The following is a 114,801-nucleotide window of genomic DNA, read 5'->3' as shown; positions in this document are numbered from 1 at the left end:
CCGCACCGTGCCTCCCGGCCGGCTCCGCCGCGCAGATCCCGAGGCGGTCCGGCGGGCGTGCACCGCGCCTCCCGGCCGGGTGACGATCACACGGCCTGGAGGCACGACGCGCGCGGGCAACGCCGACTCGCCTCCGTCGGTGGTCGGGGAGTAAACTGAACGTGCACGCACCGCGTGCCCGCGCGTCCCGTCGCATCCAGACAGGACCGGTCTGCCGCTTGGCGGACGCGGGCGCCGGATCCGTGGCCGCTCCGAGGGGGCGTCACGTGCGTGTGACGGCGCCGGATCCCGGCGCGGGCCGTCACGCGGTCACCCGAGGGGTGGCCGCAGGCACCCGCGTGGAACCGACCGCGGACGCTCCTGGAGCGTGGCGGCGGGGGACCGGCGGACGACGGGCCACGGTGGCCCGGATGTGCCGGGACCACCTGGGCCCGGACGGAGACTTCCGCCGATCGGCGGCTCGCCCGTGACGAACGGGCGGAACAGGAGGAGCGTTGGCTCGATCAGGCACCCGGCGTGCTGCCGGCGGGACGCGGACCGCGTCGCGCCGCACCAGGCCGCTCGACAACGACGGCGTCATCCCCGTCCTCGCCCGCGCCGTCCGCGAGGTCGAGGCGGCGGCCCAGCGCGGACCGCTCAAGGCGTCGAACCGCTCGAAGTTCCAGGCGGTCGCCCTGCTCATGCGCGAGGAACGTGCACGGGTCAAGGCGGACACGGACCTCACCGACGCCCAGCGGGCCGAGCAGCTCAAGCGGCTGGACGGCGTGGCGACGATCCTCGCGAAGACGGCGGCGCGCGACACGAGCGTGATCCAGCTCCTGACCGAGGAGGCCTCCGTCAGCGAGGCCACCCGGACGGTCAAGCGCGACATGATGATCGCCGGTGGCATGGAGCTCCAGCCCGAGGACCTCGTCATCGCGGCGGAGCCGTCGCCGACCGTCGAGACGCCCGTGCGCTCGGTCGTGCCGCAGGCCGTCGTGCAGCGACAGCTCGCGAACCCGTTCCTCGCGCCCGACTTCGCGCTCGCCGACCAGCCCGTCGCGCACCCGCGTCGACTGGCGAACTGGGAGCTGTTCGGCCCGCTGTTCAAGTCGTTCGAGTACGGCGCGGGCGGAGGAGCGGCGTCGATGCCGCTGCCGGAGCCCACGACCCTGCACTCGAAGTCCGGCACGACGCTCATGAAGCACCAGGCCGAGCTCGTCGCTGCCGCGTCGCACGGGCACCGCACGTTCCTGCTCGCCGACGAGCCCGGTCTCGGCAAGACCGCCCAGTCGCTCCTCGCCGCCGAGGCCGCGAACGCGTTCCCGCTGCTCGTGGTCGTCCCGAACGTCGTCAAGACGAACTGGGCACGTGAGGCCGCTCGCTGGGTCCCGAACCGGACCGCGACCGTCATCCACGGCGACGGCGACGACCTCGACGGGTTCGCCGACATCGTCATCGTGAACTACGAGATCCTCGACCGGCACGTCGGCTGGCTCGGGTCCTTCGGGTTCAAGGGCATGGTCGTCGACGAGGCACACTTCATCAAGAACAAGGACTCGCAGCGGTCCCGGTTCGTGCTGCAGCTCGCCGAGAAGATCCGCTCTCGGGTGGCCGCGCCGCTGCTCATGGCACTGACCGGTACCCCGCTCATCAACTCCGTCGAGGACTTCCGCACCATCTGGGAGTTCCTCGGCTGGATCGACGACAAGAAGCCGCGCGCGAAGCTCATGAACGAGCTCGAGGAGATCGGTCTCACGCCGGCCGACCAGGGCTTCTTCACCGAGGCTCGGAAGGCCGTCATCGACCTCGGCATCGTCCGGCGTCGCAAGGTCGACGTCGCCGCGGACATCCCCGCCCGTCGCATCGCCGACATCCCGGTGGAGCTCGACGGCGACGAGGGCCGCTCGATCCGCGACGCCGAGCGCGAGCTCACCGCGAAGCTCGTCCGCCGCTACCACCAGGCGCTCGACGCCCGCACCGGGCAGGACCCGGTCGTCGGCATCGACCACAAGCTCGTCCGCCAGGTCGCGCGGTGGGAGCTCGAGGACCAGGACGCCTCGTCGACCGGCGAGAACGTGTTCTCGATGGTGCGGCGGATCGGCCGCGCCAAGGCACAGCTCGCCGCCGACTACGCCGCGCAGCTCGCGTCGAACGTCGGCAAGGTCGTGTTCTTCGCGAAGCACCTCGACGTGATGGACCAGGCGGAGGAGGTCTTCGCCCGCCGCGGTCTGCGCACCGCCACGATCCGCGGCGACCAGACCCCGACGCAGCGGACCGCCGAGATCGACTCGTTCGTGAACGACCCCGACGTCGCCGTCATCGTGTGCTCGCTCACCGCGGCGGGCGTCGGCCTGAACCTGCAGGTCGCGTCCAACGTGGTGCTGGCCGAGCTGTCGTGGACGAGCGCCGAGCAGACGCAGGCGATCGACCGCGTGCACCGCATCGGGCAGGAGGAGCCGGTCACCGCGTGGCGGATCATCGCCGCACAGACGATCGACACGAAGATCGCGGACCTCATCGACTCGAAGGCGTCGCTGGCCGCACGGGCGCTCGACGGCTCGGACGAGGAGATCGTCGACTCGGGCGACATCCAGCTCGACGCGATGGCGGCGCTGCTCACCGAGGCGCTGGAGCGCGGGGCGCGGTAGCGCTCGGCGCGGCAGAACCACGAAACGGACACAGCACCACGGTTCCCCGTGGTGCTGTGTCCGTTTCGTGGTGTTGCGCGTCAGACGCGCGACTGGACCTCGGCGAGGGAGGGGTTCGTCGCGGTGCTGCCGTCCGGGAACACGAGCGTCGGCACGGTCTGGTTGCCGCCGTTCACCTCGGCGACGAGCTCAGCGGTGCCCGGGGTCTGCTCGATGTCGACCTCGCGGAAGGGCACGCCCGCCTTCGTCATCTGGTTCTTCAGCCGGGCGCAGTAGCCGCACCAGCTCGTCGTGAACATCGTGACGCCGCCGGCATCGGGCACGAACTGGTCACGGGTGATCGTCTCGCTCATGCGCTCAGGGTAACCCGGCTGTCTGGGCGCGGCGTGCCGCTTGTCCTACATAGCTTGACGTGCTTGTTCTACATAGGTAGGTTCGCATTATGGAACCGATCAAGCGCGTGACCGCTCCCACGCTCGACGTCCTCGACGCGTTGCTCGCCGCGGACGGGCCGACCTGGGGACTGCTCGTCATCAAGGCGACCGGGCGCCAGGCGGGCACCGTGTACCCGATCCTCGAGCGACTCGAACAACTCGGGTGGATCCGCTCGAGCTGGGACGACGACGCCGAACGGTCCGGACCACGCCGACGGCTCTACGAGTTCACCGGGGACGGAGCGGTCGCGGCGCGCGAGCTCGTCGACGCCCGTGCCGACGCCGCCCGTGCCGCCGCACGCTCCACGGGTGCCGCCCGTCCGACGAACCGGCCGGTGGCGTCGTGAGCGCGCTCGACCGCGCGCTCGTCGCCGCCGCCGTCGCGATGACGCCGGCCGCACACCGGGAAAATCGCCGAGAGCAGTGGTCCGCCGACGTGCAGGGCGCCGCCGAACTCGACCTCTCGCCGACCGCGCTCGCGTTCGGTGCCTTCACCACGGCGGTGTTCCACCGCCGTGCCGACCGTCGCACCACCTGGGGGACCGCCATGACCGCAGCTCCGCTCGACGTCCGTCCCGAACCGCACCGCATCCGGACCCTGCCCGTCCTCGTGTCCGTTGCGATCGTGTCGTTGCTCGCCTCCGGCGTGTGGTTGCTCCTGCAGACGAACTCCGCGTCGTGGACCGAGCGCGTCGTCGGGACGCTCGCGGGGGAGACGCTCGTGCACGTCGTCCCCGGTGTCGCCGTCGCGCTGGCGATCCTCGTGCTGCCGGTGAGCGTTCCTCGACGGTGGATCGGGGCGAGCACGGTCCTCGCGGCGACCGTGGTGGTGGTCCTCCTCCCGTTCCTCTCGTCGGTCGGGCCGATCCCGTTCGAGTTCTCCCTGCTCCTGACGCTCCTGCCCCTCGTCGGATGGTTCGTCGCGACGAGCACGCCCTGGCCGGCCTGGACGCTCGCCGCCCTCCCGATGGTCCTCACGTACGCGGAGCACACCGGGGCGCTGTGGGCACTGCTCCCTGCCGAGTGGAACCCGATCCTCGTCGGGGTCCCGTACCTCGCGCTCATCCTGGCGGGCTTCGTCGCCAGCCGGTTCTCCACAGATCGGCGGCGACGGTTCGTGGCACCCGAGCGAGCCCTGGTAGACAAGAGCGCGTGAGTGACACGCACCTCGAGATCGAGCGCACCTACGACCTGCCCGAGGGCGGCGACCTGCCCGACCTGATCGGCGTCGGGGGCATCCTGCAGCCCGACCGGCAGGAGCCGTTCGAGCTCGATGCCACCTACTGGGACACCGAGCGGTACGACCTCGTGGCCGCACGGGTGACCGTCCGCCGCCGCACCGGTGGTGTCGACGCCGGCTGGCACATCAAGCGCGCGGCCTCCGACACCGTCCGGCACGAGCAGCACTTCCCGCTCACCGATGACGCCGACACCGTTCCTGACGAGGTCCTCGCCGCACTCTTCACCGAGCGCCGGGGTCGTGGCCTGCGTCCGGTCGTCCGGATCACCACCACCCGCACCGTCACACGGCTCCTCGACGAGGACGGCGACCAGATCGCGGAGCTCGCCGACGACACCGTCCGCGCGCAGCGCCTCGACGACGACGCCCCCGAGACGCCGCGCACCTGGCGCGAGGTCGAGGTCGAGACCGTCGGCGGCGTCGACGAGCAGATCGCGCACGAGCTCTTCGCCGCCCTCGACGGACGCTTCGCGGCCGTGGGGGCCGGCCCCGCCGCCGTCTCGTCCAAGCTGGCACGTGGGCTGGCCGGCGCACCGGCACCGCGCCTCCAGACCGGCGACAAGCCCGAGAAGGGCACCGCCGCCCGCGCGCTCACGAAGCGTCTGCGGAAGCTGCGCGCATCGCTGCTCGAGCAGCAGGCCGACCTGCGCGACCAGTCGACCGCGCCGACCGTGGACCTCCGCGAGACCGCTTCCACCGCGCTCGGGATCGCCGCCGTCCTCGGCTCGTACCGACCGGCGTTCGCGCCGACCGAGGAGTTCGACCGCGCTGCCGAGGCGGCGGACGGCCTGGCCGTCGTGACCGCCCGAGCCGCGCTCGCCGAGTACCTCGTCGAGCGACTGCCCCGGGCATCCACCCCGGCGCAGGACGCCCTCGTCGACGCGATGACCCGCGAGCGGATCCTCGCCGCCACGCGCGAACGGCGCGCGCACGCGATCCGCGACGTCGTGTCGTTCCTGCACACCGAGCCGTTCCTCGAGCTGCTCGATGCGCTCGACGACGCCGTGGAACGGCCCGAACCGACCGCCTGGGCCCTGCGGTCCCCGAAGCACGTCGCACAGGACGTCTCGGCGATCGAGAAGCCGCGCGTGCGGGATCTCGTGCGAGACGCCGTCGCCGACGAGGACGCCGAGGTCGCCGTGATCGAGCGCGAGGCCGCTGCCCTCGCCGCGACCGAACTCGCGTGGACGGCGACGCTCCGCGCACGGATGGCGATGGACGTCCTCGGCGACGACGCGTTCCCGCACGCGCTGTGGAAGCGCATCGGCAACGCGGCCGAGGTCCTCACCGAGCGGGTCCGTTCCCTGCACGCGCTCGAGCAGCTGCGGGTGAACTCGGGGATCGCGGAGCGTGGTGGCGAGGGGACGTTCGGCTACGGCGTGCTCGCGGGAGACCGGGTGCGGCTCGCCGAGCAGTCCTACGACGAGGCGGTGCACACGCTCAACCGGGTGTGAGTGCCGTGCCGGCGACCCAGCCGCGCGGCTGGGTCGCCGGCACCGCGCTCAGCCGGCGCCGCGCTCAGTCGGCACCGCGCTCAGCCGGCGGCGATGGGGTCCGCGTCCGCCGCGGCCGGCGAGACCTCGGCCAGCCCGAGCGTGTCGAGCAGCCACGCGAGCTCGAACGCCCGCTCCTTCCACGACGCGTACCGGCCGCTCACACCGCCGTGCCCCGCAGCCATCTCGGTCTTCAGCAGCACCGGTGCGCCGACCTCACGCAGCCGTGCCGTCCACTTCGCGGGCTCGACGTAGAGCACCCGGGTGTCGTTGATCGACGTCACCGCGAGGATCTTCGGGTACTGCACGTCGTCGCGGACGTTCTCGTACGGCGAGTACTCGCTCATGTACCGGTACACCTCGGGGTCGTGCAGCGGGTCGCCCCACTCGTCCCACTCGATCACCGTGAGCGGCAGGTCCGGGTCGAGGATGCTCGTCAGTGCGTCGACGAACGGGACGGCCGCGAGGATGCCGGCGAACCGCTCGGGTGCGAGGTTCGCGACGGCGCCCATGAGGAGCCCACCGGCGCTGCCGCCCTCGGCGACGAGGCGCTCGGCCGACGTCCGCCCGCTGTCGATCAGGTGCGACGCGACCGCGACGAAGTCGGTGAAGGTGTTCTTCTTCGTGAGGGTCTTGCCGTCCTCGTACCAGTGCCGACCCATCTCGCCGCCGCCCCGGACGTGCGCCACGGCGAACACGACGCCGCGGTCGAGCATGCTCAGTCGCATGACGCTGAAGCCCGGGTCGATGGAGTGCTCGTACGAGCCGTAGCCGTAGAGGTGCAGTGGTGCGGGCTGCCCGGGGTCGACGGCGTCCCGGCGCCACACGAGCGAGATCGGCACGCGGGTGCCGTCCGCCGCGGTGGCCCAGTCGCGCTCCTGCACGTAGTCCGCAGGGTCGTACCCGCCGAGCACCGGCTGGCGCTTGAGGACGGTGACCTCGCCGCTCGCGAGGTCGAGGTCGCTCACCTCCGACGGGGTCACGAACGACGTGAAGCCGATCCGGAGCGTGGGCTGCTCCCACTCGGGGTTGCCGCCGAGTCCGGCGGAGAACAGGGCCTCGTCGAAGGGGACCTCGTGCGCGTCGCCGTAGCCGTCGTCCTCGATCGGGATGATCGCGACGCGGGGGAGCGCCTCGGACCGGTACTCGAGCGCGAGGTGCCCGGCGAAGGCGTCGACCGACTCGATCCGGCGCTCCGGGTGGTGGGCGACGACGACGCGGCGGTCCTGTTCGGAGGTCGGGTCGTCGGCGGGGACGTCGACCAGCTCGAAGTTCTCGGCGCCGTCGTTGTGCAGCACGAGGAACCGGTCGCTGCCGCCGACGATGGCGTGCTCGATCTCGTACTCGACGCCCTCGCGCCGCGGCCAGACGACCTGGAACTCGCCGGTCGGGTCCGCCGCGTCGAGGACGAGCGCCTCGGAGGTGATCTTCGACCCGAGCTCGATGACGATGTACTGCGACGACCGCGTGACGCCGACACCGACCCAGTACCGGTCGTCGGACTCCTCGAACACGACGACGTCCTCGGCGGCGGGCGCGCCGACGCTGTGCCGCCAGATGCGGTCCGGACGCCAGGAGTCGTCGACCGTCGGGTAGAAGACGAAGCGGCCGGAGGGGTCGAACGTGGCACCGGCACCGGTGTTCGGGATCTCGTCGCCGAGGTCCTCGCCCGTCGTCAGGTCGCGCACGTGCAGCGTGTAGCGCTCGTCACCGGCGACGTCGACGCCGTACAGCAGCCGGGTGCCGTCGTCGGAGATGTCGTAGGAGCCGAGCGAGAAGAAGTCGTGTCCCTCGGCGAGGACGTTGCCGTCGAGCACGACCTCCTCGCCAGGGAGCGTGCCGGGACCGCCGTCGGCAGGGGTCTCGATCGACGGCGGCGTCCAGTCGTCCGGACCGGCGATCGGCGCTCGGCACTGCACGCCGTACTGCGATCCCTCGGCCGTGCGGGTGAAGTACCACCAGCCGCCCATCCGCACGGGGACGGAGAGGTCGGTCTCCTGCACGCGGGCCTTGACCTCGCCGAAGATGCGGTCGCGCAGCGGTGCGAGGTGCGCCGTCGCCGCGTCGGTGTACGTGTTCTCGGCCTCGAGGTACGCGAGCGTGTCGGGGGACTCCTTGTCACGCAGCCACTCGTAGTCGTCGACGAAGTCGATGCCGTGGTGCGTCCGGGTGACCGGGCGCTTCGCGGCGGTGGGCGGGGTGGCCTGTTCGTGCTCGCTGCTCACCGCTCCACCCTATGCGCAGGCGCCCTCACACAGTCCGGCCCGAGAGCGCCGGCGCCGTCACGCAGCCCGGCCCGGCCGCGCCATCGCCGTCGCCCGGCCCGGCCCGAGAGCGCCGGCGCCGTCACGCAGCTCGGCCCGCCCGTGCGAGCACCGCGTCGGTGACCCGCGCGGTGAAGGCCTCGAACTCGGCAGCGACACCCTCGACCCGCCACACCCGTCGCCGGCGCCGTTCGGTCAGGGACCGGAGCACGCCGGCACCGCACAGACGCCGGACCACCGCGTCCACCCGGTCGTCGAGCAGACCGTCGAGCGTGTCCTCCGACACGGAGGACTCGCGCGCGAGCACGCCGACCAACGCCGGGGGCAGCCCGAGGGTGTCGAGCCACGCCCGGTGTTCCCGGAGCACCAACGCCGAGAGCGTCGCCTCGTCGCAGACGGTGCCGATCGCGATCGCGAGGTCGCGGACGAGGTCGTCCACGTCGCCGTCCCGGTACGCGGCGAGCCGGCCGAAGTACCGCGCACGCTCGGCCGCGAGCACCACGGCGACCGGAGCCTTCACCCGAATGCCCAGGCCCCGTCGGCGGAGGACCGCTGCGACGAGTGCACGACCGATCCGACCGTTGCCGTCGGTGAACGGGTGGATCGACTCGAACTGGGCGTGGGCGAGGGCGGCCTGCGCGATCGGGTGGAGGTCGTCACGGTGCACGAAGGCCAGCAGGTCCTCCATCAGCTCCGGGACCGCGGCGGCGGGCGGTGGGACGTACGTCGCCAGTCGAGGCGTCGGTCCACCGCCGATCCAGTTCTGGACGTCGCGGTACCGCCCGGCGTACCGGGCGTCCACCGGGTCGTCGGCCATGAGCGCCCGGTGGGCGGCGAGGAGTGCCGCTTCGGTGACCGCACCGTCCGCAGCGCTCGCCGCGAGGCGCTCGAGTGCCGCGCCGGCTCGTGCCACGGTCGTCGCGCTCGGGTTCGCCCGTCCGCCGACGGAGGCGCGCGCCAGGTCGTCGAGGGTCGCGTGCTCGTGCTCGATCCGCGACGAGGCCACGGCTTCCGTCCGGACCATGATCGACGACAGCCCGAAGAGGACGTGCCCGTGCTCGGCGTCGACGGTCCGCAGCGCGTGTGCTGCGTGTGCGAGGAGCTGTTCGGTGCCGGCATCGGGTGACCACTCCGCGGCGGCGATCCGCGGCGGCAGGGAGGCAGTGATCTCGCGCAGCATCCGGTCGGCCCTCGGCCCGCGCGCACTGCTCCGCCACGGCACGACGACCTGCGCGTGCGCGGGCCACCGCTGCAGGGGTGCGGACTCCGGCCGCGAGGGCGCGGACGATCCCGACCGGCGGGAGAGGGGGAGCGGATGGGGCACGGTCCGCACGGTACGACGGCGTGCGAGCCGACCGCCAGGAATCCGGATGTCGCATGCACGGGGTCCCGCTAGCGTGGCAGGCATGACCAACTCCTTCGCCATCACCGGTGCCCACGTCGTCCCCGTCAGCTCCCCGGAGTTCGACGGCGGGGCGGTCGTCGTCGAGGACGGGAAGATCACGGCGATCGGTCCCGACGTCTCCCCGCCGGACGGCATGCCCGTGGTCGACGCCGCCGGTGCGTGGCTCGTCCCCGGCTTCGTCGAGGCACACGGCCACGTCGGCATCCACGAGGAGGCCAACGGCGAGGCGGGCAACGACACGAACGAGATGACCGGCCCGAACATGGCCGGCGTCCGCGCGATCGACGCCGTGGACATCCAGGACGAGGGCTTCCGCGACGCCCTCGCCGGCGGTGTCACGAGCATCGTCGTCAAGCCCGGCTCCGGCAACCCGATCGGCGGCCAGACCGTCGCGATCAAGACGTGGGGCGGCCGGACGATCGACGAGCAGCTCATCTCCGACTCGGTGAGCGTGAAGAGCGCGCTCGGCGAGAACCCGAAGCGCGTGTACGGCGGGAAGGGACAGACCCCGTCCACGCGGCTCGGCGTCGCGAAGATCATCCGTGACGCGTTCGTCGAGGCCCAGAACTACCGTGCCGCCCGCGACGCCGCCGAGGCGAAGGGCGACCCGTTCGCCCGCGACCTCACGAAGGAGACGCTCGTCCGCGTGCTCGACGGCGAGCTCGCCTGGGACCAGCACACCCACCGGCACGACGACATCGCGACCGCGATCCGCCTCGCCGAGGAGTTCGGCTACCGCCTCGTCGTGAACCACGGCACCGAGGCGCACAAGATCGCCGACGTCCTCGCGGAGAAGGCGATCCCGGTCATCTACGGACCGCTCTTCACGAGCCGGTCGAAGGTCGAGCTCCGCGACCGCGGCATCCCGAACCTCGCCACGATCGCCGCTGCCGGGGTCCGGGTCGCCATCACGACGGACGCGCCGGTCGTGCCGATCAACATGCTCGTCGACCAGGCCACGGCCGCCGTGAAGGAAGGCCTGCCGTGGCAGACCGCGCTCGAGGCGCTCACGGTCAACCCGGCCGACATCCTCGGCTTCGGCGACCGCGTGGGCCGGCTCGAGGTCGGCCACGACGCCGACCTCGTCCTGTGGGACGGTGACCCGCTCGCCGCGACCAGCCGCGCGACGCGCGTCTGGATCGAGGGCGCCCAGGTCTTCGCGTGGGCCGACGGACAGGGGGTCACCAGCGAGCGCTGGTGACCAGGTGACGGTCGGGAGGCTCGTGGCGGCGCCGCCACGAGCCTCCCGTCCGTTGTCGGGTCGGGTTGCGCGACCCGCGCGCTCAGGCCTCGCGCGACAGGAGGAACTCGTTGATGCGCTCGGTGAGCGGCAGGTCCATCGCCCGCGTGACCCCGTTCACCGACCGGATCGGCGCCGCCTGCCGGACGCTCGACACGAGCCAGAGGGCGTCGGCGGCCTCGAGGTCGGCGAGCGTCACGAGCTCGTAGGCGGTGTCGATGCCGGCGTCCTCGGCGAACCGGAACACGTCGGCCTGCGTGGTCCCGGCGAGGATGCCGATGTCGGTGCGGGGCGTCACGAGCCGACCGCCGACGGACAGGACCAGGTTCGCCCGGGTGCCCTCGAGCACGTAGCCGTCCGTCGACACGAACAGCGCGTCGTCGGCCCCACGGCGGTCGGCCTCCCGCAGCGCCGCCATGTTCACCGCGTAGGACAGCGTCTTCGCGCCCTGCAGGAGCCACGGCGACGTGCGCTCGACGTCGTGCCGGTAGCCGCGGTCGAGCGTCACGACCGAGATGCCCTCGGTGCGGGCCGGCGTCTGATCACCCGACGGCGCCGCGTACGCCCAGCCGGTCGGACGGACGGAGCCCTCGACGCCCCGGGTGAGCACGGTCTTCACGAAGCCCTCGCGGACGGGGTCGAGCTCGGCGCACACGGCCTCGATCGTGCGGCGCCAGGCGTCGGCGTCCGGGACGGGCAGGTCGAGCATGCGGGCGGAGCGTTCGAAGCGCGCCAGGTGCGGTTCGAGCGCCTGCGGCCGGCCGTCCACCACGGTGATGGTCTCGAACACGCCGTCGCCGCGGATGATCCCGAGGTCCTGCACCTGCACGTGCTCCTCGAGCGGGGCGGCGAACCAGAACGTGTCGGCGTCCGGGTCGTGCGGCGCGGCGTCGCGGGAGGGCTGGTTGAGGATCGCGAGGACGGTTTCGGTCATGTCCCCATCCAACCGCAGCGCGGCTGGCCCCCGCACCGGGCCGCGCCCGGCGCCGCGAGCGCCGGTCAGCTCGCGTCGGGGAGCGCCCCCATGAGCTTCCAGACCGCCTCGGTCAGCTCCGGGTGCTGCAGCGCGATGCGGCGCAGGCGGTGGTACTCCTCGCCCATGGCGGTGCCCTGCCCGGACGCCGGGTGCATCGACCACTGCGCGCTCCGCTTGCCGATCGCGGCGTCGAGCTCGAGGGAGTCGGCGCGGAGGATGAGCACGACCTGCTCGTCGACGGTCGGCAGCGTCGGCATGAAGTCCCACGGGTCCTCGCCCTGACGGCTCCGGTGCTCGACGAGCATCGAGATCTCCTCGGCGGCCTCGGCACGCAACACTTCGAGGCTGCGCCCCGACCTGCGGGACTCAGCCATGATGCCCCCGCAGCACGCCTGCCATGCAACGAGCGTACGCCACACTGGGGGCGTGACCGAACGCGCCGACCGCACGATCCAGCACCCGGCCGTGGTCGTCGTGTACCTGCTCCGTGACGGCGCCGACGGTCCCGAGGTGCTCCTCGGCGAGAAGCGGCGCGGGCTCGGCACCGGTCGCCTGGTCGGCCCCGGCGGGAAGCGGGAGCCCGGCGAGGCGGCGGTCGACACGGCCGTCCGCGAGGTGGCCGAGGAGGTCGGCCTGCGGCTCGACCCCGACGACCTGGAGGCACGGGGCACGTTGGACTACCGGTTCCCGTTCCGGCCGTCCTGGTCCCAGGTCTCGGACGTGTTCGTCTGCCGCCGCTGGCAGGGGGACCCGACGGGCAGCGACGAGCTCGAGCCCCGGTGGATCCCGGTCGACGCCGTTCCCTACCGGGCGATGTGGGACGACGCACAGTACTGGCTGCCCGGGGTGCTCGCGGGCGGCCGGGTCCGGGCACGCTTCACGTTCGCGGAGGACAACGCGACCGTGGCCGGGTTCACCGGAGCGTGATCAGCGGACCTGCTGTGTGCGGGTGCTGCCCGTGCGGGCCTCTTCCGCGGCGGCCATGACGTCGGCGTCGCCGCTTCGGCCACCGAGCGGGCGCACGAAGAAGTCCACGATGCCGAACCCGATCGCGCCGATCATCGCGAACATCGCCCAGCCGACGAACAGCCCGGCGGTGTTCCGGCCGTCGGCGGGGGCCAGGAACACGCTCAGCGCGTAGAACACGACCGCGAGGGCGAGGAACACGACGACGACGGTGACGAGGACGCGGTGCCAGGCGATGCGCGGGTTCATGCGCCCAGGATACGCCCGGTGGTACGGGCCTCAGCGCTCCGCGTGCCGGCCGTGGGGGCGGTCGTCGGAACCGCCGCCGGTCCGCGCGGACGAGCGAGCCGGCACGTCGGTGCGGGCCGGTGCCCTGGAGCCGTCCGTCCGTGGGACGGGACGCGTGCGCGGCGCGCTGGTCGGGCCTCCCGGCCGTCCCGCGGGAGCCGGTCGCTCACCCGAGCGCACCACCGGGACGCGACCGGTCGGCGTGCTCTCGGTCTCGAGGCCGTCGCGACCGCCCATGAAGACGTCGCCGCCGGCCCGTTCGTCCTCCCACTCGTCGTCGCGCAGCACGCTGAGCGTGCCGGTCTCCGTCGAGGTGAGCCCGTGTCGCTCCAGCTCGTGGTCGCGCTGCTTGCCGAGGAACTCACGGTTCGCGGTCTGGGCGTCCTGGAACATCGTCGTCCGGCCGGTGACGATCGCGCGGATGCGTCGGTGCTCCCACCACATCTTGCCGAAGTACATCAGCACCAGGCCCGCCCCGGCGTAGCACGCCATCGTGATCAGTCCCCGCGTCAGACCGGGGCCGACGCCGTAGATCTGGTGCTTGATCATGTCGACCATGCTCGAACCGACGACGACGTTGTTGAGCCACGCGAACGGCTCCGGCATGAACCACTTCGGGTAGGCGCCGCCCGACGACGGCATCGAGAGGAAGACGAAGCAGATCATGGCCGGCGCGGCGATGAACCGACCGGCGAAGTAGCTCAGGCCGTTGACCGCGAGGCCGATCGCCACGATCCAGCCCCACGCGATGAGGACGAGCGGGACGAAGTGGCCGTGGACGGCGCCGACGACGGGGCCCGCGAGGGTGTTCGTGATGAGCGAGATGACGAGACCGCCGACGACGATCACGGCCATGCGCGTGCGGTGCCGGAGCGGGCCGCCCATGATCCCGATGAACATCGCGACCATGTAGCCGCCGATGCACCACGCGAGCATCACGTACATCGACACCGTGCCGTACTCGTCGTACGCGGGGAGCGGGGCGAGCTCGGTGATCTTCGGGGCCGCGGCGCCGCCGGCCTCGATCACCGCCGACAGCGTGGCGGGCACGAGTGAGGCGACCTGGAACTGGTGCGCGCTCGCCTTGAAGAACTCGTTCGCCGAGGGGTCGTACGCCACGGCCATGCTGCCGGCGAGGACGTCGCGCTTCGCGGCGGCGAGGGAGTCGTAGACGTGGAAGACGTACTCACCCGGCAGCGCCTTGCCCACCGCGGCGACGAGCGTCGGGTCGCTGCCGACGAGGGCGACGGGCACGTCGTGCGGGTGCGGGGCGTGGAACGCGAACACGTAGCAGAGGCAGAACCCGACGATGAAGAACAGCGGCATCCAGAGCTGGAGACCGATGAGCTGGAGCGACGGGTGCAGCGTGCCGTACCACCGCCGGTAGCGGCTGATGCGCTGCGGCTCGGGGACGGGCGCCTGTCGGACGCGACGGTGACCAGCGACGGAGGACCCCCGGCGGGGACGGGTGCCGCGGGTCGACGGGCGGGTGGTCCGCTTCGGTGGGAGGTCGTTCCGCGGGGTGCTCACTCGGCCACGTGCTCCTGTTCTCGATCGGAGCGCCAGGATACGCCGCGACGTCCGACAGCGACCGGTGCGCAGTGTGCGCGGTCGCGCGACCGCGCGGCGTGCGCGGTCGCGCGGCGTGCGCGGTCGCGCGGCGTGCGCGGTCGCGCGGCGCGGTCAGCTCCGGCTGCGGGACGCCTGGGCCGAGTCCATCGCGAGTTCCTCGGCGTCGAGCGTCACGAGCACCCGGCGCATGACCTCCTCGTCGAGGTTGCCCTTCTCGCGCTCCTCGAGCACGATCTCGCGGCGCCGGTCGAGCAGGTCGCGCCGGATGTCCTGCATCTGCGAGCCCCGGAGTCGCGAGGGCAGCTGCTGGTCCTCGGTCTCCTCCTCGACCGCGTCCTGCCGGAACGTCTCGGCCGCCCGCTCGAGCCGGGCCTTGAGCCGTGCGACGAACACGTCCGTGGCCTCGACCCCGAAGCGCTCGCCCCACTCCGGGCGTCGCTGCTCGATGAGGTCGATCGCCGCCCGGGTCGTGCGCTCGTTGAGCCGCATCTCGCTCCGGACGTCCTGGATCCCCTCCTCCGGGTCCTGCACCTTCAGGGCGCGGATCACGAACGGCAGCGTCAGCCCCTGCAGCAACAGGGTGCCGACGGTGACGATGAACGCGATCACGAAGATGGTGTCCTGCGCCGGGATCTCCGTCGGGCTCGCGACGACCGAGACCGCGGCGGCGAGGGTGACCACGCCGCGCATCCCGGTCCACGAGATGACGGTGAGCTCGCGCCAGTTGAGCTTCGGTTCGGCGGAGCCGCGCATCCACCGCAGCGACGGGTGTCCGCGGGAGAGCTTGACGCGCAGCGGGCGGAGCCACCGCCCGTTGAAGCGGTTGCGGACGTACGACTCGAAGACGAAGAGGGGCCGCACCAGGATCACGACGAGCAGCACCACGACCGCGGCGGTCAACGTCTGACCCAGGCTCCGCTCGCTCTCGATCAGCTTCTGCACGACGTCGTTGAGTTGCAGGCCGATGAGCGCGAACACGAAGCCCTCGAGGATGACGTCGATGCTCGTCCACAGCGGGCGCTCCTGGAGCCTGGTCGCGTAGCCCTCCTTCGGCGAGTTGTAGCCGATGTAGAGGCCCGCCGTGACGACCGCGATCACGCCGGAACCGGACAGGTGCTCGGCCCCGATGTAGGCGACGAAGGGGAGCAGGATGCTCATGATCGTCTCGACCACGGGGTCGTTGATGCGCATCCGGATCCAGTGCACCAGGACGCCGAGCACGCCGCCGACCACGAGCCCGACGCCGATCGCGAGCCCGAAAATGCCGAGGTCCTGCCAGATCGTCAGCGACGTCCCCGCGATGATGAGCGTGAACACCCGGACCAGGGTCAGCGAGGCCGCGTCGTTGATGAGGCTCTCACCGGACAGCACCGTCATGACGCGGCGCGGGAGCCCGAGCTTCCGACCGATCGCGGCCGCGGACACGGCGTCCGGCGGAGCGACGATCGCGCCGAGGAGGATCGCGGCCGGCAGCGTCATGTCCGGGATGAGGAAGTACGCGACGACGCCGACCACGAGCGCGGTGACGATCACGAGGAAGATGCCGAGACGTCGGATCTGCTTGATCGACGTCTGGAAGCTCTGCCACGACACGTCGAGTGCCGCCGAGTAGAGCAGCGGGGGGAGCACGACGGTGAGGATGACCTCGCTGTCGATCTCGATGTGCGGGAGCCCGGGGATGAACGACGCGGCGAGGGCGACCGCGGTGACGAGCAGGGGAGCGGGCAGGCCCTTCGCCCGGGCGAACCCCGTCACCGCCAGTGAGCCGATCAGCAGGATGAGCAGTTCGACGGGGTCCATGAGGAACATTCTCTCATCGGAATGGTTCCGTTCCTGAACGGATCGACAGCCCGGGTGGACACGAGGTGAACGGCAGGGTTTGTGCTCGGGCCGGTCGCCTGGGACACTTTCCCGCGGTGGACATCACACTCATAGTCGTCCTGGTCATCGCGTTGGCCCTCTTCTTCGACTTCACAAACGGTTTTCACGACACCGCCAACGCGATGGCGACCCCGATCGCGACCGGCGCCATGAAGCCCAAGGTCGCGGTCACCGTCGCAGCGGTGCTCAACCTCGTCGGTGCGTTCCTCAGCACCGCGGTGGCGACGTCGATCTCGCACGGGCTCATCAACGAGGGACCCGGCGGTGTGGCGATCACGCCCGAGATGATCTTCGCGGGGCTCATCGGCGCGGTCGTGTGGAACATGATCACCTGGCTGCGCGGGCTGCCGTCCTCGTCGTCGCACGCGCTGTTCGGCGGGCTCATCGGTGCCGCGATCGTCGGCGCCGGCTTCGGCTCCGTGAACTACGCCGCGCTGTTGACCGTCGTGATCATCCCGGCGTTCCTGTCGCCCGTCATCGCGGCGCTCGTGTCGTTCCTCTCGACGCGCATCGCCTACCGGATCACCCGCCGACCGGTGTTCCCGAACGAGCGCGGCGGGTTCCGCTTCGGGCAGATCTTCACGAGCTCGATGGTGTCGCTCGCGCACGGCACGAACGACGCGCAGAAGACGATGGGCGTCATCACGCTGACGCTCATCGCCTCGGGCGCGCAGTCGGCGAACCAGGGCGTCCAGTTCTGGGTCGTCGTGGCCTGTGCCCTCGCGATCGCCCTCGGCACGTACACCGGCGGATGGCGGATCATCCGCACGCTCGGCTCCGGCATCACCGAGATCCGGGCGACGCAGGGCTTCGCCGCCGAGGCCTCGACCGCCGCCACGATCCTCGCGTCGAGCCACCTCGGCTTCGCGCTGTCCACCACGCAGGTGTCGTCCGGGTCGATCATCGGCGCGGGCCTCGGTCGTCGCGGGTCGAAGATCCAGTGGTCGACCGCGGGCAAGATCGTCATCGCCTGGTTCATCACGCTGCCCGCCGCGGCTGCGGTCGGCGCGGTCGCGTCGGGCATCGCCCGCATCGGCGTCCTCGGCCTCGTGATCGACGCCGTGGTGGGTTCCGCGGTGATCCTCGGCCTGTACCTCTGGTCGCTCCGGAAGCCGCACGACCAGGCCGCCGCGATCGAGGTCGACGTGGCTGCGAACGCGGTCCTCACCCGCAAGGAGCGCCGGGACATGCAGCGCAAGAAGCGTGCCGAGGTCGTCTCGGCCCGCCGTGCCGAGCTGAGCCGTGAGCGCACCCTGCGCCGCATGGCCGCGCGCAAGGGAGGTCGTCGCTGATGGGGATCGACTGGCTCGCATTCGTCACCGTCGCCGTCGTCGCGGTCGTCTCCGCGTGCTTCGTCGTGACGGTGTACTCGGTCGGGCTCCGGTTCTGGAGCGCCGCAGACACCCGCGCCGGCAAGTACACGGTGAAGGACGACGGCACGGTCGGGCCGGCCACCGCCGGGTTCCCGCTCCCGGGGCACACCCCGCCCGGGGTGCGGCTGTACCGCTCGCTCGCGATCGCCTGCTTCGCGGTCAGCGCCGCCGCCGTGCTCTACGGCATCTACCTCATCGTCCCGCAGTTCCACTGACGCGCGCCGCGTGACGCGACGCGTCCGCTGGCGTGCCGCGGGTCGCTGACGCGACGAGGTGACGGCCTGGAGGCTCGTGGCGGCGCCGCCACGAGCCTCCAGGCCGTCTTCCGGTCGCGTCGGGCGCGAGCCGACACGCGCCCGCCTCGGCACCAGGACCGGCCGGACGGTTCGGACTAGCCTGGGCCGGGTGAGCAACGACGCACCACGACCCACCCGCACCGAGTCCGACTCCCTGGGCAGCCGAGAGGTCCCGGCCGACGCCTACTGGGGGATCAACACCCTCCGGGCGCTCGAGAACTTCCCGATCACCTCCGTCCCGATCGCGGTGTACCCGGACCTCATCGAGGCCCTCGCGACCGTCAAGCAGGCAGCGGCCCGCGCGAACAAGGCGATCGGGGTGCTCGACGGCGAGCGCGCCGACGCCATCGACGCGGCCGCGCAGGAGGTCCGCGACGGACGGCTCCGCGACCAGTTCGTGGTCGACATCGTCCAGGGCGGCGCCGGCACGTCGACGAACATGAACACGAACGAGGTGCTCGCGAACCGGGCACTCGAACTCCTCGGGCGGGAGAAGGGCGACTACGCCTACCTGCACCCGATCGACCACGTGAACCGCAGCCAGTCGACGAACGACACGTACCCGACGAGCATCAAGCTGGCGATGATCCTCGGTGTGCGCCGGCTCAACACGCAGCTCGAGGCACTGTCCGACGCCTTCGCCGAGCGCGGGCGGGCCTTCGCGGACGTCCTGAAGATCGGACGGACGCAGCTCCAGGACGCTGTGCCGATGACGCTCGGACAGGAGTTCACCGGGTTCTCGCACACCATCCAGGAGGACGTGCTCCTGCTGTCGAAGGTCATGCCGCTGCTGGCGGAGACGAACCTCGGCGCGACGGCGATCGGCACGGGCATCACCGCCGATCCGCTGTACCGCGACGAGGTCCGGCGGCAGTTGCAGATCGCGACCGGCCTCGACGTCGTGACCGCGCCGGACCTCATCGAGGCCACGAGCGACGCCGGGGCGTTCATGACGCTCTCCGGCACGGTGAAGCGCAGCGCCGCGAAGCTCTCGAAGATCTGCAACGACCTCCGACTCCTCGCGTCGGGGCCGCAGGCCGGCCTGGGCGAGATCACGCTGCCGGCACGCCAGGCGGGGTCGTCGATCATGCCCGGCAAGGTCAACCCGGTGATCCCCGAGGTCGTGAACCAGATCGCGTTCGCCGTCGTCGGGGCGGACACCACCGTGACGATGGCGGCCGAGGGCGGACAGCTGCAGCTCAACGCGTTCGAGCCGATCATCGCGCACTCGATCATGCAGTCGCTGCAGTGGATGGCGAACGGCTGCGAGACCCTCCGCGTGCACTGCGTCACGGGCATCGAGGCGAACGAGGCGAAGCTCGCGGCGCAGGTGGACACGAACGTCGGCGTCGTGACCGCGCTGACGCCGTACATCGGGTACGCGGCGGCGGCGTCGATCGCGCACACGGCACTGACCACCTCGACGCCGATCGCGACGCTCGTCACCGCTGCCGGTCTCATGGAGGAGGACCAGGTGCAGCGGGTCCTGTCGCCTGCGCGCCTGTCGGGGATCGAGCTGGCGACGGGGGCGATCCCGGTGGTCACCGAGGAGATGCTGGACCAGGCGGCGCGGGAGCGCTGACGCGGCGCTCAGGACCGATCGAACCGCGATTCCGACGTCGAACCAGGGGCTGCGGCCGGTTCGACGTCGGGATCGTGGTTCGATCCGCGCCCGACCGGGCCCGCCGCGTCCGCGTCCGTTACGGCATCGGGGGTTCGCTCACCTGCACCTTGCCGGCGAGGTCGCGGAGGTGTTCGGCCTGCGCGGCGTCCTCGTCGTCGCGGGGGAGCTTGGCCGCCTCGACCCGGACGTGGTGTGCGGTCGCGATGTCGGCGTCCCGCCACCGGGCCAGCGTGAAGTTCCGCGTGACGTCGCGGAGGGGGAGCCGGATCGACTCGTCGGCCTCGATGCCGGCGAACAGCTGGCGCATCCGGATGACCTCGGAGTCGAGCTCACCGCCGACGACGAGCACGAAGTTCGAGATGTACAGGTACACGAGCAGCAGGATCGCGCCGCCGAGCCAGCCGTACGCGCGGTTGCCGGCACCGATCGTCTCGACGTAGACCGCGAACCCGAACGTCGCGATCGCCCAGGTCACGATCGCGAAGGCGGCACCGGCCGACACCCACCGGAGCTGGGGCGTCCGGACGTTCGGCGTCGCGTAGTAGAGCACCGCGACCATGACGACGAGGACCGCGGCGAGCACGGGCCACTTCGCCACGTTCCACAGGTCGTCCACCCAGACCGGCCAGCCCATCTGGTCGACGATGGCCGCGGCGATCGTCGGGGTGCCGAGCAGGATGAGGATCGCGATCGCGCCGCCGACCATGACGAGCAGGGTGACGAGGAGCATCATGCTGCGGAACTTCCAGATCCGGCGGCCCTCCTCGACCTCGTAGGCGGTGTTCATCGCGCGGCCGAACGCGGTCGCGTACCCGGACAGCGACCACAGCGTCAGGACCACGCCGGTCGCGAAGCCGAGCCACGGGTTGTCGAGCGAGAGCAGCTGCCGGAGCGGCTCCTCGAGGTGCTGCGCGGTCTCCGGGCGCACGATGAACCCGAGGATCTGGACGATGTCCGCGAGGCCGTCTCCCGACCGGTCGACGATCGCGAGCGCCGACACGACCGCGAGTGCGGTCGGGAACACCGTGAGGGTCGCGAAGAACGTCAGCGACGCCGCCGCGTCGACGACGCGGTGCCGGATGACCGAGTGGTAGGTGCGCCGGACGACGGCGCGGACCCCGGTCCGCTGGATGGCGCGCGCATCACGGTCCGGCATGCGTACGAAACTACCTGGATTCGGACGGGAGGCGCGGTGCGGGCCCGCCACGGGCCTCCCGGCCGGTGGGCGGTCGCCCTGGCGACCCGCCCGCTGCCGAGACTCGGCGTGAGCGACGTTGCTCGCGCGCCCGGCCGCGAGGAGTGTCGCTCAGCGCGAGTCTCGCGGCCCGCTAGTTCGCGTGCGGGTGCAGCGCGTCGTACCGACGGAAGGACGGGACGAACCGGAGCAGCAGCGCGACGAGGCCGATGATCACCACGCCACCGATGATCGGCGGGTACGCGATGCCCGCCGCGACGACGAGCCCGGCGTACAGGTCACCGAGCCGCGGGCCACCCGTGACCACCACGATGAAGATGCCCTGCAATCGCCCGCGCATCCCGTCCGGCGACGCCGCCTGCAGGATCGTGTTCCGGAACACCGAGCTGACGTTGTCCGCACCGCCGGCGGCCGCGAGGCACAGCGCCGCGAGCCCGAGGGCCGGCAGGATCCCGACGCTGAAGGCATCGCCCGAGCGACCACCGAGCAGGTGCGCCACCGCGACGACGACGCCGAACGCGGCGATCGCCCCGCCGTACGCGGTGATCGCCCACCCGACCGCCTCGCCCTGCCGGCGGACGTGCCCCAGCGGACCGGAGAACACACTCGACAGCAGCGCGCCGATCGCGTACGCGGCGGTGAGTGTCCCGACCGTGATCGACCCGCCGCCGATGACGAGCGCCCCGATCGCGGGGAAGAGCACCCGCGGCTGGCCGAACGTCATCGCGATGATGTCGAGCACGAAGGTCATGGTGATGTTGCGGGAGCGCTTCAGGAACCGCGCACCCTCGATCAGCGAGCTCAGCCCGGGCCGGAGGGCGTCGTGTTCGGCCGCCATCCTCGGCAGCGTGAACACCCCGAGGAACGCGAACGTGAAGAGGACGACGTCGATCGTGTACGTCGGGGCGAAGCCGACGCTCGCGATGAGGACACCCGCGATCGCCGGACCCACCGTGACCTGGAACCCGGACGCGATGCCGCCGAGGGCGCTCGCCGCGGGCAGGAGGTCGGTGCCGACGAGCCGCGGCACGATCGCGGAGCGCGAGGCGTTGCTCACCGTCGCAGCGACGGCGTTCACCGTGGCGAGGACGTAGAGCAGCGCCACGCTGTGCAGGCCGAGCCAGGCGTGCGTGGCGATGAGGGCCACAGCGGCCCAGGCGACGATCGCCGACACGAGGGCCACGAGCCGCCGGTCGAACGCGTCGGCGAGCATGCCGCCGTAGAGCCCCGCGACGATCATCGGGACGAGGGCGATCACGCCGACGAGTGCCACGGCGAACGTCGAGCGGGTGATGTCGTACACCTCGAGGCCGACCGCGACGGTCGTCATCTGCGTGCCGATGCCGGCGATCGCCGTGCCGGCCCACAGCCGCGCGAACGCGGGGGAGCGGCGGAGCGGGGTGAGGTCGGCGAGCAGGCGGCGGCGCGGAGCGGTGTCGGATCGTGTCACGGTGGAACCATTCTGCTGCCTCCATCGGCCTGCACGGCCAGGACCGCGCTCTCTGGTTGACTGGCCGGCATGACTGACCTCAACAGCAAGCCCGAGTTCGACGCCCCCGAGGGCCCCGCCCCCACCGAGCTCGTGGTCACCGACATCGTCGAGGGATCCGGCGACGAGGCCACCGCTGGCTCGACCGTCAAGGTCCACTACGCCGGCGTCGAGTACGAGTCGGGCGAGGAGTTCGACAGCTCGTGGAACCGCGGCGAGCCGATCGACTTCCCGCTCGCGGCGCTCGTGCGCGGCTGGCAGGAGGGCATCCCCGGCATGAAGGTCGGCGGCCGCCGCAAGCTCGTGGTCCCGCCGGAGCTCGCCTACGGCCCGGCCGGCGGCGGACACTTCCTCTCCGGCAAGACCCTCATCTTCGTCATCGACCTGCTCGGGGTCCGCTGATGCAGGTCGGCGCCCCGACGATCGAGCTGAACGACGGCCACCGGTTCCCCGAGCTCGGCCTCGGCACCTACGGCCTGAACGGCGACGAGGGCACCGCGCAGGTGCAGGCGGCGATCGCGAGCGGCTACCGGCTGCTCGACACCGCGCTGAACTACGGCAACGAGGACGCCGTGGGCCGTGCGGTCCGCGAGTCCGGTGTCGACCGTGAGGACCTCGTCGTCACCACGAAGCTGCCGGGGCGCCACCACGGGTACGACGAGGCCCACCGGTCGATCGACGAGTCCCTCGCGAACCTCGGCCTCGACCACGTGGACCTGTACCTCATCCACTGGCCGAACCCGTCCGTCGACAAGTTCGTCGACACCTGGAAGGCCTTCGTGGACCTCCGTGACGCCGGCAAGGTCCGCTCGATCGGTGTCTCGAACTTCACGCCGGAGCACCTCGAGCGCATCGTGGACGCCACCGGGGTCGCCCCGGCCGTGAACCAGGTCGAGCTGCACCCGTACTTCCCCCAGGCGGCGCTGCGGATGGTCCACCAGGAGCTCGGCATCGTGACCGAGAGCTGGAGCCCCCTCGCGAAGCAGTCCGAGCTCATGAGCGAGCAGCCGGTCGTCGCGGCGGCCGAGGCCCACGGGGTCACGCCGGGGCAGGTCGTGCTCCGCTGGCACGTGCAGCTCGGTGCCGTGCCGGTGCCGAAGTCGGGCGACGCCTCGCGGCAGCGCGAGAACCTCGACGTCTTCGGCTTCGAGCTGACCGACGACGAGGTGCAGGCGATCTCCGCGCTCGAGCGCGGGCGCCTCTGGGACGGCGACCCGGACACGCACGAGGAGATGTAGCGTCCGCGTCCGTCCCGCGGGACTGCGGTCTGCCGCCGGAACCAGGTTCCGGACACAGCACCGTGGAGAAGCGCGGTGCTGTGTCCGGACCGCGGTGCGGAACGGGCGGAACCAGGTTCCGGACTGGAGGCGCGTGGCGGGTCCGCCACGTGCCTCCAGTCCGTCCCGGGGTCGCGCCGTTCTCGGTGTCGGTCCTGCGGGACTACACTGGACACCCCTGTTTCCCGAAGGGTGGCGTGTGTCCGAACCGACCGAGATCGACCGCGAGCGTGGCTACGTCGACGGGCTGTTCGCCCGCCTCGACGAACTGACCGCCGAGGCCGAGCAGCGTCTCGCCGAGACCCGCCGTCAGGCGGTCGGCGGGAACCACCAGAGCCGCAGCGAGCGCGACGCGTACGCCCGGCTCTACGAGGACACCATCGCGACGCTCGAACGCGTCGGCGACCGCCTCGTGTTCGGTCGGCTCGAGGTCTCCGAGCCGGACAGCGACGAGGACGCGTTCCGGTACATCGGCCGGGTCGGCCTCCGCGACGACGACCACCGGCCGCTCCTGCTCGACTGGCGGGTCCCCGGTGCGAGCGCGTTCTACCAGGCGACCGCCGCGCACCCCATGGGCATGCGGGCGCGCCGGCACCTCACGCTCGACGGCCGGACCGTCGTCGGGGTCGAGGACGAGGTGTTCGACGCCTCCCTCTACGACGACGAGCGCACGCACCTGCAGGGCGAGGGGGCGCTCCTCGCCGCCGTGACCGCCGAGCGCACCGGGCGGATGACGGACATCGTCGCCACGATCCAGGCCGAGCAGGACCGCATCATCCGGTCCCCGCTCGAGGGCGTGCTCATCGTGCAGGGCGGCCCCGGCACGGGCAAGACCGCCGTGGCGCTGCACCGGGCCGCGTACCTGCTGTACTCCTACCGTGAGCGCCTCCGCGGGTCGGGTGTGCTGATGGTCGGGCCGTCGTCCGCGTTCCTGACGTACATCGAGCAGGTGCTGCCGTCCCTCGGCGAGACCGGTGTCGTGATGGCGTCGCTCGGGTCGCTGTACCCGGGGGTGCACGCCTCCACGCACGACCACCGGGACGTCGCCGCCGTGAAGGGCTCGGCGGAGATGGCGTCCCTGCTCCGCCGTGCCGTCCGGTCGCGGCAGGTCGTGCCGGCCGAGCCCGTGACCCTCGACGTCGAGGGCGAGCGGCTCGTCGTCCCGCCGCAGCTCGTGGCCGACGCCATGAAGCGCGCGCAGGACCGCGGCAAGCCGCACAACGTCGCCCGGGTGACGTTCAACAAGATCGCCCTCGACGCGATGACCCGACTCCTCGCCGACCAGCTCCGCGAGCGCGGCACCACGGTGGACGAGGCCGACGAGAAGGTCCTCCGCGAGGACATCCGGTCCTCCTACGACGCCCGGGTCCTCCTCAACACCGCGTGGCTGCCGCTCCCTGCCGAGAAGTTCGTGGAGGACCTCTACGCGCGGCCGAACTGGCTCGCGTCCCTCACCCCGAACTGGACCCCGGAGCGTCGGGCGCTGCTGCTCCGCCCGCGGGGTTCGGCGATGACGGTCGAGGACGTCCCCCTGCTCGACGAAGCCGCCGAACTCCTCGGTCCGTTCGACCCCACCGGCGGCGCGGCGAAGCGTGCGGCGAAGGCCAGCCGCAACCGCGACATCGAGAACGCGCGGCAGGCCATCGAGAACATGGGCGTCGAGGGCATCGTCACCGCGGAGCAGGTCGCCGGGTCCTTCGCCGAGGGCGGCGACCCGCGCACCACGGCCGAGCGCGCCGCCGAGGACCGCGAGTGGACCTACGGGCACATCGTGGTCGACGAGGCGCAGGAGCTCTCGCCCATGCAGTGGCGGGTGCTCGCCCGCCGGAACCCGCTGCGGTCCTTCACGATCGTCGGGGACATGGCGCAGGGCTCCTCGCCGGGAGCCGCTCGCACCTGGGACGACGTCGTCGGCGCCCTCGCCCGCCGTCGCCGTGGCCGGGCGCCGCAGGTGCCGATCGAGCACCGCGTCGAGGAGCTCACGGTCAACTACCGCACGCCACGGTCGATCGTGCGTGCAGCCGGGGAGTACGCGGCGTCCGCGGGGCTCGTGGTCACCCGGACCGAGGCCGTGCGCGACGGCGACCCCGTGCAGCGGGTGTCGGTGCCGCGGGCCGACGTGCTCGACACGGTCGCATCGCTGGTGGACGACGAGCGCGCGGCGATCGGCAGCGGGACCATCGGCGTGATCGTGCCCGAAGCCGACGTCGACGCTGTCCGGCACCGCCTCGCCCGGACCGAGGCGGACGTCCGGTCGCTCGGGTCGCCGCGGCCGGGGTCGGTCACGGTGCTCACCGGGGCGGACGCGAAGGGCCTCGAGTTCGACGGGGTGCTCCTCGTCGACCCGGAGCGCGTCGGCGCGGATGCGGCTCGGGCGGCGGCGGCGGTGTACGTCGCGATGACGCGGCCGACGCGGCGGCTGACGGTCGTCGACGTGGCCTGACGGGCCGCGCTGCGGGCGTGCCGCACCCGCCCGCGTGCGCGTGGCGCGCGTGTGCGTGGCGCGCGTGTGCGCCGCACAACCAGAGTGCGTTCCGCACCGTGGTTTCGCGCGGTTCGGGATGGCTGTGGTTGTGTGCTGGCGCGCGCGGCCCGGGAGGCCGGTGGCGGGCTGGTGCCGTGCCTCCCGTTCGGCGCAGCACGACCCGCGCGCGCCGCGTGTGCACCGCACAACCAACGTCGTTGCGCACCGTGGATGCGCGCGGTTCGGGTTGTCGTTGGTTGTGCACTGGTGCGCGCGGCCCGGGAGGCCGGTGGCGGGCTGGTGCCGTGCCTCCCGTTCGGCGCAGCACGACCCGCGCGCGCCGCGTGTGCACCGCACAACCAACGTCGTTGCGCACCGTGGATGCGCGCGGTTCGGGTTGTCTCCGGTTGTGCGCTGGTGCGCGCGGCCGCGCACCGCGCCGGTCAGGCGGTGTCGCCCTCGTCGCGGACGCGTGCCACGAGGGACGCCCACGGCTCCTCGAGTCGGCTCCCCGGGATCGTGACGGTGCGCTGCTCGATCGTGATCGTCCACGTGAAGTCGTCGCGGACGCCCGGAGCCGGAGCGGGCACCTCGCGGGGGAGCGTGTCGACGAGGTCCGTCCACGCCGCAGGGTCGTCGCAGGCCTCGGTGTCGACGCGCCAGCCCCGGGTGGTGCCGGCGAAGCCCCCGGTCCGGCGGACGGCGATGTGCATGCCCCGACCGTACGCCGGGCACGGAGTACCGGTCAGCTCAGGACGCCGACGTCGCGCCACGCCTGCTGCACGGCGCCGTGCTCGCGCGACCCCGACCCGAACCGGGCTGCCGCCGCGTCGACCGTGACCGCCGCGAAGCCCGCGAAGTCGATCGACTCCGTCGTGGCGTCCGACGTGAGGGCGTCCCACCAGACGGCCCCGGCGCCCTCCCACGCGTTGCCCCCGATGGCCGTCGCCGCGAGGTAGAAGGCGTGGTTCGGGATGCCGGAGTTCGTGTGGACGCCACCGTTGTCGTCGGTCGTCTCGAGGTAGTCCGCCATCGTCGCCGGTTGGGGGTCCTTGCCGAGCACCGGGTCGTCGTAGGCCGTGCCCGGCGCCCGCATCGAGCGGAGTGCGACGCCGTGCACGCGCGGGGTGAAGAGACCCTCGCCGATGAGCCAGGAGGCCTGTTCCGCGGTCTGGCCGCGGGAGTACTGCAGCACGAGGGAGCCGAACACGTCGCTGATCGACTCGTTCAGCGCACCGGACTGCCCTTCGTACGTGAGGTCGGCCGTGTACTGCGTGACGCCGTGCGCGAGCTCGTGGCCGATCACGTCGACGGCGATGGTGAAGCGCTCGAAGACCTCGCCGTCCCCGTCACCGAACACCATGCGACTGCCGTCCCAGTAGGCGTTGTCGTAGTCCTGCCCGTAGTGCACCGTGGCGTCCAGCGGCAGCCCGGCGCCGTCGATCGAGACCCGGTCGAACACCTCGAGCCAGAAGGCGTGCGTGTCGCCGAGGCCGGTGTACGCCTCGTCCACGGCGGGGTCTCCCGAGTCGGGGTCTCCCTCGTTCCGCACGACCGTGCCGGGCAGGGTCGTCGTGCCGTGCGCGTCCGAGATCGTCCGTTGCGGCGACCGGTCGACCGTGTCGCTCACGCCCCGGGGCGCGTCGCGGTGCTCGTGCTTCGGCTGCTGCACGACCTCGAGCGAGGCCAGTGCGGACCGCGCGGCGGAGGAGGCTCGTGGGAAGTCCGGTGCGTCGGCGACGGCCCGGAGCAGGTAGGGCGGGACGACGGAGCGGAGGCGCGCGGTCGGGGTCATGTCCCGATGGAACCACCGGGCACCGACACCCCGCCGTGAGGATCCTCGCTCAGTCGCGCTTCCGGTTCGCCACGAGGTCGAGCGCGTACGACTCCCACCACTGCCCGGCCGCGGGTCCGCCGTTGCACGTCCCGTCGCTGAGCCCCGGTGTCTTCACCCAGAGCAGCGCGTCGAGCCGGGTGCTGCCCCGCGTGACGTGCGGTGTCTGTCCGAGACCGGCCCCGGACGGGTTGCACCAGGTGCCCCGCCAGCCCTGCCCGTTGCGGGAGACGTCGATGACGAAGTGCGGGTCGTCGCCGATGCGGTCCGCGAGTTCGTCCGCGTAGGCGCGTTCGGTGTCGACGCGGTAGAAGTTCGAGACGTTCGTGAAGAAGCCCTGCGTCCGGTCGACGCCGGCCTGCCGGAGCCAGGACGCCTGCTGGGCGACCGGGACGCGCTGCTCGTTGCCGCCGTCGAGGTACACGGTGAGCCCGTGCCCGCCCAGCGCCCCGACGGCCTGCCGGAGCAGCGGCAGGCGGGAGTCCTCGAGACGCTTGCACACCGCGATCTGGGCGATCGAGTCCGGCTCGACGAGCACGACCGCGTGCGACCCCGCCATCGCCCGTGCGGCTGCGCGGACCCAGGGCACGTACCCGGACGCCGTGCTGCCGCCCTTCGAGTAGTGGCCGCAGTCGCGGTCGGGGACGTTGTACAGGACGAACACCGGGGTGCGGTCCTGCTGGCGCGCGCTCCGGACGACGTCGCGGATCGTGGCACGCGTGTCGGCGACCGAGTCGTCCGTCAGCCAGGTGGCGATCGGCTGGTCGGCGATGACCGCGATCCGCTGCGCGGTGGTCTCCTGACCGGCCGCCCGCGCCGCTGCCTCGCGTCGGCCGGGTTGGTTCTCGGCGGACGGCTGGACTGCGAGGCCCCCGGGGAACGCCTGTGCGGCGGTGCGTCGCTCGACGACCTGGCGCCCGTCGGGGGACCCGTCGCGGGGGAGCGTCACCACGACGGCGACCACGACGGCGACGACCACGGCCGCGGTGACACCGATCCACGTCCACTGGCGCCCCGCCGACGACCGACGCGGCGCACCCCGGCGGTTCCCCTGGTCCGTCATGGACCCATGCTCCCAGGAGAACGGGCGCAGCGGGGAACGGCTCCGGGCGTTCTGCCAGCGGCGGGCCAGGGGTTTCCCGACCACGGTGCGTCAGACTCTGCGGATGCTCCGGAAACTCCTCCTCCTCGCCGTCACCGCGGCGTACGCCTGGGTGATCTGGCGGATGACCCTGACGCCGGAGGTCTTCACCGCGGCGCAGGGGTCCCTCGTGGAGCACGCGATCCGGTGGGCCCAGCGGATCACCGGTAGCGGCTGGCTCACGTACGACCGGACGGAGTTCCTCGCCAACATCGCGATGTTCGTCCCGGTCGGCATGCTCGCCGCGCTCTGGCTGCCGCGCCGCTGGTGGCTGCTCGGCGCGGTCGTCGCCGTCGGGCTCTCGGTCGGCATCGAGCAGTACCAGGGCGCGTTCCTGCCGAACCGCGTGTCCGACCCCCGCGACGTCCTGTCGAACGGGCTCGGTGGGCTCCTCGGAGCGACGCTCGTCGGGCTGTTCCGCAGCCTGCTGCCCGCTCCTCGGCGTCGTCGCCTGCGTCCCCGCACTGCCTGAACACCTGGTAGGCTTCTCCGGTTGCCGTCGAACGGCCGCGGACAAAGAGCGCTCGTGCACAAGGCACGGGCACCGCGCAACGGACAGGAAGGGGATCATCCATGGCACTTGACGCGAAGGTCAAGCAGGAGATCATCGAAGAGTACGCGACCCACCCGGGCGACACCGGATCCCCCGAGGTCCAGGTCGCCGTTCTGACGCGTCGCATCAACGACCTGAACGAGCACCTCAAGGAGCACAAGCACGACCACCACTCGCGTCGTGGTCTGCTGCTCATGGTCGGTCAGCGTCGCCGCCTCCTCGGTTACCTCGCTGACGTGGACATCAACCGCTACCGTGCGCTCATCGAGCGCCTCGGCCTGCGCCGCTGAGTCCCACGCAGACACTGCTCGGCTGAACGCCCGGTCTTCCTCGGAAGGCCGGGCGTTCTCCGTACCCGGCCGGGAGGCCCGTGGAGACCGGGCGGGAATGGTTGCGTCCGTCGATCGGTTCGGTACGATGTTCATGCAAACGCATCGAAAGTCGGGAACCACCATGACCACCATCGCCGTCGTCTCCGCCGGACTGTCCGACCCCAGCTCGACCCGCCTGCTCGCCGATCGCCTCGGTCGGGCTGCGGCCGAGGCCCTCCTCGCGGACGGCACCGCCGCCGCGGTCGAGCACGTCGAGCTCCGCCCGATCGCGCACGAGATCGTCGACGCGATGTTGACCGGTTTCGCCGCACCGGCCCTCGCGGGGGCGATCGCCACGGTCGTCGAGGCGGACGCGGTCGTGTTCGTCACGCCGGTCTTCACCGCCGGTGTCAGCGGACTCGCCAAGTCGTTCCTCGACGTGATCGACAAGGACGCGCTCGCCGACACGCCCGTGCTCCTCGGCGCGACCGGCGGCACCGCGCGGCACTCGCTCGCGATCGACCACGCGCTCCGTCCGGTGTTCGCCTACCTCCGTGCCGCCGTCGTCCCGACCGGGGTGTTCGCCGCGACCGACGACTGGGGCACCGCAGGAGACGCCGCTGCGCTCGAGGGGCGCATCAGCCGCGCCGGAGCCGATCTCGCGTGGGCTGTCCGGTCCTCCCGCCGGGTCCCGCAGCAGGCGGACGCCCTGCCCACGACGCCGGACTTCGCCGCGATGCTCGGCGGCCTCGGGCACTGACGCGGCGGGGAAGGGGCGTCCGGCTCTTACCCGACCCTCACCGGTTGCGCGGGACGGGTCCAGCCCGTTCCCGGGTCGTCCACCGACCGGCACGCGAGCCTCGTCCCGAGACGAGGAGGAACGATGGGCAGCAACGGCAGGAAGCGGACGACGAGCTCGCTCGTGAGCATCGGCGGACTCGTGGTCGCGATGGTCACCGGCGCCGGGCTCTGGGTCGGGCACGAGCAGGGCACCGCGAGCAACGACTCAGGCACCAGCGACAGCAGCAGCACGAGCGGCAGCAGCGACAGCGACAGCAGCAGCACGAGCACGGGCGGCTCGGGCGTCACGCAGGGCAGCCAGAACTCGTCCTCCGACGCGACGACGACGGGCTCCTGATGCGCGCCGCCGCCGAGTGGGAGCTCTGGACCACCACCGCCCGGGTCGTCCTCGACCGCCGCGACCGCCGTCACCTCGCCGCCGCCGAGGCCTGCGTCCGCGAGGTCACCGACGCCGTCGACCGCGCCTGCAGCCGCTTCCGCGACGACTCCGAACTCGTCGCCCGCACCGCTGACCTCGAGCACGGCGCCGAGGTGTCGCCGCTCCTGGCGTCCCTCGTGCACCAGGCGCTCGACGCTGCACGACTGACGAACGGTGACGTCGACCCGACGCTCGGCAACCGCATGGTCGCCCTCGGCTACGACGCGGCGTTCCACCAGGACGGCAGTCGGTCCGTCGACGACCGGCCAGTCGACGGGCCTGTCGACGACCGGCCCGTCGACGGCCGGCCCCTCGACCAGGACCCCGCGGTCCTCGCGTCGGCGCTCGACACGCGACCCGCCTGGCAACGGGTCCTGCTGAGCGGCAGGTTCCTCCGCGTCCCCGTGGGCGTCCGCCTCGACCTCGGCGCGACCGCGAAGGCCGCCGCGGCCGACACGGCAGCGGCCAGCATCACTGCGCGCCTCGGCATCGGAGCGCTCGTCTCCCTCGGCGGCGACGTCGCCACGGCCGGCCCGGAGCCGGCGGGCGGCTGGCAGGTGCGCGTGCAGGACCTCGACGCCGACCCGGTCGACCACGTGCGGATCGCGTCGGGCTGGTCCGTCGCGGCCTCGAGCACGCAGAAGCGTCGGTGGGAGCAGGACGGGCGCGCGCGACACCACGTCCTCGATCCCCGGTGGGGGCTCCCCGCCGAGCCGGTCTGGCGGTCGGTGACGGTGGTCGCACCCTCGTGCGTCACCGCGAACACCCTGTCGACCGCGGCGATCGTCCGCGGACGCGGTGCGCCGGCGATGCTCCGCGCGAGCGGACGCGCAGCCCGGCTCGTCGCGGCCGACGGCGAGGTGATCCGCCTCGGCGGCTGGCCCGCCGAGGACACGCGGACCGCCGCGTAGCGGCTGCTCGCGCGATCGGGGTGTGTGCGTCGGGCACCGCCCGCAACGCACCCACCCACCGGACGGGAGGCCCGTGGCGGCCCCGCCCCGCGCCTCCCGGCCGGTCCGCGTCGCGTCAGTACCAGTGCGGGTTGACGCTCATCTCGTGGTTCCACGCGCCGCAGGGCGACCCGTAGGCGTCGTGGATGTACGCGAGGCCCCAGTTGATCTGCGTGGCGGCGTTCGTCCGCCAGTCGGCACCGGCGACCGCCATCTTGTCGGCGGGGAGCGCCTGCGGGATGCCGTACGCACCACTTGACACGTTCAGGGCGTTGGCCCGCCAGCCGGACTCCTGCGTCCACAGCGAGACGAGACAACCCATCTGGTCGGACCCCCAGCCGTAGGCGCCGATCGCGCTCCGGGCGTACGCCTGTGCCCCGGCCGGGTCGACGACCACGCCGCCGGTGCTCGGGTAGTTCGTGCCCGAGCCGCCGCTCGTGCTCCCGCTGCTGCTGCTGCTGCTGCCGCCGCTCGGCGTCGCTGCCTGCTGTTCGCGCTGCCGCTCGGCCGCCTCCTCCCGACGACGCTGCTGCTCGGCCTTCTGCGCCGCGACCTGGAGGCCCAGCTGGTACCCGCGCTCCTCCGAGGCGGTGGTGTCCTGCAGCGACGCGAGCTGCGCGTAGAGCTCGTCGCTGTGCTGCTGGGTGTCGTCCACCGCTTCGTCAGCGGCCTCCTGCGCCGACTTCGCGTCGGCGGCCTTCGCCTCGGCGGCGGCCGCGAGGTCGGCCCGCTCGTCCTCGGCACGCTTCGCCTGCTCGTGCAGCGACGACGCGGTCCCGGCGGCGACCGACGCGTCATCCATCACGCCCGCCCACGTCGACGAGAGCTGGTCGAGGGCACCGAGCTGGTAGAGCAGCTGCCCCGGGTCCTTCGTGGTCGCGATCCGCGTGGACATCTGGTCGGTCGCGCCGTCGCGGTAGAGGTTCGCCGCGAGCTGCCCGGCGCGCTGCTGCGCCCGCTCGGCGGTCGCCGAGGCGCTGTCCGCCTGGGCCTGGAGGCTCGTGGCGGTCTGGGTGGCCGTCGCCAGGTCCGCATCGGCCCGGTCGGCCGCCTCGGAGGCGGTGATCGCGGCGGCGGACTTCGCGGCGGCGTCGGCCTGCACCTGCTGCAGCGCGGTCTGCACGCGGTCGACCTCGGCCTTCTTGGCCTGCTCGTTGCCCTTCGCGCGCTGGACGTCCTGCCACGTCGGGTAGGTCGTCGCACTCGCCGGGGCCGCGGTCACGAGGGGGGCGACGAGCACGCCCGCGACCACGGCGGCCACGACGAACCCTCGCCCGGAGAGGGGGAGGCGCATGCTCCGTACGCTAGCGGCCGCGTGCGGGTTCGTCGTGCGCCTCGCCCGCGGATCGCCTGAGGACTGGTAAAGTCCTGTTCGTCCGGGGACCGTTCCCCGAGCACGCGACCGAGGACTGTTCCCCGGTCGTCACACAAACACTGCGCAGACCGGGCACGGAGCTGGTCATCGGTGGTGGCTCGCGGGCCGAGAAGGTGTCCCGAGTGCTTCTACTGCTGGCCAGACATGCGTCCCGACACCTCGGCGCGCACGCACCGTCGTGTGCCGTCGCCGGGTCTGCCGAGAACACGTCAAGGAGGCACCCTTTTGGAGGGTCCCGAGATCAAGTTCGCCGAAGCCGTCATCGACAACGGCAAGTTCGGCAAGCGCGTCGTCCGGTTCGAGACCGGCCGCCTCGCACAGCAGGCGCAGGGCGCGGTCGCCGCGTACCTCGACGAGGAGACCATGCTCCTCTCGGCCACCAGCGCCGGCAAGCACCCGCGGGAGGGCTTCGACTTCTTCCCGCTGACCGTCGACGTCGAGGAGCGCTCGTACGCCGCGGGCAAGATCCCCGGCTCGTTCTTCCGTCGTGAGGGTCGCCCCTCGACCGAGGCGATCCTCGTCTGCCGCCTCATCGACCGGCCGCTGCGCCCGTCGTTCGTCGACGGCCTCCGCAACGAGGTCCAGATCGTCATCACCGTCCTGAGCATCGCGCCGGACGAGTTCTACGACGCGCTCGCGATCAACGCGGCGTCCGCGTCGACGCAGATCTCCGGTCTGCCGTTCTCCGGCCCGATCGCCGGTGTGCGCCTCGCGCTCATCGGTGACCAGTGGGTCGCGTTCCCGAAGGCGTCGCAGCTCGCCGAGGCCGTCTTCGACCTCACCGTCGCGGGCCGTGTCGTCACGGACGAGGCCGGCAACGAGGACGTCGCGATCATGATGGTCGAGGCCGAGGCCACCGAGCACAGCTGGGACCTCATCCAGGGCGGCGCGACCAAGCCCGACGAGGCGATCGTCGCGCAGGGCCTCGAGGCGGCGAAGCCGTTCCTCAAGGTCCTCGTCGAGGCGCAGGCGAAGATGGCCGCGCAGTCGGCCAAGGAGATCCAGGACTACCCGGTCTTCCCGCCCTACGCCCCCGAGGTCTACGACGCGGTCGAGGCGCTCGCCCTCGACGAGCTCAAGGACGTCTACCAGATCGCCGGCAAGCTCGAGCGTCAGGACAAGGACGACGCCCTCAAGGCCCGCGTCAAGGAGGCCATCGCGGCCAAGGTCGAGGCCGGGGAGCTCCCCGAGAGCGCCAACGGCCAGGTCAGCGGCGCCTACAAGTCGGTCACGAAGAAGGTCGTCCGCGGCCGCATCCTGACCGAGCAGGTCCGCATGGACGGTCGCGGCCTCGCCGACATCCGTCCGCTCGACGCCGAGGTCGCCGTGATCCCGCGCGTCCACGGCTCGGCGATCTTCCAGCGTGGCGAGACGCAGATCCTCGGCGTCACCACGCTGAACATGCTCAAGATGGAGCAGCAGATCGACTCGCTGTCGCCCGTCACGAAGAAGCGCTACCTGCACCACTACAACTTCCCGCCCTACTCGACCGGTGAGACCGGCCGTGTGGGTTCGCCGAAGCGTCGCGAGATCGGGCACGGCTTCCTCGCCGAGCGCGCGCTCGTGCCGGTGCTGCCGTCGCGCGAGGAGTTCCCCTACGCCATCCGTCAGGTGTCCGAGGCCCTCGGCTCGAACGGTTCGACGTCGATGGGTTCCGTCTGCGCCTCGACCCTGTCGCTCCTCAACGCCGGTGTGCCGCTCAAGGCCCCGGTCGCGGGCATCGCGATGGGCCTCGTCTCCGACACCGTCGACGGCCAGACCCGCTACGCGGCGCTGACCGACATCCTCGGTGCCGAGGACGCCCTCGGTGACATGGACTTCAAGGTCGCCGGCACGTCGGACTTCGTCACGGCGATCCAGCTCGACACGAAGCTCGACGGCATCCCCTCGTCGGTCCTCGACGCCGCGCTCAAGCAGGCCAAGGAAGCGCGCTCCGCGATCCTCGGTGTGCTGAACGAGGCCATCGACGCCCCCGACGAGATGGCCGACACCGCGCCGCGCGTCATCTCGGTGCAGATCCCCGTCGACAAGATCGGCGAGCTGATCGGCCCGAAGGGCAAGACGATCAACGGGATCCAAGACGAGACCGGCGCCGACATCTCGATCGAGGACGACGGCACCGTGTACATCGGCGCCGTCGACGGTCCGTCGGCCGAGGCCGCCCGCGCCCAGGTCAACGCGATCGCGAACCCGACGAACCCGGAGATCGGGGACCAGTTCCTCGGCACGGTCGTCAAGATCGCGACGTTCGGTGCCTTCGTGTCGCTGCTCCCGGGCCGCGACGGTCTGCTCCACGTCTCCGAGGTCCGCAAGCTCGCCGGTGGCAAGCGTGTGGAGAACGTCGAGGACGTGCTCGGCGTCGGCCAGAAGATCCTGGTCGAGGTCACCAAGGTGGACGACCGCGGCAAGCTGTCGCTCGCGCCGGTCATCGCCGACGACGTGGACACCGAGGGCGGCAAGGGTCACGAGACCCACGCCGAGGCTCCGGCCGAGGGCTGATCCCTCCGCGTCCTGACGCACGAACGGCCGTCGCTCCTGATCGGAGCGGCGGCCGTTCGCCGTTGGTGGTCCGGTGCGCCGGTGCGACGCGCGGGGTCAGGCGGCAGGGGTCTCCTGCGTGCCGACGAGCTGGGCGCGACCGAGCAGGTGCTCGCGGAGCAGGAACCCGACGACGGCGGGCGTGGCGTCGGCGGGAGCCTCGAGGACGGGCACGTCGAGCGCGCTCAGCGTGAAGAAGTAGCGGTGGGCGCCGTGTCCGGCGGGCGGGGCCGCCCCGAGGAACGTGTCGGTGCCGTACTCGTTGCGGCGGCGGAGGGCCTCGGCGGGCAGCAGGGCGTCGTCGGTGCCTGCACCGCGCTCGAGCGAGTTCGTGCCCGCGGGGATGTCGGTCACCGCCCAGTGCCAGAAGCCCGATCCCGTCGGGGCATCAGGGTCGTACACGGTCAGGACGTAGCTCCGGGTGCCCTCGGGCTCGCCGGACCACGCCAGCGCGGGGGAGCGGTCCTCGCCACCGGCGTCCGAGCCACGGGCCCAGTCGGGCAGCGCGCCGCCCTCGGTGAAGTCGGGGCTCGTGAGCTCGAAGGAGGGGACCTCGGGCAGCTTCCAGTTCGGGTCGTTCGTCATGCGGCCAGCCAACACCCGAGTCCTGACGGCGGCCGGGAGGAACGGCGCGAGCCCGCACCGCGCCTCCCGCCCGCTGACCGGTCGCGTTCAGAGCACCCCGCGCGTCACGCGGGTCCGGTTGCGCTGCCGGGGTTGCCGCTCGCGACGATCGGACCGTTCACGCCCTCCGGGAAGAACCCGCCCTTGTCGATCTGCACCGGTGTCAGGAAGACGACGTTCAGCACGCGCTCCGCCGTTCGTCCGTAGGCGATCGAGTTCGCGTCCGTCGGCACGAGGTTGACGGCTCCGGACGAGCTCACGATGCCCTGGTCGTCGTCGGTCGGGCCGTCGAGGGAGTCGCGCGCGTCGGAGATCTTGCCCGCCGGCACCTGCAGCCCCTTCTCGTACAGCTTCGAGCGGATGATCCCGGCGTGGTACGCCTCGACGGCGAGGATGCCCGCGGCAGCGCTCAGGTAGGTCTTGTTCGTGATGAGCGGCGCGGCGCCCTTGTACGCGGTGACGCCCACGTCCTCGAACACGTAGGCACCGAGCAGGAAGGCCTCCTCGCTCGCGAACGGGTCGAACGTGCCGGTCGGCCCGACCAATCCTGCGGCACGGGCAGCAGCGGTGAAGGCGTTCGTGAAGTCGATCTTCGGACGGGAGACCTTGGCGTCGCCGAGGGCTGCCCGGAGGAACGCGACGTGCGCTCGTTCGTCGTTCGCGATCTCGGTGGCGATGCCGCGGATCGCTGCACTCTTGAACGGGACCTTGCTGCCCCCGACGACGGGACCCTGGGGGTCGATCCCGGTGATCATGCTGTCGGTGAGCCCGTCGCCGAACACGGCGCGCAGGTAGAACTCCGCCTCGAGGTACTCGAGGTTGAGCGCGAAGTTGAGGATCGCGGCGTCCGAGACGGCACCGTCCTCCTGGGGGGACGCGGACGCACGGTCCGTGGTGAGTACCGACGAGCTGAGCGCGGCGATGCCGGCGGAGGCGCCGACGACCCCGGCGGCGGTGAAGAACCGTCGTCGGTCGAGCGCGTTCTCGGCGCTCCGGTCGACGGCGTTGCGGATGAAGGCATTGTCGAACATCGATGTCCTCGAGACGTGCTGGCAGCACGGGGCCCGGTCGACGCTGCAGGGAAACGGGTCGGCCCGGTCACGACCGGCGGGATGGTCGATCGTGGCGTCACGATACCCCCGGACGGGGGGTGCGACCAGGGGGGTGCGGAAAGCGGTCGGCGCGGCGGACCGGCACCGTGCCTCCAGGCCGGATGTGCGACAGCGACAGATGGCCGCCTCGTGCCGCGAAGTGTGCTGCGGAAGCGACATCGTGCTGCGGAGCAGCGCCGCCGAACTGTCGCTCTCGTGGAAGCGACAGCGACGGAAGCGGAGCCGGCGACAGCGCCCGCGCGCCCGCTGCGTCAGCGCGTCAGGCCGCGAGCACCCGCTCGACCACGCGACCCAGCGCAGCGGTGGCGGCGATGGCGTCGCCCGCGTACGCACCGGCCATCGCGCCGTCACGTGCGAGCATCAGCTCGTCCGCACCGTCGCCCGCGAGCGGGTGCCCGGCAGACTGCAGGAGCGAGGCGAGCCGGTCCGTGTACCAGTCACGGTGCACGGCGACGACCTCGCGCACGGGGTCGCGGGGGTCGTGGTACTCGGCGGCGGCGTTGAGGAATGCGCAGCCGCGGAAGTCGACGCCGTCCACCTGTGCGGACACGGCGGCGACCCAGGCGCGGATCGCGTCGGCGGGCGAGGCGGCTCCGTCGACGATGGCCTCGAACTTCGCCACCACGGCGTCGTGCTGCGCGCGGATGTAGGCGAGGATCAGGTTGTCCTTGGACCCGTAGTGCTTGTAGAACGTCGCCTTCGTGACGCTGGCCTCGGAGATGAGGCGGTCGACGCCGACGTTCCGGATGCCCTCCTCGTAGAAGAGCCGCGTGGCGGTCTCGAGGATGCGGACCTTCGCGCCGCCGGTGCGGGGAGCCGGGGGGACGCTCGACCCACCCGGCGACGCGAGGTCATCGCTCGGACCCAGGAGACGCTGGACGGCCGGTTGGGGGGAATCGACCGTCACAGCGTGGCTCCTTGGGCTCATCGGCTCCGTGACCGATCGGGGGGAGACGGTCACGCAGGACTGATGTCCCGAGCCACCGGGTCGGAATCTAGGGGGGCTTCCGACCCGGTGGAGAAACAGTACCACAAGGAGGACAGACAGACGAGTCGGTCTGTCCTCAGTTTGTGTACCCCAGTTCGAGGCACGTCGAGAACCGCAGTGAAACTGGGGGGAAGCGCCTCGACGATCAGTAGGCTCGTCTCCGATGAGTCACCCTGTGCCGTTGCCACTGGAGGCCCCGGACACGTCGTTCCTGACGTCCGGAGGCGCCTTCGTCCGCCGTTCCGTCCTGCCCTCCGGCGTGCGCGTCCTCACCGAGGCCGTACCGGGTGCCGCCTCGACGAGCATCGGCTTCTGGGTCGGCGTCGGCTCACGTGACGAGCGCGAGGGGCAGTTCGGCTCCACGCACTTCCTCGAGCACCTCCTCTTCAAGGGCACCGAGGGCCGCAGCGCGCTCGACATCGCGATCGCGTTCGACTCGGTCGGCGGCGAGCACAACGCCGCGACGGCCAAGGAGTACACGTGCTACTACGCACGGGTCCGGGACGCCGACGTCCCGATGGCCGTGCAGGTCATCGGCGACATGGTCACCGGGTCCGTCCTCGACCCCGAGGCCTTCGACATCGAGCGCGGTGTCATCCTCGAGGAACTCGCCATGGCCGCCGACGACCCCGCCGACGTCGCGGGCGAGGCCTTCTTCGCCGCGGCCTTCGACGGGCACCCCCTCGGACGGCCGATCGGTGGCACCCCGGACAGCATCCGGGCCGTGCAGCGCGACGAGGTCCTCGCCCACTACCGCGAGCACTACGCGCCGAACGGCATCGTCGTCACCGCCGCCGGGGCCGTCGACCACGACCGCTTCCGCGACCTCGTGGCCTCGGTGTTCCAGCACGCCGAACGCTCGGCACCGCTCGCCCGACGCACCCCGCAGCCCGTCGCCGACCCCGCCGTGCCGAAGCTCTCCGTCGTGCACCGTCCGACCGAGCAGGTCAGCATGCTCCGCGGCTCGCAGGGCCTCGACCTCCGCGACGAACGGCGCCCCACCCTCAGTGTGCTCAACGCGGTGCTCGGTGGGGGCATGAGCTCCCGGCTCTTCCAGGAGGTCCGTGAGCGCCGCGGCCTCGCCTACGCGGTGTCCTCCTTCGCGCCGGCCTACCTCGACAACGGAGCGTTCGGCGTCTACGCGGGCTGCGCGCCGGACAACGTGCCCGGTGTCGTCGAGATCGTCGACCAGGAGTTCGCCCGGATGGTGTCGGACGGCATCTCGGACGACGAGCTCCGCCGTGCGAAGGGGCAGATCGAGGGGGCCCTGACCCTGTCGCTCGAGGACTCCGACGCGCGCATGACCCGACTCGGCCGTTCCGAGCTCGGCACGGGGGAGTACACCGACCTCGCCACGGCGCTCGAGCGCGTCGACCGCGTGACCCGTGCCGACGTCCAGGATCTCGCAGCGGACCTGCTGACCCGACCGATGATCACCTCGGTCGTCGGTGCCGTGCGCCAGGAGGACCTCGAGACGGCGATCAGCACCGGGGGTTGAGCATCGACATGTCGCACTACCTGTACCTGGTCCGGCACGGTGAACACCAGGACGCCGAGCACGGACTCCGCGACGGCAAGCTGTCCGAGCGGGGCAAACGCCAGGCGACCCTCGTCGCCGACCGCCTCGGGGGCGTCCCGTTCGACGGCGTGTACCACTCGCCCCTGGAGGCCCCGAGCGAGACCGCGGCCTTCATCGCGCAGCGACTGCCCTCGATCCAGCCCGAGCCCTCGACCCTCCTCTTCGACTGCATCCCCTCCGGCCCCACCCCGGACATGCCGCACGCCTACCAGGGCTGGTACGGCGGCATCACCGAGGAGGAGATCATCGCCGGCCAGGCGCAGATGGGCGACGCCGTCGCCGAGTGGTTCACCCCGGCGCGCGAGGACCGGCACGACCTCCTCATCACGCACAACGCCGTGATCGGCTGGTTCGTCCGGGAGGCCTTCCAGGCGCCGGAGTGGCGGTGGATGGGCACCAACGTGGCGCACACCGCCCTCACGATCATCCGCATCCGCTCGGCGAAGCCGGCCGAGGTCGTCACGCTGAACGACCTGGCGCACCTGCCGGTCGAGTTCCGGACGGGCCTGCCGGTCGACCAGCCCGTCTGAGCAGGCCGGTCTGAGCGGGCCCGTCGGGCCGCGTCCGTCGGGTGCGGCACCAGCCGGGAGGCACGGGTCGGTTCAGGCGATCGGCTTGCGGTACCAGGCGGTCGCGTTCGGGTTCTCGTTGAACGGCTCGGTGCGCTCGTACCCGCGGCTCCGGTACATCGCGCCCGCCGCGGCGAGCGAGTCGTTCGTGTCGAGCACGACGCTCGTGGCGCCGAGGCGCGCGGCCTGCTGCTCGAGGGCGTCCATGACCGCCGTCGCGACCCCGTGGCCACGCCCGGCGGGGCTCACGAACACGTGCTTCACCTCGAAGCGGAGGTCGACGCCCGTGCCGCCGCCGGGGGCCGCGCCGTCCGCGATCCGCCGCAGCCCTCCGCACCCGATCGGCACGCCGTCGTCGTACGCGACCACGAACACGCCGTTCGGCGGCACGAACTCGGCGGCCGGCGTCCGCTTCCGCGAGTACGTCCCCTGGGCCGTCGGGAACGTGCGCTCGCGCTCGTCGAGGTACGCGTCGAGCAACGCGTCCACCTCGGGCAGGTCGGCTGGCACGGTCCTGACGTCGAGCGGCATGCCCCGATCCTAGGATGGAGGGCATGGTCACTCCCGTCGCCGTCGTCGGCGCCACCGGTCGGCTCGGGGCCCTCGTGGCCTCGGTGGTCGAGGAACTGCCGGACTTCGAGCTCGTCGCACGACTCTCGTCGAAGGACGGCGCGCACGAGGCCCCGCCGTCGGTGTTCGCGGGTGCGGGACTCGTCGTCGACGTCACTGTCCCGGCGCTCAGCCCGGCGATCGTCGAGAACGCGCTGACCTCGGGCGCGAACGTGCTCGTCGGGACCTCCGGCTGGTCGCAGGACCGGCTCGCGACGCTCCGCGCCGGACTCGAGGCCCGACCGGAACAGGGCGTCCTCGTCGTCCCGAACTTCTCGATCGGCTCCGTGCTCGGCACCCACCTCGCGACGATCGCCGCGCCCTGGTTCCCCGCCGTCGAGATCGTCGAGACCCACCACGCCGGCAAGGTGGACTCGCCGTCCGGCACCGCCGTCCGCACCGCGGAGCTCATCGCCGACGCCCGCCGCGAGGTCGGCCCGGTCGACGCACCGCACGTCGACCAGCGTGCCCGCGGACAGCAGGTAGCGAGCATCCCGATCCACTCCCTGCGGCTGCCGGGCACCAAGGCCGTGCAGGACGTCCTGCTGAGCGGCCCCGGTGAGACCCTGACGATCCGGCACGACACGAACGACGACGTCGCGTACGTCGCGGGCATCCGGGCGGCGCTGTCCGCGGTCGGGGCGGTACGGGGGCTGACCGTGGGACTCGGCAGCGTCCTCGGCATCGGCTGAGGCGAACGTCGTGCTGAAGTCCGCCCGTTCGCCGTTCTGGGGCGCCGCGCTCATGGCGGTGCTCCTCGTGGTCTACATCGTGCTCGTCGGGCAGCGTGCCGTCGCGTTCATCGCCACCGGCGTCCCCGTCGGCATCGGCATCGGGGTCGCACTGTTCGTCGTCGCGGCGATCGGTGCCCTCCTGCTCGTCCTCGAACTCCGCTTCGGCTTCCGCATCACCCGACTCGGCGCACGGCTCGAGGCTGAGGGCGGTGCGCCGGACGACGTCGTCGACGTCCGGCCCTCCGGTCGGCCGACCCGCGAGGCCGCGGACGAGCTCTTCCCGCGCTACAAGGCGGCCGTCGAGCAGGACCCGTCGGACTGGCGCGGCTGGTACCGGCTGGGCGTCGTCTACGACGCCGCCGGTGACCGCAAGCGGGCGCGGGCCGCGATGCGCGAAGCGCTCACCAGGGCACGTTGACGACGGCCGGGAGGCCCGTGGCGGGGCCGCCACGGGCCTCCCGGCCGTCCGCTGGGCGCGATCAGAACGCGGCATCGACCGCGTCCTCGGCGCGCGTGTACCGGAACGCGTAGCCGGACTCGAGGAGCTTCGTGGGGACCATCTGCTGGCTCGACAGCAGCATCTCGTCGGCGGCCTCGCGGAGGACGAGGCGCAGCGCGAACTCGGGCATCCGGAACAGGTACGGGCGGTGCAGGTCCTCGGCGACGCGGTGCGTGATGCGGTCGGCGACGGCCGGCTCCGGACCCGCGAGGTTCACCGGGCCGGACACCCCGGCGGCCTCGGGGGCCGTGGCGAGGTGCACGATCGCGCCGACCTCGTCGTCGAGCGCGATCCACGGCCAGAACTGGCCACCCGTGCCGAGCCGACCGCCGAGGCCCGCCTTCGTGAGCGGCACGAGCGGGGCCAGCGCGCCACCGCCCTGCCCGACGACGATGCCGGTCCGCAGCGTCACGACGCGCACGCCGTCCGGAGCCGCATCCGCTGCGGCCTCCCACGCCGTGCAGACCTCGGCGAGGAAGCCGGAGCCGGGGGCCGCGTCGTCCTCGAGCACGTCGGAGGGTCGGTCGCCGTACACGCCGGACGCCGAGCCGGACAGGAACAGCGCCGGTGGGTTCGTGGCGTGCCGCATCGCCTCGACGAGCGTCTCGGTGGCGGACACCCGCGACCCGAGGATCTCCTGCTTGTAGGCGGCCGTCCACGGCAGTTTGCCGATGTTCGCCCCGGCGAGGTTGACGACGACGTCCGCCCCGTCGAGGACGGCGGGGTCGAGCGGCCGGGAGCCCGGCGCCCAGCGGAACTCGGCGGGGGAGTGCGGCTCGCGCCGGACGAGCGTGGTGACGTGGTGCCCGGCCTCACGCAGCGCGCGGACGAGCGGCGTGCCGATGAAGCCGGATGCGCCGGCGACGAGGATCGAGAGCGGCTTGGGGGTGGTGTCGGGCATGCCCACAACGCTACTCAGCAACCCGGACATGTCCCCGGCTCGTCGTAGGCTCGTGGTCGTGACCGACGCGACCGTGCTGCCCGACCCGACCGTCCCCACTCCGTACGAGGACCTGTTGCGTCGCGTGCTCGAGGAAGGCTCGCCGAAGGGCGACCGCACCGGCACCGGCACGCGGAGCCTCTTCGGCGCGCAGCTCCGCTACGACCTGTCGAAGGGCTTCCCGCTCGTCTCCACCAAGCGGGTCCACTTCAAGTCGGTCGCGTACGAGCTGCTCTGGTTCCTCCGCGGCGACGGCAACGCGCGCTGGCTGCAGGAGCACGGCGTCCGGATCTGGAACGAGTGGGCGGGCGAGGACGGTGACCTCGGTCCGGTCTACGGCGTGCAGTGGCGGTCCTGGCCGACCCCGTCGGGCGAGCACGTCGACCAGATCGCCCAGGTCATCGAGCAGATCCGGACGAACCCGGACTCCCGGCGGCTCATCGTGTCGGCCTGGAACGTCGCCGACGTGCCGGACATGGCCCTCGCGCCGTGCCACGCGTTCTTCCAGTTCTACGTCGTGGACGGCAAGCTCTCGTGCCAGCTCTACCAGCGGAGCGCGGACATGTTCCTCGGCGTGCCCTTCAACATCGCCTCGTACGCGCTCCTCACGCACATGATCGCGGCGCAGACCGGGCTCGAGGTCGGGGACTTCGTGTGGACCGGCGGCGACTGCCACGTCTACGACAACCACGTCGAGCAGGTCCGCGAGCAGCTCACCCGGACGCCGTACCCCATGCCGACGCTGCGCCTGGCGCCGCGGGACTCGATCGACGACTACGTGTACGAGGACCTCGAGGTCGTCGGCTACCACCACCACCCCGCCATCACGGCGGCGGTCGCGGTCTGATGCCGACCGCTGCTGCAACCGACGGCTGGACCGAGCCGGTGCGCGGCGTCGGCATGGTCTGGGCACGCTCGACGAACGGCGTCATCGGTGCCGACGGCGGGATGCCCTGGCACGTCCCGGAGGACCTCGCGCACTTCCGGCAGGTCACGGGCGACGCCACCGTGGTGATGGGTCGACGGACGTGGGAGTCCCTGCCACCGCGGTTCCGGCCGCTGCCCGGGCGGCGGAACGTGGTGCTCACGCGTGACGACTCGTGGGCAGCGACCGACGGGGCAGCCGGGGCCGAGGTCGTGCACGACCTCGCGACCGCGCTCGACACCGACGAACCCGTGTGGGTGATCGGCGGCGGGCAGGTGTACGCGGCGGGGCTCGCCTTCGCCGACCGGGTGTCCGAGACGGTCATCGACGTCGAGGTGCCGGGGGACACGGTCGCGCCGGAACTCGGCGAGGGCTGGACGCTCGTCGACGAGGGCCCGTGGCAGGAGTCCCGCGTCGACGGCACGCGCTTCCGCTTCCTCGAGTGGCGTCGCGCGGAGCGCACGCGCTCGTAGCGCGCCGCCGCGCCGCGCCGCGCGATGCGCGATGCGCCGCGCCGCGCGATGCGCCGCACAACCAAAGTCGGTCCGCACCACGGATCCACGTGGCGCACATCAACTTCGGTTGTGCGAACGCGAGCCGCACCGTGTACCGGGGCCGCACCACGTGCCGGGGCCGCACCGCGCCTCCAGGCCGGTCCACCGTCCGGGCGGACTGCGGGCCCGACGCCCGACCCCGGTACGCTGGTCCCCGTGTCCACGCGTGAGAATCCCTTCGGCCAGGTCCTCGTCGCCCTCGTGACCCCGTTCACCGCCGACGGCGAGGTCGACTGGCCCGGCGTCGAGCAGCACATCGACGACTGCATCACCGCCGGCGCCGACGGCATCGTCGTCACGGGCACCACCGGCGAGACGTCGACGCTCACCGACCCCGAGAAGCTCCGGCTCGTCGAGGTCGGCAAGTCCGTCGCCGCCGGCCGCGCCAAGATCATCACGGGCGGTGGCTCGAACGAGACCGCGCACGCCATCCACCTCTACAAGCAGAGTGAGAAGGCCGGCGCCGACGGCGTCATGATCGTCACGCCGTACTACAACAAGCCGACCCAGGCGGGCGTGCTCACCCACTTCCGGATGATCGCGGACGCGACCGACCTGCCGGTGATCCTCTACGACATCCCCGGCCGCACGGGCATCCCGATCACGTACGAGACCATCGTGCGGGCGTCGCACCACCCGAACATCCTCGCCGTGAAGGACGCCAAGGGCGACTTCGCCGAGGTCTCCCGGGTGCTCAACAACACCGACCTCATGTACTTCTCCGGCGATGACACGAACGTGCTCCCGCACCTGTCGATCGGCGCCACGGGGCTCATCGGCGTGACCGCGAACATCACGAGCACGCCGTACCGCACCATCGTCGACGCCGTGAACCGCGGCGACCTCGCGACCGCGACCGCCGAGCACAAGCGCGTCGAACCCCTCGTCCGTGCGATCATGACCCACGTCCCCGGCACCGTCGCGGCGAAGTACGTGCTGCACGGGCTCGGCCGGATCGGCAGCCCGCGCGTCCGGCTCCCGCTCGTCGGCCCCGAGGACACCGAGGCCTACGCCATCGAGACCTCCCTCGAAGCGGTCCGGGACATCCCGGGTGCCGACTTCTCGAACTTCCGCCCCGACCGCAACGCAGCGGCCGGCGGCGCACTGCCGAAGGTGCCAGGCACCACACGTTAGGAAAGACCGCGGCGCAGCGGTAGCGCGTCGCACGACAGTCAGGACCGAATGCCCACCCAGATCTCCACACCGCAGCCGCTCGAAGCCGGCACCCTCCGCGTCGTCCCCATCGGTGGACTCGGCGAGATCGGTCGCAACATGACCGTGTACGAGTACGAGGGCAAGCTCCTCGTGGTCGACGCGGGCGTGCTGTTCCCGGAGGAGCACCAGCCCGGTGTCGACCTCATCCTCCCGGACTTCGCACCCATCCGGGACCGCCTCGACGACGTCCTCGGTGTCGTGCTCACGCACGGCCACGAGGACCACATCGGCGCCGTCCCGTACCTGCTGAAGCTCCGCGGCGACATCCCGCTGATCGGCTCCACGCTGACCCTCGCGCTCGTCGAGGCGAAGCTCAAGGAACACCGGATCAAGCCCTACACGCTCGTCGTGCAGGAGGACCAGACCGAGCAGCTCGGCCCGTTCCACCTCGAGTTCGTGGCCGTGAACCACTCCATCCCGGACGCCCTCGCCGTCGCGATCACGACCCCCGCCGGTCGTGTGCTGCACACGGGCGACTTCAAGATGGACCAGCTCCCGCTCGACGACCGCATCACGGACCTCCGCGCCTTCGCCCGCCTCGGCGAGCAGGGCGTCGACCTGTTCCTGCCGGACTCCACGAACGCCGACGTCCCCGGGTTCACCGCCCCCGAGCGCGACATCGGCCCGATCCTCGAGAACATCATCACGCGGGCCCGCAAGAAGGTCGTCGTCGCGAGCTTCTCGTCGCACGTGCACCGCGTGCAGCAGGTCCTCGACGCCGCGGCGGCCGCGAACCGCAAGGTCGCGTTCATGGGTCGCTCGATGATCCGCAACATGACCATCGCGGCCGAGCTCGGCTACCTCCGGGTCCCGGACGACGTCCTCATCGACACGAAGAAGGCGAAGAACGTCCCGGACGACCAGATCGTCTACATGTCGACCGGGTCGCAGGGCGAGCCGATGGCCGTGCTCGCGCGCATGGCGAACCTCGAGCACCAGATCGAGATCGGCGAGGGCGACACCGTCATCCTGGCGTCGAGCCTCATCCCGGGCAACGAGAACGCCGTCTACCGCGTGATCGACGGGCTCACCAAGCTCGGCGCGAAGGTCGTGCACAAGGGCAACGCGAAGGTGCACGTCTCCGGACACGCCAGCGCCGGCGAGCTGCTCTACTGCTACAACATCCTCCGGCCGAAGAACGTGCTCCCCGTCCACGGCGAGCACCGCCACCTGTACGCCAGCGCCGACCTCGCTATCCAGACCGGTGTCCCGCCGCGGAACGTCATCCTCGGGCAGGACGGCATCGTCGTCGACCTCAAGGACGGCGAGGTCACGGTGGCCGGGCAGCTCGACATCGGCTACGTCTACGTCGACGGCTCGACCGTCGGCGAGATCACCGACGCCGACCTCAAGGACCGTCGGGTCCTCGCGGAAGAGGGCTTCATCTCCATCTTCTGCGCGGTCGACTTCACCACGGGGCAGTGCGTGGTCGGTCCGGAGATCCAGTCGCGCGGGTTCGCCGAGGACGACTCCGTCTTCGACGACGTCCGTCCGCAGATCGCGAAGGCACTGTCCGAGGCTGCGGCCAACGGCACACGTGACGCGCACGCGTTCAGCCAGGTGGTGCGCCGCACGGTGGGTCGCTGGGTCAACTCCAAGCACCGCCGTCGTCCGATGATCGTCCCGGTGGTCATCGAGGCGTAGATCGCTGTCGCGCTGTCGCGCGTTCGGCCGGGAGGCCCGTCACACGTCCGTCACGGACGCTGCGGCGGGCCTCCGCTCGTTTGTCCTGGGCGGGGATTAGGGTTCGACCCATGGCCGGAGGCACCAAGTCGACCACGCGCTCACGCGCGTCCTCGTCGTCGCGCACGAGCGCGACGCGTGGGACGTCGCGCACCCAGGCCACGACGAAGAAGCTCCCGCCCGCCACGCAGCCGCCGGTGTTCCGCGAGCAGAACCCGCTCGTGACCGCCTGGCTCGCGATGGCGCACGGCGTCGGCGCGCTCTTCCGCGTGCTCGGCAAGGAGTCCCTCGAGAAGGACCAGCGGCGCGACGGCTTCCCGTTCCTGCTCGTCCTGCTCGCGATCGCCGGCGCGGTCGTCGAGTGGCTCAACCCGACGAGCGCGGTCGCGGTGAACCTCGACGCCTACACGTTCGGCGGGTTGTTCGGCCGGCTCGCGTTCGCGCTGCCGGTCATCATGGTCGTGTTCGCCGGGTGGCTGTTCCGGCACCCCGCCTCGGTCCACGACAACACCCGCATCGGGATCGGCCTCGGCATCCTGCTCGTGTCGATCTCGTCGCTGTGCCACGTCTTCGGCGGGACGCCGAGTGCGTCCGACGGCATGCCCGCCCTCGCGGCCGCCGGTGGTGTGCTCGGCTGGGTCGTCATCGGGTGGCTCGTCACGATCGCCACCGCGTGGGTCGCCGTGCCCGTGGCCGTGGTGCTCCTGGTGTTGTCGCTGTTCATCATCACGAAGACGCCGCCGAACAAGACCGGGCGACGGCTGCACGAGCTCTACGCGTACCTCTTCGGCGCCCCGGCACCGGTCGACGAGGCCGTCGAGGTCGCCCCCGAGCCGACCCCGCGGAAGCCGCGCGGCAAGGGGAAGAAGGACTCGCAGGACTTCCAGCTGTTCGACGACCTCGGCTTCGGCGAGGAAGGCGCCCCCGCGGACGAGGCCGCCGAGACCGTCCCGTGGTGGCGGCGCAACAAGTCCGGGCGCGAGGAAGACCCGGCCTTCGACAGCCCCGTGCTGCCCGCTGCGGCGACCCAGGCGGCCCCGACCGCGCCGTCGGTCTCGCCGAACGCCGGGGCGGCCGCAGGGCTCATCGACCACACGCCGTCCGAGCCCGGGTCCGTGAACCTCAACGACTCGGTCGAGCAGGACCTCGAACAGGCCGAGCAGGCGCTCCGCGACTTCGGTGCCGAGGTGCCCGCCGCACCCGCCCCCGTGGCCGAGCCGACGGTGGGCGAGGCGACCCGTCCGGATGCCGGGGTGTCCCCGGTGGTCTCCCCGAGCCTCCCGGCCGAGGACCCGGCGGACGACCAGGCCGACGCTGCCGACGGCCTGTCGGCGACCGCCGACGACGAGGACCCGGACAAGCCGTACCGACTCCCCGCCGCCACGACGCTGAGCGCGGGGACCCCGTCGGTCGCGCGCAGCCAGGCGAACGACGACATCGTCGCGGCGATCACGGGCGTCCTCACGGAGTTCAAGGTCGACGCGAAGGTCACCGGGTTCTCCCGTGGGCCGACGGTGACGCGATACGAGATCGAGCTCGGCCCCGGTGTGAAGGTCGAGCGCGTCACGGCGCTGTCGAAGAACCTGTCGTACGCGGTCGCGTCGAACGAGGTCCGGATCCTCTCGCCGATCCCGGGCAAGAGCGCGATCGGCGTCGAGATCCCGAACACCGACCGCGAGACCGTGTCGCTCGGCGACGTCCTCCGGTCGAACGCTGCGCGCAAGTCGAAGCACCCGATGACGATCGGCGTCGGCAAGGACGTCGAGGGCGGCTTCGTCGTCGCGAACCTCGCGAAGATGCCGCACCTGCTCGTCGCGGGCTCGACCGGCTCCGGCAAGTCGGTGTTCATCAACTCGATGATCACCTCGCTCCTGATGCGCGCGAAGCCGTCCGAGGTCCGCATGGTCCTCGTCGACCCGAAGCGTGTCGAGCTCTCGATCTACGCCGGTGTCCCGCACCTCATCACGCCCATCATCACGAACCCGAAGAAGGCCGCCGAAGCGCTGCAGTGGGTCGTGAAGGAGATGGACATGCGGTACGACGACCTCGCGTCGTTCGGGTTCCGCCACGTCGACGACTTCAACAAGGCGATCGAGGACAACGAGATCATCCTGCCGGCGGGCAGCGAGCGGAAGCTCAAGAAGTACCCGTACCTGCTCGTGGTCGTGGACGAGCTCGCCGACCTCATGCTCGTGGCCCCCCGGGACGTCGAGGAGTCGATCGTCCGCATCACCCAGCTCGCCCGCGCGGCCGGCATCCACCTGGTCCTCGCGACGCAGCGCCCGTCGGTCGACGTCATCACCGGTCTCATCAAGGCGAACGTGCCGTCCCGCGTGGCGTTCGCCGTGACGAGCGTCACCGACTCCCGGGTCATCCTCGACCAGCCCGGAGCCGACAAGCTCATCGGTCAGGGCGACGCGCTCTTCCTGCCGATGGGATCGTCGAAGGCCCTCCGCGTGCAGGGCGCCTGGGTGCAGGAGAGCGAGGTCGCCGAGGTCGTGCAGCACGTCACCCGGCAGGCCCGGCCCGAGTACCGCCAGGACGTCCAGGCCGTCGTGGAGCGCAAGGAGATCGACGCGGACATCGGCGACGACCTCGAACTGCTGCTCGCGGCTGTCGAGCAGGTCGTCTCGACGCAGTTCGGCTCGACCTCGATGCTCCAGCGCAAGCTCCGCGTCGGGTTCGCGAAGGCCGGGCGCCTCATGGACCTCATGGAGTCCCGCGACATCGTCGGCCCGTCCGAGGGGTCGAAGGCCCGCGACGTGCTCGTCACGCCGGACCAGCTCCCCGGCGTGCTCGCGAAGCTCCGCGGCGAGGAGCCGCCGACGGCCGCCGCTCCTTCTGCGCCGCCCGCGGGCCCGGCGTCGCCCGGTGGCGCGTCCGCGGGAGCCGCTGCCGCGGCTGGCGTCGCCGTCGGCTCGGCGGCCGACCCCGACGACGACCGCTACGGCGGCGACCCGGTGGCGGACATGACGCGCGGGTACCCTGAAGAGGACGACGGACCGGACGAGGACGCGTGGGGACTGACCGGCAGGGAGTGAGTGCGATGACGAGCACCGATCGGACGCACAGCGCGGCGCAGTTCCCGTGGCGCGGACGGCTCCTCCGGAAGGGCGACGGCCCCGCGTCGACGGCGAACGTGGCGAACATCATCACGGTCGTGCGCATCCTCATGGCGCCGCTGTTCTTCGTCCTGCTGCTCGCGGACGGCGGGCAGGACACCTCCGTCCGGATCTGGGCCGCGGTGCTCTTCGTCGTCGCGATCGTCACCGACAGCGCGGACGGCATCATCGCCCGACGGCAGAACCTCGTCACCGACTTCGGGAAGCTCGTCGACCCGATCGCCGACAAGGTGCTCATCGGCGGGGCGCTCGTCGCGCTCTCGATCCTCGGCGAGCTGCCCTGGTACGTGACGGTCCTCATCATGGTGCGCGAGATCGGCATCACGGTGTTCCGGTTCGCCGTGCTGTCCGACCGGGTGATCCCGGCGAGCCGCGGCGGGAAGATCAAGACGGTGCTGCAGGCCGTCGCGATCACGCTCGCCCTGTTCCCGTGGTGGCAGCTCGTCGGCGACTGGGCGCACTGGGTGAACGGCATCCTGATGACCGCGGCGTTCCTGGCGACGGTGCTCAGCGGGATCGACTACCTCTGGCAGGCGTGGAAGCACAACCGGACCACGGCGTGACGTCCGCGCCCGCGGGCACGCCCGACGCCGCCGTCGCCGCGCACGATGTGGTCGCCACGCTCACGGCCCACGGCGAGACCGTCGCGGTCGCGGAGTCGCTGACCGGCGGGCTCGTCGTCGCGACCCTCGTCGGGGTGCCCGGTGCCAGTGCGGTCGTCCGGGGCGGCGTCGTGGCGTACGCGACGCCGGTCAAGGCGTCGGTCCTCGGCGTCGACGCCGAGCTGCTCGCCGAACACGGCGCCGTCGACCCCGAGGTCGCGCGGCAGATGGCGACCGGTGTCCGCGACGCGCTGTCGGTCGACGGCGAACCCGCGACGTGGGGGATCAGCACGACGGGTGTCGCCGGCCCGGACCCGCAGGACGGCAAGCCCGTGGGGACGGTGTACGTCGGGATCGCGTCGGCCGCCGGGGCGACCGCCTGGGAACTCCACCTCGACGGCGATCGCGATGCAATCCGGCACGCGACGGTCTCCGAACTCCTGGCACGGATGTCGTCCACGGCACGCGGGTCCCGCCCCACCGCGGGGGAATAGGCCCCGTTTCCACTGGGTTACATCTGACGCAATCTCCAGCAGGACCGCAGCCCCAGTGGCTAGCATGCTGCAACCGGCAACGCTACTGTTGCCGGACCCGATCTTGATCACCCCGATCGAGCGGGCCGGAGACGACAGGAAGGAGGAGTTCTCATGGTTCTCGTTCGTCAGGAAATCGGCGACGTCCTTCGGGACTTCCGCTTGCAGAAGGGCCGGACCCTCCGTCAGGTCGCGTCCAAGGCCAGCGTCGCTCTCGGGTACCTCAGCGAGGTGGAGCGCGGACAGAAGGAAGCCAGCTCCGAGATCCTCGCTTCGGTCGCCGACGCGCTCGACACGCCCATCTCCACGATCATGCGTGAAGTGGGCGACCGTCTCGCCGTCGTCGAGGGGCTCACGCCCGTCCCCGACACGCTGCCCGACGAGCTCGTCGCCGAGTTCGACAACGACCTCGCGGTGCGCTGACCCGCACTGCTCCTCGAACACCCCCGCCGGTCCGCCGGTGGGGGTGTTCTCGTTAGGGTGGTCCAGTGCGTGTGAGTGAGTTCTGGCGAGCCGTCGACCAGGTGTTCGGCGAGGCCTACGGCGCGGTCGTCACCCGGGACGTCGTCCTCGAGGCGATCGGTGGTCGTTCGGCCGCCGAGGCGCTCCGCGCGGGAGTGGACGCCCGCACGGTGTGGGACGCGCTCTGCGACTCCCAGGACGTACCGCTCGACCGGCGGCACGGCAAGGGGCTCGCCGAGCCGAAGGACTGACGTCCGACCCGAAACTCTGTTCGGCGTGTTGCTCGAACACGTGTTCTATCGGTGGTAGCTTCCTGCACAACGGACTCGTCCAGGTGTCCTCTCCACGGAGAGCGTGATCGTCGGCAGTGATGTCGGTGGCCCGCCGTAGGTTGATCGACATCGGGACAGGCCCGACGCCTTGTCGCAGAAGCACCGGCCTTGCAGCACCGGCCGGGGTGGCGCGACAGCCTACAGGCAGCCCACATCGAGCACGAAGGAAGCGCATCATGCCCTCACCCCAGGACCGCGAGAAGGCCCTCGAGACCGCTCTCGCCCAGATCGACCGTCAGTTCGGCAAGGGCACGGTCATGCGCCTCGGCTCGGACGAGCGCGCCCCCGTCGCCGTCATCCCCACCGGTTCGGTCGCGCTGGACGTCGCGCTCGGGATCGGCGGACTCCCGCGCGGCCGCATCATCGAGATCTACGGTCCGGAGTCGTCCGGTAAGACGACCCTCACCCTGCACGCGATCGCGAACGCGCAGCGCAACGGTGGCATCGCGGCGTTCATCGACGCCGAGCACGCGCTTGACCCCGAGTACGCGAAGAAGCTCGGTGTCGACATCGACGCCCTCCTCGTCTCCCAGCCCGACACGGGTGAGCAGGCACTCGAGATCGCGGACATGCTCGTCCGCTCGGGGTCCATCGACCTCGTCGTCGTCGACTCCGTGGCCGCGCTCGTGCCCCGCGCCGAGATCGAGGGCGAGATGGGCGACTCCCACGTGGGTCTCCAGGCCCGACTCATGTCGCAGGCGCTCCGCAAGCTCACGGGCGGTCTGAACCAGACGCAGACGACGATGATCTTCATCAACCAGCTGCGCGAGAAGATCGGCGTGTTCTTCGGCAGTCCCGAGACGACCGCCGGCGGCAAGGCGCTCAAGTTCTACGCCTCGGTGCGCCTCGACATCCGGCGCATCGAGACGCTCAAGAGCGGCACGGACGCGGTGGGCAACCGCACCCGCGTGAAGGTCGTCAAGAACAAGATGGCGCCGCCCTTCAAGCAGGCCGAGTTCGACATCCTCTACGGCGTGGGCATCTCGCGTGAGGGCTCGCTGCTCGACTTCGGTGTCGACCACGGCATCGTGAAGAAGTCCGGCGCCTGGTACACGTACGACGGTGACCAGCTCGGACAGGGCAAGGAGAACTCGCGCTCGTTCCTCATCCAGAACCCGGAGATCGCGGCCGAGATCGAGGGCAAGATTCTCGCGAAGCTCGGTGTCGGTGGGGCGACCGCTGCGGTCGAGGCTCCGGTCGACTCGATCGCGCCGAAGCTCGCCGAGCGCAAGGGCGCGTGACCTCCCCGGACGGCCGCTCGCCCCGGGGTGACGACGACCTCGCACCGGTCACCGACCTCTTCGGTGCGAGGTCGCGTCGGGGCGCGGCGGGCAGCCAGACGCCCGACCCGGCTCCAGAAGGGGGAGCGGACGCCGGTGGCCCGCGGACGGCGGACGAGGCCGATGCGCCGGTACCGCTGCCGACGTCGCTGCGTGGTGCGTACGCGCAAGCAGAGTGGGTGCCCCCGGTCATCGGAGACGCCACCGGGCGGAGCGCCCGCGCAGAGCATGCCGGGTACGACCACGATGCCGAGGCCGACGCCCCGACCGCGTCGGTGTTCGCCATCCTCGGGGGCGAGGAGCTCGCGCCCGAGGACGCACCTCGGCCCCTGGACGAACAGCGCGCCGACGCCGAGCGGTTCAGCATGCGGGCCCTCGGGCGTCGCGCGGTCAGCACGTCGGAGATGCGGAAGACGCTGACCCAGCACGACCTCGACCCGGACGTCGTCGAGGGCGAGATCGAGCGACTCACGCGCGTGGGGCTGCTCGACGACGTGGCGCTCGCGACCGACCTCGTCGACCGGCTGCACGAGCGCAAGGGCCTCGGTCGGCAGGGCGTCGTGGCGGAGCTCCGCCGCCGGGGCATCGACCAGGTCGCGATCGACGCGGCCCTCGACGCAGCGGCCGACGACCAGGACGACGAGTTCGTGCGGGCGCTCGACCTCGCCGCGAAGCGCGCGGGGCAGCTCCGGGGACTCGACCGTGCGACCGCCGAGCGTCGGCTCACCGGGTTCTTGATGCGCAAGGGCTACGGCTCGGGTGTCGTGCGGATCGCGGTCGAGCGCGCGCTCGACGGCTCCGCCGGGCGACCGCGGCCGGGTGGCGGCACGGTCCGGTTCGAGTAGCACCGCAGCCGTGACACCTGCCGGTGGCGGCGGCGGGACGAACCACCGCCGGACCGCCGCCGGACCGCGACCGCACCGCCGCTGACCCCGGCGGAGACCGCGCCGGACGGGCCGCTTCGACGTCCTCGAGGCGGGCCCGTGGCGACCTACACTGGGACGATCATGGCCACCGTCGAAGCGCGCCCCCGCACCTACGAAGTCCGCACCTACGGGTGCCAGATGAACGTGCACGACTCGGAGCGGCTGAGCGGGTCGCTCCGTGCCGCCGGGTACGTGGCCGCGGACGGCGAGCAGGCCGACGTGGTCGTCATCAACACCTGCGCCGTGCGCGAGAACGCCGACAACCGCCTCTACGGGAACCTCGGACACTTCGCGGGCGTGAAGCGCGAGCATCCGGGCATGCAGATCGCGGTCGGCGGCTGCCTGGCGCAGAAGGACAAGAACGTGATCCTCGAGAAGGCGCCGTGGGTGGACGTCGTCTTCGGGACGCACAACATGGGGTCGCTGCCGACGCTGCTCGAGCGGGCACGGCACAACGACGAAGCGCAGATCGAGATCCTCGAGTCGCTCGACGTCTTCCCCTCGACGCTGCCGACGAAGCGCGACTCGACGTACAGCGGCTGGGTGTCGATCTCAGTCGGGTGCAACAACACCTGCACGTTCTGCATCGTCCCGTCGCTCCGCGGCAAGGAGAAGGACCGCCGCCCGGGTGACGTCCTCGCCGAGATCCAGGCACTGGTCGACGACGGCGCGATCGAGGTCACCCTCCTCGGGCAGAACGTCAACTCGTACGGTGTGGAGTTCGGCGACCGCCAGGCGTTCGGCAAGCTCCTCCGAGCAGCCGGCGCCATCGAGGGCCTCGAGCGCATCCGCTTCACGAGCCCGCACCCGGCAGCCTTCACCGACGATGTGATCGACGCGATGGCCGAGACGCCGAACGTCATGCCGCAGCTGCACATGCCGCTGCAGTCCGGGTCCGACCGCGTCCTCAAGGCGATGCGCCGCAGCTACCGGAGCGAGCGGTTCCTCGGCATCCTCGACCGCGTCCGGGCGAAGATCCCGCACGCGGCGATCTCGACGGACATCATCGTCGGCTTCCCGGGCGAGACCGACGAGGACTTCGAGGACACCCTCCGCGTCGTCGAGGCCTCGCGCTTCGCCTCCGCGTTCACCTTCCAGTACTCGATCCGCCCCGGGACCCCGGCCGCGACGATGCCCGACCAGCTCCCGAAGGAGGTCGTGCAGGAACGCTACGAGCGCCTCATCGCCCTGCAGGAGCGCATCACCGCTGAGGAGAACGCCGCCCAGGTCGGCCGGAGCGTCGAGGTCCTCGTCGCCACCGGTGAGGGCAAGAAGGACGACGAGACACACCGGTTGTCCGGGCGCGCGGAGGACTCCCGCCTCGTGCACTTCTCCGTGCCGACCGGTTCGGACGTGCCGCGGCCCGGTGACGTCGTCACGGTCGAGGTGACGCGCGCCGCGCCGCACTTCCTGATCGCCGACAACGACGGACCGCTCCGCATCCGGCGGACCCGGGCCGGCGACGCGTGGGACCGCGCGCAGGCCGAGAGCTGCGGGGTGCCGACGCCGTCCACGCCCGGTGACGGGCCGCGTCCGGTGTCGCTCGGCCTCCCGTCGCTCCGTGTCGGCCGCTGACGCCGACGACGGCACGGCACAGGCCAACGGCGCGGAGCACGGCGCGGCACGGGCCGACGATGCCGGCTCCGGCGAGGCACGGGCCGAAGATGCCGACCACGGCACGGGACCGGCCGCCGATGCCGAGCACGACGCCGTGCGGGGCGACGGCGTCGCGGACGACCTGATCGCGGTCGTCGGCGCGACGGGCACGGGGAAGTCCGACCTCGCCGTCGCGATCGCCGACCTGGTCCGAGCCAGCGGCCGCCCGGCCGAGGTCGTGAACGCCGACGCGATGCAGCTCTACCGCGGCATGGACATCGGGACGGCGAAGCTGACGCCCGAGGAACGGCACGGCATCCCGCACCGGCAGCTCGACGTCCTCGACGTGACGGACGAGGCGAGTGTCGCCGCGTACCAGCGGGACGCCCGGCGTGACGTCGAACGGATCCAGGGCGAGGGCGGCGTCGCGGTCCTCGCCGGCGGGAGCGGACTGTACGTGTCCGCCGTGTTGTTCGACCTCGACTTCCCTGGCACCGACCCGGAACTCCGCGCACGGCTCGAACGGGAGCACGACGAGCTCGGACCGGGCATCCTGCTCGAGCGGCTGCGCAGCCTCGACCCGCACGCAGCGGCGACCATCGACGCCCGCAACCCGCGGCGCCTGATCCGGGCACTCGAGATCGCGAGCCGGTCCGAGGTCGTCACCCCGAGCCTCCCGGCCGCGCCCCGCGCCTGGCGACCCGCTCGCATCCTGCACCTGCGACGTGACCGCGCCCACCTCGTCGACGCGCTGCAGGCGCGGGCGCAGCGGATGTTCGACGCCGGACTCCTCGACGAGGTCGAGCGCCTGCGCGGTGCAGGTCTGGAGCGGGGGCGGACCGCCTCGCGGGCGATCGGGTACTCGCAGGCGCTCGACGTGCTCCGCGGGGACGCGACCGTCGCCGAGGCGGTGGCGGCGACGAGCCTCGCGACCCGGAAGTACGCGCGGCGGCAGGTCGCCTGGTTCAAGCGGTACACCGCCGCCGAGGACCTCGACGTCACCGGAGCGGACCGGACCGACCTGTCGGCGCTGGCCCGTAGGATCGTGGCGTGACCGAGCTGCACTTCACGAAGGGCCAGGGGACCGGCAACGACTTCGTCCTGTTCGCCGATCCCGACGCCGTCGTCGACCTCACCCCCGAGCGCATCCGCGCCATCGCGGACCGCCGTTTCGGTGTCGGCGGGGACGGCGTGATCCGTGCCGTGCGCTCCGAGGCCCTGCCCGAGGGACGCGCGCTCGTCGCGGTCGAACCGGACGCCGTGTGGTTCATGGACTACCACAACGCCGACGGCACCGTCGCCGAGATGTGCGGCAACGGCATCCGCGTCTTCGCGCGGTACCTGACCGAGTCCGGGCTGGTGGACCTCGCCCCGGGGGAGACGCTCACCGTCGGCAGCCGCAAGGGGCTGGTCGACATCCAGCGGACGACGAACGGGTTCCAGGCCGACCTCGGCCGCTGGGGGCTCGGGATCGAGGGCGGCGGCGCCGGTGACGTGCTCGTCCGGGCGAAGAACCTCGACGGCGCCCGGCCGGGCCTCGGCATCGACGTGGGGAACCCGCACGTCGTGGTCGCCGTCGCGACGGACGACGAGCTCGCCGACCTCGACCTCACCTACGTGCCGGTCCTCGACCCCGCGCCGGAGTCCGGTGCGAACGTCGAGTTCGTCCTGCCGGGGGAGCCCCTCATCAACGACGGCGTCGGCGAGATCACGATGCGGGTGCACGAGCGTGGCAGCGGCGAGACGCTCTCGTGCGGGACCGGGGCGGTCGCGGCTGCCCTGGCGACGCGGCACTGGGTCGGCTCGGGGGCGCCGGACACCTGGCGGGTCCGGGTTCCTGGCGGTGTCGTCACGGTGCGCATGTTCGCGGCGGAGGACGGCGAGCACGTCGCGTTGTCCGGACCCGCCGAGCTGGTGTTCTCGGGCGACCTCACGGTCTGAGGCAGGGCGGCCTGTTGGTGTGACGCTGTGCGGCGACCGTGGGCGCCGCCGAACCGTGGGTCCCGACGAACCGCGGGCGCCGACGAGCCGTTGGCGCCGACGAGGCGCTGTCGAACCAGGTTTCCGACGTCGAACCAGGCGCCGGGATCGGTTCGATGTCGGTTCTGTGGTTCGTCATGCTGCTGGCACGGCGTCGTGCCACGCGCGACGCGACGCGACGCGACGCGTCGTGCGGATCGTGACGTGCGCGCGCACGGGACCGACGGTGCGGCCCCGCCGCAGCCGGGAGGCCCGTGGGACGTGCGCGACTTCGATCCGGTGGGTCGCGCCTCCAGTCCGGATCGCGCGCTACGCGCCCCGGTGCACGCGGATGACCCGGAACCCCTTGTCCGTCGATGCCCGCGACACGGTGAAGTCGGACCCGAGCGCATCGCGCAACCACCGTTGGAGCGAGTCGCCGCCGAGGTCCTTCGAGACGACCAGCCAGGCCTCTCCACCGACCTCGAGCCGGGGGAGCCACGTCAGCAGGATGTCGTGCAGTTCGTCCTTGCCGACACGGATCGGCGGGTTCGACCACATCGTCCGGAAGCGGAGGTCGGCGGGGACCTCGTCCGGGAGCGCCACCGTGACGTTCGTCGCCCCGGCGGTCGCCGCGTTCGCCCGCGCGAGCCCGAGGACGCGCTCGTTGACGTCCACGCCCCAGACCTGTGCGTCGGGCGACTCCAGCGCCATCGTGATCGCGATCGGACCCCAGCCGCACCCGACGTCGAGGAGTGCGCCGTCGGTGGCCGGCGGCGGCACTGAGCCGAGCAGGACCTTCGTGCCGCGGTCGACCCCGTCCGGGCTGAACACGCCGGCAGCGGTCGAGAGGGTGAGGCCGCGACCGGCGAGCGTGACGTGCACCTGGCGCTCGCGGACCTCCGACGAGGGGTTGGCGGAGAAGTAGTGGTCGTTCGCCATGGATGAACCGTAGCGTCTCACCCGTGTGTCCCGGGCGTGGCGGCGGTACCCTGTGGACAGGATGACGGATACCCCTCAGCAGAACCACCAGTCCCACGACGACAGCGCCGGCGGTGTCGTCGAGCGCGTGCTGCGCAACGCCGACCAGCGCGCCACCTCATCGATCTTCGCCCCGGCCCAGGCGATCCAGACCCGCTCCGTGGACGACCACGGCTGGACGGGCGACGGCGACCAGTACGACCGCGAGGACCGTGCGGCCCTGCGCCGTGTCACGGGCCTCTCCACCGAACTCGAGGACGTCACCGAGGTCGAGTACCGGCAGCTCCGGCTCGAGCAGGTCGTCCTCATCGGTGTGTACCCGCAGGGTGACGCCCAGGACGCGGAGAACTCCCTCCGCGAGCTCGCCGCCCTCGCCGAGACCGCCGGCGCCGTCGTGCTCGACGGGCTCCTGCAGCGCCGGCCGACGCCGGACCCCGCGACCTACCTCGGCAAGGGCAAGGCCGAGGAGCTGGCGATGGTGGTCAAGGCCACCGGAGCCGACACCGTGATCGCGGACACCGAGCTCGCGCCCTCCCAGCGTCGTGCGCTCGAGGACGTCGTGAAGGTGAAGGTGATCGACCGCACGGCCGTGATCCTCGACATCTTCAGCCAGCACGCCAAGACCCGCGAGGGCAAGGCCCAGGTCGAACTCGCGCAGCTGCAGTACCTCCTCCCGCGTCTCCGCGGTTGGGGTGAGTCGATGTCCCGGCAGGCCGGCGGTCAGGTCTCCGGCGGTGCGGGCATGGGTTCCCGTGGCCCTGGTGAGACGAAGATCGAGCTCGACCGTCGCCGCATCCACACGCGGATGTCGAAGCTCCGTCGACAGATCGCCGGGTTCCGCCCCGCGCGGGAGGCCAAGCGCGCCGACCGACACCGCAACGACGTCCCGAGCGTCGCGATCGCCGGCTACACCAACGCCGGCAAGTCGTCGCTCCTCAACCGTCTGACGAGCGCGGGCGTGCTGGTGCAGAACCAGCTGTTCGCCACCCTCGACGCGACCGTCCGACGCACGAACTCCGCCAAGGGCCGTGAGTTCACCTTCGTCGACACGGTCGGGTTCGTGCGGAACCTCCCGCACCAGCTGGTCGAGGCGTTCCGGTCCACCCTCGAGGAAGTGGGCGAGGCCGACGTCATCGTGCACGTGGTCGACGGCTCGCACCCCGACCCCGCCGCACAGCTCGCGACGGTCCGCGAGGTCATTGGCGACGTGGGCGCCCGGGAGATCCCCGAGATCGTCGCGTTCAACAAGGCGGACCTGGTCGACGAGTCGCAGCGGCTCGTGCTCCGCGGTCTCGTGCCGGATGCCGTGTTCGTGTCCGCCCGCACCGGTGAGGGCATCCCGGAGCTTCTCGCCGCGATCGAGGACCGACTGCCCGAGCCCGACGTGTCGCTCACCGTGGTGATCCCGTACGACCGAGGGGACCTGGTGTCGTCGCTGCACGACGCGGGTGCGGTGGAGTCGGTCGACTACGTGGAGGACGGCACCCGACTGCAGGTGCGGGTGTTCCAGCGGCAGGTCGCGGAGCTCGACCCGTTCGTCGTCACGCCCGTCGCGTCCTGACGCGCAGGCGCGCCCCGGCCTGGAGGCACGGCGCGCGTCCGGCGGGTCCGCTCACCACTGCTTCGAACCACGAAACCGACATCGAACCAGCCTCGAGGACTGGTTCGATGTCGGTTTCGTGGTTTCGGAACCGCCGCGGCTCACGGGCAGCGCGCGGCGGCGTCGACGCAGCGCGTCAGATCGAGCGGAGGACCGCGACGACCTTGCCGAGCACGGTGGCGGCGTCGCCGAGGATCGGCTCGAACGCGGAGTTGCGGGGGAGCAGCCACGTGTGACCGTCGCGCTGCCGGAACACCTTGACGGTGGCTTCCTCGTCGAGCATGGCCGCGACGACGTCACCGTTCTCGGCGGTCTGCTGTGAGCGGACGACCACCCAGTCCCCGTCGCAGATGGCGGCGTCGATCATCGACTCACCGACCACCTTGAGCATGAAGAGGTCTCCCGTGCCGACGAGCTGGCGGGGCAGCGGGATGATCTCGTCGACGTGCTGTTCGGCCGTGATCGGGACACCCGCGGCGATGCGGCCGACGAGCGGCACGAGCGTGGTCGCGTCGACGTCGGGCCCGTCGGCGTCGGCGCTGGGCTCGTCGACCAGGACCTCGAGCGCGCGGGGGCGGTTCGGGTCGCGACGGATCCAGCCCCCGAGCTCGAGCTGTCCGAGCTGGTGGGAGACGCTCGAGAGCGAGGAGAGGCCGGCCGCGTCGCCGATCTCCCGCATGCTCGGCGGGTAGCCCCGGCTGGCGATCGACGCGCGGATGGCGTCGAGGATCGCCTGCTGCTTCGGCGTCAGCGGCTTCTGTCCGCGCAGTTCGTCCGCCACGTCGTCTCACCCTTCGTCGGTGCGGGACACGGCCCGGCGGGAATGTCGGTGGTCCCCGCTTGACTTGTCCCAGTCGGTCGAAACAGTATCCGACCGCCGATGCCCGGACAAACATTCGTTCGAGCGTGTCGCGAGAAATCCCTGCAGAAATCCTCCCTGGGGACTTGTGCAGCCACCGGTTCGAAACTATGTTCGGTACACGACTTCGGATCACCGAACGGGAAGGCAAGAACGACATGAGCACCATCGCCATCGCTGAGCCCCAGCGTCACGCAGCTCCCGCCGTGCGTACGCGCCTGCGCCTGACGCGCCGCGGGCGGATCGTCTTCACGACCCTCGCTGCGCTCCCGATCCTGCTGATCGTCGCGCTCGCCGTCCTCAACGGCGGACGCGCCTCCGCCGGCGACGCCTCGGGGTCCGGGTCCGCGCACTTCGAGACCGTCACGATCCAGCCTGGTGAGACGCTGTGGCAGCTGGCGGAGGAGACCGCTCCCAACGCCGACCCGCGCGACTTCGTGCAGGACGTGGTGACGCTCAACGCGCTCGACGGTGCGGGACTCCAGGCGGGCGAAAAGATCGCGATCCCCGCGAAGTACGTCGCCGCGAAGTAGACAGACGGAAAGTAGGCCGACGCGAAGTAGGCCCAGCGCACGGTCGCGCGACGGAGGTCCCTGCGCACGAACGCGGAGAGGAGATCCCGCGCGCCGCACGGCAACCGTCTGGACGGCCGGTCTCCGAGCAGTCCGGGCGGCCTACGATGGATCGGTGGCATTCACGCTCGAAGACCTCCCGATCCGAGACGACCTGCGCGGTCAGAGCCCCTACGGCGCTCCGCAGAAGCACGTGCGCGTCCAGCTGAACGTCAACGAGAACACGCATCCCGTCCCGGCCGAGGTCGCCGACGACATCGTCGCGTCGATCCGGCAGGCGCTCGCCACCGTGAACCGCTACCCGGACCGCGAGTTCACCGAGCTCCGTCGGTCGCTGACCGGTTACCTCAACGGGGGACTCGAAGGGGCCGCGCGACTGACGCCTGAGCAGCTCTGGGCAGCGAACGGGTCGAACGAGGTGCTGCAGCAGCTCCTCCAGGCCTTCGGTGGCCCGGGTCGGAGCGTGCTGGGCTTCCCGCCCACGTACTCGATGCACTCGATCCTGGCGTCCGGCACCGGCACGCGGTGGATCCCCGCCGAGCGCGACGCCGAGTTCGGCATCTCGCCCGAGACGGTGACCGCCGCGATCGCCGAGCACCAGCCCGACATCGTGTTCCTCTGCGGACCGAACAACCCGACGGGCACGCCCCTGCCGATCGAGACGATCGCGGCAGCGTACGACGCGACCGACGGGATCGTCATGGTCGACGAGGCGTACGCCGAGTTCATGCCCGACGACGCCCCGAGCGCCCTCACGCTCCTGCCGGGTCGCGAGCGGCTCGTCGTCTCGCGCACCATGAGCAAGGCCTTCGCGTTCGCGGGCGCACGAGTGGGGTACCTCGCCGCGCACCCGGCGGTGATCGACGCGCTCCGGCTCGTCCGCCTTCCGTACCACCTGTCCGCCCTGACCCAGGCAGCCGCGGTGGCAGCCCTCCGGCACGCCCCGGCGATGCTCGCGATGGTGGACGACATCAAGCAGCAGCGCGACCGGATGATCGCCGAGCTCCAGGACATGGGGTACCGCACCTACGAGTCGTGGTCGAACTTCGTGCTGTTCGGCGGTGTCGCGGACCCGCACGCCGCGTTCGAGGCGCTGCTCGACGAGGACGTCATCGTGCGCGACCTCGGGATCCCGAACCACCTCCGCGTGAGCGCGGGGACGGAAGAGGAGACGACTGCGTTCCTCGACGCCATGCGCCGCGTGGCCGCGGTCCAGCCCCCGGTTAGGGTTGACGCATGACCGCCCGCACCGCCTCGATCAGCCGGAGCACGAGCGAGTCGAGCATCGAGCTGGAGCTCGACCTCGACGGCACCGGCTCCTCCGACATCTCGACGAGCGTGCCGTTCTTCGACCACATGCTCACGGCGTTCAGCAAGCACTCGCTGATCGACCTCCGCGTGCGCTCGACCGGTGACACCGACATCGACGCGCACCACACCGTCGAGGACACCGGCATCGTGCTCGGGCAGGCGCTCCGTCAGGCCCTCGGCGACCGGTCCGGCATCGGCCGCTACGGCGACGCACTGGTCCCGCTCGACGAAGCCCTCGCGCAGGCCGTCGTCGACGTGTCGGGTCGCCCGTTCCTCGTGCACACCGGCGAGCCCGAGGGCTTCGCGTTCCACCGGATCGGCGGGCACTTCACCGGCTCGCTGGTCCGCCACGTCTTCGAGGCGATCACGCTCAACGCCGGCATCACGGTGCACGTGCGGGTCCTCGGCGGGCGAGACCCGCACCACATCGCCGAGGCCGAGTTCAAGGCGTTCGCCCGTGCGATGCGGAAGGCCGTCGAGCTCGACCCCCGCGTCGACGGCATCCCGAGCACGAAGGGCACCCTGTGACCGCGAAGCCGAACGTCGTCGTCCTCGACTACGGCTCGGGCAACGTCCACTCGGCGGCCAAGGCCCTCGAACGCGCGGGCGCCGAGGTCACGCTCAGCGCGGACAAGCGCACCGCGCTCGAGGCCGACGGCCTGCTCGTGCCGGGCGTCGGCGCGTTCGGCGCGGTCGTCGACCAGCTCGAGTCCGTCCGCGGCGGCGAGATCGTCGACCACCGCCTGGCCGGTGGCCGTCCCGTGCTCGGCATCTGCGTCGGTATGCAGGTGCTGTTCTCGCGCGGTGTCGAGCGTGGCGTCGACGTCGAGGGTCTCGCGCAGTGGCCCGGCACCGTCGAGGAGATCCAGGCCGAGGTCCTGCCGCACATGGGGTGGAACACGGTCGAGGCGCCGGAGGACTCGGTGCTGTTCGACGGACTGCGGGACGAGCGGTTCTACTTCGTGCACTCCTACGGCGTGACCGACTTCCCGCTCGAGGCGTACGGCCCCTTCCGGCAGCCGAAGCTCACCTGGGCGGAGCACGGGCAGCGGTTCGTCGCCGCGGTGGAGAACGGCCCCCTCACCGCGACCCAGTTTCACCCGGAGAAGTCCGGCGAGGCCGGCATCCAGCTGCTCCGCAACTGGGTCCAGGCCCTCTGACGCGCCCGAGACCCGACGACCCCGCGACCCCGACAGGACCATGACCGACCGCACCGCATCCCAGCCCCTCGTCCTCCTGCCCGCCGTGGACGTCGTCGACGGCCAGGCCGTGCGCCTGACCCAGGGCGAGGCGGGGAGCGAGACCTCCTACGGCGACCCGGTCACCGCTGCCCGGACGTGGCGCGACCAGGGTGCCGAGTGGATCCACCTCGTCGACCTCGACGCCGCGTTCGGTCGCGGTGACAACCGCGAGGTCATCGCCCGCGCGGTCCGCGAGGTCGAGGGCGTCGCGGTCGAGCTCTCCGGCGGCATCCGCGACGACGCCTCGCTCGAGGCGGCGCTCGCGACCGGTGCCGCCCGGGTGAACCTCGGGACGGCAGCGCTCGAGGACCCGGAGTGGGCGGACCGCGTCATCGGCCAGTACGGCGAGCAGATCGCGGTCGGCCTCGACGTCCGCGGCACGACCCTCGCGAGCCGCGGCTGGACCGAGGACGCGGGCGACCTGTGGGAGGTCCTGGACCGCCTCGAGGCTGCGGGCTGCGCGCGGTACGTCGTGACCGACGTCACGAAGGACGGCACCCTGCAGGGCCCGAACGTCGACCTGCTCCGTCAGGTGTGCGAGCGCACCGACAAGCCCGTGGTGGCGTCCGGCGGCATCTCGACCCTCGACGACCTGGTCGCCCTGCGGGCCCTCGTGCCGCACGGCCTCGAGGGCGCGATCATCGGCAAGGCGCTCTACTCCGGGGCGTTCACGCTCCCCGCCGCGCTCGAGATCGCCTCGGCGTAGCCACCGTGTCGGGCATCTCGAACGGCCGCGGTACCGGTCCGGACCCCGAGGACGGCCGCGGTACCGGTCCGGACCCCGAGGACGGCCGCGGTACCGGTCCGGACGACGCCCACACCCCCGGCGGCGCCGCTGACTCGGCCGGCAACCCCTGGTCCGGCCGGACGTTCGACCACCACGACACGGCGTTCGAGGACGACGACGGCCTCGCCGACCCGAGGCTCGTCGCGGCGATCCGTGCGGTCGCCGACGGGGCCTCGCAGTCGGGGGTCGTCGACGCACTGCGGACCGCGCGGCTCCTCATCCCGCTCGTCGCCGAGGCGGGGGACGTCGGCCACACCGACACCGGCAAGCTCGTCGACAAGACGCAGGAGCTCTCCATCGTCACGGTCGCCGGGCCTGACGGCCGTGCGGTGATGCCCGCGTTCACCTCCGTCGACGCCATGCGCTCCTGGGACCCGGAGGCCCGTCCGGTGCCGGTCGAGTCCCGCCGCGTGGCGATGGCGGCCGCGAGCGAGGACACGCAGCTCGTCGTGCTCGACCCCACCGCTCCCACCGAGTTCGTGCTGCGCCGCCCCGCGGTGTGGGCGCTCGGGCAGGACCTCCCGTGGACGCCCTGCTTCGAGGACCCCGCGGTCGCGCAGGCCTTCGCCGACTCGGTCGCGGGGGAGCGTGCCGTCGCGCGGGTCGAGCTCGCCCCCGGGGATCCGCTCGGCCGCTTCCAGGGCGCCGAGCTCACGGTCGGCCTCGCACTGCACCCCGGTCTCGACCAGGCCGCGGTGCAGGAGCTCGTCGGTCGGTTGCAGGCGCGCTGGTCGACCGACCCGCTGATCGCGGACCGCGTGGACAGCATGCGGGTGGCGATCCGCCCAGCGTGATCCGGGCCTCCAGGTCGGGTCGCCACGTGCTCGGGGTGCGGTCCACGGCCGGCCGGGAGGCACGGCGCGCGCCCGCAGGGCGGGTCGCGTCGGGGCGCGGCAGGTCAACCGCACCACCGGCGGTGCACCCGGGGAGGCGTCGGGTCGCCGGTAGCATGGGGCGCGTGAGCACGAACCCGTTGACGAACCCCGGAACCGGCGAGACCACCTTCGGTCCGACGGGGCGACCCGTCCGGCAGTTCGCGATCCCGGAGGAGCTCGACCAGCACGGGCCGGCACGCATCATCGCGCTGTGCAACCAGAAGGGCGGCGTCGGCAAGACCACGACGTCGATCAACCTCGGGGCGGCGCTCGCCGAGTACGGGCGGAAGGTGCTCGCCGTCGACTTCGACCCGCAGGGCGCGCTGTCCGCCGGGCTCGGGGTCCGCACGCACGACATCCCGACGGTCTACGACCTGCTCATGGGCGCCGTGAAGGACCCGCGCGAGGTCATCCAGCCGACGAACACGCCGTACCTCGACGTGATCCCGGCGAACATCGACCTGTCCGCGGCCGAGGTCCACCTCGTGAACGAGGTCGCGCGGGAGCAGATCCTCGCGAGCGTCCTCCGGAAGGTCGCGAACGACTACGACGTAATCCTCGTGGACTGCCAGCCCTCGCTCGGCCTGCTGACCGTGAACGCGCTGACGGCGGCGCACGGGGTGCTCATCCCGCTCGAGTGCGAGTTCTTCGCGCTGCGCGGTGTCGCGCTCCTCATCGAGACGATCGACAAGGTGCGAGATCGGCTGAACCCGGCGCTGCGGCTCGACGGCATCCTCGCGACGATGTACGACTCGCGGACCCTGCACTCGCGCGAGGTCATGGAGCGCGTCGTCGAGACGTTCGACGACCGGGTGCTCGACACGGTCATCGGGCGCACGGTGAAGTTCCCGGACGCCACGGTCTCGGCGCGGCCGATCACGCAGACCGCGCCCGACCACGCCGCCGCGCACGCGTACCGGCAGCTCGCACGGGAGCTCGTCGAGCGTGGCGCCGTCGCCTGAGCCGGAGGACCCTGACCGCACCGCCGTCGCGCCGGCGGGCACGCAGACGGCCCCGGGCTTCCGCGTCCGCCTGTCGAACTTCGACGGCCCGTTCGACCTGCTCCTGTCGCTCATCACGAAGCACGAGCTCGACATCACCGAGGTGTCGCTCGGCGCCGTGACGGGGGAGTTCATCGCCTACGTCCGCCAGGCCGAGTCCGCCGACGAACTCGACGAGGCGAGCGAGTTCCTCGTCGTCGCGGCCACCCTGCTCGACCTGAAGATCGCGGGGCTCCTGCCCCAGGGGGAGCTCGTCGACGCCGAGGACGTGGCGCTCCTGGAGGCCCGCGACCTCCTGTTCGCCCGACTGCTCCAGTACCGGGCGTTCAAGCAGGCGGCGGACTGGTTCGGGTCGCGCTGGACCGAGGAGTCGCGTCGGCACGTCCGGAGCGTCCGACTCGAGGAGCGGTTCCGCGCCCGCACCCCCGAGCTCGTCTGGACGCTCTCGCTGCAGGACTTCGCCGCGCTCGCGACCCTGGCGTTCGCCCCGCGGGAGATCCCGACCGTCGGACTCGACCACCTGCACGCGCCGCTCGTCAGCATCCGGGAGCAGGCCGCGATCGTGGTTTCGATCCTCCGCACCCGGGCCGACGAGGACGTCTCGTTCCGGGAGCTGGTCGCCGGCGTGCACGAGACGGGTATCGTGGTGGCTCGTTTCCTCGCGATCCTCGAGCTGTACCGCAACGCGTCCATCACGTTCGAGCAGGTCGAGCCGCTCGGGGAACTGCTGCTCCGCTGGACCGCCGAGGACTGGTCCGACGAGAGCCTCGCCAACCTGGGAGCCGACTATGACGGATGACGCGCACGGCCACGCGCACGGTCACGCCCGCGACTCGTCGAGCGCCGAACCCGGTGGCGCGGACGAGCTGGCAGACGCCCGCGCCATCGAGCAGGAGATCCACGAGGCGCACGACCGTGCCGCCCGGCCGGAGCTCCCCGTCGACCGGCAGCTCGAGGCGATCCTCATGATCGCGGACGAGCCGCAGTCGCTCGTCGCGCTCGGTGCCGCCGTGGGCGCGCCCGTGCCCGCGGTCCGCCAGGCGATCGAGCGGCTCGTCGCCGACTTCGACGGTGTGGACGGGACGGTCCGGCGGGGCTTCGAGCTCCGCGAGGTCGGCGGCGGCTGGCGCTTCTACGTCCGCCAGGAGCTGGACGACGTCGTCGAGCAGTTCGTCGAGCAGGAGCGCCCCTCGCGGCTGTCGCAGGCGGCGCTCGAGACCCTCGCGGTGGTCGCCTACAAGCAGCCGATCACGCGCTCGCAGATCGCCTCGATCCGGGCGGTGAACGTCGACGGGGTCGTCCGGACGCTCGTCGCGCGCGGCCTCATCGAGGAGTCGTTCACCGACGCCGAGACCGGTGCCATCAACTACGTCACGTCCGACCTGCTCCTGCAGCAGCTCGGCATCAACTCGCTCGACGAGCTGCCGCTCATCTCGCCACTCCTGGACGACGGTGCGGACGGCTTCGGGCAGAACGAAGGGATCCCCGATGGCCGCGCATGAGGAAGAACGACGAGGCGGCCCGCGGGGCGGGTCCGGTCGGCCTGGAGGCCCGTCACGCGACCGCAGCGCCGGCTCCGGCCGGGCGAGTGGCCGGTTCGGCGGCGGGGGCCGCGACGAGCGTGGCGACCGCGGTGGGTACCGTGGGCGTGACGAGCGCGGTGACCGCGGAGACCGCGGTGACCGCGGTGACCGCGGTGGCCGTGGTGGGTACGAGCGCCGGGACGACCGTGGCGCGGCTGATGGGTACCGCGGGCGTGATGAGCGTCCGTCGTCCGGTGGTGGGTACCGCGGGCGTGATGAGCGTCCGTCGTCCGGTGGTGGGTACCGCGGGCGTGACGAGCGGTCCGGCGGCGATCGCGGGCGGTTCGTGAGCCGCGACGACGACCGCCGGCAGGGCGAGCGCGGGGGCTTCGTCCGCCGTGACGACGACCGCGGTGGGTACCGCGGCCGTGACGACCGGCAGGGCGGCGGGTACCGGGGCCGTGACGACCGGCAGGGCGGTGGGTACCGGGGCCGTGACGACCGGCGTGACGCCGACCGCGGGGGCCACCGCGGCCGCGACGACCGTGGCACGTCGGGCGGTGGGTACCGCGGCCGTGACGACCGCAAGAGCGCTCCCCGCCGTGACGACGACCGCCGCCGCGACCCGGCCCGCGAGGACCGTCGGTCCCCGGACGGCAGGCCCAGCACCGTCTGGCACAACGGCCGCCGCTACGTCGGCGGCACCACGACCGCGCGGAACGGCGACCGTCCGCGGGGCGCCGGGCAGCGCCCCGACACGCGACGGACAGTCGGCCCCCGCGGCACCGACCGTCGCACGACCCCGGAGCCCGAGGGTGCCCGCGACCAGCACGGCCAGCCCCTCGAGGGCACGCCCGAGCGCCCGATCATCCCGGACTGGGACGCGGCGGACGGAACGGCGACCGCCGGGGCCGCGCCGAGCCTCCAGGCCGACGGTGAGCGCCTGCAGAAGGTGATCGCCGCTGCGGGCGTGGCATCTCGCCGCGTCGCGGAGAACCTCATCGTGGAGGGACGGGTGACGGTGAACGGCGAGGTCGTGGAGGCCCTCGGTCGTCGGGTCGACCCGGAGTCCGACGCGATCGCGGTGGACGGGGTGCCGGTGCAGATCGACACCTCCCGGCGGTACGTGGTCCTGAACAAGCCGGTCGGCATCGTGTCGAGCCTGCAGGACGAGCGGGGGCGCCGCGACCTGTCCGAGTTCGTCGACCGGTACGAGGAACGTCTGTTCAACGTCGGCCGGCTCGACGCCGAGACCTCGGGGCTCATCGTCCTGACGAACGACGGCGACCTCGCGCACGTGCTCGCACACCCGTCGTTCGGGGTGACGAAGACCTACATCGCGAAGGTGCACGGGAACGTCAACCCGGCGACCGTGCAGCGACTGCTCGACGGCGTCGAGCTCGAGGACGGGCCGATCGCCGCCGACAAGGTGCGGCTGCTCGAGTCCTCCCGTGGGGAGTCGCTCGTCGAGGTCACGCTGCACTCCGGCCGCAACCGCATCGTCCGTCGGATGTTCGACGAGGTCGGGCACCCGGTGCTCGAACTCGTCCGACGCTCGTTCGGGCCGCTGCACCTCGGGAGCCTGCCGATCGGCAAGACGCGGGAACTCAGCACCGTGGAGCTCGGCAAGCTCCTCGCCATCGCGCGCGACGCATCGGGTTCTCCACAGGGCGACGCGGACGAGGAGTCCACGGACTGAGGCGTCGGTAGGCTTGCCGGGTGACCGACGCCCCCGCCCCGCTCGCCGAACCGGACATTGACCGGCGGCTCCGCGGACCCGTGCGCGTGGTCGGTGCCGGTCTCCTCGGCGCGTCGATCGGCCTGGCGCTGCGCGAGAAGGGTGTGGACGTCGTCCTCGACGACGTGTCGCCCGCCGCGCTGGCGCTCGCCGTCGACTACGGCGCCGGGCGCCGACCCGCGGACGGCGACGCTCCCGAGCTCGTCGTGGTCGCGGTCCCGCCGGACGTCGTCGCGACCGTCGTCGAGCGCGAGCTCACGGCCCACCCGGGCGCGGTCGTCACCGACGTCGCCAGCGTGAAGTCCGGGCCGCTCGCGGCACTCCGGGCGGCGGGCGCCGACGTCTCCCGGTACATCGGGTCGCACCCGATGGCCGGGCGGGAGCGCAGCGGTCCCACGGCGGCCCGCGCCGACCTCTTCGTGGGGCAGCCCTGGGTGATCGCCGGGCACGACGACATCACGTACCAGCAGGCCGCGGTGGTCGAGGACCTCGCGCTCGACCTCGGGGCGACCGTGGTGCCGATGGACCCGGAGTCGCACGACCTCGCCGTCGCGTACGTCTCGCACACGCCGCAGCTCGTGTCAACGCTGATGGCCGCCCGGCTCCGCGACGCCCCGGACGGCTCGCTCGGCCTCGCCGGTGGCGGGGTGCGGGACGTCACCCGGATCGCGGCGAGTGACCCCGGGCTGTGGGTGCAGATCATCGGCGCGAACGCCGAGCGCATCCGGCCGGTGCTCGCCGACCTCCGCGACGACCTCGACCGCGTGCTCGCCGCGCTCGACGACCCGCACGGATCGGGGTCGCCCCGCGCCCTCGCCGAGGCGATCGCGGCCGGCAACCGCGGGGTCGAGCGACTCCCGGGCAAGCACGGCACCACCAAGCGCTTCGCCCAGGTGGTCGTCCTCGTCGACGACACCCCTGGGCAGATCGCCGCGCTCCTCACGTTCATCGGGGAGATCGGCATCAACCTCGAGGACATGCGCCTCGAGCACTCACCGGGCGCGCAGATCGGCATCGTCGAGGTGTCGGTCGTGCCCGAGCAGGAACAGCGACTCGTCGAGGAACTCGAGGGCCGCGGATGGAGGATCGCAGCAGCATGGGCCTGAACGACGACACGAACCGAGCGGTGCAGGACTCCGGCGTGACCGGCGGTCCGGACGGACCCGACTCGGGGCTCCCCACGCCCGGCGACCAGCCCGGTCCGCTGGGCGGCGGCGACATCGCGGGCGGCCTCGACGGCCAGGGCGGGGGCGAGCCGGGTTCCACGAGCGCGCCGGTCCCCTCCGGCCTGCCCGACGGTGCCTTCGTCGCCAAGTTCGTGGTGGCGGTCGACGGCCCCGCGGGCAGCGGCAAGTCGAGCGTGTCCCGGGCCGCCGCCCGTGCGCTCGGCTTCGGCTACCAGGACACCGGCGCGGCCTACCGCGCGCTGGCCTGGCACGCTCTGCAGCAGCAGGTCGACCTCGACGACGCCGCGGCCGTGCTCGCCAGCTGGGACACCTTCGACTACGAGATCGGCACCGACCCCGACGACTACTTCGTCCGGGTGAACGGGACCGACGTCACCGACGCGATCCGCACCCCCGAGGTCACCGGCGCGGTCGCGCACATCGCGAAGCTCCCCGAGGTCCGGCAGCGGCTCGTGCAGCTCTTCCGGCAGGTCATGCGCCGCACGGACGCGCAGGGCATCATCACCGAGGGGCGGGACATCACGACGGTCGTCGCACCCGACGCCGAGGTCCGCATCCTGCTCACGGCGGACGAGTCGGTTAGGATGGCCAGGCGCTCGGCCGAGGTCACGACCCAGTCGGCCGCCGAGACCTCCGCAGCACTCGCCCGTCGGGACGCCGCGGACGCGAAGGTCGTCGACTTCATGAACGCCGCGGACGGCGTCACGACGCTCGACTCCACCGACCTCGACTTCGACCAGACCGTGCAGGCGGTCGTCGAGCTGGCCCGAAGCACGGCCACGAACTGATCACCCGCGGCCACCGGGCCGCACGCGAGGAACCCACACCATGGCCCAGCTGGACAACGACAACCCGGCGAACGACGAGTTCCCCGAGTACGACGCCGCCCTCGGCGAGCGGCTCGCCCACCTCGACGAGACCGAGGCGGAGCAGCGGACGACCGCGCTCCGCGCCGGGCTCGAGGACTACGAGCTCGACGACGAGGACGTTGCGCTCCTCGACGCCGCCGAGATCGGCGAGGACGGCACCTACCTCCTGCCGGCGCTGCCGGTGCTCGCGATCGTCGGGCGGCCGAACGTCGGCAAGTCGGCGCTCGTCAACCGCATCCTCGGTCGCCGCGAGGCCGTCGTGCAGGACGTCCCGGGCGTCACCCGCGACCGCGTGAGCTACAAGGCCGAGTGGAACGACAAGCGGTTCACCCTCGTCGACACCGGCGGGTGGGAGCCCGACGCGAAGGGCATCAACGCCTCCGTCGCCGCGCAGGCCGAGGTCGCGATCGACCTCGCCGACGCCGTGCTCTTCGTCGTCGACGTCACCGTCGGCATCACCGCCACCGACGAGCACGTCGTGAAGATGCTCCGCGGCACCGACCGTCCGGTCATCGTCGTCGCGAACAAGTCCGACGACGACCGCCGCGACCTCGACGCCTACGAGCTCTGGAACCTCGGACTCGGCGAGCCGCACCCGGTCTCCGCGCTGCACGGCCGCGGCGTCGCGGACCTCCTCGACCTCATCGTGAAGACCCTCCCGGACACCTCGGCGGTCGCCAAGCAGGAGGTCGGCGGACCCCGTCGCGTCGCGATCCTCGGCCGCCCGAACGTCGGCAAGAGCTCGCTGCTCAACAAGGCCGCGGGCGAGGAGCGCGTCGTCGTCAACGAGCTCTCCGGCACCACCCGCGACCCGGTGGACGAGCAGGTCGAGCTCGGCGGACGGGTCTGGCGCTTCGTCGACACCGCCGGCATCCGGAAGCGCGTGCACCTGCAGCAGGGAGCCGACTTCTACGCCTCGCTCCGCACCACCGCGGCACTCGAGAAGGCCGAGGTCGCCGTGGTCGTCCTCGACGTCACCGAGCCGATCTCCGTGCAGGACCTCCGCATCATCGACCTCGTGCTCGAGTCCGGCCGTGCGCTGGTCCTCGCGTACAACAAGTGGGACCTGCTCGACGACGACCGCCGCCGCTACCTCGAGCGCGAGATCGAACAGGACCTCGCGCACGTCGCGTGGGCACCGCGTGTGAACATCTCGGCGCGCACCGGTCGACACCTCGAGAAGCTCGTGCCCGCGCTCGAGACCGCCCTCGACTCGTGGGACACCCGCATCCCGACGGGCAAGGTCAACGCGTTCATCGCCGAGCTCGTGCAGGAGCACCCGCACCCGGTCCGCGGCGGCAAGCAGCCCCGCATCCTGTTCGGCACCCAGGCCTCGAGCCAGCCGCCGACGTTCGTCCTGTTCACGACCGGCTTCCTCGACCCGCAGTACCGCCGCTTCATCACCCGGCGCCTCCGCGAGGTCTGGGGCTTCGAGGGCACGCCGATCAACGTCAACATGCGAGTGCGCGAGCGCCGCAAGCGGTAACCGATTCCGATCGTGTCCGACGACGCCCGCCGACGCCTCACGCCGAACCGCGTGCTCGCGACGGCGGGCGTCGCCCTGCTGGTGGTCGGCGGGGTGTCCTGGGCCGTGGTGTCGTCACGTCCGCCCGCCCCGGGCGGCGCCGGGGCGACACCGGTGGCAGCACGGACCCCGGCCGGCGCCGACGTCGACCCGACCGCGCCGTGGGCGGAGCGAGTCCCGCCCGTGGCCGGCGACCTCGTCCCCATCGACCGGTACGCCGCCGGGCACGTCTCGATCACTCGACACGGTGCCGGAGGACTCCGGATCCGGATCGACCACCTCGACGTCGCGTGGCCGAGCGTCGAGGGACCGGTGGACGTCGGCTCGGTGCGCGTGCTGCTCTCCGACGGGCAGGTCGTCGGAGACCGCCGGGGGTACTGGGCGCAACACAGCGAGCCGGTCGACGTCGGCACGGTCGAGGTCGCGCCCACCGTGGTCATCGACGTGCCGGCGTCGACGCGGCTCCCCGCCGACGTGCGTTCCCTCGTCCTCCTGCGTGGCTCCGAGGACCCCGAGACCGACGACCGGATCATCGGGGGTGCGGCGCTCTTCCTCACGGAGTGACGCTGACGTCGACACGGGACCGGCGCGCCTGCCGATCGGGGCGTCGTCACACGGACGCATGCGGCACCATGGGAGTGTGATCGTCCCAGCCCACCGACACCGCAGCTGTCGCCCCTGCGCCCGATGAGGCGTGAACGGCGGTTCCTGGTCGGGGGAGCGGCGATCGCGGCCGTCGGCCTGATCGCGCTCGGCCTCGGGGTCCTACGCGACGACGGCGCGGCCCCGGACGGCTCGATCCCGGAGACCACCACGACGGCCGGTGCGCCCACCGCGTCGCCGGGGCCGGGGTCGCTCCGTCCCACGAACGGACTCAGCAGCGCGACGTCCGGCGGGGGCGCATCCGGGGACGGCCAGCCGGAGCAGCCGGCAGCAGACCACGGGCCCGGCACCGGTCCGTGGTGGCGCCGCGTGCCGCCGGTCGCCGGGACGCTCCGGACGACCGACGGTCGACGGATCGGCCACGCCACGGTGCTCGCCACCGACGGAGACACACTGACCGTGACCGTCGTCGGCGCTGCGCGGCTCCCTCGGGCTGCGACCAGGGCCGTGTTCACGGAGGACGACCGCGCCGTCGTGGAGCTGGGCAGCGTCACGCCGGGCGTGCGGGGCGTGGGCTTCGTCCTCACCGCGGCGGATGCCGACCAGCTGCCCGACCCGGTCACCACGCTCGAACTCCGGGACGCGGAGGGCCGCACGGTCGCGACGGCCACGCTGCTCCCGGTCTGACGGGCCGGCGTGTCCGATCGATCCGTGGCCGGCGCGCCGCATGGTTGGCGCGTGCCGCGCGGCGGGCCGCGTGGCGGGCGCGCGCCGCGTGGCGGGCGGGCGCACGCCGTGCCTCCAGGCAGTCGCGACCGTGCACCGGACGGGAGGCACGGTGCACGACCGCCCCGCCGGATGCGGCACCATGGTCTGGTGACCCTCCCCAGCAACGGCCTCGGCGCCGCCGCCGACCGGCTGTGGTGCCGCCTGCGGCTCGACCGCCTCGCCGGTGGGCGGCAGGCCGGGTACGTCATCCGCGAGGACATGCTCGAGCACCCCGACACCGTCCGCTCGTTCCGCTGGATCCGCTGGCTGCTCGTCGCCGAGACAGTCGTCGGCCTCACCGCGATCGTCGTCGCCGTCCTGCTGACGCGCGCGGGGGAGACCGTGCCGTGGGCGGTGTGGTTCCGTGCCACCGTCGTGCTGCTCATCACGCTGACGCTGTACGTGTTCGCGTGGCGGGCGCAGCTCGGGTACTACTGGGCCTACCAGCGGCTGCGGTTGTTCAGCCGGATCTTCCCGATCGTCACACTCGTCGTCGCGGCGATCCCCGGGCTCTACCCGTTCTGGATGGTCATCGAGCAGATCGTGTTCTCGCTCCTCATGATCGGGATCGGGGACGTGCTCACCTCGGACCACATGCGGTCGACGTTCCCGAAGCCCGTACGGCGGGAGGGCGCCTGACGGTCAGTCCTCGGGACCGCCGGTCGCCAGCTCCTCGAACCCGGACGCCGCCCGCGACGCCGCCAGCGACGCCAACACCGCCAGCCCCTGCGCCGAGGCCGACCCGGGTTCCGCGTGGTGCACCACGAGGAGCTGCCCGTCCGTGCCACCGATGCCGAGCTTCTCCCGACGCAGCTCCAGTGCGCCGACCTCCGGGTGCCACATGCGCACCGCGGCACCGCTCAGCGGCCGGACGTCGTGGCGTGCCCACAGGCGCCGGAAGTCCTCACTGCCGAGGGACAGCTCGCCGACGAGCGCGGTGACGGCTGGCTCCTGCACGTCGGTGCCGATGGATGCCCGGAAGGCCGCGACCATGCCCGCCATCTGGTCCTGCCAGTCCGGGTACCGTGCGGTCTCCGCGTCGTCGAGGAACATCGTGCGGAGCCGGTTCTCGCCCGCCCGCAGCCCGGGGGCGAGCTCGGTGGCGAGGGCGTTCGCCGCGAGGACGTCGAAAGCGCGGTCCTCGACGAAGGCAGGCAGACCGATGACGTCGAGCAACTGCAGCGTCCCGGTCGGCACCCGTTCCGCGCGGATCGCCCGACGCCGCGGTGCCGGCGAGGCCCCCGCCAGGCCGTGCAGGTAGTCCCGAGCCACCCCGTCGAGGCCGAACACCCGCGCGAGTGCGTCGAGGACCTGCACGGACGGGTTCCGGTCCCGTCCCTGCTCCAGCCGCAGGTAGTAGTCGGCACTGATGCCGGCGAGCGTCGCCACCTCCTCACGCCGGAGCCCCGGCGTCCGCCGGACCCCGGTCACCCGGATGCCGGCGTCCTCGGGGCGCACGAGCGCACGCCGGGCGCGGAGGTACTCGCCGAGGGTGTTGTCGTCCACGGTCCCGATGCTACGACCGCGCCGCGCGGGCGATCCTGGTCCCCGTGGTCCCAGGGACGCGAGGGGACTGCCGGCCGGAGCAGCACGCGCGCATCGTGGTGTCCATGACGAACACGACCCTCCCCGGCGGCACGTACCGCCTCGCCGACGACCTCGAACTCACCCGAGTCGGGTACGGCGCCATGCAGCTCGCCGGACCCGGCGTCTTCGGTCCGCCCGCCGACCGCGACGAAGCCGTCCGGGTGCTCCGCACCGTCGTCGAGCTCGGCATCACCCACATCGACACCTCCGACTTCTACGGTCCGCACGTCACGAACGAGATCATCCGCGAGGCCCTGCACCCCTACCCCGAGGACCTGCACCTCGTGACGAAGGTCGGCGCCCGCCGCGACGCCGACGGTGGCTGGCCGCACGCCCGCGAGCCGCACGAACTCGTCGAGCAGGTGCACGACAACCTCCGGAACCTCGGTCTCGAACGGCTCGACGTGGTGAACCTCCGGATGGGCGGCTTCGACGCTCCCGAGCCGGGCAGCATCGCGCCGCAGTTCGAGGCGCTCGCCGAACTGCAGCAGCAGGGGCTGATCGGGCACCTCGGACTCTCCACCGTGAACGCCGAGCAGCTCGCCGAGGCGCAGACGATCGCCCCCGTGGTCTGCGTGCAGAACATGTACAACGTGGCCCGCCGCGAGGACGACGCCCTCGTGGACGCCACTGCCGCGCAGGGCATCGCCTACGTGCCGTACTTCCCGCTCGGCGGCTTCTCGCCGATCCAGTCGGGTGCGCTCGACGCGGTCGCCGACCGGCTCCGGGTCTCCCGGCTCACCGTGGCCCTGTCCTGGCTGCTGCAGCGCTCGCCGAACATGCTCCTGATCCCGGGCACCTCGTCGGTCGCGCACCTGCGCGACAACGTCGTGTCGGCCGGGTTCGACCTGCCGGCGGACGCGGTGGCCGAGCTTGACGCGATCGGCGCGGCCTGACGGGCTGCGCCGTCTGTCGGCCGGGAGGCACGGTGCGGGCCCGCACCGTGCCTCCCGGCCGATGGGGGATGCGTCCGCCACCCGACGCCGGTCCCGCGACGGCGCTCGGTGACCGGGGGACGACCTGCCACGGCTCGCACGGGGGATCGCAGCGCATGCTTCGGGGCATGACCGACGACGCCAGCACTCTGCTCCCCGGTGGCACCTACCGCCTCGCCGACGACCTCGAGCTGACCCGGTTCGGGTACGGCGCCATGCAGCTTGCCGGCCCGAACGTCTTCGGCCCGCCGAAGGACCACGACGAAGCGGTCCGGGTCCTCCGTGCGGTGGTGGACGCCGGCATCACCCACGTCGACACGGCCGACTTCTACGGCCCGCACGTCACGAACGAACTCATCCGCGAAGCCCTGCACCCGTACCCCGAGGAACTGCACATCGTGACGAAGGTCGGCACCCGGCGGGACGACAAGGGGCGGTGGCCCCAGGCGCGGGAACCCGAGCAGCTGGTCGAGCAGGTGCACGACGACCTCCGGACACTCGGGCTCGAGCAGCTCGAGGTCGTGAACCTCCGGGTCGGTGGCTTCGACGCGCCGGAGCCCGGCAGCCTGGCGCCGCAGTTCGAGGCGCTCGCGGAGCTCCGGCAGCAGGGCGTCATCCGGCACCTCGGCGTCTCGACGGTGACGGCGGAGCAGCTCGCGGAAGCGCAGGGCATCGCCCCGGTGGTGTGCGTGCAGAACATGTTCAACGTGGCGCGGCGCGAGGACGAGGCGCTGGTCGAGGCGACGGCGGAGCAGGGCATCGCCTACGTGCCGTACTTCCCACTCGGCGGGTTCTCGCCGATCGACTACGCGACGCTCGACCGGGTCGCGGACCGGCTGCACGTGTCGCGGCTGACGGTGGCGCTCTCGTGGTTGCTGAAGCGCTCGCCGAACATCCTGCTCATCCCGGGGACGTCGTCGGTGGAACACCTGCACGAGAACATCGCGTCGGCCGGGTTCGACCTGCCACCGGACGCCGTGGCCGAACTGGAAGCGCTCGGCGCCGCCTGACCCGGCGCCACGCCCGCAGCCGACGCCGCGCCTGAACCGACGCCACGCCTGAACCGACGCCGCGCCTGAACCGACGCCGCGCCTGAACCGACGTTGCGCGCAGCCGACGCCGCGCGCAGCCGACGCCGCGCGCGGCCGCGAGCCCGACCGCGCGGTCAGGCCACCGTCGCCAACGCGAACGGCAACACGGCCGACGCCCCGGCCCGCCGGAGCTCCCGCCCCGCGACCGTCATGGTCCACCGGCTGTCGACGAGGTCGTCCACGAGCAGCACGGGCCCCTCGTGCGACTGCAGGGCGGCCGCCAACTCCGAGCCGACGACGAAGGTGTCCCACACGCCGGAGAGCCGGTAGGCGCTGTTCGTCGCGCCGTCGCCCCGTGGCGTTCCCCCGGACCGGTCGAGCGTCCCGAGGAACTGCAGCCGACCGATGGTGGCGATGGCCTCGGCCACGGACGCGACGAGCGACGGTCGTGACCGGGACGACATCGCGACCACCCCCGTGGGTCGCTCGACCCACGGCCAGTCCTTGAGCGCGCGGACGCACCCGTCGACGAGCTCCTTCGACACCGGGCCGTCGGGCGTCGTCGCGGCGAAGAGCGCACGCAGGGGACCGCCCCAGCCGAGGTCGGTCAGACGGGCGACTGCACGCCCGGGCTCGACGAGCTCGTCGGCACCGATCTTGCCGCGGACCGGGACGCCGAGCGCGCTCATGCCCGACGGCCACTGGGCGCGCGGCGCAATCTCGACCCCGACCTTGTCGAGCGCAGCGGCCGCACCCGAGGCATCGGAGGACGAGACGTCGACCGGGTACCAGACACCCGCGCAGTTGTCACAGCGACCGCAGGGCTCCGCGGAGGGGTCGTCGAGGTCCTGCTGCAGGAGCTGCATCCGGCACGCCGACGTGGACTCGTACGTGAGCATCGACGCGGCCTCGGCAGCACGGGCCGCGGCGACCCGCTCGTACCGCGGGGCGTCGTACTCCCACCGCTGACCCGTTGCGACCCATCCGCCGGTGACCCGCTGCACGGCACCGTCGACGTCGAGGACCTTGAGCAGGAGCTCGAGCGTGGACCGCTTGATGTCGACCAGTCCCTCCAGCGCGACGGTGGAGAGAGCCGATCCGGACGTGGACAGGGCGTCGAGCACCGCTGCCGCTCGCGGCTCGGTCGGCATCGACGCGCTGGCGAAGTACTGCCAGATCTCGGTGTCCTCGCGACCGGGCAGGAGCAGCACGTCGGCGTTGTCGGTCGCACGCCCGGCACGGCCGATCTGCTGGTAGTAGGCGACGGGGGAGGACGGCGCCCCGACGTGCACGACGAACCCGAGGTCCGGCTTGTCGAAGCCCATGCCGAGCGCGCTCGTGGCGACCAGCGCCTTCAGCTCGTTGCCCTTGAGCTGCTGCTCGAGCTGCTCACGTTCCTCGGTGTCCGTACGGCCCGTGTAGGCGCGGACGGCGTACCCGTTCTCGCGCAGCAGCCGCGCGATGTCCTCGGCAGCGGAGACCGTCAGCGTGTAGATGATGCCGCTGCCGGGGAGGTCACCGAGGTGGGCCAGCAGCCAGCCGAGCCGCTGCCGTGCGTCCGGCAGCGTGAGCACCCCGAGCCGGAGCGACGCCCGCGCGAGCGACCCGCGGATCGTGAACACGGGGTCGTCCGGGCCGGCGGTCAGCTGCTCGGCGACGTCCTCGACCACGCGCTCGTTCGCGGTGGCGGTCGTGGCGAGCACCGGCACACCGTGCGGCAGCGAACGGATGAGCTCGGCGAGCCGCCGGTAGTCCGGGCGGAAGTCGTGGCCCCAGTCGGAGATGCAGTGCGCCTCGTCCACGACGAGCATGCCCATGCGCGCGATCAGCGTCGGCAGCTGCTCGTCGCGGAAGCGCGGGTTGTTGAGCCGCTCGGGGGAGACGAGCAGCACGTCGACCTCGTCACGGGCGAGCGCCGCCTGCGTCTCACCCCACTCGTGTGCGTTCGCGGAGTTGATCGACACCGCTCGCACCCCGGCACGGGCGGCCGCGGCCACCTGGTCGCGCATCAGCGCGAGGAGCGGCGACACGAGCACGGTCGGCCCACCCCCGCGCCGCCGGAGCAACAGCGTCGCGAGGAAGTACACCGCGGACTTGCCCCACCCGGTGCGCTGCACGACGAGCGCACGCTGCCGGTGCTCCACGAGCGCCGAGATCGCCTCGAGCTGCCCGGGGTGGAACACCGCGTCGGGCCGACCCGTGAGCGCAGCGAGCGCCTGCTGCGCCTCGGCCGCGATGTCCGCCGACGGCGGAGCGATGCCGGCGGGCAGCGCACCACCCGCGACGGGTGGGTCGACGGTCGGAGCCGTGTCGGGGGAGTCCATGACCCCATCGTGTCAGGAGCGACCGACGGAAGCCGACCCGAGCCTCCCGGCTGTGGAGGACGTGCCCCTGTCCACAGGGCGCCTCACTGGTAGGTGATGAGCGCCGGACTCGGCCGCACGTCCCGCATCGTCTGCTCCGGCGACAGCATCGGCTGGTCCTCGTCGATGAAGTTCTTCCAGCCCCAGTGCACGTCGGCGGGTGCGCCCTCGTGCAGCGCCTTCCACGTCGCCTGCTTCTCCGGTTGCGACCCCTGCCCGTCGACGTGGATGAGCACGTCGAGCTCCGGGTGCTGCTCCAGCGAGGAGCGGTCCTGGATCATCGTCGAGCGGAACTGGTGGAGCACGAACGCCTTCGGTGGCAGCCCCTTCGACCGCACGAGGTCGGCGAGCCAGTCCGCCGTGCGGTTCACCTCGTCGGCGCTCACACTGCCGATCTGTCGGAGCGGCACCTGGTCCTTCGTCAGCCGCCACTCCGGGTCGAGCGCGAGCCACACGCCCGGCTTCGACAGCAGTGACTCGTAGCGCTTCGCCTGGGCGAGGAAGTCCGACCGGCCGGGCTGGAGGTCGAGGATCACCGGCATCCCCGCGTCGTGCGCGGCGTCCACGTACGGCTCGAGCGTCGACACCGGCAGCTCGCTCGAGTAGTCGCCGTCCGAACCGGCGTCACCAGCAGCCACGGTCGCGATGACCTCCATCGCGGGCGTGACCGGCTCGTCCGACACGTCGTCGTAGCGGTGGGCGAGCCGTTCCGCCCGCGCGACCGTCGCCTCCGGGTCCTGCTCACCGAGGACACCGAGCACCGGCGCGCCGGGTGCGCCGTACAGGGCGACGTAGCGGTGGCCGTCGAACGGGCGCTGACCGCCGTGCGGCAGCTGCCAGCCGCTCTCCGCGGCGCGCACCGTCCAGTCCGGGTCCGCCAGCGCGTCGAACGTCGTCCCCACGAGCACGGTGGGGTGGCCCTTCCGCTCGTGCAGCGCCGTCACCACGTCGGGCGCGGCCGCCGGGTCGCTGACGCCGTCGGGCATCGCCACGACGCGTGCACCGGCAGCGCGTGCGGTCGCGACGACCGCTGCGTCCGCGCTACGGTCCGCCACCACCACCGTCACCGGCCGGGAGGCACGGGTCGAGCCCGGCGCGTGCGTCCCCTCCGGCGCCTCCCGCTGCTCGACGTCAGTGTCGAGGGTCACGTCGCCCTCGGCCTGGTACCAGCGGGCGCCGAGGCGGTCGAGCTCTCGGGCGACGTCGCGCGCCGCGCGGCTGTCGTCGCCGTCGCCGTCGGTCACGAGAACAGGCACGTGCGCGCGTTCCGCCGCCTTCGCTGCCGCCGCGACCGCACTCGCGTCGTCGGCCGGTGCGACCACGGCACCCGGCGTAGACGCGAAGAGGGCGCGACTCGCCCGGACCGACCGTTCGGCGGCGTCTGCCTGGTCGACGACCGTCACCGTGTCCGACGCTGCAGCGGCGAGCGTGGCACGGGGCGTGTCCGGCCCGGCTCCCGTGCAGCCCGCGGCTCCGAGCAGCAGTCCGGCGGTCGTCAGGGCGATGGCGAGACGGGTGGTGCGGGTGGGCATCAGGACACCCTACGAGCGGCGGCTCCACGGGGCGTGCACGGGGAGGGTCCGGCGTCCGCTATGCTGGTCGGGCTGCTCCGGACGGGGCAGTGGGGTCCGCTCGTCGGGCCTCGCGGGCTGTGGCGCAGCTTGGTAGCGCACTTGACTGGGGGTCAAGGGGTCGCAGGTTCAAATCCTGTCAGCCCGACCAATACAGGCTTATTCAAACCTTTGGACTGAGTGAGCCGGTTTAGGTCAGCAGGAGAGCCTTCCGCAGAAATGCGGGAGGCTCTTCTCGTTTCTTCAAAAGTCTCAGGCTGCGAGTTGAAGCTGTGCTGGGACTTCCACTCGTGCAGCGCTTCGTTGATCTCCGTCCGCTGGGGCGAGATGCGCAGGTCATCGTCGCTGACGAGGACGTCGATGCGGTCGAAGAATGCGCCGAGCAAGTCGCGCTTCGCGCTGTCGACGATGCTTTCGTACAGCTCGGCCGGATCATCAAGCAGGTCGACGTAGGCGAAGACCATGTCGGCGCCGCGCTGGATGCGGCTGCCGGTGCGGGCCAGACTTTCGGCGATGGCGCCCTTCTGCATCGTGACGGACTCCAGCCGGTCGCGGAGCTTGCTGCTCGCGATGGTGCCTTCGGCGGCGAGCTCGACCAGGCGGTCCTCCTGCTCTTCGAGTGTACGGAGCCGCGCACGGAGTGCGTCCTTCTCCTCGATGTCGGCAGCCTGCATGTCGACGAGCGCGCGGCGCACCTCATCGCGGATGTCTGCCAGCTCGGTCTCCGGGAATCGCTGCGATGCGACGGCGCGTGCGACCGCTGCTTCGGCTTCGTCGAGGCGGACGGTGCGCATGGTGCAGAGGCCGCGCTGCTTGGCGGTGCAGACGTAGTACTCGTAGGTGCCGCCGTTGCCGGTGTTCTGGCTGTAGACAAGGCGACTGTCACGTCCTGCCTCGCGACACTCGGCGCAGTACAGGAGTCCGCGAAGGAAGTGGAAAGTGCGTGCGGTCGCGATCGCCCTTGCGGTTGCGGCCATCGAGCACCTTCTGGACTGCGAGGAACAGCTCTTTGCCGATGATCGGTTCGTGGCGTCCCGGATAGAGGCGACCTTCGTAGCGGATGACGCCGGTGTAGTACGGGTCGCGCAGGATGATCGCCAGCTGGCTGCTCGACAGTGGCCGGGCGGGTCGCTTACTCGAGGGCCGAGTGGTGAGCCCCTGATCTTCTAGCATCATCTGGAGCTGCGTGATCGAGTGCTGTCCGGTGGCGTACTGCTCGAATGCCCAGCGGATGAGCGGTGCTCGGTTCGGGTCGACGTCGATGGTGTTGACGAGGCGCCCGTCGAAGTCCTTGCGGGCGTTGAGGTAGCCGAGCTTGGCGCGTCCGACGGTTCCGCCGCGTTCGACCTTGTGGGCCATCTTGATCTTGATGTCCTCACCGCTAATGCGGACCTGGAGCTCGTTGACGACGTCGGTGATGGCTTCCATCGCATCGCCCATGTAGCCGTCGCCGAAGTTCTCCTTGGCGGAAACGAGCTCGACACCCTTGGCGCGGAGCTGCCGCTTGACCATCGCGGCGTCGAGGTGGTTTCGGAAGACGCGGGAGCGCATGTAGAGGATGACGTACTTCACGTCGGGGTGCTCGTCGATGTAGCGGAGCATCTTCTTGAACTGCGGGCCCGAGGCGTCCGGCTTATAGCCAGAGCCCCGGGCCGTGGGTGAGCGACGAACACGAGTCAGTGCAAGGCGCTCTGCCATGTATCTCGAATAAGATCTTCGTGGGCGAGTACCTGCTGAATGAGATGTCGCGTCGTCGCCGGCATCGTCGCGTCGCACTCGTTGTGGTGCTCGTTCAGCTCGTTGGCGAGCTTGTAGAGCATGCCGAGTAGCAGTCCCGTGCCTTGCATGGCCTCCGGCCAGTACTCGCGCGCGTCCTCGGTGCCCTCGGGCATGCCGAGAATGGTCGAGACCAGTTTCCAGATCTCGCGACCGGCGGCCAGTTCGTCTTCGTATGTGAAGTCGTCGCTCATGGTATAGGATCCCCTGGATGCACAAAACGTTTGATTGATCTCAGGTTGAGACGTGGGGAGCCGCCCATTGAGCGTCGTGAACTCCAGGATTCGGACGTATGTTGAGCGCATATCACTCCGGACTGCACTGTCGTTCGCTCGGTTCTGTATGCCCGAGTAAGCAACAATCGAGATTGCCGCCAGTATTGCGATGACCACAATCACAATCAGCAACTCGACGATAGTGAAGCCGCGTTGATTCGTCTGTTCCAAGGTTGCTATTGACGTATCTGTATCAAGTTGTACCCATCTCATGTGCTTTGACTATGCGGGAAGTGCTTTTGCTTTTCAAGGCTTCTCGTGCCGTAGGAATTACAACGTTCCCGAACGGAATATTGACGCTGCCGTCTAGCCCGTCATAATCACGAGTCCTCGTTCATGCAGAGCGACTTGAACGTGATCCGTCCTGGATCGCGGGTCGCTCGCTTGAAGGAGGTCTCGCCATGAGCGAGGAGACCGCCGCCGCGATGGGCGGCACGATGCACGAGAACGCATGGGGCCGCTGCGCCCACTGTCAGTGCGCATGAGCGACGGAACCCGGGCTCAGCTCGAGATCCTGGCGCAGCTGAACGAGCGCTCTCTCACGGAAGAGACACGGCTCGCGCTGGAGCACTGGGTCGAGAAGAGCAAGTCCGCCCCGGCCGTGCTGAGGCGTGCTGAGCAGGTACGTGCCGAGATCGAACGTGACGCCGAGACGCGCCGCAACGCGATCGAGGCCGTGTTGGGCGGCAAGACCGCCAAGCCGACCGCTCGTGCATCCAAGCAGGCGTCATCCGGCGCCTGATCATGCCAGACGGTGGCCGTTCCTGGAGTCGAGTGCTGACGTGCTCCTCCGGGGCGGCTGCCGCTACACACTCACCGCTCGTTGCTCTGCCGCGGCTTGCCAGGAGAACCAATCGGTTTGCCGGCCGCATAGAGCAAGGAGATGACGATGGTCAGAGGGATCTACCTCCCGGCAGATGACCGGGAGGAACTTGTCGTGCGTGATTTCGCGGACGCCAGCGACTACACGCGCTGCGTCGATGGGTACTTCGAATCCGTGGACGTGCCGGACTTGGGCATCACGATTTACGTCAACGAGATTGGGTTGCTTCGGCGGCTGCCGTTCAACTCGAGGGCGTCGTTTCTGTGGTGGTATTACGTGCCTGCCGCGCGGGAGTCACTGCTTGTGGGCGACGCTGTGATTGTCGGCTGGCCTGACGCCGATGGTGAGAGCACGGATGTTCCGGACGCGGTGCTGTGGCTGCTGACGGAGCCCATCGAGCACGGCATCACGGTCAGGCTCGATAACGCGCCCGGAAGCGATGTTCACCCGATGAGCAGGCTCGCCCAGATTGTCCTGCCACTGACGGCGGGAGATCCGAGCTTGCTCATGTCGTCTGCGCGCTTCGCGAGCTATTTCGACGCCTTAGCGTGGGCCTTGGTGCTTGAACAGCGCTGGCCAGAGGCAGATGGAGTCAAAGTTGTGCCACTCGTTGAGGGGCGGCCGCGACCGGACCGGTAACCCGAAGTCGTCTTGCCTCGCGGCAGACAGACAACCCGGCGGCATCGACTGGATGGAGTGCTTCGGCGCTCTCCAGTCGGTGCCGCCTTCTTCACGTTGTCCCGAAGCGGTCCAATGAGCTGATCGCCTGTGCGAACCGCTCGCGGAACCGGCGCTGTTGACCGCTACCCGGGAACGGGATGAAGTCATCGTGAAGCACCCGCAGGCCGGCGTCGCGCATGGGCGAGTTCAGTAGCTTGAAGACATTGCGCTTCACCAGGACGATGCCCTCGGGCTCCAGAGATGACGCGAGGGTGACGGTCGCTTCGATGTTCCGGCGGAGCGTTGCTGCTCGTTGCTCTGCCCCGTGATAGTTCACCGGCTCTGCGGCGAGATCGATAAGGAAGACGCCGTCAGCTTGGAGCCTCGCCAGCCACGGCGTCTTCGCGTTTGGGCCGCTGGTGAGCGGTGGATCGTCGTACCGAGCGCGGACAACCTCGCGGAAGAGGCCGTCCTTCGAGGTCAGCGTCTCGTCGAAGAAGAAGCGACGATTGGCGAGGTCGCCTCCGTCGTCAGGCGCGCTCTCGGCGACGAGAAGCAGTCGGACGCGCTCAGGCTGCCAGCGCGCCCGGCGCTCGGCGTACCACGGGTCTTCGCTCACCTTCTGATCGTGGCATGCCGACCGGGGGAGCGGAGGCGGAGATCACCGTACTCGCCAGTCTAGATATCGCAGCTCTTGACCAAAATGCCTGGTCATGAGGTAATATGTGCAATCACAGCGTTCGGTTGAGTCTCCCCGAGCTCCCGGCTGCGATGCTCCGCGACACGCGTCCGGCGCGGCACAGTACCAGTGTCAGCGGACGCCAGTACGGTGGAGACACACATGAGAACTACTTAATCGCGCCTCGGCGCAAAGGAGCGCCGCCGCCGTATGAGACGCATCACGACACGATCGCCGCGGTGCGTGCTTGCCCCATCCCCTCGCCTTTCGTGTTCGTTCGAAACCGTTGAAGGGGGCCAGCGATGACTCTACTCAGCGACTATCAGGCGAAGTACTTCGCGCACGAGCTGCAGCGCAGCTATGCGAACGATCATGTCGGCAAGCTGGCCGGGTTGCTTTTCGACGCGCAGGTAGAGCCGAAGCCGCATCAGATTGATGCAGCGCTGTTCGCCCTGCAGACTCCGTTCCTGCCCGGAGTGATCCTGGCGGATGAGGTCGGACTCGGTAAGACAATCGAAGCGGGAATCGTCATCTCGCAGTACTGGGCCGAGCGGAAACGCCGCATCCTCATCATCGCGCCGTCCAGCCTGCGTCAACAGTGGAAGCAGGAGCTCTTCGAGAAGTTCCTGATTCCCTCGACGATCATCGATGCGAAGACGAAGGACCCGCTGCTCGCCAAGTCCGAGACGCGCTCCGCTGAGGTACTGATCTGCTCTTACGAGTTCGCACTGCGTCACGAGACATCGCTTCTCAAGCCATGGGATCTGGTCGTCGCTGACGAAGCGCACCGCTTGCGGAGCTACTGGAACGGCAAAGCCAAGATGGCCGAGGCTGTTTCGCATGTAGCTCGCGGTGCGCATAAGACCGTGCTGCTCACCGCGACGCCTCTTCAGAACAAGCTGGAGGAGCTCTACGGACTGGTCTCGATCTTCGACCCGAACTACTTCTACTCCCTTGATGCCTTCCGCGAGCGGTATATCAAGAACCGCGACCTGACTGGTGACAATGATCTGGTCGAGCGTGTCGCGGCGATCTCGAAGCGCACGCTGCGCAAGGACGCCAATAAATACATTCGATTCACGCAACGCATGCCGTTGACGGTCGAGTTCACGCCTTCGCCTGAAGAGGTCCGGCTTTACGATCTCGTGAACGACTACCTGCAACGCGACGAGCTCTTCGCGTTCGCCGGGAGCCAGAGGCACCTCTCGGCGCTCATCATTCGCAAACGTCTGGGTTCGTCGACCTTCGCAGTCGCGAGCACCCTTGAGAACATCGCCAACCGCCTCGCCGACGAGGTGGCGTCTGGGATGCGCCGTGACAATCGAGGCGGCCTCTTCCTGGCGGATTTCGAAGCCGATGACGAAGTCGACGAGGAGATCGTCGAGGAAGCCGAAGCAACTGCGGCTCAGCCAAGCTCCGCGAGGCTCAACGAAGAGACGCTGAAACTGATGCATGCTGAGGTCGACGAGCTGCGTGAGTATGCCGCCTTGGCTCGTTCGATCACAACCAATCAGAAGGCCGTGAAGCTGAACGAGGCGCTGGATCTCGGCTTCGACCGGCTCAGAGAGTTGGGCGCGGCTGAGAAGGCGATTATCTTCACTGACTCGACGAAGACGCAGGAGTACATCGCGCGGACGCTTGCTAATGCTGGCCGCGGCGAGGGCGTCGTGCTCTTCAACGGCTCCAACAGCGCGCCCGAGCAGACTGCGATCTACAACGCTTGGCTCAAGGCCAACCAAGACAGCGACCTGATCACCGGCATCCCGGCAGTCGACCGGCGCAAGGCACTCGTTGATTACTTCCGCGAGCACGGCACGATCATGATTGCCACCGAGGCCGCAGCCGAGGGCATCAACTTGCAGTTCTGCTCGATGCTCGTGAACTATGACCTGCCATGGAACCCGCAGCGAGTCGAGCAACGCATCGGTCGCGTGCATCGCTTCGGGCAACAGCACAACGTCGTTGTCGTGAACTTCAGCAACAAGGGCAACCTCGCCGAGCAGCGCATCCTGGAGCTGCTGACCAACAAGTTCCAGCTGTTCTCGAGCGTGTTCGGCGCAAGCGACGAGGTGCTTGGTGCGGTTGAGGACGGACTCGACTTCGAGAAGCGGATCAGCGACATTCTCACCCGCTGCAGAACCGCTGGCGAGATTGATGCCGCGTTCAGGGAGCTCGAGAATCAGTTCGCGGGTGAGATCTCGCAGGAGATGGCAAACGCCAAGGCGAAGGTCTTCGACAACCTCGACCCGCACGTTCAGGATCGTTTGAAGGCGTACGACGAGCAGTCGGGCGATGTGCTCAACAAGTTCGAGCGGCTCTTGCTGGCAATCACGCAATACGAGCTCCGCGATGTTGCTTCGTTCGATGAGGACGGCCGCACCTTTGTCCTGAATGAAGCACCGACGAGTGACGCGAAGCCAGGCCGATACTTCTTTAAGTCGAAGCCGCTACCGAACGCTCATCAGTATCGGTACGCCAGCCCGCTTGCTCAGTACGTCGCGGAGACCGCCAAGTCGCATCAGACGCCGCCCCGCGAGCTGACCTTCTCGATCGGCCAGTCGGCGCGCGCGACGAACGCCGTCAAAAAGCTCCAGGGCAAGAGCGGCGAGCTGATCGTTGATCTCCTCACCTTCACCATGCGAGCGCGCGACGAGGACATCTCAGAGTCGTACATGCTTGCCGGTGGTATGACTGATGACGGCGTCTACCTCGATGAGGAGTACGTCGCCGACATTCTCGACCTCGCTTGCCTGCAGGTCGGCGCAGAGCCCGTCTCGGTCGACGCTCACCAGCTCGAGCCGCATCTCAACGCCCGTGTTTCGGAGCTAGAGAAAGAGGTGCAGGGGCGGAACTCCCGCTACTACGACCAGCAGGAAGAGCTGCTTTACAGGAATCAGCAAGACCGCAAGGCCGAGCACGAGGGCAAGATCCGTGAGTATCGGGCCAAGGAGAAGGACGCACGCAAGGCTGCGCGCCAGGCCGATGACCCGATGGAGCAACTCAAGCTCAAGCGCGAGGCACGCAAGTGGGAGCGTCGCGCCGACGAAGCCGACGACGAATTCCGGAATGCCCGCAAGAAGCTTCAATCGGAGATTGACGAAAAGCTCGACATGATCGAACAGTCGCTCCAAGGAACACAGAGCACGGAGCACCTCTTCGCTATCCGGTGGCGCATCGCCCCCTGACCCGTAGCGCGCGAACGCTGAACATTCACAAAAGACACTGACATTGTTAAACTGAGAAAGAGAAATACCCGATGAGCGAAGAAGTCCACGAAACACCATCTACTACCCCGAACTTCCAGACCGAGCTCGCAGCGCAGCTTGCCGATCTGATTCCTGAGGCCATCGCCGATGGCAAGGTGGACGTGGAGAAGCTCAAGGAACTGCTCGACGGCGACGCGGCCGACGGTAGCGAACGCTTCGGTCTGTTCTGGCCCGGCAAGAAGCGTGCCCTGCGTGCTGCGCAGGAGCCCACGACAGCAACGCTTCGTCCCGATATCGAGAACTCTAAAGATTGGGACACGACGAAGAACGTGTTTATCGAGGGTGACAACCTCGAGGTGCTGAAGATCCTGCAGAAGCATTACCACGCCAAGATCAAGATGATCTACATGGATCCGCCGTATAACACCGGTAAGGACTTCGTCTACCCGGACAATTACAAGGAGGGTCTGGAGAACTATCTGCAGTGGACTCAGCAGGTCAATGAGCAGGGAAAGAAGCTGTCGACGAACAGCGACACTGAAGGCCGCTACCACTCCAACTGGCTAAACATGATGTATCCGCGCCTCAAGCTTGCACGTAATCTACTGACGCGCGACGGTGCGATCTTCATCTCGATCGATGACTCAGAGGTTGAGAACCTCAAGCGGCTTGCGCACGAGATTTTCGGTGAGGCTAACTTCGTCGCGACAATGATCTGGGCAGCGGGCCGCAAGAATGACTCTCGCCTAGTGTCAGTTTCGCACGAGTACATCCTCGTTTACGTGCGCGACGCGGACTATCTGCGGGAGCAACAAGTTACCTGGCGCCAGCGGAAGAAGGGTCTCGATGAGATCTACGCCCAGCTCGCGCGTCTCCAGCGCACGCATGGTTCTGACTACAACTCGATGACCGAAGGAATGAAGGCTTGGTATCGAGGTCTGCCCGACAGCCACCCTTCCAAGGCCCACAAGCATTACGCACACGTGGACCGTCGGGGACTGTACTTCCCCGACAACATCTCCTGGCCAGGTGGCGGCGGGCCGAAGTACGAGGTCTTGCATCCGCTCACCCAGAAGGCGGTCAAGGTCCCATCGCGAGGATGGATGACGAGTGACCCGGCAAAGATGCAGTCCTGGATTGATGACGACCGAGTGCACTTTGGTGTCGATGAGAACAGCGTGCCGTGCATCAAGAGCTACCTGCGCGACAAGGAGTATCAAACCCCTTACAGCGTCTTCTACCAGGACGGCCGCGCAGCGACAAAGCGACTGATGAACCTCTTCGGAAGTAAGGTTTTCGACTTTCCGAAGGACGAATCGGTAATCGAGTCGCTGATCGAAATGTGCACGAGCAGTGACGATCTCATCTTGGACTGCTTTAGCGGGTCGGGAACAACGGCACACGCGGTGATGAGGGCAAACGTCGAGGACGGTGGATCAAGGCGCCACATTCAGGTCCAGCTGCCGGAGCCGACACCGTCTGGAAGTCCTGCTCGTGAGACTGGATACAGCACCATTGCTGAGCTGTCGCGGGCCCGCATCGACTTGAGCGGTGCAGCCGTCTTGGATGCCCAAGCCTCCAAAGGTTCTACCGCCGAGGGGACACTCGATGTCGGATTTCGGGCGTACACGCTCGCGGACACGAGCTTCTCGAAGTGGAAGGTGTCGAGTGACGTAGACAGAAATCAGCTCGAACAGCACCTCTTTGATCTGCGCGAGTCCAGCAGCGCTGATGATGCGTCTGCAAGCGACCTTCTGTCAGAGATTCTGCTCAAGCAGGGCTACTCGTTGACCGAGCAGATTTCGACGCTCGATGTGGCCGGCCTCAGCTTGCAAGCGGTTGGCGGTGGCGTTGTCCTCGCCTACCTGGACGAGCACGTCAAGCCGACGCTGGAGCAGCTTCGCGCGGTCGTTGACGAAGACCCCGCTCGCCTGATCGTCCTCGAGGACGCGTTCCAGGGCGATGACCAGCTCAAAACCAACTTGGCTCAGCTCTGCAAGAGCAAGGGCATCGAGCTCTGGACTGCGTGATGAGCGGCGGATTCAAATTCGATTCAAGCCAGCAGTATCAGCTCGATGCGATCAAGTCGGTCGTCGACCTCTTCGATGGACAGCCGAAGGATGCCGAGAAGCTGGAGACGACACTTCGGGGCCAGATTGCCGCAGTCGACGAGACGAGCAATACGGCGCTTGATCTTGACCTGTCTCAGGAAGTCGGCGCGGTGGGCAACCGCCTCGTCCTCGATCGTGACACAGTCCTCGCAAACCTCCAGCGCGTGCAGGACAAGAACGGTCTGGAGGTGTCCTCGAAGCTGTTCGACGGGGCGCTCGACTTTGACATCGAGATGGAGACGGGTACTGGCAAGACCTACGTGTATCTGCGCACGATCTTCGAGCTTGCCGAGCGGTACAACTTCACGAAGTTCGTCATTCTCGTGCCAAGTGTTGCGATCCGTGAGGGCGTGAACACGAGCATCCGGCTCATGCGCTCACACTTCGAAGACCTCTACAAGAAGCGAAACATCACCTTCGATTCGTCCGTCTACAGCGGTCAGAACGCAGAGGAGGTTCAGTCGTTCGCGACGTCGACCAACGTGCAGATCATGGTGATGACGATCGCTTCCCTTCGCGGCGACAAGAACACGCGCGTCATTCATCAGACCCGTGACAAGCTGAACGGCCTCCGGCCGATCGACTACCTCAAGGCGACGCATCCGGTCGTCATCATGGACGAGCCGCAGAACATGGAGTCGTTGCTGTCGCAGTCGGCTGTCGGCGAGCTCGATCCAGTCTTCACACTCCGATACAGCGCCACGCACAAGAAGCTGCGCAACGTCGTCTATCGGCTCGACCCGGTCGATGCTCACGACCTCGGTCTGGTGAAGCAGATCGTTGTGGCCGACGTCCAGCAGCAAGGCGCTGACGCCACCCCGTACATCAAGCTCATCGATGTCCGAAACGACAAGGGCTGGGTCGCGCGTCTCGAACTCTCTTGCCGCAAGGCAGATGGCTCGCTCGAGCGGCGGGTCGTCAACGTCAAGCAGAACCAGGAACTGTCAGATCCACGCCTGACTGGCAACGCTCGCTATGAGGGATGGCGCATCAATGAGATGAGCTTGGAGCCTTCATTCGTCGACTTGACGCTCCACTCCGGCTATCTGCACCAGGGCGAGGCTATTGGTGGCGCCTCGGGTGCGATCTACAAGGAGATGATCCGCGAGACGATCAAGGAACACCTGCGCAAAGAAACCCAGCTGCGTTTCAAGCGCATCAAGGTGCTGAGCCTGTTCTTCATTGACAAGGTCGAGAGTTTCCTCGGCGACGGCGCCAACAATGTCGACGCAAACGGTCAGTTCGTTCAGTGGTTCGATGAGCTGTTCCGCGAGGAGCGCGCGAAGTCTCCGCAATGGCAGGAGCTACTGCCGCAAGATCCGGCTGAACTGCGACGCGGCTACTTCTCTGTCCTCAAGGGCAAGAAGGGCGCGGCCGACACATTCCAGGACACGACGGGCGCGACAAAAGCGGATGATGATGCCTACGAGCTCATCATGCAGCAGAAGGAACGCCTACTCGACGAGAGCGAGTCGGTGCGGTTCATCTTCAGCCACTCGGCCCTCCGAGAGGGCTGGGACAACCCGAACGTGTTCCAGATCTGCACCCTGCGCGAGATGGGCGCGGAGACAGAGCGGCGGCAGACCCTTGGCCGAGGACTGCGTCTGCCAGTCGCTCAGCGCGATGGCGGTTACGAACGTGTTGCCGACCGTGGCATCGCCACTCTAACGGTGATCGCGAACGAGTCCTACAAACAGTTCGCGGACGCCCTCCAGAAGGAATACAAAGACGCCGGAGTCGAGATCGGCCGGGTACGTAAGGCCGAGTTCTCGAAGATCCCACTGCAAGCACCGGACGGATCGCTCTCGGACGAAAACCTCGGCTACGCGGGTTCTGTGTCTATCTGGGAGCACCTCCTGTCGCAGCGCTTTATCGACCAGGACGGCGTCGTACAGCCGAAGTTCCAGCCCAACACGCTCGGCTTCAGCTTGAACATGCCTGTCGACTTCGCGTGGGCGGAGCCCTTCGTGATCGAGCTCGTCGGCCGCGCGAACATCGGCAAATACATCAAGCCGAAGAGCAAGCGGCACGCTCGAACGATCAACAAGCAACTGTTCGCCAACCCCGAGTTCGAACAGTTCTGGGAGACGATCAGCCGCCGCACGACCTATCGGGTCGAGGTTGAACGAGACGAGATTGTCGAGAAGTCGATCGACGCGATCGAGGCTGCGCCCGAGATCGAGCCACTGCGCATCCAGGTCACCCGCGCTGGCTTGAAGGTGCTTCGAGGTGGCGCCAAGGGCCAGGAACTCGGCTCACGCCAGCAGGAGCTCAAGGGCGGCTACGACCTGCCAGATGTCATCGGTGAGCTCCAGGAAGCCACCTCCCTTACCCGGAAGACCATTGTCGACATCCTTGTCGGGAGCGGCCGGCTCGAAGAGTTCATCGCAAACCCCAACGACTTCATTGCCATGGCGAAGCGCATCCTACGCAACACACTCGCCGAGCTTGTCGTCAATGGCGTCCAGTACGAGCGGATTGCGGGCTCTGTCTACGAACTGCGTGAGCTCCGCAAGGACGGCGAGGAGGAGAAGGAACGCTTCCTCGACCAGATGTACAAGCTCGAAAACACGGAGAAGTCGAACTTCGATTACGTGGTGTACGACTCTGATCCGGAGCGCCAGTTTGCCGAGCTGCTTGATGGGCGCGAGGACATCAAGCTCTTCATGAAGCTGCCGGACAAGTTCAAGATCGACACCCCAGTCGGACCGTACAACCCAGACTGGGCCATCGTGAAGCACGAGGACGGCGAGGAGCGTGTGTACATGATTCGCGAGACGAAGAGCACCGAGAATGAGTTGAAGCGACGCCCGACCGAGAATGCCAAGATCAAGTCCGCGAAGCGTCACTTCGAGGCCATCGGCGTCGGCAACTACGCGGTGTCTGTGCCCGGGAAGTGGCGAGTGTGATGCTGGCGTTCAGAGACGCGAACACCATGGTGCTTGGATCTGTCTCCCCACTCTGTCTGGACGGGGAAGGTCGCGACGGCGAACAGCGTGCCTCCCGCCAGGTCGGCACGTTGTTTGAATACCTGTCTGGAACTGCCGGAGGAGCGAGTTAATGACCCTCAATGAGGACTTGGCGAGCTGGCTTACTATGCGGCCTGATTGGCAGAAGGACGCCGTCGCGCGCTTCTGTCGCAACGAGGCGTTGTCCGCGGATGATGTGTCCGCCATTGCGGATCAGTTGATCGCGGGAACCTACCCCACCGCTGCAAACGTAGAGGCTGCTGACATTCCGGGTTCGACAGCCGCAGGAGATCCCGTCAGCCTCGTTAAGGTGTCGGGCGTCGAGGGCATCAACGCGCTCGCCACAGGTCAGACCCTCTCGTTCGGTGCCGCGGGACTGACGGTCGCCTTCGGCAACAACGCCAGCGGCAAGTCCGGGTACGCGCGGCTGATCCGAGAAGCCGTTACCGCTCGCGTCAAGGACGCGCAGCTACTTGGTGATGTTTTCTCGGATACGGATACTGAGCAGTCGGCGAAGCTCGACTTCAAGGTTGGTGCTAACGACGCGACGTGGGATCTCGGAGAGACACAGAGCATCGAGCTATCCCGAATCCGCTTCTACGACGAGGACTGCGGTGATGCGTATGTCACGACCGCCTCGGAAGCCAACTACCGGCCATCAGCGCTCACGATTCTCGACCACCTGTCCGAAGCTTGCGAAGCGGTCGCGGCTGAACTCAGTCGCCGACTTGGCACGAACCAGACCGAGCGACCGCAGCTTCCGATGCTCCAGCCAGGAACTCCAGCATCAGCGTTCCTTTCAGGCATCTCGGCCACCACTACAAGTGCCGCGATCGAGGACGCCATCACACTGGCCGAGGATCATGGTGCGCAGCTTGCGAAGCAGCTCGCGGCGGAGGCGCGGCTCAAGGGAAGCGACCCGACGAAAGAGAAAGACCGTCTCACAGCGCTCGGCCGGGACTGGTCAGCTGTTGCAGTTCACGCCAGGACGGTAGAGGACGCACTGGGAGAAAACGAGCAGCGTGAGCTAAAAGACCTGCAACAGAGGGTCGTCGACCTTCAGGAAGCGGCGCGCATTGCATCCGCTCGCACATTCGATACGGAGCCTTTGCCGAGTGTCGGCTCTGACACCTGGCGGGCGCTGTGGGAAGCCGCGCGCAAGTTCTCAGTCGGCGACGCCTACCACGATCACGACTTCCCGGTGACAAGCGGTGACGCAGTCTGCGTCCTCTGCCAGCAGCCGCTGAACGAGCAGGCCGCCGACCGACTCGCTCGGTTCGAGGCGTTCGTCAAAGACACAACGTCGAGGGACGCGGACACCGCCTCCAAAGCACGGGCGATGTTCAGGAGCCACTTCGTCGATCTTCAGACCCTCCCTATCGCAGTTTCCGCAGCAATCAATCGACTACAAGAGGCCGGCGAAGACGTGCAGTCGGTGCTCGACTGGTTTGATACCGGGACGCGCGCAGCTGCTGCAGCCGTCGCCTGGATCGATGGAGAGCCCGGCGTCGATCTACTTCCGCTCGCGGACTCGTTCAGAAGCATGGCGGCTACGCGCGAGCAAGCGTTGATGACGGAGGCGGGAGCTATCGACGCATCGACCTTCGCCCGAACGCTCACCACTACAAGCAAGAAAGTGGTCGAACTGCAGGACGCCAAGACGCTCCACGAGGCAAGGGCGGCCATCGAGGCCGAAGTGACACGCCTTGTGGAGCGCAAGGCGATCGAAGACGTCCGCCGCCTTACCGCTACAAACGCGATAACGACGAAACGTGGCGAGCTGACCGAGACATACGTGACAGCGGAGGTCCGGGATCATTTCACGCGAGAGACCGAACGCCTCGATCTCCGCAGAGTCACCCTCAACCGGACCGGACGAGGGCGCAACTCAGCGCTCGAACATCAGCCGAGCCTGCTTGGGTCACGACGTAACGCAGTCGTCGATCAGGTACTGAGCGAAGGGGAGCAGACGGCGCTCGGTCTGGCCGGCTTCCTCACCGAAGTGGAACTCGACAAGTCGCTCTCGAGCGTCGTCTTTGACGATCCTGTCTCATCGCTTGACGCGGAGCGGCGGTCAAAGGTTGCACTCCGCCTGGTCGAGCTGGCAAGCGAACGACAGGTAATCGTTTTCACACACGAGATCACCTTCGTTCATGCCCTGCTCAAAGCGGCAATGAGCAAATCGGTCGCCACCACAACACGATCAATTCAGCGAATGGGCGGTACTCAACCCGGCCTCATCGCCGAGCAGCTTCCCTGGGCGGCGAAGGACATCCCGGAGCGGATAAACAAGCTCGAGGCAGATCTGGCGCGCTTGCGAAGAGAGCGCGAGACTTTGACGGACGACGACTACACCGATCGGACCGCGCAGATCGCGGGACGACTTTCTGAGGCTCTTGAGCGGGCGATGAACCTGCTCATCGTCAATGAACTCGTCGATCGCGGAACGAACGAAGTGCAGACGAGGATGTTGAAGATCCTACCGAGATTCACGCAGGCTGACCACGACGAGTTTCAGGCGGCGTACTCGAAGACGTCGAGCTGGGCGGCACGGCACGACAACGCGCCAGAAGAGAACTATGTCGCGCCTACAGTCGATGAGCTTTGCGAGGAGGTCGCCTGGTTGAAGGTATGGCATGCCCGCGTGAAGCAATACGCGAGATGACACGCGGTCAGCGCGCTCAATTCCCTCCGCTTGGCGGCCGAACGGTCACTCCGCTGGCGATGATTGCCACGCGCATCGTCTCCTGGTTCACCGACAGCCGTTCAGCCACCTGCCATAGCGAGAGCCCGGCCTGGTAGAGGCGTCCCGCCTCAACGACCTGTTCGGGCGTCGAGGGCTGCCGCCACACGACGACATTGTTCGCCCGAAGGATCCCGAGGATTGTGGACTTGGCGACGTCGAACTCCTCTGCCAAGAGAGTCGTCGTCTCGCCCGCTGAGTATCGGGCGATGACTATGGCTCTCGCCTCTTCGCTCAAGCGACTTCACTTGCGGCGATGCTGCGGTGCGGAGCGGGTGGCCTCGCCCGTGGCCTCCCGACGCGCCCGGATCTGCCGCAGATCCGCCGTCCTCACCCCTATTAGCGAATTAATGGAACAGAGGTGGACAAGGCCGACCGCACCGCATCGAAGAGCCCCGACGGGATCCCGTCGGGGCTCTTCTCGTCGGGGCTCTTCTCGCCGGTGCTCGGCCGCTGGCGTCGGCCGAGCACGTCGCCCGCCGGGTACCGAGCTCGTTTCGGGCGGCAGCAACGGGGGAGTGCCAGCGCAGGCGCCGCACCGGGGGACGGGAGGCTGTTGACGGCGCCGTCACGAGCCTCCCGTCCGTCATCCGGTCACGTGTCCTGGAGGGCGGCCCGCCCGCGTCACCGGACCGCTGCCTCCCGTCGTCGCGCGCGTCGCGCGATGACGCGGCTCCGCACCGTGAGCGCGAGGACGACGGCGAGCACGGCGTACAGCACGATCGGGATCGGCCCCGCGACGAGCACCGAGAAGTCGCCGTCGGCGCTCAGCGCCGCGTCACGCAGGCTGGTCTCCGCGAGCGGGCCGAGCACCATGCCGATCACGAGCGGCGCGAGCGGCACGTCGAGCGCCCGCATCAGGAAGCCGACGATGCCGATGCCGAGCAGCATGAGCAGGTCGAACACCGAGCCGCTCGTCGCGTAGATGCCGAGGCCGCAGAACACCGCGATGCCGGCGTAGAGGTACGCGCGCGGGATGCGGAGCAGCTTCGCCCAGAGCATCGCGAACGGCAGGTTGATGATGAGCAGCACCACCATCGCGATGAAGAACGACGCGAGCAGCGCCCAGACGAGGTCGGGGGACCGGTCGAACAGCAGCGGGCCGGGCTGCAGACCGTACTGTCGGAAGGCGGCGAGCATGATCGCGGCGGTCGCCGACACCGGGAGGCCGAGTGACAGCAGCGCGCCCATCGCCATCCCCGTCGTCGAGTTGCCGGCCGCCTCGGGAGCGGCGAGGCCCCGGATCGCCCCGCGTCCGAACTGCGGGTCCTTCCGTCGCGCGTCGAGCCGCTTCTCCAGGCCGAACGCGAGGAACGTCGGGATCTCGGAGCCGCCGGCGGGGACGACGCCGAACGGCAGCCCGATCGCGGTGCCGCGCAGCCAGGCGGGTGCCGCTTCGCGGAGCTCCTTCTTCGACAGCCACGGGCGACCGGTGGCCCGCACCATCTTCCCGTCCTGCAGGTGGCGGGCGAGGCACGCGACGTGGATGACCTCGCCGAGGGCGAGGATCGCCACGGTCACCGTGACGAGCGAGATGCCGTCGAACAACTCGGGGACGCCCATCGTGAATCGGGGTGCGCCGGAGATGCCGTCGACGCCGATGACCGCGATGCCGAGACCGAGGCACAGCGACCCGAGTCCCTTGAGCGCGTCGTCGGTCACGACCGACGACGTCGTGACGAACGCGAAGAGCGCGAGGGCGAAGAACTCGGCCGGTCCGAAGCTCGACGAGAACGTCGCGAGCGCCGGTGCGAGGAACACGACGAGGACCGACGCGACCATGCCGCCGACGAACGCGCCGATCGCCGCGGTCGCGAGCGCCTGTGCCGCCCGACCGTTCAGCGCCATCCTGTGGCCCTCGAACGTCGACGCGATCGCCGAGGCCTGCCCCGGCGTGTTCATCAGGATGCCCATCGTCGAGTCGCCGAAGAGGCCGCCGAAGTAGACGCCGGCGAACATGATGAACGCCGCCGTCGGGTCGAGCGAGAACGTCACGGGCAGCAGCAGCGCCACCGCCATCGACGACCCGAGACCGGGGAGCACGCCGACGGCGGTGCCGAGGAGGCAGCCGACGACGACCCAGAGCAGGTTGGCGGGCGTCAGGGCTCCCGCGAACCCGTCACCGAGGAGACCGAGCACGTCCATGTCAGAACCTCCATCCGACGATGCCCGAGGGCAGCGACAGGTCGAGCACCATGTCGAAGGCGATGTAGCTGAGCGCAGCCACCGTCAGTCCGACGACGAGGGGGCGGAGCCAGCCGGGGGCACCGAGGCCCTTGGCGACGCCGAGGAACAGCAGACCGGCGCCGACGATCCAGCCGAGCACGTCGAGCAGCAGGGCGAAGGCGGCGAACGACACGACGACCCAGGCCAGTGAGCGCCAGTCGACGCGGACCGACCGCTCCGGCTCCGCCTGTTCGACGACGACGGTGTCCGCCGGGCCGGCGGCGCCGGGCGCGGCCGGGGCCGGTGCAGCCGCGGCGGGTGCTGCTGCGCTCGCCGCGGCTCGGGTTTCGTCCGGGCCGTGCCGCAGCTGTCGGACGGACCGGACGACGAGCAGGCCCGCCAGCAGCAGGAGTGCCGCGGCGACGAGCCCGGGGAACACCGCGGGCCCCGGGAACGCGGTGCCGGCGGGCACCTCCATCGTCACGATCCCGACGATCAGGTACACCGCGAAGGTTGTGAAGAGCGCCGGCGTCGTGAGCTCCTTCGCCACTTCGGCGACACGGCCGGGGTCGGCGCGGAGCGTGAGACGCTGTCCGACGACCGCGGACGACGACGTGGGGTTGCTCGGACGCGTCATCGGCCCAACTCCTCGTAGAGCCCCTGGATGCGTTCCCGTTCCTCGACGATGAACGCATCGAGGTCGTCGCCCGTGATGATCCGCTCCGTCCAGTGGTACCGGTCCATCGCGTCGCGCCACTCGGGCGTCCGCAGGGTGTCGCGTACGATGCCCGTGAGCTGCGTCCGTTCGGTCTCGTCGAGTCCGCCCGGAGCAGCGATCATGCGCCAGTTGGTCAGCGTCACGTCGTACCCCTGGTCGACCGCGGTGGGGATGTCGATGCCCTGGACCGGCTGCTGCGCCACGAGCGCGAGCGCGCGCAGACGGCCCGTCTCGATCTGGTCGATGTTGTCGGGGTAGCCGCCGGAGGCCGCCGCGGCGGTGCCGTTGAGCAGCGCCTGGATGGCCTCGCCGCCACCGTCCGAGGGGATGTAGTTCGTGTCCGCCGGGTCGAGCCCGGCCGACACGGCGAGATCGGTGACGACGAGCTGGTCGAACGAACCGCCGCCCGTCCACGGAACGGAGCCGGGCCGCGCGCGCCAGGCCTCGACGAGGTCGTCGAGTGTCTCGTAGGGGGAGTCGGCGGGGACGACGATGACGTCGTACTCCTCGACGGTCACCGCGAGGGGCGTGATGTCGTCGTGGGTCACGGCGGACCCGAACTGGACCTCGGCGGCGAGCAGGCCGGTCCCGCCCACGAGCAGCGTGTCCGTCTGGCCCTCGAGCCGTGCGACGTTGCCGAGCGCGATCGTGCCGCCGGCACCCGGCATGTTGACGACCTGCACCGAGTTCACGATGCCGTTCGCGCGCTGCGCCTGCTGCATCGACCGCGCGACGCCGTCCCAGCCGCCGCCGGCCGCAGCGGGCGCCACGATCGTCACGGAGGTCGTGGGGTCGCCACCGGCCGCGGCGGAGGTGATGGACCCGAAGGCCGCGACGCCGATGGACACCGCGGCGACGGCTGCGCCGACCGCGCGGGCGACGGCGCGACGGCCCCGTGGCCGTGCGGGCGTCGCCGGTGCTGACTGCTCTGTCATGGATGGCTCCCTCCTGCGCACGTCGTCGTGCCGCAGGTCGAGAAGTACGATGGCAGCCGCCGTCCGGACCGGCATCCGACGGCGGAGTTGTGCTCATTGACGCTCACGACGTGACGACCGGAGGGGGACCACGGTGAGGAGACCGCGTGCCACCCGACTCGGACGCAGCGCCGTGCTGGCGTTGCCGAGCATCATCGTGCTGGCGGCGACCGGCGTGACCACGGGGGTCGCCGCAGCCGTGCAGGAGCAGAGCATCCGGGCCTCCGTGGTCGACCAGGTGTCCGGTGTCGCGTCGAACCTCGCCGACCTGCCCGAGGTCCGGGCCGCCGTCACGTCGGTCGTCGACGCCGGCGCTCCCGGAGCGCTCGCCGACGCCGACGGTCTGACGTCGGCCACGGCGTCGCTCCAGCCGATCGCCTCCCTCGTCGAGGGCGCCTCGGGGGTCTCGTACGTCGTGGTCACGGACGACGAGGGGGTGCGCATCACCCACCCCGACCCGTCCGAGCGCGGCGAGCTCGTCGAGACGACGATCGCGCCAGTGCTCGCGGGCGAACGGTTCGTCGGCACCGAGACCGGTCCGTCCGGCCCGACCCTGCGTGCGAAGGTGCCGATCGTCGGTGACGACGGCGAGGTGGTCGGGGTCGTCGCGGTCGGCGTGCTCGAGTCGGCGATCGCGGCCGACCGTGCACGGGCGTTCGGCGCGCTGCTGCCCTGGAGCACGGGCGCCCTCGTCGTGGCGACGCTCGCGAGCGTGCTGCTCTCGCTCGGGATCGCACGGCGGCTGCGGCGAGCGGACGCCGTCGACGCGGAGAGCCGACAGGTGCGGCGGACCACCGACGCGCTGCGCGAGCAGGCGCACGAGTTCGGGACGCGGCTGCACGTCGTCCGCGGGCTCGTGGCGCGGGGCGACGGTCCGGACGCGCTCGCGTACATCGACGCGGTGGCACCAGGGCTGACCAGCGGAGGCGGCGCGGGGTCCCCGCGGCGCGGCGCCGTGGCGACCGCCACGATCGAGGCGGTGCGCTCCGAGGTCGACGCGCACGGGGCCACGCTCGAGCTGCGGGTCGCCGACGACGTCGTGCTCGACGACGAGGTCCTGCTCGTCGTCGCGAACCTGTGCCGGAACGCCGCCGAGGCGGGTGCGGCACGGGTGCGCTGCACGATCGGCACCCGGGGCGACCTGGTGGCGGTCACCGTCGAGGACGACGGCCCCGGTATCGACCCGGCGGACGCCCACCGGGTGCTCGGGTCCGGCTGGTCGTCGAAGGCCGACGAGACCGGCCTCGGTCGTGGCGTCGGGCTCGCGGTCGTGCGACGCACGGCGACCGACCGCGGCGGCTCGGTGGTCGTCGGGCGGTCGGCGTCGCTCGGCGGGGCACGGCTGGACGTCGAGATGGCGGTGGCGCCGTGACGCCGCCGGTCCGCGTGCTCGTCGTCGACGACGACGCCGGTGCCCGCGCGCTGCACGTGCGGTGGGTCGCCGCGACCGAGGGGTTCGAGGTGGTCGGTGCCGCAGCGTCCGGCAGCGCCGCGCTCGCCCACGTCGAGCACGGCGTCGACCTGGTGCTCCTCGACATGCGCCTGCCCGACATCAGCGGTGTCGAGGTCCTGCACCGCATGCGCCTCGCGGGTGTCGAGGCCACCGACGTCCTGGTCGTGAGCTCGTCGCGCGACCAGGTCACCGTCCGACAGGCACTCGCCGCGCACCCGGTCGGCTACCTCATGAAGCCGTTCGACCGCGAAGCGCTGCAGGACCGGCTCCGTGCGTACGCCGCCGAGCGTCGCGGACGGGAGACCCCGCAGCGCGCCGTGCCGATGGGGCAGGGCGACGTCGACCGGCTGCTCGCCACCGGTTCGGTGCGGGTACCCGTACCCGCGCGGGGCGCTGCGGCGCACACAGGTCAGGCGCTGCCCAAGGGCGTGAGCGCGCCGACGCTCGAACGGGTCGTCGCGGCGCTCGACCCCGCGGTCGCCCGGTCGGCCGACGAGGTCGCGGCAGCCACTGGGACGTCGCGGGCGACGGCGCGGCGGTACCTCGACCACCTGGTCGCGACGGGCGCGATCGACCTCGCGCACCGCTACGGTCGGCGGGGACGCCCGCAGGTGCTCTACCGGCTGGCACCGGTGCCCTGACCAGTGCGACACCCCGACCGCGTCGCCCCGACCAACTCGGGGCGTCGTCCCGAGCGGCGCGACGCGATCTGCCATGATGCCCCCATGGGATCCACGGCACCGGGGGAGGGCACCCCGTCCTTCCGTCGCTTCCGTGTCGAGACCATCAGCGAGAACCGCAGCCCCGAGATCGACCGCACCTACGGGATCGTGGACGGCGTCGGCGGCGCGCTCGAGGCCTACCGGTACGTGGGAGCCGGTGACGCCGACGTGTCGATGCGCGGCGCCGAGGTCGAGGGCACCCGCTCGGGCCGGCTCGACCCCCGCCCGGACCACATCGTCTTCTGGATCGGCGACGGCACCGCCACCATCGAGGACTGCACGGACGGCTCGACCCTCACGGCCGAGCCCGGGCACCCCGTGGTGCTCTCGGCCTCCGTGCCCTACCGGTTCACCGCGGACACCCGCAAGATCACCATGCTGCACCTGTCCGACCGGATCCTCCGGCAGGCCCTCGCCCGGCGGGACCAGGTCGTGCACGGCCCACTCGTGTTCGGCCAGCAGCCGGACATCGCGTCCGCGCTCGGACCCCTCCGCGCGATCCTCCGCAACCGCGCCGCCGCGCTGACCGATGAACAGGTCGACGGCGCACACCGCGACGAACTCAACGCCGAGATCGCCGCGTCGGTCGTCGACGCGTTCCCGCTGCTCGGCGCGGACCCGGAGGAGCCGTCCTCGGCAGCGCTCCGCGCCGCCCACTGGGTGCACGAGCACGCCGCGGACCCGATCGTCCTCCGCGACATCGCGGCAGCGGTCGGGCTGAGCGAACGCGGGCTGCAGAGCGCGTTCCGCCGCCGGTTCGACGAGACCCCGATGGAACGGCTGCGTGCCGAGCGGCTCGACGGCGCCCGCACCGACCTCCGCTTCGCCGAGCCGGGGACGCACGTCCGCGACGTCGCCCGACGGTGGCGCTTCGGCCACTTCGGCCGCTTCGCCGCGAACTACGCGGAGCGGTTCGGCGAGGCGCCGAGCGAGACGCTGCGACGCGCCCGTGGGGACCGCGGCGACGGAACGCCGTCCGAGCGGCGGCCGTAGGATCGGGCCACGCGTCCGTCGACGGAGATGAGAGACCGGTATGACCGACACCCAGCACAGCCCCCGCCGTTCCCAGGCCACCGCCTCGGTCGCGGCGATCCTCGCCGAGTCGGCGCGCCGGTTCCCCGACGACGTCGCCGTGGTCGTCGGTGACCGACGCACCACCTACGCCGAGCTCTGGTCGCAGACGCTCGCGTACGCGGGCGCGCTCCGGGCGCGCGGGATCCGGGAGGGCTCGCGGGTCGCGATGCTCGTCCCGAACGTCGAGGACTTCCCCCGCGTCTACTACGCGACCCTCGCCCTCGGGGCCGTCGTCGTCCCGGTGCACGCGCTCCTGAAGCGCGGCGAGATCGAGTACGTGCTGCGGGACGCCGACGTCTCGCTGCTCGTGTGCGCGGCGCCGCTCCTCGGTGAGGGTGCGGCGGGCGCGGCGCTCGCCGGGGTCGACGTCGTCACGGTCCTGGCTCCGCCGGCCGCGGGGCCCGACGCGTCGGCAGGCGCCGGAGCCGACGCGACGGCCGGTCCCGACGCGGAGGCCGCTCTCGACGCGCCCGACCGGCTCGAGGACCTCACGCAGGCCGCCGAACCGCTCGACACCTACGTCCCCCGTGACCCGTTCGACACCGCCACGATCCTCTACACGAGCGGCACCACCGGCCACCCGAAGGGCGCCGAGGGCTCGCACTTCGCCCTGCTCGAGCAGGCGAACACGAACCTGCTCAGCACGTTCGACCTGCACCGCGGCGACGTCCTGCTCGGCGCGCTCCCGCTGTTCCACACGTTCGGGCAGACCTGCACGATGAACACGGGCTTCCGCGTCGGCGCGACGATCGTCCTGCTCCCGAAGTTCGACGGCGACGGCGCCCTCGCGGCGATGGTCGAGCACGGCACCGGCGTGTTCATGGGCGTGCCGACGATGTACATGGCGCTCCTCGACGCCGCCACCCGCACAGATGCCCGGCCCCCGCTGCGGTACGCGATCTCGGGTGGGGCGTCCCTGCCGCTCGCCGTGCTCGAGAAGTTCCAGCAGGTCTTCGACGCCCCGGTGCACGAGGGCTACGGCCTCACCGAGACCTCGCCGGTCGCGTCGTTCAACCACGTCGGGACGACACCGCGGCCCGGCACGATCGGCACCCCGGTGTGGGGCGTCGACGTGGAGATCGCCGACCCGGAGACGCAGGACCGCATCGTGATGCTCCCGCACGGGCAGATCGGTGAGCTCGTCATCCGCGGCCACAACCTCATGAACGGCTACCTCGACCGTCCGGAGGACACCGAGGCCGCGATCGTCGACGGCTGGTTCCGGACCGGTGACCTCGGCACGAAGGACGACGACGGCTACCTGACGATCGTCGACCGCACGAAGGACATGATCATCCGCAACGGGTACAACGTGTACCCGCGCCAGGTCGAGGAGGTCCTCGCCCGGCATCCCGACGTCGCGATGGCCGCCGTGTTCGGCACGCCGCACGAGCAGCACGGACAAGAGGTCGAGGCCGCGGTCGTGCTCCGCGCCGACGCGACGGTCACGCCGCAGGAGCTGATCGACATGGTGGCCGCGGAGATCGCCGCGTACAAGTACCCACGCGTGGTGCACGTGCTCGACGCGCTCCCGCTGGGGCCGAGCGGCAAGGTGCTCAAGCGCGAGCTCGTGCAGCAGTTCAGCGCGAAGCCCGCGGCGACGACCGCCTGACCCGCGGTTTGCGCCGGCACCGCCGGCGTGTGACACTCACCCCAGAGGGAAAACCGCCCGAGAGGGCGCACGGACACGGCACCGAACGGGCCGCTACTTCTTCACCACGAAGGAGTCCCGATGTCCGTCACGTCCCGGCCCACGGCCCCCGCCCGCACGGCGCCCCCAGCCCCCGCCCGTCTCAGTGACGCCTGGCTCGCTCTCGCCGGCCTGTCCGCGGTGTTCCTGTTCGAGATGCTCGACAACGCCGTCCTCACCGTCGCGCTGCCCACCATCGGCCGTGAGCTCCACGCCTCCACCGTCGGCCTCCAGTGGGTGACCAGCGCGTACTCGGTCGTGTTCGGCGCCACGATGCTCCTCTTCGGCGCCGTCGCCGACCGCTTCGGCCGCCGCCGGGTGATGCTCACGGGCCTCGTCCTGCTCGCCGTCGCCAGCGCGGCCACCGCCCTCGTGCACACGCCGGGCGAACTCATCGCGGTCCGAGCGGTCACCGGCCTCGCCGCCGCCATGACCACCCCCGGCTCGATGGCTCTGGCGTTCCGGCTGTTCGACCGGCAGGACCTCCGCATCCGCGCCCTCACCGTCATCTCCACGGCGGGCCTCGTCGGCTACGCGGTCGGTCCCACCGCCGGCGGCTTCGCGCTCGCGGTCGTCCCCTGGCAGGCGCTGCTGCTCGTCGACGTCCCGGTCGCCGTGCTCGCGATCGTGGGCATCCGCGCCGGCATCGGCGCCGACCGCCCGGAGGACCTCCACGCCGACCGCATCGACGTCGCCGGGGCCGTCCTCGGCACCGTCACGCTCGTCGGTGCGCTCCTCACCCCGACGGCGTTCGTCGAAGCCGGGCCCGCCGTCGGCAGCGCAGCCCTCGTCGCCACGATCGTCGCCGCGGGGGCGTTCGTGTGGCGCGAGCGCGCGGCGGCCCGTCCGCTCCTCGACCTCGCCCTGCTCGCCCGCCCCCTGGTCGCGAGCGGCCTGGCGTACAAGGCCGCCGCTGGCCTCGCCGTGTCCGGCCTCACCTACCTGACGACCCTGCAGCTCCAGTACGTCTGGGGCTGGGCGCCCTCCGCCGCGGCGATCGCGATGCTGCCGATGGTCGTCGTCCTGCTCGTCGGCGGCCGGTTCGTCGGTCCGTTCGTCGAGCGGGTCGGCACCGGCACCGCCGCTTGGACGAGCGCCGCCGCCGTCGTCGCGGGCCTCGCCGTCGCCGCCGCCGGCAGCCGTGCCGGCTACGCCTGGATCGCCGTCGCCCTCGTCCTCGTCGGGGCGGGCATGCGGGTGGTCGGCGCGGTCGCCGGCAACGACGTCCTGCACGGCCTCCCGGCAGACCGCACGTCCATCGGCGCCGCCCTCGTCGACACGTCCAGCGAGGTCGCGACCGGCGCCGGCACGGCCGTCGTCGGGACGGTCCTCGCCGCGCTCGTCCCGGGGAGCATCACCGCCGGCGCCTCGTCGGCGGCCCGGCTCGCCGACTTCCAGGACGGACTCACCGTCTCAGGGGTCCTCCTGACGGCGCTCGCGGCAGGCATCGTCGTCGCCGGTCTGCTGCGGTCGCGCAGCGGCCGCGTCGCGGCGTGACGGACGGGAGGCACGGTGCCGGTGCGCGGACCCGCTCACCTGCACCGCGCCTCCAGGCCGGTACGCGGTGCCGGTACGCGGTGCCGGTACGCGGTGCCGGTGCGCGGACCTGCTCACCTGCACCGTGCCTCCAGACCGCCCGCTGCCGGCGCAGCGCGCCGCCGTCGTCCGGTACCGTGACGGCACGCACCGCCGCCGACCCGCGACCCGACGTGACGAGGACGACACGACATGACGACGACCGAACGCACCCTCGACGGACCCCACGGGCCGCTGCGCATCCGGGTCCACACCACCGACGGCCCCGCGCGCGCCGCACTCGTCTGGTCGCACGGTGGCGGGTTCATGTTCGGCGACCTCGACATGCCCGAGTCCGTGCAGACCGCCCGCGAGCTCGCTGCCCGCGGCGTCACGACCGTCGAGGTCGAGTACCGCCTCGCGCCGAGCGACGAGCGCCCCGACGGCGTGCACTTCCCGGTGCCGCAGGACGAGGTGCGGCACGTCCTCGCCACCGTCCGCGGCGATGCGTCCCTCGACAACGGGGGCCGGGACTGGGCGATCGGGGGAGCGAGCGCCGGGGCCTCGATCACGGCCTCCGCAGCGCTCCGGCTCGTCGCCGACGGCGAGGCCCCGAGGCAGGTCCTGCTCGCGTACCCGACCGTGCACGCCGAGCTGCCGCCGCTGTCCGACGAGCTCGCGGCGGCGATGGTCGGCGTCGACCCGGCACGACGCTTCGCTCCGGAGGCGGTGCGGCAGATGAACGCGAACCACGCCCACGGCGCCGGCGACGGGGTGTTCGCGGGCGGGGCGGACCTCACGGGGTACCCGCCGACCTGCATCGTCGACTCCGAGCGGGACGACCTGCGGGCGAGCGGTGCGGCGTTCGCAGAGGAGCTGCGGGCTGCGGGTGTCGCCGTGAGCTACGCGGTCGAGCCGGGGACGTTCCACGGGCACCTGAACGACGAGGGCAGCGCCGCGGCGTTCCGGACCATCGAGCGGTTCGCGGCGTTCCTGCTGGCGGACTGACGGAGTCGGGTGGGCGGGTTCCGCCCCGCCCGCCCGCTCGGGCGCGACCGTTCAGACCGGGGTGGGGCGTGCCTCCAGGCCGGTCGTCTCCTGTGGTGCCGCGACCGCGTCCGCCGGACGCAACGACTCCGGGAGCAGCGCCGCGTGGGCGTGCAGGAGTTCGTCGGTCATCTCGGCGATGCGGTCGAGCGTCAGGTGCGCGGCCGTCAGCGGGTCGAGTGCCACCGCGTGGTGCACGTGCTCGACGTCGCCGGTCAGCGCCGCGCGGACGGCAAGGGTCTGCACGTTCGTGTTCGTCCGGTTGAGGGCCGCGAGCTGCGGGGGGAGCTCGCCGAACGAGGTCGGGGTGACGCCGTTGCCGTCGGCGAGGCAGGCGACCTCGACACAGGCCTCCGCGGGGAGGTTGCTGATCACGCCGGTGTTGTTCGGCACGTTGCCGTAGACCACCGCGGGGACGCCCGTGACGATCGCGTTGACGATGCTCGCGCCGTACTCGACGGACGGCGACAGGTCGGCCTTGAGCTTCTCGAGCTGCTGGTCGACGTCGCCCTGCTCATCGTGCGCGAGGCAGATCTCGAAGTAGTCCCAGCGCTCCGGGATGTACTCGAGCACCGTTTCCGGGTCCTTGCGGAAGTACGGCACGTATTCGCTCGCGTGGTGGCTCGACTCCGTCTCGAAGTACCCGAAGGACCGCATGAGCTGCGTGCGGACCTGCTCGTTGCCGCCCTCGTAGTTGCTCGCGGCGGCCGCGGCCTCGCTGTGGTCGCCGTCGTCGTCGTGCAGGTCCGCCGCCGCGACGCCGCGCTGGTGCTTCGCGGTCATGACCTCGCGGAGCCGCGGGTACAGGTCCTCACCGCTGCGTCGCTTGAACTCGAGGATCCACGCCTGGTGGTTGATGCCGGCGCAGACGTACTCGATCTCGTCGTAGGGGACGTCGAGGGTGCGGGCGAGCATCCGTGTCGTGCCCTGCACGCTGTGGCACAGACCCACCGTCCGCAGCCCCTTGGCGTTGAGGAAGGCCGTGGCCATGGCCATCGGGTTCGCGTAGTTGATGAACTGCGCGTCCGGGCAGAGTTCCAGCGCATCGCGTGCGATGTCCTCGTAGGCCCGCACCGACCGCAGGAACCGGAACACCCCACCGGGTCCGACGGTGTCGCCGACCGCCTGGTCGATGCCGTACTTCCGCGGGATCTCGACGTCCCACCGGTAGGACTCGACGCCGCCGACCTGGAACGTGATGATCACGACGTCGGCGTCGGCCAACGCCTCACGACGGTCGGTGGTCTCCAGGACCTCGACGCCGAGGCCGTGGTGTGCGACCAGCTCACGGGCGGCGTTCGCGGTGCGGGCAACCCTGCCCGCGTCGAGGTCCATGAGGTGCAGGGTCGCGTCCTGCAGGGCGGGGAAGCTGACGAGGTCGCCGATGAGGCGGAAGGGGAAGACGAAGCCGCCGGCGCCGATGATGGTGATCTTGGTCATGGTCCGACGCTAGGAAACGGGGCGTCGACGGTGCATCCGGCTTCGGAGGCCACGGTTCCAGGATCCTCCGGTGCGGCCGTCCGGCCATCGGTGCGCTCACGTAGGCTCGGGCCGTGCTCGACGTCGAGACGGTGGAAGCGGCCTACTGGAGCCATCGCGGCCCGGCGCCCGTCATGCTGTCCTCCCACCGGCACGACGACCTCGAGATCAACCTCGTGCTCGACGGGCGACTCGACTACCGCTTCGGCGGCACCGACGTGTCCGTCCACGCAGGGGAGGTCGCGCTCTTCTGGGGCTGGACGCCGCACCAGCTCGTCGGCGAGGGGCCGGGTGCCGGAGCGGGATCAGGGGACTTCCTGTGGGCGCACATCCCGCTCGGGGACGTGCTGGCGTGGGGGTTGCCCGACCACGACCTCGGCGCGATGCTCCTCAACCGGCCGGTGCTCGTCCCGGCGATCGCCGCCGGACGCGACGTCGAGTCGATGTTCCGGTCGTGGCAGCGTGACTTCGCCGACGACGGGGCCGAGCTGATCGCCGGCCTCGAGGCGCAGGCGTTCGTCCGTCGACTGCTCCGGCACCACCGGGACACGATCGACCTCCGGCCGGACGGCGGGCACGGGCCGGCCGGCATGGACCGGGTGATCGACATGGTCCGGTTCGTGGTCGACCGGTTCCGAGAGCCCATCGGGGTCGCCGACGTCGCCGCGGCGGCGCACCTCCACCCGAACCACGCGATGACGGTGTTCCGGCAGGACGTCGGGTCGACGATCGTCGAGTACCTCACCCGGTGCCGGGTGGCCGAGGCACAGCGGTTGCTCGCGACCACGTCGATGACGACGGCCGAGGTCGCGCACGCTGCCGGGTTCGGGTCGCAGTCGAGCTTCTACGCGCACTTCACCCGTGCGCGGGGGTGTGCGCCGGGGGAGTACCGGGCCCGGGTGCGGTGAGGTGTGGCGTGCGTCGGAGGGTCCACCGACGCCGTGCCGGCCTGCACGTCACCGAGACCGCAGGACATCCCACCGTCGCAACACCACGCCCGACGAGAAGCGCTGTTCCTCGAGCAGCCCGAGCCGCACCGGAGCCCGCTCACCCGCCCGCGGCGGGTCGAACAACGGCCGACCGCCGCCGAGCACCGCGGGGTGCGTGAACAGCAGCAACTCGTCGATGAGCCCCGCGTCGAGCAACTGCGACGCGAGGTCCGCCCCACCGACCCCGACGTCGCCCTCGGTCTCCTGCCGGATCCGCGCGAGGGCCTCGATCGCCCGGCCGTCGGACCCGATCACGCGGGTGTTGTGATCGGCGGTCGTCCGGGTCCGCGAGACGAGGACCTTCGGCTGCGCGACGTAGATCTCGCCGTACTCGCGCTCGATGGGGAGGAGGGACTCGTCGAAGCGGGCGTCCGGCCAGTACGGGTCCATCATGTCCCGCACGACGCGGCCCTCGACGGAGAGCGTCATCGCCGCAGCGCGCCGGTTGAACTCGCGGTGCAGCTCCTCGTCGATACTGACCCACTCGGGGCCGTCCGGGCCGCTGTGCTCCCCGGGCGCGCGCTCGATGAAGCCGTCCACGGACACGTTCATCCAGTACACGAACCGTGCGGGCATGGCGACTCCCTCGTCGGACCTGCGATGCCGCGAGACTACGCCCGCAGCGCGCCGCACGGTCCGCTGCGCGAAGCCGGGCGGAGCGTTCCGGGCACCGGACCGGCGGGGATGGGAAGATACAACGTCACACCCGCCCGACGACGAGGACCCCATGACGCACGACGACGCAGCGCCGCTCCTCGACGGCCGGTACCGGGTCGAACGGGCGATCGGCCAGGGCGGCATGTCCGTCGTCTACCAGGCCACCGACGAAGTGCTCCGCCGACCGGTCGCCGTCAAGGTGTTCCACTCCGGTTCGGTCGACATCGCCCGACAGGACGCCGAACTCGGGGTGCTGGCCTCGCTCGAGCACCACAACCTCGTCGGCCTCCTCGACGCCGGTGTCCTCACCAACGCCGACGGTGCGCAGCAGCGCTTCCTCGTCATGTCGCTCGTCGTCGGACAGGACCTCGAGGCGCGGCTGAAGGTCGGCCCGCTCGCCGTCCGGCACATCGCCGAGGTCGGGTTCGACATGGCCGAGGCGCTGCACTACATCCACGCGCACGGGGTCGTGCACCGCGACATCAAGCCCTCGAACATCCTGCTCGTCGACTACGGACACGACGCCGACCGGGCCCGCGCCCGGCTCACCGACTTCGGGATCGCGATCGCGGAGGGCGCCGAACGACTCACCGCCGACGGCGTCACGACCGGCACCGCCGCTTACCTCAGCCCCGAGCAGGCCCGCGGCGGCGAGGTCGGACCCGCGAGTGACGTCTACTCGCTCGGCCTCGTCCTGCTCCAGTGCTTCACCCGCCGCCGGGAGTTCCCCGGCTCCGTCGTCGAGTCGGCGATCGCACGGCTCTCCCGCGACCCGGTCGTGCCCGAGCCGCTCCCCGAGCACTGGAAGTCCGCGCTGCGCGCGATGACGGCGCAGGACCCGGCCGACCGGCCGCTCGGGTCCGAGCTCGTGGCGATGCTCCGCGACGTCGTCATCGCGGACACCTCCGCGCCCGACGTGGTGGTCGACCCGGACAGCCTGGAGGCACCCACCGCCCCCGTCACGCAGGTCCCGGCGGCCGCCGCGCCGGTCCAGGGCACCCAGGTCCCGCCCGCCGGTGGCTCCGCTCCGGACCCCGTCGCGCCGTCCGGCGCGCACGCTGCGCCCGCGCCGGCGGGCACGGCCGACCGGCCCGCGACGCTCGACGAACTCCCCGAGGAGGCCCTGCACCGCACCACCGCCATGGCGGCTCGCCTCTTCGACGCACCCATCGCCCTGGTCGAGGTGCTCGACGAGGACCGCGAGTGGTCCCAGTCGTGGATCGCCGAGGGTGTCGACCCGTCGGCGCGCAAGATCAGCTTCCGCAACGGGTTCGCGC

The 114,801-nt window shown here is 70.7% G+C and carries 104 protein-coding genes, 1 tRNA gene and 1 pseudogene (1 of these 106 only partly in view); 71 read left to right on the top strand and 35 right to left on the bottom strand.

What is annotated here, in order from left to right; genetic code table 11:
* The first annotated feature begins 494 nt into the window (after positions 1–494).
* Positions 495–2,630 carry an SNF2-related protein gene (locus tag QPJ90_RS17145; protein WP_290132337.1) on the top strand — a complete coding sequence of 712 codons (2,136 nt, stop codon included), beginning with the start codon at positions 495–497 and terminating at the stop codon, positions 2,628–2,630.
* Positions 2,631–2,710: 80 nt separating this feature from the next.
* Here the strand turns inward: QPJ90_RS17145 and QPJ90_RS17140 are convergent, their stop codons facing one another.
* Positions 2,711–2,983 carry a mycoredoxin gene (locus QPJ90_RS17140; protein ID WP_290132336.1) on the bottom strand — a complete coding sequence of 91 codons (273 nt, stop codon included), beginning with the start codon at positions 2,981–2,983 and terminating at the stop codon, positions 2,711–2,713.
* A gap of 89 nt (positions 2,984–3,072) precedes the next feature.
* Here QPJ90_RS17140 and QPJ90_RS17135 point away from each other — a divergent pair, with 89 nt between their 5' ends.
* The 3 genes from QPJ90_RS17135 to QPJ90_RS17125 are packed head-to-tail and all read left to right on the top strand — an operon-like array spanning position 3,073 to position 5,758.
* Positions 3,073–3,411, top strand: coding sequence for a helix-turn-helix transcriptional regulator (locus QPJ90_RS17135; protein ID WP_290132335.1), 339 nt, complete (start codon positions 3,073–3,075; stop codon positions 3,409–3,411).
* Complete coding sequence (locus tag QPJ90_RS17130) at positions 3,408–4,220, top strand: hypothetical protein (protein ID WP_290132334.1); 813 nt, start codon at positions 3,408–3,410, stop codon at positions 4,218–4,220. The genes QPJ90_RS17135 and QPJ90_RS17130 overlap by 4 nt, the downstream gene beginning before the upstream one ends.
* Positions 4,217–5,758 (top strand): CYTH domain-containing protein, encoded by a 1,542-nt coding sequence (locus QPJ90_RS17125; RefSeq protein WP_290132333.1) that lies wholly within the window; start codon positions 4,217–4,219, stop codon positions 5,756–5,758. Before QPJ90_RS17130 ends, QPJ90_RS17125 begins: the two co-directional genes overlap by 4 nt.
* Before the next feature lie 80 nt (positions 5,759–5,838).
* Here the strand turns inward: QPJ90_RS17125 and QPJ90_RS17120 are convergent, their stop codons facing one another.
* Together QPJ90_RS17120 and QPJ90_RS17115 are read right to left on the bottom strand one after the other, a co-directional pair.
* A complete protein-coding gene (locus tag QPJ90_RS17120; protein WP_290132332.1) occupies positions 5,839–8,022 on the bottom strand; it encodes a S9 family peptidase in 2,184 nt (727 codons plus the stop codon).
* 121 nt (positions 8,023–8,143) lie between these two features.
* On the bottom strand, positions 8,144–9,385 hold the full coding sequence (locus tag QPJ90_RS17115; protein ID WP_290132331.1) for a Fic family protein: 1,242 nt from the start codon (positions 9,383–9,385) through the stop codon (positions 8,144–8,146).
* An 82-nt stretch (positions 9,386–9,467) separates the two neighbouring features.
* Here QPJ90_RS17115 and QPJ90_RS17110 point away from each other — a divergent pair, with 82 nt between their 5' ends.
* Complete coding sequence (locus QPJ90_RS17110; RefSeq protein WP_290132330.1) at positions 9,468–10,667, top strand: amidohydrolase; 1,200 nt, start codon at positions 9,468–9,470, stop codon at positions 10,665–10,667.
* Positions 10,668–10,749: 82 nt separating this feature from the next.
* Here the strand turns inward: QPJ90_RS17110 and QPJ90_RS17105 are convergent, their stop codons facing one another.
* Together QPJ90_RS17105 and QPJ90_RS17100 are read right to left on the bottom strand one after the other, a co-directional pair.
* On the bottom strand, positions 10,750–11,640 hold the full coding sequence (locus tag QPJ90_RS17105) for an aminodeoxychorismate lyase (RefSeq protein WP_290132329.1): 891 nt from the start codon (positions 11,638–11,640) through the stop codon (positions 10,750–10,752).
* Positions 11,641–11,705: 65 nt separating this feature from the next.
* A complete protein-coding gene (locus QPJ90_RS17100) occupies positions 11,706–12,056 on the bottom strand; it encodes a tryptophan synthase subunit alpha (protein ID WP_290132328.1) in 351 nt (116 codons plus the stop codon).
* A 52-nt stretch (positions 12,057–12,108) separates the two neighbouring features.
* On the opposite strand from QPJ90_RS17100, the gene QPJ90_RS17095 reads away from it, so the two are divergent.
* The gene (locus QPJ90_RS17095) at positions 12,109–12,609 is read left to right on the top strand and encodes an 8-oxo-dGTP diphosphatase (RefSeq protein ID WP_290132327.1); all 501 of its coding nucleotides are present in this window, start codon (positions 12,109–12,111) and stop codon (positions 12,607–12,609) included.
* Here the strand turns inward: QPJ90_RS17095 and QPJ90_RS17090 are convergent, their stop codons facing one another.
* The 3 genes from QPJ90_RS17090 to QPJ90_RS17080 all read right to left on the bottom strand — a co-directional run bounded on the left by QPJ90_RS17090 (position 12,610) and on the right by QPJ90_RS17080 (position 16,308).
* Positions 12,610–12,897, bottom strand: coding sequence for a hypothetical protein (locus tag QPJ90_RS17090; protein WP_290132326.1), 288 nt, complete (start codon positions 12,895–12,897; stop codon positions 12,610–12,612). It lies immediately after the preceding gene.
* A gap of 30 nt (positions 12,898–12,927) precedes the next feature.
* On the bottom strand, positions 12,928–14,466 hold the full coding sequence (locus QPJ90_RS17085) for a hypothetical protein (RefSeq protein WP_290132325.1): 1,539 nt from the start codon (positions 14,464–14,466) through the stop codon (positions 12,928–12,930).
* A gap of 153 nt (positions 14,467–14,619) precedes the next feature.
* The gene (locus QPJ90_RS17080) at positions 14,620–16,308 is read right to left on the bottom strand and encodes a sodium:proton antiporter (protein ID WP_290132324.1); all 1,689 of its coding nucleotides are present in this window, start codon (positions 16,306–16,308) and stop codon (positions 14,620–14,622) included.
* A gap of 116 nt (positions 16,309–16,424) precedes the next feature.
* Here QPJ90_RS17080 and QPJ90_RS17075 point away from each other — a divergent pair, with 116 nt between their 5' ends.
* The 3 genes from QPJ90_RS17075 to QPJ90_RS17065 all read left to right on the top strand — a co-directional run bounded on the left by QPJ90_RS17075 (position 16,425) and on the right by QPJ90_RS17065 (position 19,640).
* Positions 16,425–17,681: an inorganic phosphate transporter gene (locus QPJ90_RS17075; protein ID WP_290132323.1), complete on the top strand. Its 1,257-nt coding sequence runs from the start codon at positions 16,425–16,427 to the stop codon at positions 17,679–17,681.
* Complete coding sequence (locus QPJ90_RS17070) at positions 17,681–17,977, top strand: hypothetical protein (protein ID WP_290132322.1); 297 nt, start codon at positions 17,681–17,683, stop codon at positions 17,975–17,977. The genes QPJ90_RS17075 and QPJ90_RS17070 overlap by 1 nt, the downstream gene beginning before the upstream one ends.
* Before the next feature lie 190 nt (positions 17,978–18,167).
* Complete coding sequence (locus QPJ90_RS17065) at positions 18,168–19,640, top strand: aspartate ammonia-lyase (protein ID WP_290132321.1); 1,473 nt, start codon at positions 18,168–18,170, stop codon at positions 19,638–19,640.
* A 118-nt stretch (positions 19,641–19,758) separates the two neighbouring features.
* On the opposite strand, the gene QPJ90_RS17060 is transcribed toward QPJ90_RS17065, so the two are convergent.
* Complete coding sequence (locus tag QPJ90_RS17060) at positions 19,759–20,838, bottom strand: YihY/virulence factor BrkB family protein (RefSeq protein ID WP_290132320.1); 1,080 nt, start codon at positions 20,836–20,838, stop codon at positions 19,759–19,761.
* A gap of 172 nt (positions 20,839–21,010) precedes the next feature.
* Positions 21,011–22,327, bottom strand: coding sequence for an MFS transporter (locus QPJ90_RS17055; protein ID WP_290132319.1), 1,317 nt, complete (start codon positions 22,325–22,327; stop codon positions 21,011–21,013).
* A 69-nt stretch (positions 22,328–22,396) separates the two neighbouring features.
* Here QPJ90_RS17055 and QPJ90_RS17050 point away from each other — a divergent pair, with 69 nt between their 5' ends.
* The 3 genes from QPJ90_RS17050 (at position 22,397) to QPJ90_RS17040 (ending at position 26,086) form a co-directional block, all read left to right on the top strand.
* Positions 22,397–22,768 carry an FKBP-type peptidyl-prolyl cis-trans isomerase gene (locus QPJ90_RS17050; protein WP_290132318.1) on the top strand — a complete coding sequence of 124 codons (372 nt, stop codon included), beginning with the start codon at positions 22,397–22,399 and terminating at the stop codon, positions 22,766–22,768.
* On the top strand, positions 22,768–23,604 hold the full coding sequence (locus QPJ90_RS17045; RefSeq protein WP_290132317.1) for an aldo/keto reductase: 837 nt from the start codon (positions 22,768–22,770) through the stop codon (positions 23,602–23,604). Before QPJ90_RS17050 ends, QPJ90_RS17045 begins: the two co-directional genes overlap by 1 nt.
* A gap of 238 nt (positions 23,605–23,842) precedes the next feature.
* Positions 23,843–26,086, top strand: a complete 2,244-nt coding sequence (locus QPJ90_RS17040; RefSeq protein ID WP_290132316.1) for an ATP-binding domain-containing protein — start codon at positions 23,843–23,845, stop codon at positions 26,084–26,086.
* 464 nt (positions 26,087–26,550) lie between these two features.
* Here the strand turns inward: QPJ90_RS17040 and QPJ90_RS17035 are convergent, their stop codons facing one another.
* The 3 genes from QPJ90_RS17035 to QPJ90_RS17025 are packed head-to-tail and all read right to left on the bottom strand — an operon-like array spanning position 26,551 to position 29,004.
* The gene (locus tag QPJ90_RS17035) at positions 26,551–26,820 is read right to left on the bottom strand and encodes a protealysin inhibitor emfourin (protein WP_290132315.1); all 270 of its coding nucleotides are present in this window, start codon (positions 26,818–26,820) and stop codon (positions 26,551–26,553) included.
* Positions 26,821–26,852: 32 nt separating this feature from the next.
* Complete coding sequence (locus QPJ90_RS17030) at positions 26,853–27,902, bottom strand: M4 family metallopeptidase (RefSeq protein ID WP_290132314.1); 1,050 nt, start codon at positions 27,900–27,902, stop codon at positions 26,853–26,855.
* A gap of 49 nt (positions 27,903–27,951) precedes the next feature.
* The gene (locus QPJ90_RS17025; protein ID WP_290132313.1) at positions 27,952–29,004 is read right to left on the bottom strand and encodes a glycoside hydrolase family 6 protein; all 1,053 of its coding nucleotides are present in this window, start codon (positions 29,002–29,004) and stop codon (positions 27,952–27,954) included.
* 103 nt (positions 29,005–29,107) lie between these two features.
* Here QPJ90_RS17025 and QPJ90_RS17020 point away from each other — a divergent pair, with 103 nt between their 5' ends.
* The 5 genes from QPJ90_RS17020 to QPJ90_RS17000 all read left to right on the top strand — a co-directional run bounded on the left by QPJ90_RS17020 (position 29,108) and on the right by QPJ90_RS17000 (position 32,076).
* Positions 29,108–29,554 carry a VanZ family protein gene (locus tag QPJ90_RS17020; protein WP_290132312.1) on the top strand — a complete coding sequence of 149 codons (447 nt, stop codon included), beginning with the start codon at positions 29,108–29,110 and terminating at the stop codon, positions 29,552–29,554.
* Positions 29,555–29,655: 101 nt separating this feature from the next.
* On the top strand, positions 29,656–29,925 hold the full coding sequence (rpsO, locus tag QPJ90_RS17015) for a 30S ribosomal protein S15 (protein ID WP_058725132.1): 270 nt from the start codon (positions 29,656–29,658) through the stop codon (positions 29,923–29,925).
* Between the two features lie 163 nt (positions 29,926–30,088).
* Positions 30,089–30,706, top strand: a complete 618-nt coding sequence (locus QPJ90_RS17010) for a CE1759 family FMN reductase (RefSeq protein ID WP_290132311.1) — start codon at positions 30,089–30,091, stop codon at positions 30,704–30,706.
* Positions 30,707–30,829: 123 nt separating this feature from the next.
* Positions 30,830–31,084 carry a hypothetical protein gene (locus QPJ90_RS17005; RefSeq protein WP_290132310.1) on the top strand — a complete coding sequence of 85 codons (255 nt, stop codon included), beginning with the start codon at positions 30,830–30,832 and terminating at the stop codon, positions 31,082–31,084.
* Entirely contained in the window at positions 31,084–32,076 is a 993-nt protein-coding gene (locus QPJ90_RS17000; protein ID WP_290132309.1) for an FAD:protein FMN transferase, read from the top strand. Before QPJ90_RS17005 ends, QPJ90_RS17000 begins: the two co-directional genes overlap by 1 nt.
* A 115-nt stretch (positions 32,077–32,191) precedes the next feature.
* On the opposite strand, the gene QPJ90_RS16995 is transcribed toward QPJ90_RS17000, so the two are convergent.
* A complete protein-coding gene (locus QPJ90_RS16995) occupies positions 32,192–33,409 on the bottom strand; it encodes a hypothetical protein (RefSeq protein WP_290132308.1) in 1,218 nt (405 codons plus the stop codon).
* A 306-nt stretch (positions 33,410–33,715) separates the two neighbouring features.
* On the opposite strand from QPJ90_RS16995, the gene QPJ90_RS16990 reads away from it, so the two are divergent.
* Positions 33,716–35,989: a polyribonucleotide nucleotidyltransferase gene (locus QPJ90_RS16990; protein WP_290132307.1), complete on the top strand. Its 2,274-nt coding sequence runs from the start codon at positions 33,716–33,718 to the stop codon at positions 35,987–35,989.
* A 96-nt stretch (positions 35,990–36,085) separates the two neighbouring features.
* On the opposite strand, the gene QPJ90_RS16985 is transcribed toward QPJ90_RS16990, so the two are convergent.
* The 3 genes from QPJ90_RS16985 to QPJ90_RS16975 all read right to left on the bottom strand — a co-directional run bounded on the left by QPJ90_RS16985 (position 36,086) and on the right by QPJ90_RS16975 (position 38,671).
* The gene (locus QPJ90_RS16985) at positions 36,086–36,613 is read right to left on the bottom strand and encodes a YbhB/YbcL family Raf kinase inhibitor-like protein (protein ID WP_290132306.1); all 528 of its coding nucleotides are present in this window, start codon (positions 36,611–36,613) and stop codon (positions 36,086–36,088) included.
* 104 nt (positions 36,614–36,717) lie between these two features.
* Positions 36,718–37,683 carry a ferritin-like domain-containing protein gene (locus QPJ90_RS16980; protein WP_290132305.1) on the bottom strand — a complete coding sequence of 322 codons (966 nt, stop codon included), beginning with the start codon at positions 37,681–37,683 and terminating at the stop codon, positions 36,718–36,720.
* Positions 37,684–38,023: 340 nt separating this feature from the next.
* On the bottom strand, positions 38,024–38,671 hold the full coding sequence (locus tag QPJ90_RS16975; RefSeq protein ID WP_290132304.1) for a TetR/AcrR family transcriptional regulator: 648 nt from the start codon (positions 38,669–38,671) through the stop codon (positions 38,024–38,026).
* 244 nt (positions 38,672–38,915) lie between these two features.
* On the opposite strand from QPJ90_RS16975, the gene QPJ90_RS16970 reads away from it, so the two are divergent.
* Together QPJ90_RS16970 and QPJ90_RS16965 are read left to right on the top strand one after the other, a co-directional pair.
* Positions 38,916–40,250: a pitrilysin family protein gene (locus QPJ90_RS16970; protein ID WP_290132303.1), complete on the top strand. Its 1,335-nt coding sequence runs from the start codon at positions 38,916–38,918 to the stop codon at positions 40,248–40,250.
* A gap of 8 nt (positions 40,251–40,258) precedes the next feature.
* The gene (locus QPJ90_RS16965) at positions 40,259–40,861 is read left to right on the top strand and encodes a histidine phosphatase family protein (RefSeq protein ID WP_290134269.1); all 603 of its coding nucleotides are present in this window, start codon (positions 40,259–40,261) and stop codon (positions 40,859–40,861) included.
* A gap of 72 nt (positions 40,862–40,933) precedes the next feature.
* Here the strand turns inward: QPJ90_RS16965 and QPJ90_RS16960 are convergent, their stop codons facing one another.
* A complete protein-coding gene (locus QPJ90_RS16960; RefSeq protein WP_290132302.1) occupies positions 40,934–41,431 on the bottom strand; it encodes a GNAT family N-acetyltransferase in 498 nt (165 codons plus the stop codon).
* 23 nt (positions 41,432–41,454) lie between these two features.
* Between QPJ90_RS16960 and QPJ90_RS16955 the strand changes: the two genes are divergently transcribed.
* Both QPJ90_RS16955 and QPJ90_RS16950 read left to right on the top strand, forming a co-directional pair.
* On the top strand, positions 41,455–42,201 hold the full coding sequence (locus QPJ90_RS16955; protein ID WP_290132301.1) for a dihydrodipicolinate reductase C-terminal domain-containing protein: 747 nt from the start codon (positions 41,455–41,457) through the stop codon (positions 42,199–42,201).
* Between the two features lie 52 nt (positions 42,202–42,253).
* Positions 42,254–42,661, top strand: a complete 408-nt coding sequence (locus tag QPJ90_RS16950) for a tetratricopeptide repeat protein (protein ID WP_290134268.1) — start codon at positions 42,254–42,256, stop codon at positions 42,659–42,661.
* Between the two features lie 61 nt (positions 42,662–42,722).
* Here the strand turns inward: QPJ90_RS16950 and QPJ90_RS16945 are convergent, their stop codons facing one another.
* Complete coding sequence (locus QPJ90_RS16945) at positions 42,723–43,643, bottom strand: TIGR01777 family oxidoreductase (RefSeq protein ID WP_290132300.1); 921 nt, start codon at positions 43,641–43,643, stop codon at positions 42,723–42,725.
* Between the two features lie 58 nt (positions 43,644–43,701).
* Between QPJ90_RS16945 and QPJ90_RS16940 the strand changes: the two genes are divergently transcribed.
* From QPJ90_RS16940 to dapF, 14 genes are all read left to right on the top strand, one after another.
* Positions 43,702–44,529, top strand: a complete 828-nt coding sequence (locus tag QPJ90_RS16940; protein ID WP_290132299.1) for a thymidylate synthase — start codon at positions 43,702–43,704, stop codon at positions 44,527–44,529.
* On the top strand, positions 44,529–45,080 hold the full coding sequence (locus QPJ90_RS16935) for a dihydrofolate reductase (protein ID WP_290132298.1): 552 nt from the start codon (positions 44,529–44,531) through the stop codon (positions 45,078–45,080). Before QPJ90_RS16940 ends, QPJ90_RS16935 begins: the two co-directional genes overlap by 1 nt.
* A gap of 237 nt (positions 45,081–45,317) precedes the next feature.
* Positions 45,318–46,295, top strand: coding sequence for a 4-hydroxy-tetrahydrodipicolinate synthase (gene dapA / locus QPJ90_RS16930; protein WP_022903605.1), 978 nt, complete (start codon positions 45,318–45,320; stop codon positions 46,293–46,295).
* A 48-nt stretch (positions 46,296–46,343) separates the two neighbouring features.
* Positions 46,344–48,020: a ribonuclease J gene (locus QPJ90_RS16925; protein ID WP_290132297.1), complete on the top strand. Its 1,677-nt coding sequence runs from the start codon at positions 46,344–46,346 to the stop codon at positions 48,018–48,020.
* A 110-nt stretch (positions 48,021–48,130) separates the two neighbouring features.
* Positions 48,131–51,100, top strand: a complete 2,970-nt coding sequence (locus QPJ90_RS16920; RefSeq protein WP_290132296.1) for a DNA translocase FtsK — start codon at positions 48,131–48,133, stop codon at positions 51,098–51,100.
* Between the two features lie 5 nt (positions 51,101–51,105).
* Positions 51,106–51,744 carry a CDP-diacylglycerol--glycerol-3-phosphate 3-phosphatidyltransferase gene (gene pgsA / locus QPJ90_RS16915; protein ID WP_290132295.1) on the top strand — a complete coding sequence of 213 codons (639 nt, stop codon included), beginning with the start codon at positions 51,106–51,108 and terminating at the stop codon, positions 51,742–51,744.
* 47 nt (positions 51,745–51,791) lie between these two features.
* Positions 51,792–52,277: a nicotinamide-nucleotide amidohydrolase family protein gene (locus QPJ90_RS16910; RefSeq protein ID WP_290134267.1), complete on the top strand. Its 486-nt coding sequence runs from the start codon at positions 51,792–51,794 to the stop codon at positions 52,275–52,277.
* Between the two features lie 153 nt (positions 52,278–52,430).
* Positions 52,431–52,739, top strand: a complete 309-nt coding sequence (locus QPJ90_RS16905; RefSeq protein ID WP_058725115.1) for a helix-turn-helix transcriptional regulator — start codon at positions 52,431–52,433, stop codon at positions 52,737–52,739.
* Between the two features lie 65 nt (positions 52,740–52,804).
* Positions 52,805–53,029, top strand: coding sequence for a DUF3046 domain-containing protein (locus tag QPJ90_RS16900; protein ID WP_290132294.1), 225 nt, complete (start codon positions 52,805–52,807; stop codon positions 53,027–53,029).
* A gap of 257 nt (positions 53,030–53,286) precedes the next feature.
* A complete protein-coding gene (gene recA / locus QPJ90_RS16895; protein WP_290132293.1) occupies positions 53,287–54,351 on the top strand; it encodes a recombinase RecA in 1,065 nt (354 codons plus the stop codon).
* The gene (locus tag QPJ90_RS16890; protein WP_290132292.1) at positions 54,348–55,235 is read left to right on the top strand and encodes a regulatory protein RecX; all 888 of its coding nucleotides are present in this window, start codon (positions 54,348–54,350) and stop codon (positions 55,233–55,235) included. Before recA ends, QPJ90_RS16890 begins: the two co-directional genes overlap by 4 nt.
* 162 nt (positions 55,236–55,397) lie before the next feature.
* Complete coding sequence (gene miaB, locus QPJ90_RS16885; protein ID WP_290132291.1) at positions 55,398–56,891, top strand: tRNA (N6-isopentenyl adenosine(37)-C2)-methylthiotransferase MiaB; 1,494 nt, start codon at positions 55,398–55,400, stop codon at positions 56,889–56,891.
* A complete protein-coding gene (gene miaA / locus QPJ90_RS16880; protein ID WP_354670482.1) occupies positions 56,878–57,966 on the top strand; it encodes a tRNA (adenosine(37)-N6)-dimethylallyltransferase MiaA in 1,089 nt (362 codons plus the stop codon). The genes miaB and miaA overlap by 14 nt, the downstream gene beginning before the upstream one ends.
* Positions 57,963–58,853: a diaminopimelate epimerase gene (dapF, locus tag QPJ90_RS16875; protein WP_290132290.1), complete on the top strand. Its 891-nt coding sequence runs from the start codon at positions 57,963–57,965 to the stop codon at positions 58,851–58,853. Before miaA ends, dapF begins: the two co-directional genes overlap by 4 nt.
* A gap of 348 nt (positions 58,854–59,201) precedes the next feature.
* On the opposite strand, the gene QPJ90_RS16870 is transcribed toward dapF, so the two are convergent.
* Positions 59,202–59,813 (bottom strand): methyltransferase, encoded by a 612-nt coding sequence (locus tag QPJ90_RS16870; protein ID WP_290132289.1) that lies wholly within the window; start codon positions 59,811–59,813, stop codon positions 59,202–59,204.
* 61 nt (positions 59,814–59,874) lie between these two features.
* On the opposite strand from QPJ90_RS16870, the gene hflX reads away from it, so the two are divergent.
* Positions 59,875–61,413 (top strand): GTPase HflX, encoded by a 1,539-nt coding sequence (hflX, locus tag QPJ90_RS16865; RefSeq protein ID WP_290132288.1) that lies wholly within the window; start codon positions 59,875–59,877, stop codon positions 61,411–61,413.
* Positions 61,414–61,588: 175 nt separating this feature from the next.
* On the opposite strand, the gene lexA is transcribed toward hflX, so the two are convergent.
* Positions 61,589–62,233, bottom strand: coding sequence for a transcriptional repressor LexA (lexA, locus tag QPJ90_RS16860; protein ID WP_058725107.1), 645 nt, complete (start codon positions 62,231–62,233; stop codon positions 61,589–61,591).
* Between the two features lie 236 nt (positions 62,234–62,469).
* Between lexA and QPJ90_RS16855 the strand changes: the two genes are divergently transcribed.
* The 17 genes from QPJ90_RS16855 (at position 62,470) to QPJ90_RS16775 (ending at position 76,950) form a co-directional block, all read left to right on the top strand.
* Positions 62,470–62,844 (top strand): LysM peptidoglycan-binding domain-containing protein, encoded by a 375-nt coding sequence (locus QPJ90_RS16855; RefSeq protein ID WP_290132287.1) that lies wholly within the window; start codon positions 62,470–62,472, stop codon positions 62,842–62,844.
* A 154-nt stretch (positions 62,845–62,998) separates the two neighbouring features.
* Complete coding sequence (locus QPJ90_RS16850; protein WP_290132286.1) at positions 62,999–64,123, top strand: histidinol-phosphate transaminase; 1,125 nt, start codon at positions 62,999–63,001, stop codon at positions 64,121–64,123.
* Entirely contained in the window at positions 64,120–64,722 is a 603-nt protein-coding gene (gene hisB, locus QPJ90_RS16845; RefSeq protein WP_290132285.1) for an imidazoleglycerol-phosphate dehydratase HisB, read from the top strand. Before QPJ90_RS16850 ends, hisB begins: the two co-directional genes overlap by 4 nt.
* A complete protein-coding gene (gene hisH / locus QPJ90_RS16840; RefSeq protein ID WP_290132284.1) occupies positions 64,719–65,354 on the top strand; it encodes an imidazole glycerol phosphate synthase subunit HisH in 636 nt (211 codons plus the stop codon). Before hisB ends, hisH begins: the two co-directional genes overlap by 4 nt.
* A 40-nt stretch (positions 65,355–65,394) precedes the next feature.
* Entirely contained in the window at positions 65,395–66,141 is a 747-nt protein-coding gene (priA, locus tag QPJ90_RS16835; RefSeq protein WP_290132283.1) for a bifunctional 1-(5-phosphoribosyl)-5-((5-phosphoribosylamino)methylideneamino)imidazole-4-carboxamide isomerase/phosphoribosylanthranilate isomerase PriA, read from the top strand.
* Between the two features lie 5 nt (positions 66,142–66,146).
* Positions 66,147–67,016 carry an SseB family protein gene (locus QPJ90_RS16830; RefSeq protein ID WP_290132282.1) on the top strand — a complete coding sequence of 290 codons (870 nt, stop codon included), beginning with the start codon at positions 66,147–66,149 and terminating at the stop codon, positions 67,014–67,016.
* Between the two features lie 164 nt (positions 67,017–67,180).
* Positions 67,181–68,059, top strand: a complete 879-nt coding sequence (locus QPJ90_RS16825; RefSeq protein WP_290132281.1) for a ParA family protein — start codon at positions 67,181–67,183, stop codon at positions 68,057–68,059.
* A gap of 70 nt (positions 68,060–68,129) precedes the next feature.
* Complete coding sequence (locus QPJ90_RS16820) at positions 68,130–68,897, top strand: ScpA family protein (protein WP_290134265.1); 768 nt, start codon at positions 68,130–68,132, stop codon at positions 68,895–68,897.
* Positions 68,887–69,600: an SMC-Scp complex subunit ScpB gene (gene scpB / locus QPJ90_RS16815; RefSeq protein ID WP_290132280.1), complete on the top strand. Its 714-nt coding sequence runs from the start codon at positions 68,887–68,889 to the stop codon at positions 69,598–69,600. The genes QPJ90_RS16820 and scpB overlap by 11 nt, the downstream gene beginning before the upstream one ends.
* Positions 69,597–69,971, top strand: a complete 375-nt coding sequence (locus QPJ90_RS16810; protein WP_290132279.1) for a hypothetical protein — start codon at positions 69,597–69,599, stop codon at positions 69,969–69,971. Before scpB ends, QPJ90_RS16810 begins: the two co-directional genes overlap by 4 nt.
* A 593-nt stretch (positions 69,972–70,564) precedes the next feature.
* Positions 70,565–71,320, top strand: a complete 756-nt coding sequence (locus QPJ90_RS16805) for a pseudouridine synthase (RefSeq protein WP_290134264.1) — start codon at positions 70,565–70,567, stop codon at positions 71,318–71,320.
* A gap of 20 nt (positions 71,321–71,340) precedes the next feature.
* Positions 71,341–72,465 carry a prephenate dehydrogenase gene (locus QPJ90_RS16800; protein ID WP_290132278.1) on the top strand — a complete coding sequence of 375 codons (1,125 nt, stop codon included), beginning with the start codon at positions 71,341–71,343 and terminating at the stop codon, positions 72,463–72,465.
* Positions 72,466–72,677: 212 nt separating this feature from the next.
* Entirely contained in the window at positions 72,678–73,334 is a 657-nt protein-coding gene (gene cmk, locus QPJ90_RS16795) for a (d)CMP kinase (protein ID WP_290134263.1), read from the top strand.
* Between the two features lie 40 nt (positions 73,335–73,374).
* Positions 73,375–74,901, top strand: a complete 1,527-nt coding sequence (gene der / locus QPJ90_RS16790; RefSeq protein ID WP_290132277.1) for a ribosome biogenesis GTPase Der — start codon at positions 73,375–73,377, stop codon at positions 74,899–74,901.
* A gap of 12 nt (positions 74,902–74,913) precedes the next feature.
* A complete protein-coding gene (locus tag QPJ90_RS16785) occupies positions 74,914–75,504 on the top strand; it encodes a hypothetical protein (protein ID WP_290132276.1) in 591 nt (196 codons plus the stop codon).
* 123 nt (positions 75,505–75,627) lie between these two features.
* A complete protein-coding gene (locus QPJ90_RS16780; RefSeq protein WP_290132275.1) occupies positions 75,628–76,230 on the top strand; it encodes a hypothetical protein in 603 nt (200 codons plus the stop codon).
* A gap of 189 nt (positions 76,231–76,419) precedes the next feature.
* Positions 76,420–76,950 (top strand): hypothetical protein, encoded by a 531-nt coding sequence (locus QPJ90_RS16775; RefSeq protein WP_290132274.1) that lies wholly within the window; start codon positions 76,420–76,422, stop codon positions 76,948–76,950.
* 3 nt (positions 76,951–76,953) lie between these two features.
* On the opposite strand, the gene QPJ90_RS16770 is transcribed toward QPJ90_RS16775, so the two are convergent.
* Positions 76,954–77,817: a helix-turn-helix transcriptional regulator gene (locus tag QPJ90_RS16770; RefSeq protein WP_290132273.1), complete on the bottom strand. Its 864-nt coding sequence runs from the start codon at positions 77,815–77,817 to the stop codon at positions 76,954–76,956.
* A gap of 104 nt (positions 77,818–77,921) precedes the next feature.
* On the opposite strand from QPJ90_RS16770, the gene QPJ90_RS16765 reads away from it, so the two are divergent.
* Entirely contained in the window at positions 77,922–78,794 is an 873-nt protein-coding gene (locus QPJ90_RS16765) for an oxidoreductase (protein WP_290132272.1), read from the top strand.
* 167 nt (positions 78,795–78,961) lie between these two features.
* The gene (locus tag QPJ90_RS16760; protein ID WP_290132271.1) at positions 78,962–79,843 is read left to right on the top strand and encodes an oxidoreductase; all 882 of its coding nucleotides are present in this window, start codon (positions 78,962–78,964) and stop codon (positions 79,841–79,843) included.
* Between the two features lie 155 nt (positions 79,844–79,998).
* Here QPJ90_RS16760 and QPJ90_RS16755 read toward each other — a convergent pair whose 3' ends face one another.
* Both QPJ90_RS16755 and QPJ90_RS16750 read right to left on the bottom strand, forming a co-directional pair.
* Positions 79,999–82,188: a RecQ family ATP-dependent DNA helicase gene (locus tag QPJ90_RS16755; RefSeq protein WP_290132270.1), complete on the bottom strand. Its 2,190-nt coding sequence runs from the start codon at positions 82,186–82,188 to the stop codon at positions 79,999–80,001.
* 83 nt (positions 82,189–82,271) lie between these two features.
* Positions 82,272–83,759: a hypothetical protein gene (locus QPJ90_RS16750; protein WP_290132269.1), complete on the bottom strand. Its 1,488-nt coding sequence runs from the start codon at positions 83,757–83,759 to the stop codon at positions 82,272–82,274.
* A 113-nt stretch (positions 83,760–83,872) separates the two neighbouring features.
* Between QPJ90_RS16750 and QPJ90_RS16745 the strand changes: the two genes are divergently transcribed.
* Positions 83,873–83,949 (top strand) — tRNA-Pro (locus tag QPJ90_RS16745).
* On the opposite strand, the gene QPJ90_RS16740 is transcribed toward QPJ90_RS16745, so the two are convergent.
* The 4 genes and pseudogenes from QPJ90_RS16740 to QPJ90_RS17735 form a co-directional block, all read right to left on the bottom strand.
* Positions 83,912–84,775: a zinc ribbon domain-containing protein gene (locus QPJ90_RS16740; protein WP_290132268.1), complete on the bottom strand. Its 864-nt coding sequence runs from the start codon at positions 84,773–84,775 to the stop codon at positions 83,912–83,914. The two genes, QPJ90_RS16745 and QPJ90_RS16740, sit on opposite strands and share 38 nt — an antisense overlap.
* Positions 84,681–85,496 (bottom strand): recombinase family protein, encoded by an 816-nt coding sequence (locus tag QPJ90_RS16735; RefSeq protein WP_290132267.1) that lies wholly within the window; start codon positions 85,494–85,496, stop codon positions 84,681–84,683. Before QPJ90_RS16735 ends, QPJ90_RS16740 begins: the two co-directional genes overlap by 95 nt.
* A complete protein-coding gene (locus QPJ90_RS16730) occupies positions 85,475–85,768 on the bottom strand; it encodes a hypothetical protein (protein WP_290132266.1) in 294 nt (97 codons plus the stop codon). The genes QPJ90_RS16735 and QPJ90_RS16730 overlap by 22 nt, the downstream gene beginning before the upstream one ends.
* Positions 85,769–85,945: 177 nt before the next feature.
* Positions 85,946–86,062: pseudogene (locus QPJ90_RS17735) on the bottom strand (prepilin-type N-terminal cleavage/methylation domain-containing protein); the annotation flags it as partial.
* Positions 86,063–86,330: 268 nt separating this feature from the next.
* On the opposite strand from QPJ90_RS17735, the gene QPJ90_RS16725 reads away from it, so the two are divergent.
* Together QPJ90_RS16725 and QPJ90_RS16720 are read left to right on the top strand one after the other, a co-directional pair.
* The gene (locus QPJ90_RS16725) at positions 86,331–86,591 is read left to right on the top strand and encodes a hypothetical protein (RefSeq protein WP_290132265.1); all 261 of its coding nucleotides are present in this window, start codon (positions 86,331–86,333) and stop codon (positions 86,589–86,591) included.
* A 147-nt stretch (positions 86,592–86,738) separates the two neighbouring features.
* Positions 86,739–87,311 (top strand): DUF3846 domain-containing protein, encoded by a 573-nt coding sequence (locus tag QPJ90_RS16720; RefSeq protein ID WP_290132264.1) that lies wholly within the window; start codon positions 86,739–86,741, stop codon positions 87,309–87,311.
* A gap of 91 nt (positions 87,312–87,402) precedes the next feature.
* Here the strand turns inward: QPJ90_RS16720 and QPJ90_RS16715 are convergent, their stop codons facing one another.
* Positions 87,403–87,951, bottom strand: coding sequence for a hypothetical protein (locus QPJ90_RS16715; RefSeq protein ID WP_290132263.1), 549 nt, complete (start codon positions 87,949–87,951; stop codon positions 87,403–87,405).
* A gap of 362 nt (positions 87,952–88,313) precedes the next feature.
* Here QPJ90_RS16715 and QPJ90_RS16710 point away from each other — a divergent pair, with 362 nt between their 5' ends.
* From QPJ90_RS16710 to QPJ90_RS16695, 4 genes are all read left to right on the top strand, one after another.
* A complete protein-coding gene (locus QPJ90_RS16710; RefSeq protein ID WP_290132262.1) occupies positions 88,314–91,196 on the top strand; it encodes an SNF2-related protein in 2,883 nt (960 codons plus the stop codon).
* Positions 91,197–91,267: 71 nt separating this feature from the next.
* On the top strand, positions 91,268–93,247 hold the full coding sequence (locus tag QPJ90_RS16705; protein WP_290132261.1) for a site-specific DNA-methyltransferase: 1,980 nt from the start codon (positions 91,268–91,270) through the stop codon (positions 93,245–93,247).
* A complete protein-coding gene (locus QPJ90_RS16700; protein WP_290132260.1) occupies positions 93,247–96,237 on the top strand; it encodes a DEAD/DEAH box helicase family protein in 2,991 nt (996 codons plus the stop codon). Before QPJ90_RS16705 ends, QPJ90_RS16700 begins: the two co-directional genes overlap by 1 nt.
* A 151-nt stretch (positions 96,238–96,388) precedes the next feature.
* Positions 96,389–98,962 (top strand): AAA family ATPase, encoded by a 2,574-nt coding sequence (locus QPJ90_RS16695; protein ID WP_290132259.1) that lies wholly within the window; start codon positions 96,389–96,391, stop codon positions 98,960–98,962.
* Positions 98,963–98,978: 16 nt separating this feature from the next.
* On the opposite strand, the gene QPJ90_RS16690 is transcribed toward QPJ90_RS16695, so the two are convergent.
* The 4 genes from QPJ90_RS16690 to QPJ90_RS16675 all read right to left on the bottom strand — a co-directional run bounded on the left by QPJ90_RS16690 (position 98,979) and on the right by QPJ90_RS16675 (position 102,859).
* Positions 98,979–99,278: a hypothetical protein gene (locus tag QPJ90_RS16690; protein ID WP_290132258.1), complete on the bottom strand. Its 300-nt coding sequence runs from the start codon at positions 99,276–99,278 to the stop codon at positions 98,979–98,981.
* Between the two features lie 386 nt (positions 99,279–99,664).
* The gene (locus tag QPJ90_RS16685) at positions 99,665–101,185 is read right to left on the bottom strand and encodes a tripartite tricarboxylate transporter permease (protein ID WP_290132257.1); all 1,521 of its coding nucleotides are present in this window, start codon (positions 101,183–101,185) and stop codon (positions 99,665–99,667) included.
* Between the two features lies 1 nt (position 101,186).
* Positions 101,187–101,843: a tripartite tricarboxylate transporter TctB family protein gene (locus QPJ90_RS16680; protein WP_290132256.1), complete on the bottom strand. Its 657-nt coding sequence runs from the start codon at positions 101,841–101,843 to the stop codon at positions 101,187–101,189.
* The gene (locus QPJ90_RS16675; RefSeq protein ID WP_290132255.1) at positions 101,840–102,859 is read right to left on the bottom strand and encodes a tripartite tricarboxylate transporter substrate-binding protein; all 1,020 of its coding nucleotides are present in this window, start codon (positions 102,857–102,859) and stop codon (positions 101,840–101,842) included. Before QPJ90_RS16675 ends, QPJ90_RS16680 begins: the two co-directional genes overlap by 4 nt.
* Before the next feature lie 133 nt (positions 102,860–102,992).
* Between QPJ90_RS16675 and QPJ90_RS16670 the strand changes: the two genes are divergently transcribed.
* The 6 genes from QPJ90_RS16670 to QPJ90_RS16645 all read left to right on the top strand — a co-directional run bounded on the left by QPJ90_RS16670 (position 102,993) and on the right by QPJ90_RS16645 (position 110,360).
* Positions 102,993–104,270, top strand: coding sequence for an ATP-binding protein (locus tag QPJ90_RS16670; protein ID WP_290132254.1), 1,278 nt, complete (start codon positions 102,993–102,995; stop codon positions 104,268–104,270).
* A complete protein-coding gene (locus QPJ90_RS16665; protein WP_290132253.1) occupies positions 104,267–104,992 on the top strand; it encodes a response regulator in 726 nt (241 codons plus the stop codon). Before QPJ90_RS16670 ends, QPJ90_RS16665 begins: the two co-directional genes overlap by 4 nt.
* Positions 104,993–105,076: 84 nt before the next feature.
* Positions 105,077–106,066, top strand: coding sequence for a helix-turn-helix transcriptional regulator (locus QPJ90_RS16660; RefSeq protein WP_290132252.1), 990 nt, complete (start codon positions 105,077–105,079; stop codon positions 106,064–106,066).
* A gap of 40 nt (positions 106,067–106,106) precedes the next feature.
* A complete protein-coding gene (locus tag QPJ90_RS16655; protein ID WP_290132251.1) occupies positions 106,107–107,759 on the top strand; it encodes a long-chain fatty acid--CoA ligase in 1,653 nt (550 codons plus the stop codon).
* Positions 107,760–107,879: 120 nt separating this feature from the next.
* Entirely contained in the window at positions 107,880–109,334 is a 1,455-nt protein-coding gene (locus QPJ90_RS16650) for an MFS transporter (RefSeq protein ID WP_290132250.1), read from the top strand.
* A gap of 231 nt (positions 109,335–109,565) precedes the next feature.
* The gene (locus QPJ90_RS16645) at positions 109,566–110,360 is read left to right on the top strand and encodes an alpha/beta hydrolase fold domain-containing protein (protein ID WP_290132249.1); all 795 of its coding nucleotides are present in this window, start codon (positions 109,566–109,568) and stop codon (positions 110,358–110,360) included.
* 51 nt (positions 110,361–110,411) lie between these two features.
* Here the strand turns inward: QPJ90_RS16645 and melA are convergent, their stop codons facing one another.
* Entirely contained in the window at positions 110,412–111,839 is a 1,428-nt protein-coding gene (gene melA, locus QPJ90_RS16640) for an alpha-galactosidase (protein WP_290132248.1), read from the bottom strand.
* 113 nt (positions 111,840–111,952) lie between these two features.
* Here melA and QPJ90_RS16635 point away from each other — a divergent pair, with 113 nt between their 5' ends.
* Complete coding sequence (locus QPJ90_RS16635) at positions 111,953–112,786, top strand: helix-turn-helix domain-containing protein (RefSeq protein WP_290132247.1); 834 nt, start codon at positions 111,953–111,955, stop codon at positions 112,784–112,786.
* 48 nt (positions 112,787–112,834) lie between these two features.
* Here QPJ90_RS16635 and QPJ90_RS16630 read toward each other — a convergent pair whose 3' ends face one another.
* A complete protein-coding gene (locus QPJ90_RS16630; RefSeq protein ID WP_290132246.1) occupies positions 112,835–113,443 on the bottom strand; it encodes a dihydrofolate reductase family protein in 609 nt (202 codons plus the stop codon).
* 151 nt (positions 113,444–113,594) lie between these two features.
* Here QPJ90_RS16630 and QPJ90_RS16625 point away from each other — a divergent pair, with 151 nt between their 5' ends.
* Positions 113,595–114,801, top strand: the 5' portion of a protein-coding gene (locus QPJ90_RS16625) for a GAF domain-containing serine/threonine-protein kinase (protein ID WP_290132245.1). It continues 293 nt past the right edge of the window; the window shows 1,207 of its 1,500 coding nt (coding positions 1–1,207); its start codon is at positions 113,595–113,597; its stop codon lies beyond the right edge, outside the window.

Source organism: Curtobacterium sp. 458 (genome assembly GCF_030406605.1).
In the GTDB taxonomy this organism is placed as follows: domain Bacteria; phylum Actinomycetota; class Actinomycetes; order Actinomycetales; family Microbacteriaceae; genus Curtobacterium.
The sequence above is the reverse complement of the archived record's forward strand: the minus strand, read 5'-3'. Positions and strand labels throughout refer to the sequence as shown.

Excerpts from the sequence above, each read along its gene's own strand:
- QPJ90_RS16985 (WP_290132306.1), bottom strand. The coding sequence starts at position 36,613 with ATGACGAACGACCCGAACTGGAAGCTGCCCGAGGTCCCCTCCTTCGAG.
- QPJ90_RS16945 (WP_290132300.1), bottom strand. The coding sequence starts at position 43,643 with ATGCCCGACACCACCCCCAAGCCGCTCTCGATCCTCGTCGCCGGCGCA.
- QPJ90_RS16920 (WP_290132296.1), top strand. The coding sequence starts at position 48,131 with ATGGCCGGAGGCACCAAGTCGACCACGCGCTCACGCGCGTCCTCGTCG.
- QPJ90_RS17045 (WP_290132317.1), top strand. The coding sequence starts at position 22,768 with ATGCAGGTCGGCGCCCCGACGATCGAGCTGAACGACGGCCACCGGTTC.
- QPJ90_RS16970 (WP_290132303.1), top strand. The coding sequence starts at position 38,916 with ATGAGTCACCCTGTGCCGTTGCCACTGGAGGCCCCGGACACGTCGTTC.
- recA (WP_290132293.1), top strand. The coding sequence starts at position 53,287 with ATGCCCTCACCCCAGGACCGCGAGAAGGCCCTCGAGACCGCTCTCGCC.
- QPJ90_RS16780 (WP_290132275.1), top strand. The coding sequence starts at position 75,628 with ATGAGGCGTGAACGGCGGTTCCTGGTCGGGGGAGCGGCGATCGCGGCC.
- priA (WP_290132283.1), top strand. The coding sequence starts at position 65,395 with ATGACCGACCGCACCGCATCCCAGCCCCTCGTCCTCCTGCCCGCCGTG.
- QPJ90_RS17035 (WP_290132315.1), bottom strand. The coding sequence starts at position 26,820 with ATGCACATCGCCGTCCGCCGGACCGGGGGCTTCGCCGGCACCACCCGG.
- rpsO (WP_058725132.1), top strand. The coding sequence starts at position 29,656 with ATGGCACTTGACGCGAAGGTCAAGCAGGAGATCATCGAAGAGTACGCG.
- QPJ90_RS17105 (WP_290132329.1), bottom strand. The coding sequence starts at position 11,640 with ATGACCGAAACCGTCCTCGCGATCCTCAACCAGCCCTCCCGCGACGCC.
- QPJ90_RS16855 (WP_290132287.1), top strand. The coding sequence starts at position 62,470 with ATGAGCACCATCGCCATCGCTGAGCCCCAGCGTCACGCAGCTCCCGCC.
- QPJ90_RS16630 (WP_290132246.1), bottom strand. The coding sequence starts at position 113,443 with ATGCCCGCACGGTTCGTGTACTGGATGAACGTGTCCGTGGACGGCTTC.
- QPJ90_RS16650 (WP_290132250.1), top strand. The coding sequence starts at position 107,880 with ATGTCCGTCACGTCCCGGCCCACGGCCCCCGCCCGCACGGCGCCCCCA.
- QPJ90_RS16695 (WP_290132259.1), top strand. The coding sequence starts at position 96,389 with ATGACCCTCAATGAGGACTTGGCGAGCTGGCTTACTATGCGGCCTGAT.
- miaB (WP_290132291.1), top strand. The coding sequence starts at position 55,398 with ATGGCCACCGTCGAAGCGCGCCCCCGCACCTACGAAGTCCGCACCTAC.
- QPJ90_RS17050 (WP_290132318.1), top strand. The coding sequence starts at position 22,397 with ATGACTGACCTCAACAGCAAGCCCGAGTTCGACGCCCCCGAGGGCCCC.
- QPJ90_RS16760 (WP_290132271.1), top strand. The coding sequence starts at position 78,962 with ATGACCGACGACGCCAGCACTCTGCTCCCCGGTGGCACCTACCGCCTC.
- QPJ90_RS17070 (WP_290132322.1), top strand. The coding sequence starts at position 17,681 with ATGGGGATCGACTGGCTCGCATTCGTCACCGTCGCCGTCGTCGCGGTC.
- QPJ90_RS17025 (WP_290132313.1), bottom strand. The coding sequence starts at position 29,004 with ATGACGGACCAGGGGAACCGCCGGGGTGCGCCGCGTCGGTCGTCGGCG.
- QPJ90_RS16720 (WP_290132264.1), top strand. The coding sequence starts at position 86,739 with ATGGTCAGAGGGATCTACCTCCCGGCAGATGACCGGGAGGAACTTGTC.
- QPJ90_RS16950 (WP_290134268.1), top strand. The coding sequence starts at position 42,254 with ATGGCGGTGCTCCTCGTGGTCTACATCGTGCTCGTCGGGCAGCGTGCC.
- QPJ90_RS16730 (WP_290132266.1), bottom strand. The coding sequence starts at position 85,768 with ATGAGCGACGACTTCACATACGAAGACGAACTGGCCGCCGGTCGCGAG.
- QPJ90_RS16980 (WP_290132305.1), bottom strand. The coding sequence starts at position 37,683 with ATGTTCGACAATGCCTTCATCCGCAACGCCGTCGACCGGAGCGCCGAG.
- QPJ90_RS16685 (WP_290132257.1), bottom strand. The coding sequence starts at position 101,185 with ATGGACGTGCTCGGTCTCCTCGGTGACGGGTTCGCGGGAGCCCTGACG.
- QPJ90_RS16655 (WP_290132251.1), top strand. The coding sequence starts at position 106,107 with ATGACCGACACCCAGCACAGCCCCCGCCGTTCCCAGGCCACCGCCTCG.
- QPJ90_RS16710 (WP_290132262.1), top strand. The coding sequence starts at position 88,314 with ATGACTCTACTCAGCGACTATCAGGCGAAGTACTTCGCGCACGAGCTG.
- QPJ90_RS16750 (WP_290132269.1), bottom strand. The coding sequence starts at position 83,759 with ATGCCCACCCGCACCACCCGTCTCGCCATCGCCCTGACGACCGCCGGA.
- QPJ90_RS17090 (WP_290132326.1), bottom strand. The coding sequence starts at position 12,897 with ATGAACCCGCGCATCGCCTGGCACCGCGTCCTCGTCACCGTCGTCGTC.
- QPJ90_RS17030 (WP_290132314.1), bottom strand. The coding sequence starts at position 27,902 with ATGACCCCGACCGCGCGCCTCCGCTCCGTCGTCCCGCCCTACCTGCTC.
- QPJ90_RS17080 (WP_290132324.1), bottom strand. The coding sequence starts at position 16,308 with ATGGACCCCGTCGAACTGCTCATCCTGCTGATCGGCTCACTGGCGGTG.
- QPJ90_RS16765 (WP_290132272.1), top strand. The coding sequence starts at position 77,922 with ATGACGAACACGACCCTCCCCGGCGGCACGTACCGCCTCGCCGACGAC.
- QPJ90_RS16810 (WP_290132279.1), top strand. The coding sequence starts at position 69,597 with ATGAGGAAGAACGACGAGGCGGCCCGCGGGGCGGGTCCGGTCGGCCTG.
- QPJ90_RS16755 (WP_290132270.1), bottom strand. The coding sequence starts at position 82,188 with ATGGACTCCCCCGACACGGCTCCGACCGTCGACCCACCCGTCGCGGGT.
- QPJ90_RS16965 (WP_290134269.1), top strand. The coding sequence starts at position 40,259 with ATGTCGCACTACCTGTACCTGGTCCGGCACGGTGAACACCAGGACGCC.
- QPJ90_RS16700 (WP_290132260.1), top strand. The coding sequence starts at position 93,247 with ATGAGCGGCGGATTCAAATTCGATTCAAGCCAGCAGTATCAGCTCGAT.
- QPJ90_RS16925 (WP_290132297.1), top strand. The coding sequence starts at position 46,344 with ATGCCCACCCAGATCTCCACACCGCAGCCGCTCGAAGCCGGCACCCTC.
- QPJ90_RS17000 (WP_290132309.1), top strand. The coding sequence starts at position 31,084 with ATGCGCGCCGCCGCCGAGTGGGAGCTCTGGACCACCACCGCCCGGGTC.
- melA (WP_290132248.1), bottom strand. The coding sequence starts at position 111,839 with ATGACCAAGATCACCATCATCGGCGCCGGCGGCTTCGTCTTCCCCTTC.
- QPJ90_RS17005 (WP_290132310.1), top strand. The coding sequence starts at position 30,830 with ATGGGCAGCAACGGCAGGAAGCGGACGACGAGCTCGCTCGTGAGCATC.
- scpB (WP_290132280.1), top strand. The coding sequence starts at position 68,887 with ATGACGGATGACGCGCACGGCCACGCGCACGGTCACGCCCGCGACTCG.
- QPJ90_RS17020 (WP_290132312.1), top strand. The coding sequence starts at position 29,108 with ATGCTCCGGAAACTCCTCCTCCTCGCCGTCACCGCGGCGTACGCCTGG.
- QPJ90_RS16645 (WP_290132249.1), top strand. The coding sequence starts at position 109,566 with ATGACGACGACCGAACGCACCCTCGACGGACCCCACGGGCCGCTGCGC.
- QPJ90_RS16705 (WP_290132261.1), top strand. The coding sequence starts at position 91,268 with ATGAGCGAAGAAGTCCACGAAACACCATCTACTACCCCGAACTTCCAG.
- QPJ90_RS16660 (WP_290132252.1), top strand. The coding sequence starts at position 105,077 with ATGGGATCCACGGCACCGGGGGAGGGCACCCCGTCCTTCCGTCGCTTC.
- QPJ90_RS16960 (WP_290132302.1), bottom strand. The coding sequence starts at position 41,431 with ATGCCGCTCGACGTCAGGACCGTGCCAGCCGACCTGCCCGAGGTGGAC.
- QPJ90_RS16955 (WP_290132301.1), top strand. The coding sequence starts at position 41,455 with ATGGTCACTCCCGTCGCCGTCGTCGGCGCCACCGGTCGGCTCGGGGCC.
- QPJ90_RS17135 (WP_290132335.1), top strand. The coding sequence starts at position 3,073 with ATGGAACCGATCAAGCGCGTGACCGCTCCCACGCTCGACGTCCTCGAC.
- QPJ90_RS16935 (WP_290132298.1), top strand. The coding sequence starts at position 44,529 with ATGCCGACCGCTGCTGCAACCGACGGCTGGACCGAGCCGGTGCGCGGC.
- QPJ90_RS17010 (WP_290132311.1), top strand. The coding sequence starts at position 30,089 with ATGACCACCATCGCCGTCGTCTCCGCCGGACTGTCCGACCCCAGCTCG.
- QPJ90_RS16735 (WP_290132267.1), bottom strand. The coding sequence starts at position 85,496 with ATGGCAGAGCGCCTTGCACTGACTCGTGTTCGTCGCTCACCCACGGCC.
- QPJ90_RS17140 (WP_290132336.1), bottom strand. The coding sequence starts at position 2,983 with ATGAGCGAGACGATCACCCGTGACCAGTTCGTGCCCGATGCCGGCGGC.
- der (WP_290132277.1), top strand. The coding sequence starts at position 73,375 with ATGGCCCAGCTGGACAACGACAACCCGGCGAACGACGAGTTCCCCGAG.
- QPJ90_RS17100 (WP_290132328.1), bottom strand. The coding sequence starts at position 12,056 with ATGGCTGAGTCCCGCAGGTCGGGGCGCAGCCTCGAAGTGTTGCGTGCC.
- QPJ90_RS16870 (WP_290132289.1), bottom strand. The coding sequence starts at position 59,813 with ATGGCGAACGACCACTACTTCTCCGCCAACCCCTCGTCGGAGGTCCGC.
- QPJ90_RS17060 (WP_290132320.1), bottom strand. The coding sequence starts at position 20,838 with ATGCCGGACCGTGATGCGCGCGCCATCCAGCGGACCGGGGTCCGCGCC.
- QPJ90_RS16995 (WP_290132308.1), bottom strand. The coding sequence starts at position 33,409 with ATGCGCCTCCCCCTCTCCGGGCGAGGGTTCGTCGTGGCCGCCGTGGTC.
- QPJ90_RS16725 (WP_290132265.1), top strand. The coding sequence starts at position 86,331 with ATGAGCGACGGAACCCGGGCTCAGCTCGAGATCCTGGCGCAGCTGAAC.
- QPJ90_RS17110 (WP_290132330.1), top strand. The coding sequence starts at position 9,468 with ATGACCAACTCCTTCGCCATCACCGGTGCCCACGTCGTCCCCGTCAGC.
- QPJ90_RS16905 (WP_058725115.1), top strand. The coding sequence starts at position 52,431 with ATGGTTCTCGTTCGTCAGGAAATCGGCGACGTCCTTCGGGACTTCCGC.
- hflX (WP_290132288.1), top strand. The coding sequence starts at position 59,875 with ATGACGGATACCCCTCAGCAGAACCACCAGTCCCACGACGACAGCGCC.
- QPJ90_RS16675 (WP_290132255.1), bottom strand. The coding sequence starts at position 102,859 with ATGACAGAGCAGTCAGCACCGGCGACGCCCGCACGGCCACGGGGCCGT.
- QPJ90_RS16680 (WP_290132256.1), bottom strand. The coding sequence starts at position 101,843 with ATGACGCGTCCGAGCAACCCCACGTCGTCGTCCGCGGTCGTCGGACAG.
- hisB (WP_290132285.1), top strand. The coding sequence starts at position 64,120 with ATGACCGCCCGCACCGCCTCGATCAGCCGGAGCACGAGCGAGTCGAGC.
- QPJ90_RS16740 (WP_290132268.1), bottom strand. The coding sequence starts at position 84,775 with ATGGCCGCAACCGCAAGGGCGATCGCGACCGCACGCACTTTCCACTTC.
- pgsA (WP_290132295.1), top strand. The coding sequence starts at position 51,106 with ATGACGAGCACCGATCGGACGCACAGCGCGGCGCAGTTCCCGTGGCGC.